Source organism: Bacteroides sp. 1_1_14, from assembly GCF_000162515.1.
GTDB lineage: Bacteria > Bacteroidota > Bacteroidia > Bacteroidales > Bacteroidaceae > Bacteroides > Bacteroides thetaiotaomicron.
On sequence record NZ_GG774702.1, the window covers coordinates 494,147 to 590,067 of the forward strand.

Sequence of the window (95,921 nt, forward strand, 5' to 3'; positions counted from 1 at the left end):
GCAGAACATAGGAGTCTGAATGCATCTCCGGGTGAGACAAAGGAAAATCATATTCGCGCTTTATATGCGTAAGAGCTGTTCAGGAGAATGATTGCATTCTTCCAAAAGGGCATCGTAACGCATGGTGGTAACATCCAAGCCGTGACGATGCATCCATTGACGGACACTTTTTATTCTTACCTTGTACTGACGGCAGAAAGAATGAAAACTTAAATGAGGAATAGAAGCATCGCGAAGATGAGCCTTGTAGTCCGCAATAATTAAGGGGTAAATGGGGTTGGCTTCCATGTTTTTTGAGCCAAAGGTAAGAAAATACAAAAATTAAGGAAAGATGGCATCGCGGAGACGCTTACCTTATTGTCACCTCTCCTTGATGAATCTTTTATTTAAAGTCTTGATTATCAGATGATAGATAGTCAGCTTGAGGGTTTTGCCTGCATGTGTTAAAAACATCATTTTGGGCGTCAATGTACGCTGTTTACACCTTAATGTTTCCAAGGTATGCTGCTTACATTAAGAACAAAGCCCGGTAACCTTAATATGCAAGCAAGGTTTGATTAATCTGTTAAGTCGGTTTTATGTCTTCGTTCCATGTTCATGAACCGTTCGGCTCACGTACGTAAACCCAATGGCTCATGTACGTAGACTGATGGGACCACGTACATGAAACAATCTATTGTTACTGACCGGATACATTAATCTAGCCTGCATAATAGCTTACTGAACGGTTCATTGACGGTTGTTTCTCCGTACTAATCTTTTGTTCCTATGGGGCAATACGGTTTTTGTGACACCTTCTTTTACATATCTCCTTTATGGTGGGAGAAAATGTTTTATTCTATTTGATTGCTTCCAGAAACTCTATTTCAATAATTCTCAGATTAGCATTATTCTTGTTCGCTTTTGCTTCGAGTTCCATATCATTTGCTGCTTTTGCCGCAACTTCAGTGATCTGTCCGAAAGCATCCTGATCGCTGGTATTACCTTTCAGACGGATGGTAATTTGTTTGGAACGTACCGGCTTTTCCACATTAAGATGAACATACCCCAGGCTTTTATTCGTATCTCCACTCCAGATCATAGTATTGCCGGCAAATACTTCCAAAGGATAACTACGTGAACGCCATCCATTCAATTTGATACAGATATCATCTATTGCAGCTTCTTTTTCGAGCGTATATGTAATCCAGGCGGTGCTGAGTTTTCCGTCATTCATCCATTCGCTTCTTTCATTATCGTCGAAGCTTTGGTTTACAGTTTCATTGTTGGCTCCGGCTTTAGCGGATACAATACGTATATCACGTTTTGTGTCTTTGTAAGATGGGGTAAGAGGTGTTTCACCTTTATCCAGATTTCCTTTCAGAGTCATCTGAGGTAAATATGTACTCAATCCGTTGCTAACTTTGACGGGAAGGGTTTCTAATGTAATTGTAGCGCTGGGGAGCCCTTCTGCTTTAGCGGTCAGAGTGATCTTGCCGGCTTGGGTAGTGCTGCGGATAAGAGCACGGTTAATACCACATTCCACAGGGAGACTGGTATTAAGAATATAATTGTCTTTTCCTTGTGCGATGCCTCCGCGCCATTCGGCATTCCCTTTCAGGTCGAATTGAATGGTACGGTTGTCAAGCGGACAGCGTTTCCCATCCTTATCTACCACTTCTACCTGTATTAATGCCAGGTCAGCTCCGTCCGCATGGAATCCTTCCGGATTTTGTATCGTTGTCAGTTTCAGTCCGGCAGGTTCACCAACCGTGCTTACAGCATAGCGGCTTATTTCCTTACCGGCCTTGTTGTAGCTGACTGCTTCCAGTTTACCGGCTTTAAAAGCCACATTGTCAAAGGTGAACAGGAAATTGTATTCGCGTTTGCCTTTTCCTAGTGACTGACCGTTCAGGAACAGTTCTACTTCTTCACCTGTAGAAACGACATAGACCGGTTTTACTGTATTTGCGGGATAGTTCCAATGACCGATGATATAGGTATTGTCTTCTTCCGTATCTACCCATCCGTTCCACATGACCTGATGTGCAAAGAAAGCATCTTTTTCGATGCGCATAGGGTCCGTTACTCCACTTCTGCGATAGTTTTCTTCACCACGGTGGTGTGTGTTGGTATCCGAGAAAATGATTTTGGCCCCTCCGGAACTGACTCTGCGACCTGTCCCTGGACGCTCACGCCAATAATCATACCAACAGCGGATCATTGCTATCGCCAGCATGTCCTGATTGTGATTGTAGTCTGTTGCAGGTTGGTTACGATGTAACGGTCCGTCTCCTTCTTTGTGGAAAGGATAGCTGTATTCATCCCAATATTTTCTCAAACCTTCGTCACGACAATATTCTGTAGCCCACATCGGGTGATGCACGCTCTTGTTGATATAAAGCATTTCTCCGCCATATTCAGCTTCACGAATGTCCAGCATTTCACGAGAACCAATAGCACGTCCGCCGAAAGGATCGTATTGATCACGGATAGCTTTCATTTCTATCATATGCTCTCTGCTGATACCTTTGTTTCCACATTCATAAAATAAGATACTTGGATTATTACGGTTGTAGATAATCGCATCGCGCATTAGTTCTGTACGCTGATCCCATTGGCGTCCTGTACGGTCTTTCTCGGAATCTCCTGCCGGCATCGCCTGAATCAGGCCTACACGGTCGCAGGACTCTACGTCTTGTTTCCATGGGGTAACATGCATCCAGCGTACCAGATTACCATTGCCTTTTACTACCAGGCCATTGGAGTAGTCACTAAGCCATGCCGGAACGGACAGGCCTACCGCCGGCCATTCATTACTGGTGCGCTGTGCATATCCTTTCATCTGGATCACACGATCATTCAACCATATTTTGCCTTCTGCAAATCGTGTCTTGCGAAAACCTGTACGAGTACTTACTTCATCAAAGACTTGATTCTTATTGTCTTTTAGAATCGTCTGGACAGTATAAAGATACCCATATCCCCAACTCCAGAAATGGAGATTATTTACTTTGGAAGCAGCTTTCACTACCCTTGTTTCGCCACCTTGTAAGGTTACTTTCTCACCTTCGAAGCTTTTCACCTGTTTGCCGTCAGTATCCAGCAAGACCACCTGGTAGCTAAATTGGCGTGGTTCACGACTGTCGTTTTTTACTTCCGATTCTGCATGGATGGTGGCAGTGCGTCCTTTTACGTCGATGTCTTTAGCATAAATATAAACTCCGGTAGTTTTCAGATTACTGTATAAAGGAAGAGTCTGATACACTTCATCTGTAACGTACAAGAATACATTCTTGGGCAGGCCACCGTAGTTTGCGTTGAAGTTACGGTCGTTCCACTGGAACTTGGAGTTAGTACTTTTTTCGCGATACATCCAGTCATTGTCCGTACGTACTGCCAGTACATTGTCACCTTCTTTAATATAAGGTGTCAGGTCGAAGCCTGCCGCCATTACTCCGTTTTCGTGTTTTCCCAGATATTGTCCGTTCAAATAGAAGTCACCGGCTTGGCGCACTCCTTCAAATTCGATGAATACTTTTTGTTTTTTACCGGAAGCCGGAATCCGAAAGTGTTTCCGATACCATACCACTGTGTCCGTCAGCTGTTCGATGGACACTTTGAAGGCTTCATCTTCATTAAAGGCATGCGGTAAAGTGACCGCTTTCCACCGGCTATCGTCGAATTGAGATTGTTTAGCTTCGGGAAAGTCTCCGATTTGCAGACGCCATTCACTGTTGAAATTGTATTTTTTGCGTTCGAAAGCGTGACTATCAACAATAGCCAGCACTGCAAACAGAAATACAAATAGAAAGAGTTTGTTTCTCATGATTTCTTAATGATTAATTTTTCATTGGCAAAGAAAGTACATCAATGAAAGAAACACCCATTAAATTAGTACGGAAAACCTGTAAGATCATACGTCGGCATCATTTATGGGTTCATTTTCATCTTCAGACAGCTTTTTCCGATAGGCAGATGGAGATACCCCGAATTGGTTCTTGAAACATTTACTGAAGTAGAACGGATCGTTGATGCCTACGCTATAGGCGACTTCGGCTATGGTGAGATCTTCTGTCAATAACATTTCAGCAGCCTTTTTCATCCGCATGACACGTAAATATTCGTAAGGAGAATAACCGGTCACTCCCCGTACTTTTTTATAGAATACAGTACGTCCTAGTCCCATTATTCCGGCAAAGTCATTGACCGAAAAATCGGTATCGATCATGTGCTCATTCAATACTTCATTCAGCTTTACCGAGAACTTCTGATCCTTGTCATTGGTACAGATAATGGAATGAGCCAATCCCGGTTCGTTAGAATATTTTTGGCGCAGTTTATCCCGTAGCTCGATTAACTTGAAGATTCTTGCCAGTAGTAAAGAGACATTGAATGGCTTCGTGATATACGCATCAGCTCCGGATTCAATTCCTTCCTGATATTTCTCTTCTATATTGAGGGCAGTCAGTAATATGATGGGGATATGGCTGGTGGTAAATTCATTTTTAAGTTTGCGTGTCACTTCAAATCCATTCATTCCCGGCATCAGAACGTCACAAACAATTAAATCAGCATCATACGTACTTGCTTTTTCAAAACCGGATGTTCCGTCAGCAGCTACTTCAACTTCAAAGTAAACTCCTATTTCTTCTCTTAGGAATTCACGGATATCAGTATCATCTTCTATAATCAAAACTTTGCGTTTGTTCAAAGGATCGACAGGAGGCTGGAAAGTATCCTCTGACGTTTCATTTCTGAGAAAATCTTTGGAGTGCTGTTCCTCTTCTTCGGTTAATAACTGATTGGGAATCAGGAAATCTTTCTCCTGATAGATATCAGAATTAGTCGGCAATAGGACGGTAAAGACAGAACCGCCTCCCTCATTTTCATCATAACTGATATTACCTTTATGTACCTGTACCAGTTCGTGTGTCAAGTGGAGACCTACTCCGACACTGCTATGAGAGAAACTGCTTTGCATGAAACGCTTGAACAGTTCAGAACGTTTTTCTTTGGGTATGCCGATCCCGTTATCTATGACTTGTATACGAAGCTGTTGCTTGTCTTCCTGAATATCTATTTTGAATATAATCTTTCCGTTAGAAGGAGTATACTTGAAAGCATTGGATAGGAGGTTGTAGGTAACCTTGTCTAAATTGCCTTTATCAATAAACATTTTATAAGCAGGTTGTGACGGCTCAAAACTGAAATCGATGTTTTTGGACTCGCTTGTATCCTTGAAACTCAGGAAGATTTCATAAAGGAAAGCAATGACGTCCGTCTCTTCCAAAGATAAGGCCAGTTTGTTTTTCTGCATCTTTCTGAATTCAAGTAGCTGATTGATGAGGCGTAACATTCTCTGAGTGCTTTTATCCATGGTTTTTAAAGGACGTTGCATCTCTTTGGGAGGATTCTCTATATTGATTAGCTTGTTGAGAGCACCTTGAATCAGAGTAAGCGGTGTACGGAATTCGTGGGATATATTGGTGAAGAATTCCAGCTTATATTCGGTCAATTGCTTCTCAACAGCGATGCGATTGCGTAATCTGTTGAAATTTCGTATGATATGGAAACTGAAATAACAGACGATTCCAATGAATACCAGATAAATCAGATAGGCCCAGGTCGTCTGCCAGAAAGGAGGAGCTATGACAATCTCCATAGTACTTTCTTCCCCCCATACGCCGGCTACATTGCAGGCTTTCACTTGCAACTGGTATTTACCGGGAGGAAGATTACGGTACGTTGCCAAATTTTGTGCTGAAGGGATGCTCCATTCCGAATCATATGGAGGCATCCGATAAGAATATTTGGATGCTCCGCTTAAAAAGTTGAATGTTGAAAAGGCAATGACAAATGAATTTTGATAATGTTTCAAGTTTAACTGCCCTGTATAGGACATGGTTTCGTTGAGAGGGGAATCATCCATACCGGGCAGCATATGCGCTCCATTGATGTGAAGCCCTGTGAATACGGTCGATGCAAGTTTTTCCATGTTTTCCACTTTATTGGCATCGAGAACTACCAGGCCGTAGTTCGTACCGAAAAGTAATCTTCCGTCAGCATTTATGCAAGCCGTATTTTCAGAGTATACATTCCCCAGTGTATGTGAAGAAAAATAATAATTCTCTATTTGCTTGGTGGCGAGGGTGAAGCGGGAAATGCCATATTCGGTCGCAATCCACATTTTATTGTCCTGATCTTCAACAATCGACTGTATGACTCCGTTGGGCAATCCGTCTTTAATACTATAACAATCGAAAGTCAGATGTTGGTAGTCATTTCCCGGATAGCAGATGGCAAAGCCTGCTCCCGTTGTTCCAATCCACATATTTCCTTCATGATCATTCACCAGACAGCGGATTTCATTGCTGGGGAATGTTTCATTGACATGATTGTAAAGTACGTAATTCTTGGGGGAGTTGATCAGTGAGTCCGGATGGAAGATATAAATACCGTTGTTGGTACCCACCCACATCATGCCGTTGCGGTCTTCCTGTATGACGCGTACCCGTTTTTCTCCATAACTGCCTTGAAAGAAATGCTTGAATTGATAACCGTTGCCTGTTTTGACAGCCAAATTCAATCCTCCGCCAAATGTTCCTATCCACATCCGCCCTTTGCGGTCACGGTAGATTAAGTAGACATTGTCGTTTGATAAGGAGTTATTATCCTTACTGTTATATCGGTACCATTGGTCAGCCCCGATACGTAATCCTATACCACGCATACCCAACCATAACTGTCCTTCATTATCTTCGCACATACTGTATACGTTATGTGTAAACTTCTCTCTACGAAGTATATTTTTCAGGTCGGCATCATATTCATATAGGGTACCCATGCGGTTTGCCATATATACATTACCGTTTTTGCCACGTAAAAGCATACGTATCGTGTTGGAGCGGTCAGAAGCATCTTCGCCATTCGGATAGATACGTAACGTTCCTTTATTCAGAATCTCCAGATGAGATAATCCGGAGAATTCGGAACTCACCCAGATACCCCCGGAACGGTCTTCAATGATATATTGCAGATAATTGGAATTGATATGGCTGGAGTGACTGACTTCAAAAGTGAAGTGCTGCAGATCGCCGGTATTCAGATCGTAGGCAAAGAGTCCGTTTCCGTAAGTCGTAATCCAGATGATATCCCGTGAATCATGAATGATAGAGTAACGTTCTACATCGATATATCCCAAATGCTCGGATGAAAGAAACTGAAAATGTTTGATGTCGCCAGTGCTGGTATTGACATACCATACGTTGCCGGTATAGTTGTGTACCCATGCATTCCCTTTATTGTCTCTGGTGACGTTACCGTTTTTAATATTCAGGCGGGAGAACTGGCGCAGCTTTCCCGTTACGGGATCTAGGATGTAACTGCCAGTGGCGGTAAACATCACCCATTGATGTTGCAGGCGGAGGCTTCCGGTGATTACACCTGTATCTCCGAGTTCGGTTAATGAAGCGATTTTCTCCAGTCGGTTATTGGAAAGAGAGTGGCGGTAGATTTCTTTTTTTCCGGTAATAATGCAGGTATATTGGTCATAAGAAAAGATATGTTCCCAGCTTTCTCTCTGTGTATCCATTGCTTCCAGTTTGCCGTCATGGTATTTCCATAATCCTTGCTTGGTTCCTATCCATACATGTCCGGGGCTGTCATTGCTTTCGTAGACAAACAGTACCTTGTCAGAAGATAGGTTGCCTAATTCTTTTTTGTATGCCTGCGACGAGAACTGGCCATCCTGATAGACGACACGACGGCATCCGTTATTGTTATCCCACAACCAGATAGACTGGTCGGATGCAATGATTTTTTTCGAATAGCTCTGTTTGTATTCTCCGCAACCGGTGAAATCGACGAAGCGCCCATGTTTTAAATCGTAACAGCTATATAAAGAAGAGAGGGTGGCGATCCATAAAAAACCGTTAGAATCTTCTTCCATATTCCGGATGCGTGGGTCGGCCAATGAAATCGGCAGATTAGGGTCCGGGTAGATACTGACAAAAGAGTTGCCGTCATAATAGCTTAATCCGTTGACGGTTCCCATCCACATAAATCCCTTGCTGTCCTGAAACATATATCGGATGGAATTATTCGCCAGTCCGTCACCGGTGGTCAGTTTGTTCGAACGTATCTCGACAGATGCATGTACTGAACTGAGATAGAAAGATAAGAATGCGAATATCAGCAGTGCATTTTTCATATTTGATTTCTACGATTCTACATTATTATTAATGGTTACAAAGTTAATTTTCTTTTTAGAATAGAGGATGTAATAGCGTACGGAAAAACAAAGAAACGATGTATTATCGTTCATTCTTGATGTAAATCTCAGGTGAAATACGATTTTCTAGGCTTTGTGTACGCATGTACATTCTAAACTATAAAGAAAGCTGTAATTTAGCGGCATGAAAACGGTAACTGGAAAAAACTTCCGGTTACAGAATATTTGTTTAGAGGTAGAAGATAAGAGTCAGGTAATAAAGAAGCACATTAACAACAGTAAAATGGAAATCAGTTTTCAATAGGTTTTTAAATATAAGCATAATGAAAAAGCATATAGGTATTAGTCTTTTTTTTATGGGGTGTTTCCTGTCTCTTTCGGCTACGAATTATTTTGTAGCTACCAATGGTGATGATTCAAATGCGGGCACGCTTGACAAACCTTTCGCTACTTTACAAAAAGCGCAGTCAAAAGTCGTTCCCGGAGATACGGTATATATTCGCGGAGGCGAGTATCGGATACGGGAAGAGCAGATGATGGGAGGAGATCATTTGCGCGCTTATGTTTTTGAAATGAATAAAAGTGGCACTCAGGCCAAGAGAATCTGCTATACAGGTTATCAGGATGAACGTCCGATATTCAATCTGGCTGAAGTAAAGCCGGAGGGTAAACGGGTATCTGTCTTTTATGTATCAGGCTCTTACCTCCATTTCCGCAATTTTGAGATTATCAAAACACAGGTTACTATCCGGGAGCATACTCAGTCGGAGTGTATATACAATCAAGGTGGAAATCATAATATTTACGAGAATCTGGCGATGCACGATGGCATGGCTATTGGTTTTTATTTGGTGCGGGGAAGTCATAATCTCGTACTGAACTGTGATGCTTATAATAATTTTGACCCTGTATCTGAGAATGGTACCGGTGGAAATGTGGATGGCTTCGGTGGGCATCCGGCTTCTGCCTCCTATACGGGAAATGTGTTTAAAGGATGTCGGGCCTGGTACAATAGTGATGACGGTTTTGATTTGATAAAGGCACAAGCAGCTTATACGATTGAAGATTGCTGGGCGTTTTATAATGGATATAAGCCCGGAGGATTTGTGGGTGCGGGAGATGGTACAGGGTTTAAAGCGGGTGGCTATGGTATGCGCTCAAAAGTGAAGATGCCGAATGAGATTCCACACCATGTAGTGAAGAATTGTCTGGCATATAAAAACAAGAACAAAGGATTTTATGCCAATCACCATTTGGGAGGAATTTCCTGGTTCAATAATACCGGTTATCAGAATCCGTCTAATTTCTGTATGCTGAATCGTAAGTCTGCCGGAGAAATAGTGGACGTGGACGGATATGATCATATTATTCGGAATAATTTGTCATATAAGCCGAGGGCTGCAGGAAAACATATTGTCGATGTGAATCGGGAGGAATGTACGATTATCAATAATTCTTTTCTTCCTGTAGATATGACCGTAGGTGAGGATGATTTTGTGAGTTTGGATCCTGCTCAGTTAACATTGCCTCGCAAAGCGGATGGAAGTCTGCCGGATATTGATTTTCTGAAGTTAAAAAGAAATAGTAAATTATATGATGCGGGAATCGGTTTTCAATTCTCTGCGCAGAATCTTTAAAATATTGTTCTGTTATTGAAGAAAAATAGCTGCATGATAGATCTATGTTGATATAATCCGCATAGATCTATCGTACAGCTTGAAGAATGAGATCTTTCTGTAGATTCAGATATTAGAGAATAAGACGTTTGATCTCCTCAGCGGTATCTACAATATATTGAGGACTGAATTCTTCCAGTTCGGCACGTGGGCGGAATCCCCATGTTACTCCACAAACTGTCACTCCGGCATTAGCAGCCGTTTGCATATCCACGCCGGAATCACCCACGTACAGCACTTCTTCTTTGGTTACTTTGGCAACTTCCAGAATATCGAATACAACGGTTGGATCGGGTTTAACCTTTATCCCTTCACGTTGCCCGAACACAGCGGTAAAATGGATTTCCGGAAAATAATGGTCAATCAACTTTTGGGTGGCTGCCTGATATTTGTTGGAAGCCACAGCAATTTGAATACCTGCATCCTGTAAGTATGAGAGCAATTCCGGAATACCGGGATAAGGGCGGCTGTCATCGGCATTATGAATGTCATAGTAAGGGACGAATTCCTTGCGTACGCGCAGTACATTCTCTTTGGACTTTTCTCCTTCCGGCAAGGCACGCTCAAAAAGTTTGTCGATGCCGTTTCCTACCATGAAGTTATATTTCTCGATCTCATGTGTGGGATATCCTAACTTATTCAAGGCATAATTTGTACTGTGTGCAAGGTCGGCAATGGTATTCAGTAATGTACCATCCAAATCGAAAATGACTAGTTTCTTCATTGAACTTCTTGTTTTTTTATGTTAATCCTGTTTTCCTTTCTTTCTGCTTACAAAGATAGGAATAAAAAACGAATCATTTCCTTGTAATTCGGAACCAGTCTACATCTGTCCATCCTCCATCATTGGTAACAATAGCCGGACGGGTACAGAACATGCCGACTTTGGCGCCAATCCATTGTCCCTCCCTTGCCTGAAAAGGGTTGCCTAATGGCAAGAACTTCTTTCCGTCAAGGCTATAACTGAAGTTGCACATCACAATGAGGTCGTTACCTCCTTCACTGGCTTTAATTTTCTTGCCGTCGCAACTGAAACGTACCTTTAGGTATACCGTGTTTTGGGTAAGACCGACAGAAGAGTTTACCTGTTCCGCTTCTCCTTTATCTGCTTTTTTACATTCAATTTGAGACAGCACAAGACCTTTGTCCGTATTTTCCAGAATCAATCCTGCATAATCCCTGCCCATTACTACCAAACCTGTACGTTCACCTTTCAGTTTGGGATTAGGCATGAAGGTCAGTTTCATTGTGGTGGTGAAATTGTCCGAAGGAGTTTTTTGCAACAACAGATTAGCTACATCCCACAAATTCTTATAATCCGCTACTACCGGATAAGAGTATAGTCTGACATAACTTTTGTCTCCGGCATAATATGCCCATTTCTCATTGATATTAGCGTGCCACTGCCATTGCGGAGAGAGTATATATCCGTCGAATTCGTCGCTTTCTTGCGGTGTACAGATGGGATATATCTTTCCTACATTCGGCTTTTTGTAGGTCATTACCGGTTCGCCGCAACCGTCACCATCTTTGTCGATACCGATTACAGGCCAGTCATTCACCCACTTCATCGGTTGCAAGTGAACAAGGCGACCATAAGCGCCTACATCCTGAAAGTGGAAGAACCAGTCTTCTCCGGAAGGAGTGTCTACCCAAGCTCCCTGGTGAGGTCCATTGACGGGAGAATCACCCTGCGCCAGTACAGTTCTCCATTCATAAGGACCATACGCATTTTTAGAACGAAGTACTACCTGCCAACCGGTTGGCACACCGCCTGCCGGATGGAAGATATAATAATAGCCGTTCCTTTTATAAAACTTCGGGCCTTCACACGTCTGGTGTGCTTCGTGACCGTCGAAGATAATGCGTGAGGGGGTGATGGCTTTGGTCGCTTCCTTATTCAATTCACAGATGGTGATTACACTTTTCAGTCCGGCGCGGCTTCCTGCATAGGCGTGTACCAGATATACTTTTCCGTCTTCATCCCAAAGCGGGCAGGTATCGATGATTCCTTTTCCCGGTTTAACCAGAACAGGTTCCGTCCACGGACCTTGCGGGTCTTTGGCTTTTACCATGAAAGCGCCTTGATCCGGGTCTCCCCAGAAGATATAAAACTCTCCGTTATGGTGGCGGATACTGGGTGCCCAGACACGGTTGCCGTGTTCCGGACGTTCCGGTGTTTCAATAGGGGTGAGGGCATAGGGAACAGCAGCTCCGATAATCGTCCAGTTCACTAAATCCTTGGAATGTAGAATCTGCAATCCCGGCAGACAGTTGAAACTGGAAGAAGTCATATAGAAATCATCTCCTACGCGGCAAGCGTCCGGATCGGAATAATCGGCATAGAGCACCGGATTCTTGTATTTACCATTTCCGAGATCGGAAATCCATACTTCGGATACATAGTTTTTCTGTGCTACCGCAGTGAAAACAGTTAGCAGGCAAAAAGCTAAAGTCTGTGTCAATCGTTTCATGATATAGTTATAATAGTTTGATATTAAAGATTCAGTTGAAGTCTCTCAATGGGGCAAAGGTAAAAAAAAGACTCCGCACAAAGGAGTAATAATTGTGCAGAGTCGGTATAAAAACTGGTAAATACTCCAGTATTTGATTGTTTAACTGTATTTGTATGCTTTGTTTAATGAATATCTTTTATTTTGACCGTTACCGGATGTGCCAATTCTTCTTTCCATTCGCGGAGATAAGCGAACCATGCTTCCGGTGTCTTATAGCCGAAAGTTTCTTTCATGGAAGTGAAAGTGGTGTGATACTGTAAGTATTTGCTTCCCGGAGATGTGATGGTGTAGAGGTAGTTGTCTTTGTCTTTCTCTTCCGATTTCACATATCGTTGGGGAATGCAGGTCCCAAGACCTACTGTTTCTTTGGCATATTTCACGGTATCGTTTACCGGCCAGTCTGTTCCCCAACTGCCGACAAGCCCTTTGTGATCCGAGTAAGATTCTGCGGTACCGACAATATCCTGAACGCCTGTACAGAACACTTCGTTCTTAATAGGCTCGTCGAAGAATGCCTCGATACGAAGATCACGGTGTCCGGCATAGAGTGTGTAACGGGTCATCATGTCCAATTCCGCATTTTGATATTTCCAGCCTGTCACTTCGATTTCTGCGATGACACGCACCGGACCGTAAGAGATGATACGTTCCGTACGGGTAGCCACCGGAGTGATATGAGTTGCTTTCTTTCCGTCCCATCCTTTGAAAGCACCCGGACCGCAACTGTCGAATACCCGGAGGACATCGTCACCGAATCCTCTTGCTAACTGTTCGTCAGTAGGGTAGAACTGAGATTCTTTGATTTCCAGTCCTTTATTGAACTTACCGTAGATATCCGGTGTCTGTTTTTCGTTAAAGTAAAGACGATAGCCTACCAGTTCCGATTCCAGTACAGGACCATGAGGACGGACCATACTATATATATTACTTGTACCAGGGACAGTGATTGCCTGTACTGACTGATGCTTTCCTTTTCTCGGGTCAGCAATGAACATTTCCGCATAAACCCGTGTCGGATAGGTTTTCGTACTCTTTTCAGAAGACAGGGTTACCTGAAATGTTTTTCTTCCGTGAGCAGGGAGGCTGGTAACGAATGCCAGTTCATCCATCTTACGGTCTCTGTTCAGGTCGTCCAGCTGAGAAGGAATTTCAGTGCTTCCTTCCATTACTACGGCAGACTTTACTTTAAATCCGGTATGCAAGTCACGCAAGTTGATTACTACCGGTTCATCCGTCTTGGCACGGTTCCAGTTATTGTTTACTTCTACAGTAATGGTTTTCTCCTGTTTTTGAGCCCAGGCGGACAGAGAGCAGCACCCGACAAGGAGTGTGATGATAAAAATATTCTTCTTCATGATTTTAAGGCATGATATTATACGTCGTATTTCTTTCTGCAAAAGTAATTGAAAAAATAGCAGACCGGCTTATCTTTGGAAGATAAATTAGTCTGCTATTTGAGCTTTTTACTCTATATAATGATTTTGTGGTTTTCTGTGGTGGAATCTCTTATTTGAAATTCAATATCTGTCCTTTGGCGTCAATCTCTTCATAAGTCTCTCCATCGACTTTCAGATTCTTGGCGCTTTTGACATTCAGTATATTCTTTCCTTTGGTTGATTCTACATAAATATTTTCGAGTGTGACACCGTCTACCTGACTGATAACGACTCCGTCAGTAGCTTCCGTCATCACAACATTCTTCACAGTTACGTTACGGATAGGCATTTCCGGAAGTCCGTTGAAGAACATCGCACGTCCCGAACCTCTGCAAATGACATTTGATATATGAATATCACGGAACGCAGGAGTCTCTTCGGTTACAGGAGGAATCGCCGTCTTCATACGGCTCAGCAGATCTTCTTCCGATTCTTCTCCGGCTCCTTTGCCACCATAGAACAGGTCGAAAAGTAACGGTTCGTTCGGTATATTGATCATATTGATGTTGTTGATATAGATGTTTTCTACAACACCGCCACGTCCGCGGGTACTTTTGAAGCGCAGACCTACATCTGTTCCCAGGAATGTACAATCTTCTACATAGATATTCTTCACACCACCGGACATTTCACTGCCTACTACAAATCCGCCATGCCCATGTAATACCGTATTATTCTTTACGATTACATTCTGGCAAGGTTCTCCGCGGCGGCGGCCGTTCTCATCTTTGCCCGATTTGATACAGATGGCATCGTCACCCGCATCGAATACACTATTCAGGATCAGTGCATTCTTGCAAGATTCCAGATCGAGTGCATCTCCGTTCTGAGAATACCAGGGATTGATTACCTGAATATTATTCACTGTAAAGTCTTCACATGACAACGGATGCAGACACCAGCTCGGTGAGTTCTTGAAAGTGACTCCTTCCAGCAAAATCTTCTTGCTTTTCACGAAACTCAGTAATACGGGGCGCAACCATGCACGGATTTCATTCCATTCTTCGTCCGTGTTGATGCCTTCGGGCACATTGAAGTCTTTGCAGGCCATTGCACCTTTCAGCGAACCGGCGGTAGGATACCATATTCTTTCCTGTTCATCGAGTACACCACCCGATTTTACCAGTTTATTCCATTGCGAAGCTGTTAGTTTTTCCTTCTTCACCGGACGCCAGCAGTCTCCGTTTCCGTCAAATATTCCATATCCTGTGATAGCGATATTCTCTGCATTACGAGCAGAAATCGGTGATTGACAGCGGCGTGTTTCCAATCCTTCGAAAGAAGTGGGGATGATAGGATATGCTTCAAAGTCACCGGTGAAGAGTATCAGGGCATTGCGTTCTGTATAAAGATTCACGTTGCTGAGCAGTTCGATAGGTCCGGTCAGCCAAGTGCCTTCTGGGATGATAACTTTACCTCCGCCACGTTGGTTTACTTCTTTTATAGCATCGTTGATTGCTTTCGTATTCAGGGTCATCCCATCCCCCTTGGCTCCGAATTTAGAGATATTTACCTCATAAGCAGGAAAAACCGGCTGCTGTACTTTCGGCATTTCGAAAGGTAAATTCTGGTAAATGGTGTCATCTATTGCGTTTTCGCTTATTGCGCACTCACTTTGTTTGCATCCCGAGACAAACGGCAAACAACATACGACCATCCAGAGGAGTCTTCTTGTCATTGTGTTCATTTAGTAACTTTTCTATAGGGTTATACATTTATTGTTTTTCTGGTATTCTCTTTCGATTTCTAAGATGGCTTCTCATAACTCTTATCTCCCTCCGCAGGCGACCTCTCGCAGGCAGCCTGCCGGAAAGGAATAAGACAAATTCATGTTAACCTAATTCTAACCTTAAAATAAATATTATGAAAAAACCTCTTAATTATCATTGGCAAAGATAAGGGGGAAACTTCAGGCAGATGTGGAGTTATTGATAGAATACGTGTATTTTTTGTCATTTATGTCTAATATTTGCACACTTCTCGTGTTTTTATGCAGAAAGATACTATCTTTGCACAAAATTTAACTATTAGAAGATATGAGTAACAACTTGTTGAAAGGAAAAAGAGGAATTATCTTCGGTGCACTGAACGACCAGTCTATCGCCTGGAAAGTAGCAGAGCGCGCCGTGGAAGAAGGTGCAACTATTACATTATCAAATACTCCGATGGCTATCCGTATGGGTGAAGTCAATGCATTAGCTGAAAAACTAAACTGTCAGGTAGTGCCGGCAGATGCCACCAGTGTGGAAGATCTGACGAATGTATTCAAGACATCTATGGATATATTGGGCGGACAAATTGATTTTGTATTGCACTCTATCGGTATGTCTCCTAACGTGCGCAAGAAACGTACTTATGATGACCTTGACTATGGAATGTTGGACAAGACATTGGATATTTCGGCTGTATCGTTCCATAAAATGATTCAGTCCGCCAAGAAACTGAACGCTATTGCGGAATATGGTTCTATCGTAGCTTTGAGTTATGTCGCTGCTCAGCGTACTTTTTACGGCTACAATGACATGGCAGATGCTAAAGCCCTGCTGGAATCTATCGCACGCAGTTTCGGGTACATCTACGGTCGTGAGCATAGCGTACGTGTGAATACGATTTCACAGTCGCCTACCTTTACTACTGCCGGTTCGGGAGTGAAAGGTATGGATAAGCTGTATGATTTCGCTAACCGTATGTCTCCGCTTGGAAATGCAACAGCTGACGAATGTGCGGATTATTGTATCGTGATGTTCTCCGACCTTACCCGTAAAGTGACTATGCAGAACTTATTCCATGACGGTGGTTTCTCCAGCGTAGGTATGAGTCTTCGTGCAATGGCTACTTACGAAAAAGGACTGGATGAGTACATGGACGAAAATGGTAATATCATTTACGGATAAAAGGTTATGAAACTACGGATCTCTCTTCTTACTATATTAATAGGTATGCTTTTCGCCTCCTGCGGCTTAAGCACAGGAAAGGTTGCGGAGCAGAAGGAAGAAGGGATTTCTGTTCTGAGATACGATAAGCTGTTGAGCGAATATGTTCGCTCCAACAGCTTTTCCGCTATGCAGAAACTGACAATGGACTATCGTCAGCCGACAAAGATTCTGATAGAAGATGTACTGTCTATCGGTACGGTGAAGGACGACACCATTTCTCAGCGTTTGCAAAAATTCTACTCGGATAGCACCTTGCTTCGTTTGCTGAGCGATGTAGAAGCTAAATATCCCAATCTTGACGAAGTAGAAAAAGGACTCACCAAAGGATTCCGGAAGCTGAAGAAGGAAGTCCCCGATACGAAAATACCATTTATTTATTCGCAGATATCCGCATTCAATGAATCAATCATTCTGGTAGATACATTGCTGGGAATCAGCCTCGATAAGTATATGGGAGAAGACTATCCTCTCTACAAACGTTTCTACTATGACTATCAATGTACTTCGATGCGTCCGGAACGGATTGTGCCGGATTGTTTCGCATTCTATCTCCTTAGCCGTTACGAAATGAACTATCATGAAGGTACTTGTCTGGTCGATCTGATGATGCATTCCGGCAAAATCAATTATGTGGTGCAGCATCTGCTTGGTTATGACGATATTGGCCAGGCAATGGGATACTCGGATCAGGAGAACGAATGGTGCAGGAAGAATGAAAAGGATATCTGGGAGTATATCTGTGCAAACGATCATCTGCACGCACGTGACCCGATGGTGATCCGCTACTATATGAAACCGGCGCCGACTGTTGATATGTTGGGAGGACAAGCCCCTGCATTGATCGGTTCGTGGGTGGGAGCACGGATTATAGCATCCTACATGAAAAAGCATAAAGATCTTAAAATAAAGGATCTGCTGGAGCTTACCGATTATCAGAGTATGTTCGAAGAGTCCGGTTACCTGAAACTCTAGTCCATACCTATTACTTATTACTTATCACCTATTACCTAAAGTGGAAACTGCTCTTTACCTGTTGCCCGTTACATTGGGCGATACACCTCTTGAACAGGTGTTACCTTCTTATAATACGGAGATTATTCGTGGTATCCGGCATTTTATTGTCGAAGATGTTCGTTCTGCCCGTCGCTTTCTGAAGAAGGTTGACCGGGAAATTGATATTGATTCGCTGACTTTTTATCCTTTGAATAAGCATACTTCTCCCGAAGATATATCTGGTTATCTGAAACCTTTGGCGAGTGGAGCCTCAATGGGGGTGATTTCGGAGGCGGGCTGTCCTGCCGTTGCCGATCCGGGAGCAGATGTGGTTGCCATTGCCCAGCGCCAGAAACTGAAAGTGATTCCTCTGGTAGGTCCTTCCTCTATTATTCTTTCAGTGATGGCTTCGGGATTCAATGGACAGAGCTTTGCCTTTCATGGTTACCTGCCGATAGAACCGGGAGAACGGGCTAAGAAGTTGAAGGCACTGGAGCAGCGTGTCTACGCTGAAAGTCAGACACAGTTATTTATCGAAACTCCTTACCGGAATCATAAAATGATAGAAGATATCTTGCAGAATTGCCGGCCGCAGACAAAACTATGTATTGCTGCCAATATTACTTGCGAGGGCGAGTTTATACAAACCCGCACGGTGAAAGACTGGAAAGGGCATATTCCCGAATTGTCTAAGATTCCTTGTATTTTTCTCTTATACAAATAACATCTTTCAAGTGTTCGTATTCATCTTCGAAGCAACTGCTGAAAAAGCCTTTGCCCATATTTTCTTCTATCTGTTTGAAACTCCATAGCTTACTGTTCTTGAAACGGGGAGTGCAAAGGATAGAATCATCTTTGATATCGACGATGAAAAGATAGATGAGCCGGTTGGTTGTTTCATTCTCGAAGTGATAGACAATGTTAAACTCCGGCTTGAAGTCTTCCGTTGCGTGTGGAAGCGCATTGTGCACCAGGCGGTTTACTCCTTCCGTGAGGGATTCACCATAGCGGAGATAGCATTCCATTGGTATGTCTGTTTTCCCTTTATCCAGGATGGCATTCATCGGTCTATCGCAAAGAAACAGCATCCCGTGAGTAGATACGGCTATTCTTATGACCGGATTGATATAGGCATTCTTATAGTTGAGGGCTTCTATGGCAAGGCTTCTTCCGATGACATCTCCTTTTGTGTTGACTATGGGCACGTATTCCGTGTGCGACATCAGATGGTTGAAATACCGGATAGCAATCTGATTGAACAGGATACTCATCACAAATACGACAGGGGGAAATACCTTATAAAGTATCACCATGCTTGTCTGGCTTAAAGGGTCCTGACTGGCAACGACAATACTGATAATAATAAAATGCAGGATACCGAAGATCAATGCAAAACGGGCCGAAACAACTGCCGCCTCTGCTCCTTGCGCATACAAGCGCTTATTGCAGGAGCCTATCTGTCTCAGAAAGTGGTTGATAAATCTCTTTTTATGCATATAGAGTATCAGCATCGGAATGAGGATACTGACTTCCAGGGTAAGAGGCAGAGCACCTGGCGGAACATAGTCACCGGGAATCAAGGCTGCAAGTGACAGCAGTGCCAGCATTCCGGTGGCAATATAAAGAATAAAATTAGGAATTAGCGCTCCTTTACGGTGTAGTAATAGGTATATCCCTACGATACCTATACCAGTACCGATGTAAATAGCCGTGTCTTGCGTTATAAATTCACACAATAAAATGGAAATAATAACGGGGATAAAACCCAATGACATGTTAAACGCGGAAGAAAGTGTTCCTTTATGATCCATCTTTATGTTTATTTGCCGGTTTTACCTATAAAACAAATAGGGAATGTGTTTTGTTTTCTATCGAATGTGTTTCTCTGCATGATAGGATGAACGAACGAGAGGAGCACTCTCTACAATGCTGAATCCTTTCTTTAAACCGATGGTTTTGTAAGTGGCGAATTGTTGTGGCGTCACATACTCGGCAACCGGATAATGCCGGTGTGTAGGCTGCAAATATTGTCCTATCGTAAGAATCTGGCAGCCGACTGCCAGCAGGTCGTCCATAATGGTTTCCACTTCCTGTGGAGTTTCTCCCAACCCCACCATAATACCGCTTTTTGATTTTGTTCCGCTTCGGGCGATGTGACCGATCACTTGCAGGCTGGTATCATAGTTGGCCGCACTGCGAACCAGGGGACTGATGCGTCTTACCGTCTCCATATTATGGGAAATAATATCGGGATTGGCTTCTATCACTAGGTCTACCAGTTCCATTCTACCCTGAAAATCGGGTATCAGTACTTCGATTGTGGTCTGCGGATTCAGTCGTTTGATCTCACGAATGGTATGTGCCCAATGTCCGGCTCCCAGATCGGGAAGGTCGTCACGGTCTACCGAAGTAACTACCGCATGATCTAGTTTCATAAGAGCGATAGACTCCGCTACGTGTGTCGGTTCGTTGGCATCCAGTGGATGCGGGCGTCCGGTTTGTGTGTTGCAGAATTTGCAGCTTCGGGTGCAGATGTCACCACCGATCATAAATGTGGCAGTTCCTTTTCCCCAGCATTCTCCCATGTTGGGACAACGCCCACTGCTGCATATCGTATGCAGGCAGTGGGAGTCGACAATTCTTTTAGTTTCGGTGTAACGGTCGTTGGCACCGATATTTATTTTCAGCCATTCAGGCTTGCGCACTCTGTCAGCCATTACAAATTGTTGAGGAAGAAGTTGGTCAATCGTGTATATAGATGCTGACGGGTGTTGCCGCCGTATATGCCATGATTACGATTGGTATATACTTGCATATCAAATTGTTTGCCCAACTGCACCAGATGCTCGGCGTATTCAGCACAGTTCTGGAAGTGAACATTATCGTCTGCCATACCATGTACCAGCAACAGATTGCCGTGCAGCTTGTCGGCCCGTGTGAAAGCGGATGATTCTTTGTATCCTTCTGCGTTTTCTTTCGGGGTGCGCATGAAACGTTCTGTATATATGGTGTCGTAGAAACGCCAGTCGGTAGGTGCGGCAACAGCTACACCGGCTTTGAACACCGGAGTTCCTTCGCTCATACTCATCAATGTCATGTATCCGCCATAGCTCCATCCCCAGATACCGATACGGTCTTTATCCACATACGGCTGTTTGCCTAAATAAAGAGCTGTTTCGACCTGGTCTTTGGCTTCTTTCACACCGATTTTGAGATAAGTGCATTTCTCGAACGCTTCTCCGCGGCCTCCTGTGCCACGACCGTCTACACATACAACGATATAGCCGAGGCTGGCCATGTAAGTCTCCCAACTGATTCCCCAAGTATCCAGAACTTGTTGTGATCCCGGACCGCTATATTGGTACATCAGCACCGGATATTTCTTGGATGCGGAGAAGTTGACAGGCTTCATCATCCATCCATTCAAAGTTACCCCGTCCGTAGTCTGGAAGGTAAAGAACTCTTTTTGCGGGATGGCATAGCCGGCTAACGTTTGTTTCAACTGGTCGTTGGTGATAAGCGTTTTTAAGGTTTTGCCTGTATTGTCGTTCAGTGTAACCAGCATAGGAGTATCCAGATTCGAGAATTTGTTCATGTAATACTTCATCGATTTGCTGAATAACGGCGTATTGGTTCCTTCACGTTGAGACAACTTTGTCTTTTTACCTTTCTTATCGATCTTGTAAACTGCTTTACGCAAGGGACTTTCCTCATTGCTGGTATAATAGAAAGAACCGTCTGCTTCGTCATAACCCAGAAAATCCTTCACTTCATATTTGCCATTGGTTACTTTCTTGATAAGGTTTCCCCCCATGCTGTACCAGTAAAGATGGCTGAAACCGTCACGTTCGCTAAGCAAACTGAAAGTTTCCGGATAGAACTTGATATTATCGAACACGTTCTCCTTAATATAATAAGGTGACTCATCACGCAACACTAACTTGCAGAGTGTTGAGCGCGGATCGGCAAAATAAAGGTCGAAACGATCCTGATGGCGGTTCAATGTCATGACGGCAAGTTTGCTGGCATCTTTCGTGAAGCGGATGCGGGGGATATATCCGTCTGCATCTATCGGAAGCTTCATGGTGCGGGTCACGTGCGATTTGATGTCGTACGTACGTACTTCTACTTTCGAGTTCGGGTATCCGGCTTTCGGATACTTGTAGGTATATTCGCCCGGATAGTCTTTCAAAGGAGTAATCTGCGGTGCTTCTCCCGCGAACATCGGAAAAGAATAAGAAGGAACTTCCGATTCGTCGAAGCGGATGAAAGCAATCATGGTATTATCGGCACTGAACTCCAGGGCACGGTTGAAACCGAACTCTTCCTCATATACCCAGTCGGGGATACCGTTGAGAACTGTATTTTGCTTGCCATCTTCGGTCACCTGACTTTCGCTGTTACCGTAGAGCAGCTTTACGAGAAATATATTATTGTCACGCACGAAAGCGATCATCGTTCCGTCGGGAGAAAAGACGGGGACCTGTTGAGGTCCGCCGTCGGACAGCCGTTCAATAATGTTGTTTGTCGTAACTCCCTTATCATTTCGTTTCAAAGGGTATATATAATGCACAGCTGTGTATGAATGCCGGTATATCGGGGTCGTTTTGGTAGCAATCAGCAATTTGTCACCATCGGGTGAGAACTGATAGCTGTCGAAATTCTTGAAGTCACATTCACGTGCCTGGTTCACGTCAAAGATCACCTCTACCTTTTCTCCTGTGCGGAATGAGTATTTGATGATTTGCGTACCGTCGGCGTTCATTTGTGTGTAGTGCTCTCCATCTGGTGTGGGGATGACTCCCTGAATATTTTCCGGGCGGAAGCGTCCGGAGGTAATATCTTTTAAATCAAGTGCCTTTTGTCCTTGTGCCATTCCGGCGAGGCAGAGAAGGCAGAGGAGCAGGGCTAAACTTACTTTTCTCATTTTATAAATCGTTTTATATTTTACTTGTTTAAGGGGGTTAAGTTCATACCCTGCAAAAATAACAATAAACTTAAATACCTCAAAGTACATCCTGTTTTTGTTTGAATTAAACCCTTATTTTCTTACGCCTTTTAAATTTGTTTAGTATCGGATGACTGCTGTTTAGTTAAAAATGATGTATTGCGGAGAAAAAAGAGTCTTTCCCCTTGCATTATCAGAATGGAAAGTGATATATTTGTGATATCAAAATAATATCAAAATTTAGTCCTATGAATGCAAAAGAATTTCAGTACAATGACGTGGTTATTAATGGGTTTGTAGCCTTGTTTGTTAATTTGGCGATACTGCCTCTTCTGATTGTGATGAGCTTTGTCCTTTTTAAAGGAAGTATTGTTTTGTTCCTGCTGCTGATCCTCTTTCTTGCGGCAGCTATTCTGATGATTCCCGGATATTTTTCTCAGGAACCGAACGAAGCCCGGGCTATGGTATTCTTCGGAAAGTACAAGGGTACCTTTACCGAAACCGGTTTCTTTTGGGTGAATCCTTTTATGAATAAGAAAAAGCTCTCTTTGCGTGCCCGTAATCTGGATATAGAACCTATCAAGGTGAATGATAAGATTGGTAACCCCATTCTGATAGGACTGGTGCTTGTCTGGAAACTGAAGGATACGTATAAGGCCATGTTCGAAATCGATGCACAGACGATGGCGGATAATAAAGGAACCGGACAGATGAGTGTAACCGTTGCCGGACGAATGAATGCTTTTGAAGATTTTGTGCGTGTGCAGAGTGATGCTGCTCTCCGTCAGGTGGCAGGATTGTATGCTTACGATGATAACGAAGCGAATTCGGATGAATTGACATTGCGGAGCGGTGGCGATGAAATCAATGATCAGTTGGAACACCAGCTTAACGAACGTCTGGCGATGGCCGGAATGGAAATAGTGGAAGCCCGCATCAACTATCTGGCTTATGCTCCGGAGATTGCAGCCGTCATGTTGCGTCGCCAGCAGGCTTCGGCCATTATCAGTGCCCGTGAAAAGATTGTGGAGGGTGCCGTATCAATGGTACGTATGGCTTTGCATAAACTTTCTGAAGAAGAAATTGTTGAATTGGACGAGGACAAGAAGGCGGCGATGGTCAGTAATCTGCTTGTAGTTCTTTGTGCGGATGAGGCTGCACAGCCGGTAGTCAATACAGGTACGTTGAATCATTAATAAATAAAAATAGAAGGTAAGAAGGTAGTGGCTAAAAAAGAATCTTCAATAAAGAGTTTTGTTTTGCGTGTAGATGCCGAGACAATGGATGCCATTGAAAAATGGGCAGCCGATGAGTTTCGCAGTACAAACGGACAACTTCAGTGGATTATTGCCGAAGCGCTGAGAAAGAGCGGCCGGCTGAAAAAGAAATCCGCTAAGGCAGGGAATGCTCCGTCCGAATCTTCCGGTCAGACATAACCTTTTTTAGATGTAATTGATAAGGATTATTGGAAGATATTCGATATCTTTGTGAAAAGTACTTTAAATATTACCGCTATGAATTCGAAGAGAAAAGATTTGCAGTATGCTTCTGTCTTCCTGTTGGCCGTAGCATTGACATTCCTGATGGGAAAAGGTGATAACCTGTGGCTGATATCATGGGGTGACTTGATTCCGAGTCTGTTTGTGCTGTTCATTGCGGGCGATTGTCTGCATAGTTCCCTGCTTCGTATTAAACGTGGCGAGGAAGCAGGAGGTTCCCGCTGGAGTACCTGCTTCGCTTTTCTGATATTCAGCATTGTTTTCATGGGCGATTTATTCTTTATCGGCCATTTTATCATTGATAAATTACTGGGATAATAGGGGAGGTGTAGCCTTACTTTTCAGATAAACAACCCTATATTCTTGTGTTATCTATCGGATAAGGTCGTGTGATATAAGTTCAATTGTTATCGTGCCACTCGGGTGAACAGATCGTTTCACCCGGGTGGCACGATCTGTTCACTAGAGTGCGCAGGCCTGTGCACTCTAGTGGAACGATGAAGATGTCGGTAAGAAAACAGAGGTATGTAAGGGAGATAAGATAAGGATGTAGGTAAGAGATGCTAAGAATATAGGTAGTATCATCTGTAAAGAACAACCGGATGAAGGTAAGGTAACGGTATACTGTCCGAAAAATCATGAGAGATAAGTTGAAATAGAATGAGAGATAGGTTGAAGTGTGGTGAGAGATAGGTTGATTTTATGTGATTTGGCTGAAAAAAGAATGAGAGATACCGATGATGAAAGTATCTCTCATTTTGTATCTTGTTAGTTCTCTGATATTTATAAGAAAAGAATGAGAGTATGAGAGATAAAAACATAATTCTTTTTTTGAGAGGCTGGGAGAATGGATGGATAAATCCCGATAGAATCTGAGTTTAATGCCAATATGTAAATAGGTATACCTTGTTACGGTTGTTGGAAAAGAAGATAAACTAAAGCATTTAGTTTACTTTAACTATGAAAATTAGTTTATGAACTAAAACTTCTCGTTATTTGCAGTAAACAATGTTGTAAATATGAAAGGATTAACAGTAAAAGAAGAGGAATTGATGGGGTATTTCTGGGAGAAAGGCCCTTTGTTTGTGAAAGAAATGTTGGCTTTCTATGAGGAACCGAAGCCTCATTTCAATACGTTATCTACAATTGTTCGCGGGCTTGAAGATAAGGGATTTCTGGCTCATCATACTTTTGGGAATACTTATCAGTACTATCCCGTTGTCAGTGAAGAAGATTTTCGTAAAGGGACATTGCGGAATGTAATCAGCAAGTATTTCAATAATTCATATTTGAGCGCTGTTTCGTCTCTGGTCAAAGAGGAGGATATTTCTTTGGATGACTTGAAAAGGCTTATAAACGAGGTGGAACAAGCTCATCAGAAATAATAAAGAATAACACGATCTAATACAAAACAATACTATGCACATTTTCTTCCTCATATATATGTTGAAAACAGCGCTTTGTCTGTCTGTTTTTTATTTATTCTACCGCTTGTGGCTAAGCAAGGAGACATTTCATCGATTCAACAGGATGGTGTTGATCGGACTTATATTGGTTGCATTTGTCATTCCTTCGCTAAAAGTTTCACAGAACTTCCATTTACCACAGATTGAACAAGTGTTTGACCACCTGAATAATCCGGAAGAAGAAATAAAACAGCAACTGAATCCGCAGGAAACGGAACAAGTCACAACAAATACGGTACAGACACAATTGGAAAAAGAAAAGTCTGACTTCACAATTTTGACCCCAGTCAATTTAGAATTGTTGTATTTGGGTGGAGCATTGCTGGTATTGTTGCGTTATATATTTTCTATAGCATGTATATACCGTTTGATTCGTAACAGTGAGAAGAAGTGTTGGAAAGGAAAAATCAGATTGGTGGTCCATCAGCAAAATGTGGCACCGTTTAGTTGGAGACACTATATTGTGCTATCCCGGCAGGACTTGGAGGAGTATGGCGAAGAAATTATAGCTCATGAGTATGCGCATATCCTGCACAAACATTTCCGGGACCTATTATTGGCGGAGATTTGCCTTTTGTTCCAGTGGTTTAATCCTGCAATGTGGCTGTTCAGAAAAGAATTGAAAGCCATACATGAGTTTGAAGCAGATGAATCAGTTCTGAAAACAGAGATTGATGCGAAGAAATATCAGCTTTTATTGATTCAAAAAACAGTTGGAACAAGGTTATATTCTATGGTCAATAGCTTTGATCACAGTTCACTTAAAAAACGTATTACTATGATGTTGAAGAAAAAATCAAATCCTTGGAAGTTATCAAAATACTTGATAGTATTTCCGTTGGCAGCTATTGCAGCTATTCTTTTTGCCCGTCCGAATCTTCTGAATATGAATAATCAGGAGAGAAATGCATTCATACAGGATACACTGGATGTGAGACATTTCGAAGAGATTCTGGTTTCTAAGAGTTATGCAGAATCGGACACTGTACAAATTATAGAAATCGATACTCTAAAAATGCATATCCCTGTAGGATATGCAGGATGGTCAATTTCGGAATCAAGTTCTGATGATAATGTCATCAGTTATCGGAAAGGTGTTTACCAAAAGGAAAATGGAATACTGCGTTTATCTTCGACTACTCCGTGGACAGAAAATGACTTGGCGGATTTTGTTCATCGGGTAAAAAAAGGAATGCTTAAATCATTGAATGAACTCTATGGAGTTAAAAAGCAGCAGAACGCTCATCCTGTACTTGCTCATGAAGTGAAGACCTCTCATACTGTGAAGTGCATTTATTATGTGAAGGATTTCTTTAAGATTTATTGTACGGATGGAGGAACCGGGCATGATGGACAGCTTATTCTTTTGGATGGAAAAGAAATTTCTTACCAGCAGTTGAAGAGCTTATCTCCGGATGATCTGCTGCATGATGTATGGGAAATTTTGCCGGAGTCGACGAATCTGGAATCTAAGTTTGGTAGTAAAGCCAAGAAAGGCATTTGGGTGTTGGCATCTAAAAAGAATCCTTCCTATTTGGAGGAGTTTGAGAAGAAATTGGCAGAGAACTAACTGGAATTAATCTATATATGGGATTCTTTTTCGTCTATATACTAAAATCGGGGGTGTGCCTGTCATTGTTTTATTTGTTTTACAGGCTGCTGTTGAGTAAAGAAACGTTCTACCGTTTTAACCGGATTGCGTTGTTGGGCATTCTCGTGTTTTCTTTGTTGCTTCCGCTGATTGAAGTGACCAAGGCGCCGCAGAATGAAATAAATCAGGCAGTATTGACAATTGAACAACTACTTGTTATGGCAGAGAATCATCAGGAAACCCAGGTGACAACAGTAGTGGAAGGAGATGATTTGGTAGATACGTGGAGAAGCCCAGTGCATTGGATAGAAATAGTTCTTCTATTTTATATAGCGGGCATATTTTTCCTTGTTTGCCGGAATGTCTATTCTTTATTCCGTCTTGTTCGGTTAACGAATACGGTGCAACGGAGACAGATAGATAAACATACTGTTTTGTTGGTTCATGACCGGAATGTGGCACCCTTCAGTTGGATGAAGTTTGTTGTGATTTCACGAACTGATTTGGAGGAGAACGGACGTGAAATACTGATTCACGAATGTGCGCATATCAGAAAGCACCATTCTTGGGACTTGCTTATAGCAGATATCTGTATATTCTTTCAGTGGTTTAATCCTGGAGCGTGGTTATTGAAACAGGAATTGCAGAATATCCATGAATACGAAGCCGACGAAGCGGTCATTAATGAGGGTATAAACGCTAGAGATTATCAGTTATTATTAATAAAAAAAGCCGTTGGCACAAGGCTCTACTCTATGGCCAACAGCTTTAATCACAGTAAACTTAAGAAACGTATCACTATGATGTTAAAAGAAAAATCAAATCCTTGGGCGCGTTTGAAATACTTATATGTACTTCCGTTGGCTGCTATTGCAGTAACCGCTTTTGCCCGTCCCGAAATCTCTGAAAAGGCTGACGAGATTTCTGCCGTCAAAGTTAATGATTTGGCTGCAATTGTAGAAGCAAAAGTGGAAGAAATTACCAAAGATGTGCTGAAAGATTCCCTGAAAGCTAAGCCTTATGTAGTGCCTGAGAAATCAAAAATGTATGGAGGACGTTGGGTTTCTAAGGATTCGTCGACTGTATATTCAGCAGATTCAGTTGTAATATTCAATGATTCCGTTACTTCCAAGCGAAGTTCGGTTGTTTTATACGGTGGCCGTTTTGAACGGATCTCGGAATCAAATAAGCCTCTTATATTGGTAGATGGTAAGGAAGTATCTAAAGATACATTGTATTCGATAATGAATGATGAAGCCAACCCGAATCGAATAAAGACTGTGTCTATATTACGTAGCGATGCGGCTCTTTCTATCTATGGCGAGAAAGGAAAACATGGTGTTTATGATATTGAATTACTGCCGAATGCGGATAACCACTTTCGAATTACTAAAACTCAGGCTAAATTTAAGACTAAAACCGGATCATTTCCTAAACAGAACTCTGTCCCCGGCATTGGCGGACTTCCCATTCGTGGTGTATATGATGGTGAGGAACCATTAGTAGTGATTGATGGTAAAGAAGTTTTGGGTCCTAATGCTTTGTCTAAAGTTTCTCCGGATCGTATAAAAAGTTTTTCTGTCTTGAAATCAGAAGCTGCACTGGAGGCTTATGGGGATAAGGCAAAGAATGGAGTGATTATGGTAGACCTGTTTACTGAGGAAGAATATGAAGCTCGCAAAAAGAACCCGCAGCATCCCTATAACAATGCCTGGGAGATAGCGATGAATCTAAAAGATGATAAAACTGTTCCTACAGGGAAGATGGTATTCTTTATTGATGGTAAGGAAGCCTCGGAAGAAGAATTGAAAAATATTCCGGCAAATGAAGTACGTGGAGTATCACGTATTGAGAATAGCGGGGAGGGTAAAACTACGATCCGTGTTGAAACGGAAAGAAATTCGGATAAGTGGGTATTAGCTTCGGGTATTGTAATGGATAAGGAAGGAAAGCCTATGGAAGGAGTCACTATTACTATGTATGGAACTTCATCGTCTACAAAGACTGATGCAACTGGACACTTTGAGTTGAGAACTCCTAAAGACGCCTCTCTCCAGATTTCTCGGGGTGAGAAGGTTCTTTTCAGGACAAAAGCTGCAAAAGACATAAAAATCGTATTGGATAAATAACTTAGGAATCAATATACTTATAAAATGGTCATTCAGTGTCCTTATTATTTATACTAATCCGGGTTAAAACTATATTTGTCTCCTTTAAATATCAATGACTATGGGAATCTTTCTTATCTATATTTTGAAATCGGCGGTTTGTCTGTCTTTATTTTATCTGTTTTACAGATTGTTGTTAAGTAAGGAAACATTCCATCGGTTCAATAGGATAGCCTTATTAGGGATATTATTTTTATCCCTGCTGATTCCCTTTATAGAGGTGACTACTGCTCATCAGACCGAATTGAGTCAGACCGTACTGACAGTTGAGCAACTATTGATGATGGCGGAAGCTATGGATCCCGCGGAGGTGACGGTTGCACAGCCGGAGGAACTTTCCATTTCCTGGGTACAAGTTCTGTTGCTGTTTTATCTAGTTGGTATTATATTCTTTGCATGCCGTAATCTTTACTCTTTATCCCGTTTACTATTACTGATTAAATCGGGTAAACAAGAAAGGCTTGAAGGAGGAGTCAGACTGATTGTTCTGGAACGGGAGGTCGCTCCTTTCAGTTGGATGAGATATATCGTTATTTCCCGGAAAGATTTGGAAGAGGATGGACGCGAGATTCTGATTCATGAAATGGCACATATTCAGAATCGTCATTCCATCGATTTGTTGGTAGCTGATATCTGTATCTTTTTCAATGGTTCAACCCCGGCATATGGCTGCTGAAACAGGAATTACAGAATATTCATGAATATGAAGCCGATGAAACAGTTATTAATGAAGGTATTAATGCAAAAGATTATCAGTTATTATTAATAAAAAAAGCCGTTGGCACAAGGCTCTACTCTATGGCCAACAGCTTTAATCACAGTAAACTTAAAAACGTATCACTATGATGTTAAAAGAAAAATCGAATCCTTGGGCACGTTTGAAGTACTTGTATGTACTTCCGTTGGCAGCTATTGCAGTAACCGCTTTTGCCCGTCCCGAAATCTCCGAAAGAGTTGAAGAGATTTCTGCCGTCAAAGTTAATGATTTGGCTGCAATTGTAGAAGCAAAAGTGGAAGAAATCACCAAAGATGTGTCGAATATTACTTCTGGAGATTCACTGAAAAAGTTGGTAGTCACGGGTGATTCAATATTGAAGGAGAAGGGAACAATATCTATTTATGGAGAAAAAGGAAAGAATAGGGTGTTGGCTACTAAACTACTGCCGGATGAAGATAATCATTTTAAAATAACCAAAACTCAAGCAAAAATAAAGCCGGGAATGAATACATCTGTAGATAAATCGAAACTTATGGGTACCCATATTTGGGGGATATCTACGGTGGATTTGCGAGATAAAGATGTATTGGTGATCATTGATGGTAAAGAATCTTCTCGTACTGTGGTAGATGCTTTAGATCCAAGTCGTATTGAAAGTATTTCTATATTAGATGGAAAAGAGGCTACAGATATTTATGGAGATAAAGCGAAAAACGGGGCTATGGTTATTCAGTTACATTCAACCGCAGAACAAATATTGCAGAATAAGTACAAGATTGATGCTATTTCAAAAACGAGATTAGATGCTCTCAATCGTGGAAGTAAGAATTGGGGTGTAACGTTTCATTCAGTAAGTGGTAAGAAGCCGTTAGTTTATATAGATGGCAAAGAAGCCGTTGGCGAAGAAGCTTTATCCAGTGTCTCTCCGGAACGTATTAAAAGTATATCTGTAATGAAAGACAAAGCAGCTGTAGAGGTTTATGGAGAGAGGGGGAAAGATGGAGTAGTTTTAGTTGATTTGTTGACGGAAGAAGAATATCAGAATAAACAAAAATTTCCAAAACCTGCAAAGGTAAGGACTGAGAGCGAATCACCTAAAAAATCACACTTTTATATGGGGGGATCTCATGATGAGGAATGGCATGTTGCTCAAGCTAAAAAAAAGCCTTTGGTTATTATTGACGGTAAAGAAGCATTGGAAGAAGATGCTATTTCCAAACTTGCTCCTGATCGTATTAAAAACTTTACTATATTGAAAGATAAATCAGCTACGGATATTTATGGGGAAAGAGGGAAAAATGGAGTGCTGATTATCACTTTGTTTACAGATGCGGAATATGAGTTTAATAAAGCTAATCCGAAAAAGCCTTATGCAGATGCTTTGGAATTGGCAGAAAGCATGGCAAAAGATGTAGAAGGAGAAATTATTTATTGTATAGACGATGAAAAGATTAAGAAGTCTAAATTGAAAGGTATGTCTACCAAAAATATAAGATCGGTGTCTGTAAATGAAATGGATGGAACAAAGATTGTAAGATTGGAAACCGATAAATATCGTTCTGATTGGATTTCTGTAACTGGAGTTGTGACTGATGAAGAAGGAAAAACGATTGCGGCTACTGTGTTAGTAAAGGGAACAAATGATTATACTGTAGCTGATGCAGATGGTCGTTTTAAATTGAAAGCGCCTAAAAATGGGATACTTCGGATTGCTGATGTCAATAAGTCTGTTGCTGAAGTGAAAGTAAAACCTATGCTTAAAGTAGTTTTGAAAGATAAATGAGAGGATACTTTATTTGATTAAAAATGGGCAGTTATATCCTGTTGAAATAAAAATATGGAATAAAAGCGATATACACTATTATTAACTATTTGTTAAACTTAAAATTTTATTATTATGAAAAGACAATTTTGTAAGATTTTACTAGCTGTTTCATTTCTTTTTCTTGTGCCTGCATTTTGTATGAGTCAAAACTTAAAAGGAATCTGGAAACTTGTTCAGAGTGAAGGCTCTTCGCAAGTGGTCAGATATAAGGTACTTGATAAAGAAGGCAATTATTTCAATGTGGATGCGTATATCAAAGATGCTGTAGACGTGAGTTCAGGCAGCCGCAGTTCGGACGATGTATTTTGCCCGTACAAAATTACCCGTTCGGGGGAGTACATCATCATTGCAAAAGGCCTTTACTGCGAGAAACTGCGTAATGAACATGGCAGATCGGCAAATGCTATCGTTCCTATATCTTACCGGATTGACGGAAAGAAAATGACGCTTCTGTTCCGGTTGGGCAATAATGTCTATCGGGAAGTTTATCAGAAGGTATCCAAACTGGGCAAATGAGTCAGATTTTGTAGACGGAGGTACTCAAGTATCTCCGTTTCTTGTTCCGGATGAAACCAGCGTATTTCTTCATCCCTTTTGAACCATGTCATCTGTTTGCGTGAATAAATGCGTGAATTTTGCTTGATCTTTTCGATAGCGAAAGGGAGTTCCCATTCTCCGTCCAGATATTTGAACAGTTCTTTGTAACCTACGGTATTAAGAGAGTTTAGATGCCGGTAGGAGAGTACGGAACGTACTTCGTCCAGTAATCCTTCCTCCATCATTTGGTCTACACGACGATTAATGCGGTCATACAGTTCTTCTCTGTCACGGGTTAATCCGATCTTAAGAATGCGGAAAGGGCGTTCCTTTTTCTGTTGGGTGCGGAAAGAAGTATATGTCTTTCCGGTCATGTAACAGATTTCCAATGCATGAATCACCCGTTTTGGGTTTTTCAGGTCTACGATGCGATAGTAGTCCGGATCTAATAAACGGAGCTCTGCACAAAGTTGCTCCAATCCCTCTTCCTCATACTTTTGCAGCATCACCTGACGTGTTTCAGCATCAACGGTAGGGATGTCGTCAATCCCCTTGCAGATGGCATCTACATACATCATTGAACCACCTGTAAGTACTACTACCTCATGTTCTGTGAATAATTGATGGAGGATTTCCATCGCTTCCTGCTCATATTGAGCGGCGCTGTAATAATCGGTAAGATGAAGAGTACCTACCAAATAGTGAGGCACGCGTTTTAATTGATCCGGGGTAGGAGCCGCTGTTCCTATTTTTAATTCAGCATAAAGTTGTCTCGAATCAGCAGAGACAATGCTGGTGTGAAAGTTCTCTGCCAGTCGCAGGCTTAATTCTGTTTTTCCTACTCCTGTAGGTCCGATTAAAACAATGAGAGTGGGCATGGATTTTAAGTATTAAGTATTAGGTGTTAAGTATTAAAGTGCCAGGGGATAAAAATATTAGGTATTAACTGCTTGTCACTGCATAGCAATTAATACCTAATACTTGATACTTAATACTTAAAACTTCTCTTCTTCATAAGAGCCACCCGCGTTACCACCTATGTCGAAGCCTTCCTGATCAAAATCTTCCATATCAAAGTCCTGATCACCATAGAAATTTTCGTCCAGATCGAGTGAACCGCTTGCAGCAGCCATTTCTTCAAAATCTACAGTTTGTGGCGGAGCATCACCCGATTTCTTGGTACATTTGGCACCATTCATATCTTTTCCGGTGATGATTTCAGACAATTCGATGAAGAAGCAACGCTCTGTCATGTAGTCGAATACATACAACAATTTTTGCTTTTCATCTTCTACCAGTTCGCTGATAGTAGTCTCTTTCATTACCCAACTATCCATTTCCGGATTGTCGTCCATTTCTTCCAAAGTGACTTCTTTTTCTTTTTCCCAATCATCATCGCAGATAAAGAAGGAGGTCATCTGGTCGTTTGTGTACCCTACTGATTTCAGTATTGCTTCATGGAAGTCAAGAAATGTAGCTTCCGGATCAATTTGTATTTCTCTGACAAAATCGTCAACTTCATCAGATATGATAGTAAATCTGTATATCATAATATGACTATTTTGAACTGTTTATTTAATAATACCACGTTCTGAATTACGGATGAAATTGACGATATAGTCAATCTCCGGACTCTTCTCAACTTCATCTTCAATTTTCTTCAATGCATCTGTTGTATTCAGACCGCTTTGGTAAATGATACGGTAAGCGTTATGAATACTTTCGATTACTTCATTGGCAAAACCACGGCGACGAAGGCCGATAATGTTGATACCGCTGAAAGCTATGGGCTCACGTCCTGCAATGATATAAGGAGGGATATCTTTACTGAAGCGGCATCCGCCCTGAATCATTACATGGCTGCCTACATGGCAGAACTGATGCATCAATACATTGGCACTGATAATAGCATTGTCGTCAATAACGATTTCACCTGCCATCTTGGTAGAGTTGCCGATAATACATCCGTTACCGATCAGTGCATCGTGTGCTACATGCACCCCTTCCATTAATAAGTTGTTGCTTCCTACAATGGTACGCCCTTTAGCTGCCGTACCACGGTTGACTGTAACATTCTCACGAATCAGATTATTGTCTCCGATTTCAGCAGTTGATTCTTCTCCACGAAACTTGAGGTCCTGTGGAACTGCTCCGATAACAGCACCCGGAAAGATCGTATTTCCATTACCAATGCGTGAACCATACAAGATGTTCACATTAGCCATAATCTTGTTGTTATCGCCAATAACTACGTTTTTATCAATAAATACAAAAGGCGCAATTTCTACATTTTCTCCGATTTTAGCTTCGGGATGAATATACGCTAGAGGACTTACCATGTTTTTGGTTTTATTTATTTTTTACTATTTGTGCCATGAATTCTGCTTCGCAAACGACTTTTTCGCCAACGAATGCATAACCTTTCATTGTGGAGATGCCACGACGGATCGGGGCTAATAATTCTACACGGAAAAGCAGTGTATCTCCCGGTACTACTTTCTGGCGGAACTTTACGCCATCTATCTTCATGAAATAGGTAGAATAACGTTCCGGTTCGTCAACAGAATTAAGAACGAGCAAACCGCCTACCTGAGCCATTGCTTCTATTTGAAGTACGCCCGGCATCACTGGTTCCTGTGGGAAATGTCCCTGGAAGAAAGGTTCGTTTGCTGTGATATTTTTGATACCTACGATATAGCTGGCACCCATCTCAATTACCTTGTCTACCAATTGGAAAGGATAACGGTGGGGTAATAGCTCACGGATACGATTTACGTCCATCACCGGTTCGCGGTTACAGTCGTATGTCGGTGCCTGTATTTCATGCAGGCGAATTTCCTTCCGCATCTGACGCGCAAACTTATTGTTGATGGTGTGACCGGGGCGGGTAGCAATGATGCGACCTTTAATCGGTTTACCAATCAATGCAAGATCACCGATAACATCCAGCAGTTTGTGACGGGCACACTCGTTCGGCCAAACCAGTGGTTTGTGATTGATGTACCCCAACTGATCCGCATCCATGTGAGGAACACCCATTACATCAGCCAGTTTGTCATAGCTTTCCTGTGACATTTTGCGTTCGTAAATAACGATTGCGTTGTCGAGGTCACCACCTTTGATGAGGCCGGCGGAGAGAAGTGGCTCTATTTCACGAACAAAGACGAAAGTACGGCTGGCAGCCACTTCGTCTTTGAAATTGTGCATATCCTCAAGTGTTGCAAACTGATTCGGGATAATGGTTGAATCGTAGGAAACGAGTACATTCAGACTAAAATTCTCGTCCGGTAGCACGATGATAGAAGAACCAGTTGATTCGTCCCGGAATTCAATTTTAGATTTGATGATATAAAAATCCTTGACAGCACTTTGTTCTTCTGTTCCTACACGTTCTATTTCTTGTACATAATATTGTGCACTACCGTCCAAAATCGGAAATTCCGGACCATTAACCTGGATAAGGCAGTTATCAATGCCCAATGCATAAAGGGCTGCCATACCATGCTCTACAGTACTTACTTTGACTCCATTCTTTGACAATACTGTGCCACGGGTTGTTTCCGTCACATTGTCGGCTACTGCATCGATAGTTGGTTGTCCTTCCAGGTCAATACGCTGGATTTTATATCCATGATTGTCCGGGGCAGGATTAAAAGTTACAGTGAGATCAAGTCCAGTGTGAAGACCTTTCCCGCTCAGTGAAAAGCTATCTTTCAGCGTTTTTTGTTTCAGCATTGGTTACTTATTTACTTATTTAATAGTTGTTTTAATTCTTCTACTTCTTTACGCAGATTGCGTATTTCTTTTTGCATATCCGGCAAATTCTTAGTCACAACAGCAGCCTTGAAGTAAGCTTTCGGTTCCATAGGAGGAGTCCCGATCAGTACGCTGTCTGCTTTGATGCTGCTTGGTATACCTGATTGTGCTCCCAGATTTACCCGGTCGCCGATTGTGATATGTCCGGCAATACCTACCTGACCGCCAAACATACACCATTCTCCGATTTTGGCAGAGCCTGCTATGCCGACTTGAGCCGCCATAACTGTGTGTGAGCCAATTTCATCGTTGTGCGCAATCTGCACAAGATTATCAATTTTAGCGCCACTATGTATGATGGTAGCTCCCATTGTAGCACGGTCTACACAGGTATTGGCACCTATATCTACTTTGTCTTCCAGGATCACAATTCCGATTTGTGGAATCTTATCGTATCCGTTCGGGGTGGGAGCGAAACCGAATCCATCGGCTCCGATCACTGCACCTGAGTGAAGGATACATTCATTACCGATACGGCAGTCATGATAAACATTTACATTTGAGTAAAGAAGACAACCGTTGCCTATCTTCACACCGTCTCCAACGAAAGTATGCGGGTAAATTTGAGTATTATCTCCGATAACGGTGTTTTCGCCGATATAGGCAAAGGCACCGATGTATACGTTCTCGCCAATTTTGGCGCTGGGGGCAATATAAGCCAGTGAATCGATACCTTGCTTCTTTGGTTTACTCATTTCATAGAGGTTAAGCAGCTTCGCCAGGCTTTCATAAGCATTGTCTACTTTGATCAGAGTAGCCCGAATCTCATGTTCAGGGACAAAATCTTTATTAACTAATACAATGCTTGATTGTGTCTCGTAGATATAAGGCGTATATTTAGGGTTCGACAGGAAAGAAATAGCTCCGGGCATTCCCTCTTCTATTTTAGCGAATGTGTGTACCGTTGCGTTTTCATCTCCAATGATTTCCCCTTGGATAAATGCTGCAATTTGCTTAGCCGAGAACTCCATGTCTTTATTTTAAATTAAATTAGTTCACAAATAACGGATTTTTTTTTCAGATTTCCGTGTTATTGAATGAATATTTTATACTTATCTATGCAATCGCTGGTAGCAGAGATAGTATTTCTTTACCTTTTTGGACAATAATGAGATGTTTAGCATGTCCGATGCTTCGGCAATATTTTTGATAGTGCCGTCTTTGTAGATAATATCAATACTGTCATCTGCCGGGTCGTACATATTCTTTTCGATGCTGGGGGTAGAGACAAAATAGTTCGCTTCGGAAAGGGTTATGCCTAGTTGCTGGCTGATTTGCAAAGTTAACTCTTTTATTCTGTCCTCACCAATAGGTTCGGCAGAATTTTCCACTTTAAAGATATTTCGGTTAATCATGCCCAGACTAAGTGTGGAAAGAACTTTATCCGGATGGTTACTCCATACTTTCAAGGCAGTCCAAATATCATTGTCATCCAATTGGATGAAATTTTCCAGACAATCGGGATTGTTATGGAACTCCGTATGATTAATGTCATTATATAGAAAGAAATGTAAGGCCGGCGAAGCAAACAGTTCTACTCCCTGTGATGCTAGTTCTTTGGCACGAAGCAACGTGCTGATAAGCATTCGTTCATAGGCTACCGATGTCTTGTGCAAATATACCTGCCAATACATGAGACGACGTGCTGTCAGGAAATTTTCGATAGAGTAGATACCTTTGGATTCAATTACGAGACGGTCGTCGGCCACATCAAGCATCTTGATGATGCGGGCAGAACCGATATTCCCTTCTGTAACACCGGTATAGAAACTGTCACGACGAAGATAATCGAGGCGGTCCATATCCAATTGACCACTGACGAGCTGATGCAGAAACCGTTTCGGATATTCGTCCTTAAAGATCTGTATGGCAAGACTAAGCTGCCCGTTCATTTCTTTATTCATTCGTTCCATCAGCATAAGGGAGATTTCTTCGTGAGAAACTCCTTGTACAATCGTATCTTCAAGCACATGCGAAAAAGGACCATGTCCGATGTCATGCAGTAAGATAGCCGCTTGTACGGCTTCAGCTTCGCTGTCAAATATAAAGTTACCTTTGGAGGTCAGTTGGGTGATAGCTTCGCTCATCAGATAGAACGCACCTAGTGAGTGCTGGAAACGAGTATGTTGTGCGCCGGGGTATACTACTGACGAGAGTCCTACTTGCTTGATGCGGGTAAGACGCTGCAAAAGGGGATGCCGTACAATATCGTACAGTAACCCCTTTGGGATATTAATGAATCCGAATACCGGATCGTTGATTATCTTTCTTTCGTAAGGCATTCCTTCTCTTTAAAGAATCGCTTTCAGTTGCTCTGCCATTTGCACCTGTACTTCTTGGGCGGCAAGCCTTGCAGCTTCGGCAAACTTTTCTGTTTTATCAACGTAGATGATTCCACGGGAAGAGTTAACAATCAGGCCACAGGTACTGTTCATTCCATATTTGCAAACTTCTTCGAGCGAACCGCCTTGCGCTCCGACACCGGGAACGAGCAGGAAGTGGTTGGGAACAATCTTACGAATATCTTCAAAAGCACGTCCTTGAGTAGCGCCGACTACGTACATCATACGTTCGTCATTTGCCCATTCCTGCGATTTGCGTAGTACTTTTTCGAAAAGACGTTCGCCGTTTGCATCTTCTGTCAACTGGAAGTCGTGGGAACCTTTATTAGAAGTCAGTGCCAGTAAGATCACCCATTTGCCTTCGTAAGTAAGGAACGGAGTTACGCTGTCTTCACCCATATAAGGAGCTACAGTGACGGAATCTATCTCCAGCTCTTCGAAGAAAGTACGGGCATACATGGCAGAAGTGTTTCCGATGTCGCCACGTTTGGCGTCGGCAATAATAAACTGGTCGGGATAGTTTTCCTTGATGTATTTTACTGTTTTCTCAAATGCGATCCAGCCCTTCACGCCCATACTTTCGTAAAAAGCGAGATTAGGTTTGTAAGCGATACACAGATCGGCTGTTGCGTCGATAATCGCTTTGTTGAATGCGAAGATCGGATCTTCTTCTTTCAACAGGTGTTCGGGAATCTTCTTGATGTCGGTATCAAGCCCTACGCAAAGGAATGATTTCTTGCGTTTTATGTTTTCAAATAGCTGTTGTTTATTCATGTCTATACTATAATTTTTAGAGTTCACTTTCTTTCAGGCGTTCCGCATTTTCTGCCACGATCAGGTGATCGATACAATCTTGAATATCTCCGTCCATAAAAGCGGCAAGATTATAGATGGTATAGTTGATACGATGATCGGTGATACGTCCTTGAGGGTAGTTGTATGTCCGGATTTTAGCCGATCGGTCGCCGGTAGATACCATTGTCTTACGTTTGGAAGCTATGTCGTCTATGTACTTCTGATGTTCCTTGTCGTAGATAAAGGTACGGAGTCGTGCCAGGGCGCGTTCCTTGTTCTTCGGTTGGTCACGGGTTTCTGTACATTCAATCAGGATTTCTTCTGCAACGCCTGTATTCGGGTTCTTCCAGATATAACGCAAGCGTACACCGGATTCTACCTTATTAACGTTCTGTCCGCCTGCACCGCCACTTCGGAAGGTATCCCATTTGATTTCTCCTTCATTGATGACTACGTCAAATTCTTCGGCTTCGGGGAGTACGGCCACCGAAGCGGCGGAAGTATGCACACGTCCTTGTGTCTCTGTGGCAGGAACACGTTGTACGCGGTGTACACCCGATTCATATTTCAATATTCCGTAGACATTATCTCCTGTGACGCTGCAAACAATTTCTTTGTATCCTCCGGCTGTTCCTTCATTTGCATTGGATACTTCCATTTTCCAGCCTTTGGTTTCACAGAACTTGGCATACATACGGAAAAGGTCGCCGGCAAAGATTGCGGCTTCGTCTCCTCCTGCACCACCACGGATTTCGAGGATGGCGTTCTTGCTGTCTTGCGGATCGGCAGGAACGAGCATTAGTTTGATTTCTTCTTCTAATGCCGGAAGACGTTCCTGACTGTTGTCCATCTCCTCTTTTGCCATTTCACGCATGTCAGCGTCCGACTCATTCGAAAGGATGTTTTTGGCTTCCTCGATGTTGCCTAACAGTTGGATATATTCTTTGCGGGCTTTCATCAAGTCATCCAGATCCTTGTATTCTTTGGTCAGTTTGACATAACGTTTCTGGTCGGCAATTACTGCCGGGTCGGTGATGAGGGTAGATATTTCTTCAAAACGGGCTACAAGTCCGTCTAGTTTTTCTAATATGGTACTGTTATCTGCCATTCTTTAGTATCTGAATTCTCCGAACTCGCTTTTAATGATTAATTCAGTCTGGTCACACGCTTCGATACGTCCTACTATCTGTGCAGGAATGCCGAATGATTCGGAAATAGCGATCACTTCTTCTGCATGTTCCGGTGACAGGTAAACTTCAAGACGGTGTCCCATATTGAATACCTTGTACATTTCCGCCCAGTCTGTACCGCTTTGTTCCTGAATAGTCTTGAACAGAGGAGGAACAGGGAAAAGATTGTCTTTTACTACACGGACATCTTCTACGAAATGCAGCACTTTGGTTTGCGCACCACCGGAGCAATGAACCATACCGTGGATTTCCGGACGTAAGGTGTCAAGTAGCTTTTTCACTACCGGAGCATAGGTGCGGGTAGGAGAGAGTACCAGTTTACCTGCGTCAATTGGAGAATCCTCTACAGTATCTGTCAGTTTTAATCCTCCGGAGTAAACCAGTTCTTCAGGTACGGCGGCATCATAGCTTTCCGGATATTTCTCTGCGAGGTATTTGCCGAAAACGTCGTGGCGGGCACTTGTCAGACCGTTGCTGCCCATACCTCCGTTATATTCTTTTTCATAGGTAGCCTGTCCGTAAGAAGCAAGGCCTACAATGACATCTCCCGGACGGATATTGGCATTGTTAATAACGTCCGAGCGTTTCATGCGGCAGGTTACGGTAGAGTCTACGATAATAGTACGAACCAAGTCGCCGACATCAGCAGTCTCGCCACCGGTAGCATATACGCCTACACCCATTTCACGGAGTTCAGCCAGCAATTCGTCTGTTCCGTTGATGATAGCGGAGATTACTTCGCCGGGAATCAACAGTTTATTGCGTCCGATAGTTGAAGAAACGAGGATATTGTCTACAGCGCCTACACAAAGAAGGTCGTCGATATTCATAATCAATGCGTCCTGTGCAATACCTTTCCACACAGACAAATCGCCTGTTTCTTTCCAGTACATATAAGCAAGGGAAGATTTGGTTCCGGCGCCGTCGGCGTGCATGATGTTGCAATATTCCGGGTCCCCACCCAGTATATCGGGAATAATTTTGCAGAATGCTTTTGGGAAAATTCCTTTGTCGATGTTCTTGATGGCGTTGTGCACATCTTCTTTTGATGCGCTTACGCCCCGCATCATGTATCGTTGATTACTCATGAGTTAAAGAATTATTTTTTGTATACGGCTGCAAAAGTACTGCTTTTTTTTCGTACAGCCAACTATTTGTTTATCAAGCTTCGTCCGGAAGAAGAATAAAACATAAAAGTGTTAATTAATGGTTCGTATTATTTTAATCATTATGCTGATTGATAGTGGAAAGAGACTAGTTAAACCGTTAAAGAGACAGGAGCAAAAGTTCCTTTTTAACGCTCTTTTATGGAAGTCCTTTCGTGGTGGTTAAGAGCTGGAATCGCCGTTATCTGAATAAATCAGGTAACGGCGATTCCGATTTTAGCTTGGAAGTTCTTTAAGAAATCATCCTTTAGAACTCTACTTTCGGAGCTTTTTCGCTTCCTTCTTCCGCTTCAAAGTATGCTTTCTTGTCGAATCCGAACATCCCTGCAAATATGTTTTTCGGGAAACGGCGGATATTGGTGTTGTACGATTGTGCCGCATCATTGAAGTTTTTACGGGCTACATTGATACGGTTTTCGGTACCTTCCAGCTGTGCCTGTAATTCAAGGAAATTCTGATTGGCTTTCAAGTCAGGATAATTCTCTGTGATAGCCAATAATTTGCCAAGTGCAGACATTACAGCACCCTGTGCTTTTTGATATTCTGCCAGCTTTTCTGGAGTCAGACCTTCGGCATCCACTTTGATCTGTGTGGCTTTGCTACGTGCTTCTACCACTCCTTCCAATGTCTCTTTTTCATGAGAAGCATATCCCTTTACGGTGTTTACAAGATTGGGTATCAGGTCTGCGCGACGTTGGTATTGGGTTTCTACATTTGCCCATTGTCCGCTAACATTCTCATCCATGGTGACAAGACCGTTATATACACTGACTGCCCATATGACAAGGATAGCCACAACGGCTAAAATGATGATAATTGACTTTTTCATGTTTCTTACTTTTTGATGAGTATTTGATTATTTAATATTATCTGTAGGGATCAGAATCGTGAACCGGCTCCACCGCCGCCTCCCATTCCTCCGCCGAAGCTGCCGCCGCTAAAGCCTCCGCCACTGCCTCCGAATCCGCCGCCGCCTCCAAATCCGCCGATGAACGGACCGCCTCCGCCACCCCCTCTGTTGTGATAGTCGCTATCGTAGCTTTGCTGACGACGTATGATTGTATTTCCGCAGTTCTTGCAAGTATAGGTGACATCTTCCGTCTTTACCCCATTGACACGTGATACAAGTCTGCTTCCGGTTCTTTGCAGGGCATGTTTCCCGCATTTGGGGCAACGGCTCTGATTTCTTGCGGCAAAGAACGCTATCCCTACACCGATTACAGCGAACAGGATAACAGCGAAAATGAAATCCATCGATTCATTATTCGATTCAGAAAGCGATTCATTTTCCATTGATCCGTCAAGTCGCTGGCAAGTCGCCCGGATTCCGGCTACCATTCCTTCATTCCAGTTGCCGTCTTTCAGATATGGAATCATGTACTTAGTCTGGATACGTTTGCATATTGCATCGGGAAGTACCCCTTCCAAACCGTATCCGGTGTAAAACTGGATGCAGCGTTGGTCGGTGACTAACAGGATAACGAGTCCGTTATCTTTTCCTTTCTTGCCTACTCCCCATTGATTGAGCAGCTGATGGCAAAAATCAAAACACTCCATATCACCAATCGAAGGAACTATGGCAACTACCGTTTCAATCCCCGTCTGTTGTTCCAGAGCGTGGAGCATAGTGTCTATTGTGTCACAAGCAGCTTGCGAAAGTATCCCTGCCGGATTGCATACATACTGCATTTTATTTTGCAGATGTACTTTTGGCAAGTTGTCTACCGTATATACCTTTTCTTGGGCTTGCAGTGGAATCAGTAGAAAAGTAGCAAGTATAAGCGTCAATATTGATTTCATAACAATCATTTTACATTTGCAAATATAGAAACTTTTTCTGTTATGATTCCAAAACTCCTTGTTATAATAGGTTTAATGAATATACCGCCCGACGAAATCCCGTACTTTGTCGGTGTATTCCTGTTTATTCTCTTTGTACGAGAGGGCATGGGCTGCTCCCGGTACGATCCAGAGTTCTTTGGGTTCCGGCTTTGCTTCATAGAGCGGATAAACCATCCATGTGGGGACATATGTATCTTTGTCTCCATGAATAAACAGCATGGGCAGCTCACATTTCTCTACCTGCTTTAGCGAGGAAGCTTCTTTGAAGTTCCATCCGTATTTTTTCTCGCATAACCAGCTTGTAGTGTACATTAACGGGAAAGCAGGCAGGTGGAAGGAAGATTTGAGTTCGTGCGAAAATTCATCCCATACACTGGTGTAGCCGCAATCCTCTACAAAACATTTCACATAAGGTTGCTGCTTTTCGCCGGATACCATCATTGTGGTGGCACCTCCCATTGAGATACCATGTACTACCATTTGAGTACTGTCTCCAAAGATTTCATTTGCAATGTTCATCCATTGCAAAACATCGATCCTGTCTTTCCATCCCATTTGGATGGCTCGTCCTTCGCTCTCTCCCTGATGTTGCAAGTCGGGAAGCAGGATATTATATCCCAGATCACGATTATACAGATAGCCGATCATGAACATACGGATAGCATTGTCGGTGTATCCATGAACGATTACCGCTGTTTTACTGGTTGGAGCAGGTGCGGCGATGTAAAAAGCGTGTAACTGTATGCCTTGCGGATTGATAATGAATGTATCCTTCAGAGCATTCACTTGTTTCAGGCTATCCACCCACGGACGCAGGAAAGGATAGTTTCTGTACATATAGGGATATGAATCGGCGTCTTTAGACAATATTTTGGCATTCGGCGTCAAGGAGAAGTTCAACATGTAGAAACTCCCGCCGATTGTGCAACTGGTAAATACCAGCATGATAATAATAATGCTGTAGACTGCTCTTTTCTTCATAATAAATCCCCTCAATTAAAATATCACGCCCTTATTCTTAACTCTATCAGAAAACGGCTGTCAGTACCTTTATCTTATCGGTGCCATATTTCCCAAGCGGCAAATGCCTGTAAAAGTAGCATTTCCAAACCGTTTTTCGTAACAGCACCTTGTGCTTCTCCCTTTTTCATGAAAAGAGTGACGTTTGGATTATATAACAAATCGTAAAGCAAATGGTTTGGAGTGAGCAGTTCGTAAGGAATGTTGGGGCAGAAATCTACTTTGGGGTACATTCCTACCGGAGTACAGTTGACGATTACGGTGTATTCCTCCATGATTTCCGGAGTCAGTTCTTCGTAAGTCAGCATATCGTCGGTCTTGTGTGTCCGCGATACAAATACGCTTTCGATACCCAGATTCTTGAGTCCGTGATAAACAGCTTTGGAAGCACCTCCGGTGCCGAGGATCAGTGCTTTTTTGTGCTGAGGTTGTAGCAGCGGCTGAATAGATTGTGTAAAACCGATGATGTCGGAATTGTAGCCGACCAGTTTTACTTTTCCTTTTGGTTGGCGGATAATCTTAATGACGTTTACAGCGCCAATTTTAGCTGTATCCCGATCGAGTTCGTTCAGAAAAGGAATCACTTGCTCTTTGTAGGGGATGGTGACATTGAGCCCGCACAAGTTGGGATTCTCTTCAATAACTTCCATAAAATCATTGATATTGGGAATCTCGAAATTCACATATTCCGCATTGATGCCTTCGGATCTAAACTTTTCGTTAAAGTAGCCGATTGAAAACGAATGTCGCAAGGGGTAGCCGATTAAACCGTATTTTTCCATGACACGAAAGGATTAAATTAATTATTCATCATTCTTCATTATTTTGTCGCCGTATAAAGTGTGCAGATACCAAATGTCAACCGTCGGAAATGAACTTCGCCGAATCCGGCTTTCGATATGACTTCTTTCATGACTTCCCCTTGGGGAAATACTTTGATAGTGTCCGGCAGATAATGGTAGGCACTGTTATCTTTGGAGAGGAGTTTGCCAAGCAATGGGATAACTACTTTCGAGTAGATGGCGAACAGTTGCTTCATGGGGAAGCGATCCGGAGTAGTCAGTTCCAGGATAACCAGATGTCCGCCCGGTTTCAGTACACGACACATTTCGGAGAGGCCTTTGTCCAGGTCTTCAAAATTGCGGATACCGAATGCTACGGTGATAGCGTCAAATCTATTGTCGGCAAAGGAGAGAGAAGTGCAGTCCTCCCGGGCAAAAGAAATTTTGTCCGAGAGTCCTTCCTTCTTTACTTTTTCACGACCCACGTTCATCATGCCTTCCGAAATATCCGTTCCGATCAGTTCGTCAGGATTCAGTTCGCGGCAAGCGAGGATGGCGAAGTCTCCCGTTCCGGTGGCAACATCCATGATGTGCTGTGGGCGGAAGGGACGGAGCCAGGCAATGGCTTTACGGCGCCAGCTGCGGTCTATACCTAAAGATAAGGTATGATTCAGTTTGTCGTAAGCATGCGCAATGTTATCGAACATACGTTCCACCTGCTCGGTTTTCTTACCGTCTTCGTTGTAAGGCTTGATATGTTGTTGTGGGTAATCCATGCTTATTTGCTCAAGAAATTCATAACGTTCTTTTCGATACGTTCAGCGATGTTGCTGGTATCTTCTTTCACAAATTTCTCACCGGTGATATTCTCGAACAATTCGATGTAACGATCGCTGATGCTCTGTACGATAGCCGGAGTCATTTCAGGAACTTTCTGGCCATCCTTGCCTTGGAAACCATTTTCCATCAGCCATTCACGAACGAATTCCTTAGAAAGCTGCTTTTGAGGTTCGCCTTTTTCGAAGCGTTCCTGATAGCCGTCAGAGTAGAAGTAACGGCTTGAATCCGGTGTATGAATTTCGTCCATCAGATAGATAGTACCGTTGTGCTTGCCGAATTCGTATTTTGTATCAACGAGGATCAGACCGCGTTCAGCAGCGATTTCAGTTCCACGTTTGAAAAGAGCCAGTGTATATTTCTCCAGAGTCTCATATTCTTCGGGAGTAGCGAGTCCTTGTTTCAGGATTTCTTCCTTAGAGATATCTTCGTCGTGCAGTCCCATTTCCGCTTTCGTTGTCGGGGTGACGATCGGTTCCGGGAATTTCTCGTTTTCGCGCATACCATCCGGCAGTTTCACACCGCAGATTTCGCGGACGCCGCTTTTGTAAGTACGCCATGCGCTACCGCACAGATAGCCGCGTACGATCATTTCTACCGGAAAGCCTTCGCACAAAACTCCGACAGTAACCATCGGGTCCGGCGTAGCCATTTTCCAGTTCGGACAGATGTCAGTAGTGGCATCGAGGAATTTGGCTGCAATCTGATTCAGCATTTGGCCTTTGTAGGGGATACCTTCAGGTAAAACCACATCGAAAGCCGAGATACGGTCGGTTGCTACCATGACGAGTTTTTCGCCGTTGATGTTGTACACATCGCGCACTTTTCCGTGGTACACGCTTTTTTGTCCCGGAAAGTTGAAATCTGTTTTTGTTAATGCTTTCATTGTTTTATTATAATTACAAATTACAAGTTACAAATCACAGAAACGACTAGTTGTTGACCTGTTTCACCGGTCGTTCGCCGTTGATAACCAGTTGTTCATTCTTTCGTTTCTCCCTTTCGGCTTTCGCCTCCTTGTCGAATTTTTCGTAAGCATCTACGATGCGTTCCACCAGTTTATGGCGTACAATATCTTTTTTGTTCAATTCTACAAAGCTGATTCCCTTTACCCCTTTCAAGATGCGGAGTGCTTGCACCAGTCCCGAAGTTTGTGAGGCGGGGAGGTCAATTTGAGTCATATCTCCCGTAACGATCATTTTGGTATTCATACCCATACGGGTGAGGAACATTTTGATTTGTTGTGCAGTGGTATTCTGCGCTTCGTCCAGGATTACGACTGCGTCATTCAGTGTACGTCCACGCATAAATGCTAACGGAGCAATCTGAATAATGTTCAATTCCATGTATTCCTTTAACTTGGCAGCGGGGATCATGTCCTGCAGAGCATCATATAATGGTTGCAGATACGGATCGATCTTATCTTTCATATCGCCGGGCAGGAAACCGAGTTTTTCTCCGGCTTCTACAGCGGGCCGGCTGAGGATAATCTTTTTGATCTCTTTGTTTTTCAGCGCACGGACGGCGAGGGCTATGGCGGTATATGTCTTTCCCGAACCGGCGGGACCGATAGCAAATACCATATCGTTTTTGGCAAAGCCTTCCACCAGCTTCAGCTGGTTCTCGCTTCGTGGGATAATGGGCTTGCCGGTAACGCTGAAAACAATTACGTTTCCGGTCTGTTCCGCTTGCGGAGCATTCCCTTTTATAATGTCAATGATGACTTCCTCTTTCAGCGAATTATATTCGGCACAGTATTTTTCGAGTTTGGTGATATTTTCTTCGAAGGCACACATTTCCTCCTCATCGCCCAGCACTTTGATGACATTGCCGCGGGCAACGATGCGTAGCTTCGGATATAAAGCTTTAATTAACTGTATATTGGCGTTGTTTACGCCGTAAAAAATAACCGGGTCAATATCCTCAAGAACAATCAGTTTCTCTATCATTGAATCGTATTAAAGAAAAATTTCTGCAAATTTAGTGAAACGTTTTGGATTCTTCGGCTGTTTACGGGTGAATTTTATTGCAATTCTTCTACTATCCACTTCTCGATGTTTCTGGTCTCTTTGCTGAAGTTTACACCTATCTTGAATAGTTTTCGTGCATCAGTGGCAAATGCCTGTGCATAATGTTTGTCATTGATTTGTTGAAGCGCCTCTTCGGCAGTCCCTTCCAGCTTGAATTCCATCACGTAAATGAAGTGATCGGTTTGCAAAACAAGGTCAATTCTTCCCTGTGAAGTATGATATTCAGCTTTTACATAGAAACCGATCAGTTTGAATACGATAAAGAGTACGTTTTGATAGTGCAGTTCCAAGTCACGTATCAGTTCGTATGGTGTATCAGCAAAGAAACTTTGCAGACGATGGAAGAAGGCGTTATAATCACCTAGTTCTACTTCATCAATAAATTTACGAATTTGAAAAGGAGACTCAATTGCATCTATACTGGTATAAAATGGAAGGAGATATTTAACAAAACCTTCCTCTACTTTACGATTGGGAAAACCTAACTTATAAATCCCGAAACGTTTGTCGAACCCTTTGATCGTGAGATACCCACTCTGATAGATAACCGGTATCGGATTCCTGGAGGTCGAATCAATACTGTTCAGTACTTCTGCATCCGTTTCTTCATGCGTGATACGCTGAAGATCATAGTTCGATTTCTTCAGTAATTCCACTAGATAAGTCGGGGTACCGGTTTCGAACCAGTAGCTACCGAATTTCATCTTATAGAATGTATTGAGCAAGCTGAACGGGTTATATATTCCTATGGAGTCTTCTACGAAGTGATAGCCGTCATAACATTCTTTCAGTTCGGAGCATACTTCTTCATAAGTCATTTTCTGTTTGCTTGCCAATATTTGCACATCCTCTTCCATATTATCATGGATTTCTTTTTCCGTGATACCGCAAAGTTCTACGTACTGTTCATCCATTGAGATATCGATCAGATTATTCAGGTCGCTGAATACGCTTACTTTACCGAATTTAGTTACCCCTGTCAGAAAACCGAGTTTGATACATCCGTCTTTGCTTTTTAATGCGCCATAAAAAGGTTTCAGCGTATTTCGGAAGTACTTCTGTAACTCTTCATTTCCGATAGCTTGCAACATGGGTTTGTCATATTCATCCACAAGGATAACGACACGTTGTCCGGTCTGTTCGTAAGCACGTTGTATGATACCTGCAAAACGCAGGGAGAAAGATACTTCCGATGGGCGTGCGCCGTACAGGCTCTCCCATTTCTCCAGGTTATCATTGAGTATTCCGTCGAGACTTTCGGGGGTATCATACTTTTCATTGTTCAAGTCCAGATGCAGTATCGGGTGCTTTATCCAATCCTTTTCCAGTTGTTCGATGGCAAGTCCCTCGAAAAGTTCTTTTTTTCCCTGATAATATGCTTCAAGAGTCGAAATCAGCAAACTTTTTCCAAAACGGCGGGGACGGCTCAAGAAGTAGTAACGACCGGTCTTTACTAATTGGTAAATAAGTCTTGTTTTATCTACATAGAAATAGCCGTCTTTTCGGAGGCTTTCAAAATTCTGTATGCCGATAGGGTATAGCTTACTCATAATCTGATTTTTTTTAGCGTTGGATTCGTACAAAGATAGCCGTTTCCCATCATAACGCAAAATTTAGTCTGAAGGTTTTGTACTATCCAGTCCAAATTCTAAGCAATTTATACTCATCGTGCAGTGATGTGGAAACATCCCTGTTTTAATTCATATTTTATGTAGCATTTATCGGCTTGGCGCAAGTCTCTCAACACTTCAGACAGAACGAGCTTCAAGGTATCGGCATTGACATCCTGCAGAGGTCGTCCGTCTTCGTCTTCCACCTTTTTGAATCGTTTCCAGCTGACGTCAAAGGTTGCGCCATAGCAATGGGCGGAGTTTGCGGAAGCGTTTCCATTCCGACGGCGGAGACGCTTCACGTCACTCTGCGAACGTAGTACGGAAGTGACGATAATCTGATTTGGGTTCAACCCTTTTGCTGTCAGTGAATCAAGAAAATTGGAGCCGATGGTGTCGAGCAATTCGCTGGCGCGGGGGACCAGATAGGGGATGGAATGCGTCAGAGAGTCTACTGTGTAAAATTGGTTGTCGGTGATATGGATAAGCTGTTCTTTCATCTTTTCGGCGGCGTCCCTGTCTTCCGGCGGGCAGATGCCGACGGCTTGGGCCACGGCGAGATGTTTATCATTCAAATCCGGGAAAGAACGTTTGTAACTGACTACACCACGGATGTTGCGGGGTTCGTTCAGTTTGAGAGACATATCTTTCTTTTTGCAGCCGGCAGTAAGAGTGACAAGCCCCGTAATCAATATAAATAAAGGCAGAAGGTGAAGTTTATGGTTATTCATTTTTAATATTTTGCTCGCAAAGATATAAAAAAAATGCCTACCTTCAAAATGAAGGCAGGCAATCTCTATGAAATAATTTATGGTTATTTCTTCTTCTCTCTTTTTTCTCCTCCGGCTTTCCGGCAGGTTTCTCTTCCGTTTTGCTTTCCGGATTGATGATACCCTTTACCGTTTCGCCGATAGGCAGTTTATCCAGTACACCGAGACTTGGGGCCACTGTTTTCACCAGTGAACTGAGGAAATTGCTTGTACCTCCGTTTCCTCCGTCGAATACGGTGATATTGCCTAGGTTCATGTGTTCGAAAGCCTTCACTTGTTCTCCGGCAATTTCCTTCCATTGGTCTACCATCTTGTATTGGATGGCGATGGCAGGGTTCGATTCTGCTGCTCTGACCATAGCCTCGAAACCTTCTGCTTCTGCGAGCAATGACCTCTTCTTACCTTCTGCTTCCGCTTCCAGTTTCAGTTGGATAGCTTTGGCTTCCGCTTCCGCTTGTGCCAAAGTCGCTTTTGCACGTGCTTCCGCTTCACGGGTAATCTTTTCGGCGATGGCATTTGCCTGAAGGATAGCCTCCTGTCTTGCGATCTCTGCCGGAACGATCTTTTCAGCTTTCAGTGAAGATTCTACTTTCTTCGCTTTTGCTTCTTCCACTTCTTTTTGGGCGATTTCCCGGGCAGTTTGTACGGCAGCTTCCGATTTTGCAGCGGCTTCACCGGCTTGCTTGTCGGCATTTGCCTGTGTGACGGCTAATTCGGCATTTGATAAGGCCACTTCCTTCTGTGCGTCATTACGTCCGATAGCCGCTTTCTTAGCAGCTTCTGCCTGTTTGATTTCCATGTCGGAGTTCAGTTCGGCGACACGGCTTTCCTTTTCGGTGTTTGCCTGCTCGATGCGGATATTCTTTTCCGCTTCCGCTTTGGCCACTTGCGATTCTTTTTCTGCGTTGGCAAAGGCTACCTGAGAGATTCTCTCCTTATCCGCATTTGCTACAGAGATTTCCTGTTGCTTCTTGGTTTCGGCAATGGCGATATCCTGGTCTTTGCGGGTTTCCGCAACCTTTGTTTCACGTTCCTTTATCTGATTGGCAATTTTGATAGCACCCAGCTTTTCCTGTTCTTCGATGTTGGCTTGTGCTTCGTTCAGAGCCTTGCTTTCAGCTTCCTTACCCAGGTTGACGATGTAGTTGGCAGCGTCGCGGATATCACTGATGTTGATGTTCATCAGATACAAACCGAACTTGCGAAGTTCCGTGTCGATGTTGTCTTTTACTTTCGACAAGAATTTATCACGGTCGGAGTTCAGCTCTTCGATAGTCATGTCCGCAATCACCAGACGCATCTGACCGTATACTACATCCGTAATCAGGTTCTGTTTGTCATCCATTGTCAGTCCCAGCATACGTTCGGCAGCATTCTGCATCACTTCCGGGTCTGTGCTGATAGCTACGGTGATGGTAGTGGGTACGTCCACACGGATATTTTGGGCAGATAGGGCGCCTGTTAGTTTACAGTCTATCTGCAATGGTTTCATAGAAAGGAATTCGTAGCCCTGAATGATCGGCCATACGAAAGCGGCCCCACCGTGATATAACTTGGCTGATTTCTTTTCTCCCCCTGTTTTACCGTATACTACGAGGACTTCGTCACTCTTACATTTACGGTAACGCGACAGGATGCCGATAAAAGTAAGCAGAATGACCGCCACTAGTATAGCAGCCATGATTAGCATTTCTTGTGTCATAAAATTGTGTATTTGAATAGTTATTTAATGTATAAAGTTCCGTCTTTGTAGCTGCTGATGATTGTTTTGTCTCCGGTCTGATATGCTTTCCCGGTTTCGGAGATCACGTCCACTTCGCGCATGGCGCCGTCCCGGCTTGTCTGTACTGTATATTTGTTATCACTTTGCTTGAAGTAAATGGTACATTCCCGTCCTACCAATTGATCGGTCTCTTCAGACCGGTTCACTTGCTGCAGTTGATAGGCTTTCTTATAAAGGAACCATACGGCAAAGACAAAGAACAGACCTACCAGAATTCCGATTGCATAACTTGCTATATCGGCATTTCCTACGAGGTACATATACCATCCGAATCCGATCCCGAAGTGGGTGAGACCTTTGAAAGATACTACGCTGCTGATATCAGCATCCACGTCCACATCTGCATCTATGTCTCCGAAGAAAATGGATAATACGAATTGAATAAGAAAAATTCCTGTAGTGACGAGGGCGATGATTAGGAAGATGGTATGACTCATAGTAATTCTGTATTAATATAAATGTATCAGTTATAATACTCCAAATATACAGGTTTATAAGAGATAAACAAAGATAATGTGATAAAAAGTAGATATGTTTCGAAAAGTTTTCATTTTCAGATTGCCTCTGTTCAATTACCTGTGTTATCAATATACAATTACTCTTGTATAATTTTGGGACCAATCCGGACTATTGTAACCGTATACGAGGAAAGGATTATTAGGCTTCATGGCTATTACATGTTTTACGTTATACATTTTTGTAATACAAAGAATACAATAAATAATCAGATATGCAAAGAATCACTCACATAAGATATTCATTTCTTGATCTCCCAAAAGCCATTACGACGTCCGTTTTTGCGTTCTATAATACCTCTTTCACTTAAGTTTACGGTCATGGATTTGACGGTTCTCTCAGATTTTCCTATGTGTTGTGCTATTTCTTTTTGTGTTGCATTTGGTTTTTCTTTGAGGTAGTTAAGTACGGCTATCTCTTCCAAAGTGCAGTCTAAAGTGCAATTTTTGCACTTTGGAATATCCATATCAGTCTGTTTTGCACTTTGAATGGCTTCCTTTTCGATTTCGTCGATCTGTAGATTTCGATTTTTAAGTTCATTTTGTTCGTTGAGAATCAGGTTTCTGAAGAATTTTTCTAAAAATTCGGTCGTGGCATACACACCTTTGGTTAGGTCATTATAGTTAGCTCTGACGAGAGCATTGCGGAAGTACCAAGAATGGTTGGCGAAGGTTTCGTTACTGAAATTGAATCCAAAAGTATGCAGATATTTGATCGTGAATACGGCTGTTGTGCGTGTATTTCCTTCACCAAAGGCGTGTATTTGCCATATTCCAGAAACGAATCGGGCAATATGTCTGATGGCCTCATCTATATTCAGATTTTTATAATCAAAAATCTTTTCTTGAGAGAAATCATATTCCAAGGTTTCGCGGATACTTCCTGCACTGGCATAAAGTACTGTTGCTCCTTTCAGTACCCATTCATTCTTTGTAATATTGTAATCCCGTATTTGTCCGGCATGGCTGAATATGCCTTCAAATAAATGCCGATGAATAGCCAAGTATTCGATAGGTGAGAATGTGAATGTATTCTCCGAAAGGATCTCTGTTATTCTGGCTGAGACCTTATCGGCTTCTTCCGTACGATCTTCGCTAGATGAACGGGCAACCTTTGATTTGTAATAACTATCAACTAATTGTTTGACCTCGTCAATAGTGATATCCCCTTCAATGTGTTGGCGGGCTTTTTCCTTCAAATATTCCGAAGGTTTAAGACCATCAACAGCTTGCAGGCCAATGGCTGTTTGCCAAGCGTATCCTTTCTCCCGCTTATGCGGTTCGCTCTGTCTTATGTATTCCTCGAAGTCGTTCATCTTTTACGTTATACATTTTATGTAATACAAAGAACGCAATAAATAATCAGATATGCAAATCATGTGAACTCCTGCGAATCATAACTTATGCTTCCGGTGAATTGTTGTTCACAAACAAAACAAGCTTTTCTTTCTTGTAATCAGAAAAAAAAACGTAGTTTTGTGATACCTAAGAAAAGGAAACGATATGGAACAACAAGACAGATATATCAGATTTGATTGGGCGCTACAGTACCTTCTTCGTCGAAAAGCAAATTTTGGTGTACTTAAGGGTTTTTTGGCCGTTCTGTTGGACGAAGCTCGTCAAAAGCTGATTTATTATAATATGCCTAAGGAAGAACGGCATGCTTATGATGAGTATTTGAGCATTATTATGATACAAAATGACGTATTGGATGGAGCCAAATAGGAAGGAAGAATAGAAGGTCGTTTGGAAATCGCCCGGAATCTGAAATCAATGGGGATGGACACGGCAACGATTCAAAAAGCCACCGGATTGTTGCCGGAAGAAATTCAAGATTTGTAAATATAGCTATCATTTTTGCTTCATTGACATGAGGCTATCACTTTGACAAGTTAAAAAGGCTTCTACGGGTTGGAAGCCTTTCTTATGGGCGATGCAATCTGAAGACATTTCGCGAATTATAACTTACGTTTCCATGTTTTCCTGTCAAAATCACCAAATCGTGAAACTTATTTTTCGTCCCAATCCTTGGAATATTTTAAAAAGAGTAGACAGTTGTATGTCGGCATGTCCATTCTCAATGCGAGAAATATAGCTTTTCTTTGTGCCGATTTTAGCAGCCAGTTGTTCTTGCGTCATGCCCGCTTTCAATCGTTCTGCTTTCAATCGTTCACCTATGATAAAGGCTTCGCATCCTCGCTCGAATTCATCTCTTTCGGGGGTTCCTATAGCACCAAAATCTTCGGTGATCAAATCTTCTATAGGAGTACATCCATTAATCTTCATTTTTTCATTTGTCATCATCATTTGTTCTCCTTTCATTCTTTTTTTGAGCAAAATATTCATTCATGATTCGCAGTGCTCTTTCTATTTCTCTAACAGGTGTCTTTTGAGTTTTCTTTTGAAAACCATTAAATAATATCACCAAGTTTCCTTCATCCATACAGCAAAAAATGCGATATATATTTCCTCCTTCTTCAACACGTATTTCAAAGAGACCTTTTGTGTTTGCAATAGCTTTCAGATACTTTACCGGCACTTTCTCCAATGTCATGATATAAATAAATATCTGATAAACTTTGCACAATACTTCTTTAGATAAAGTCTTTTTAAACTCTTTGAAGTAACTGGAATATGCTACGACTTGGCGAACATATCTTCTTTTCTCTGTCATCGATCTGTATTTTAGATAACAAAGGTAACTAATCCGTGAACAATAAACAAGACTTTTTCATTTTTGTTTGCTCATTCTATTATAATCAGTTTATGTTATTCCATTTTCTTTTTGCACAAAAAATCCCCACCCACTCAGCGCTACTTTCACAAGCTGCCTCTGAGTGGATTGAGGAACACAAACAAAACAAACAATATATTGTGTAATTCTTTATAAGGATTATGAAGCGTGTACTTTTGGAGACAGCCTTTTTATGCTGCAGGGCAATCAAGTACAAGCAGCGAATCTTCGCACAGTGTAATGGAACACTTTTCCAAAATACTGAGGTCGATTTCTACTTTTATCCGACCGCAGACATCTTGCACTTTGTGTCTGAAGTCTACAAAGCCCTTCACAAATTTTTCGATTCGGTTGGCTGAATGCTCATAAGCATACCAGCGCCCGTTCTCTTCAAACAGATAGGCTTGGCGCATATCTGATGATTCTAGTTGCAGGATGTCTTTTGGTGTCATAATATTTACTTTTAAGTTTTATTTATTTAACGTCACGAACACAACGAACAAATGAACCAACGGTGCCTTTTGTTATTTGTGCCATATCTACTGTAAAATGATCATTTTCGTTGAATTTCCAAGATGTTCTTGTAAAGGAACCATATCTATCCCCCCATGCTTCGGATGTTGGACGATTTTCAACTAATGCTGGGCTTTGGAGGTATATAATCATAAGTTCTCTTTGATTAGGTGCTCTCCATGTTCCCTTTTCCGATTCACTATTTTCATAGTAATCAGCACATACACTACGGTTAAGACCATTATTGCTTACAAGTGACTTCCAATCTGTCGCTTGGAATTTTCCTTTTCCAATGGTTGACATTCGGTCTTTTGCAATTTGGAATGCAGTATAAGGTCTATTGTATGAACTAAAATTGTGATGCAAATCTAGTTCTCTGTTTTCAACAATTGAAGTGCGTATACTTTGTGCATCAAAATAATCCATGTAGAATGTTCTAGTGTTACTATTATATCTATATATTGTCCCACCAATATTCTTGTCTGATGAAGGAGTTTGCGATTGTGTGTTAGAACTAACTCCCAAAGTGCGTACACATCTAAGTTTTTTAGGAGCTGTGGCATAGCCTACATCAGCAGCACCAAATGTTGCACCTTCTTCTGACCATATTCTTTTCTTGTCACTAGTAATATAATGATATATACCGTTAGTTTTACCAGCAGTTTTTCCTGGTTCTTTATCGTTTTCTCCGAATAGAGGAGTCGGTAAACTTTCTGCTCCTAAAAACATTCCTACTAATTGATCTGTAGCTGGCAAGTACCATTTTATTTCTTCTCCTTTTATATATCCATCATTGTTTTCATCTCTGTTACGTGACATACAATCATAGATTGCACTTTGGACATTGTTGTTTATCTTAAACGTATTATTGGAAGGAATGGTAACATCACCATAACTGCTTATTTGAGCTGATTCCCAAAAATAGTAAGTGTTTTGATAGCCGTTCTTTTGACTGCTTCCATAATAGTTACTATTCCAACCTGAAGTCACACCGGTTTCGTCGACATGCTCCATGCCAAGCGCAATTTTATCACTATTTAAGCCCGTTGTACTATAATATGTTTGAATAGACTTTTGGGTAATCATATATTTGGCACTGGCATAACTACTTTCTTCATCCGCACTTTTTAGAGGTTCGAATATTAATAGCGCATATCTGTTTTCTTTATTTGCAAACTCTTCCCAATGAGCTCTATTTCCCCAATTTTCAGTACCACAAGGATGTTGTTCGTAATAATATTCGTCTATAAATACTGTGTAGTAATATATATCTTTTTTGTGTGCTTCAACTTGAGCATCATTCCAGTTGTTTTTCTTTTTATTATTATCGAATTGTTGTTTTATACTATTTTCTAAACCGAATAAATCTATTAATCCTGACCCATTCTTTGGATATTCTTCTAATTTGTCAGCTACATTATTTGTGTTAGCTTTGAATCTAAGCCATTTATAATCATGATTTAGTTGTGGACTATCTTGCTTCGTTTCTCCAAAAGGAGTTTTTACAAAGAAATTTAATCCGGATGCTACTTGAGAGTAAGAGAATCCTAGAATTAGATATCCATAATGTGCGTCAATATTGTATATTTGAGTTTCAGAATCTACTACATCACCTTCCGCACCAGGTTGTGGCTCTTTTGTATGATCTGTAACTTCTGTTATGATAGAATTTACATCTTCAATGGTGACGTTATAAGTATATTTTTTGTTTCTTTCGTTTTTAAAATCATCAGCTTGGTTTTTTACATAGCCTAAATGAATAACATAAGTGGCATCAGCTACTCGTATACCATCCTTTCCATTTTCTATTTCCATATGCGCTTTTAATTCAACAAAAGTTGCGTATGGCTCTACATATTTATACTCTCCTGTATTTTTTTTATCATCATTCTTAACTTCTTCTTCACGTTCTTCATATTTACTTATTGTTTTGCCGTTATATGATTTGCTTTTTTTTCGATTTTCCAACATATAAAAATCGAAATTATACTTATCGTTCTCTGTGTCAAATCTGATGGATGCATCTGTATCTTTATAATCATCTTTGTTGTCAGTGACTGCGTCATCATAATTACCGTGAGTTAATATATAAGACTTAGATGGTACATTATATACTTTCCAACTTTTGGGCTCAAATGATATGATTTTACCCCCGTTTGTTTTCATTTTCGGGTTGATCTTGAATGTGATGTGTGAATCAAGACGGGTAAGACTAATTTTTCCTGTGAGCGTAGTTGTTTTATCTATTATATTACAATACCCTGTTTGAGGTTGATTGCTTCCGTCTGTATATGCGCCACTCATTACTAATGCTGGAGCTGAACGTTCAACATTGCCTTTGATAGTCAATTCAACCCACGTATCTTGTAGATCCTGGAGATTATTGATTTTGTCTAATCTGCTGACAATATTCCCACCTAAATCATTACCATTAACGTTGGCTATTCCATAAATGAGGCTTTCACCGCTAGTCGTTTTAGTTTTAAAGTTCCAGATGAAGTCGTTCCGGAAACCTGACTACCTGTTATTACTTTTGAAATGGCATCACTATCATAATATCCTCCACCGGCTTTTCGTATTTGATTATTATTTGCATCAAATATAAAAATGTATAAATCGTTTACTTGAAATTCACCTTCGTCAGTCAATCCACGTGTTGTAACTTTTTCCATTGAAGGGACAGAAAATTTGAAACCAACTTCTACCGGAACGCCTTCCACTATGTTGGATGTTTTATATATTTCATCCTCTGTGCAAGCATTGAGAAATGCACAAGCGAACATTAGATATATTATATTTTTTATTACTGCTAATATGTTGTTTTGCTTTTTCATCTGACTTTCCTCCTTGTATTAATTGAATGATGGGATATCAACAGTTTTTTCTTCCCATAATTTTACTTCATATTCTAAAGTTGGCTCTACATTAACTTCCATTTTCACACTTCTAATGTTGAATACATACAGATAATTACGTAGCACATTGTGTGGAGTATCATTTTGGGTAAATGCTAATGTGTAATTTTTTGCAACACCTTTTACTATTGCATTTATTTCAAGGTAAACTTTTTGTTCCTTGTTTACTCCTATATTCTTATGTTCAGGAATATAGAAATGATTCTCGTATGCATTTCCTTCTGTTCCAGTTAATGATCCAGAAGATATTGGCGACTTTGATTGAGTCGTACCATTGGGTATATTGGGTTCATTTACTTTAGAAGATGTACAATAGCCTTTTATATTATAGTTGCATAATTTAATTTCAGTGATTCTGAAATTATCAAGTCCATGACCTTCATTCACTGTTACATTGACTTTTGCAATGGCACGTGTTAAACTCAATTTTGCAGTATTGTAATCACCTTCTTGAAGCGGACTTATCTCGCATTCTCCCGACATAGGTATATAAGTACTCCAGTTGTCAGTAGCGCGGTAGTCAAATACTAATTGGTTATATAGATTATCTGGAGTTGATTGATTTTTAATTAAAGTTGGAGCAGTAACGCCTTTACTTTCACCATTCACAACTACTATGAATTTTACTGCTTTGTCAGCTAGATATTTTTCACTTAATCTTCCTTGTATTGTTCGTGTGTTTTCTCCATCTGTTCCAAATATAGATACGTACTGCACTTCTTCCTTGAATTTGTTTTCTTGGAATGCATATATATGTACGTCCTTTATTTTTCGTTCATTCATTTCTCCTTCAGTAGTATTACCGTCGGTTTCTCCTGCTCTTGTTACGGAACTATTAATAGCAAAATTCAGTACGAGGCTTACCCGTGCGTCTGTTACCATTTGTTTGCTCTTGCTGTCCGGACACTCATCCATAACTCCGTCTGAAACACACGACGTTGCCATCATGCAGAGGATAGCCAGCAAATAATATGTCAATTTAGAGTATTTCATTCTTTGTTATATTAAAGTTCAATATCATTAATTTGGATGATCCAGTCATTTACATCGATTACAGTTTTGATGAGTGCAAGCTTTTCGTCTACAAAAATCTTTATGGTATATTCGTCTTCACGATCCAAGTATTCTTGGAGAGAATAGTTTCGATCTTTATATTTTTCCGCATCTACTTCTTCGAAGTATTTTATCAAGTCATCACTGTGGAACAGTACTTCTTGTGTTTGAGAGTTCTTGATCGTCAATTCAGGAGTTTGTCCTTTTACGAGTCTTGCCACGCTCAAATCGGAGGTAATGCCGTTATACTCTTTGGCAGGTTCGTTTTCTGCACTAAAAGCTTTTGTTGTTACAATTTCGGCTTTGGTATTGTACGGCTTATATGTTAATAGATTGTCTTCGAGCAATGAGTTGTCATAGCTCATGTATCCATTATCATCGTATATCGCACATTGGAAAGTTTCTTCTGTCAATGCTTTGGTTATGGGGCCATTGGACTGATTGACTTGTGCGACGATAACATGGATGGTATTGGTGTTTTTCACTAATGACACGTTGGTGATTTGTTGTCTTCCACTGCGGGTAGTCGGTCCTTTTTTAACTTCACCGTGCCAAAGCGAATATAGACTGTTGTCTACTATATATAAGTCCTTTTCATCTTCTGAGATGCTTCGGGTGGCTTGTTTGCGTAATGTTTTTACAGCTAATTCCTCAATCTTTGATTGATTGGGGTATAGCAAAGGAACTGCAAATGATTCATCATTTAATCCTGCCCATACTACTAGGCGGTATTGAGAAGGATCTATTCCTTCAATATTCATTGCATAATCTCCTTCGCCCAATGGTTCACCTTCATCAGTCTTCTGGTAAACAAGGTTGTTGTTATCATCAAAAGCATAAAGAGTGACGGTTCTTACCTGTTCGGCAAATACGTCCTTTTCTTCCATATTGTAGTCATACTTGAACTTGACACAATATTCGATGTCGCAATCTTCATTGTAATTCAATACTGAATCACAGGATGTGATTGCACCAGCCAATATTGCAAGTGACAATATCTTGTTTGCCTTTTCTTGTATGGTAGTTAATATTTGTTTCATCATTTCTTTTTTTATGCTTTTGCGGAGCGTATGTTTTGTTTGGATGTAATGCTCTGTTTTTGTAGAGAAGAAAAAGTATCGGGAGAGGAGAAAGCCTCTCCCGATATATTATTTAGAAATTAGAGTTCAAAATCATTAACTTGGATAGTCCAAGGATTGATTGTAGTTTCAACTACCAATTTTGTTGTTTTATCTTCTGGATCAAGAGCAGGTGTCGGAGTACCAATCTCTTTAATCTTACTTACATTTAATTTATACCAGTTGTTACGTAGGATTGATGCTGCTTTATCTGGAACAATTGTGTTAATAGTAGCTTCATAATAGCATATACCTCCATCGTACTTTTTAATACCTAAATTAGCTAGATCTTCACGAGACGTTTCAGCTGTGATGGCATTGATTGCAGCGTCATTGTAATATGCCTTCATTTCTGCCAAATCTTTAAATATATAGTAAGCTTCAGGATTTTGTACTGCTCTGATATAGAAATCAGATTTGATAGCAGTTTCACCAATATAAACTTGACCTTTATAGTGAACTTTTGTAGGATTACTATTACCATAGTTTTCTAAGCAATAGGTAATTTCATTATCAGCATCTTCCTCCTTTGTAAGCCATTTGTAGTATGTGTCTAAAGGATATGATCCTTGTGCGGAATATGCTTGTAAATAGTTAATAGCACCAATCGTACTATTAAAATAACTTTTGTCTCTTGTTTCATTTAAAGCAAAAGTGTTATTTGACAAGTTTGAGTATGAATGAGATAATAACTGGATCTTAACTGCTGCAGTCTTATCGTCTTTGTCTGTATATTTCACACCCTGAGCATCAATAGTAAATGGGGTCTTTTGCGTTTTCTCGTCTAATTTAGCAGCTACACGATCTACGTTAATCTCTGCTTTATTATCTGTTCTTCCAGCTACTATATTTATTGATTTTGCTGTTTTACCACTCATCATAAATTTGTTTGGTGCGGCAATTCCGGCTGCAAGGTAACCTAATCCAGTTTCAGGCAGTATAAGGGCTTCTGTAAGAGCTAGCGTTGCAGGATTTACATTCTCATCAATATTTAAGTTATTAGGATTGATGAATGCATATACTGTAACATCATTACCTGCATCTACAGTAAATTCTGTTGTAGTATACTTTTTCGCACCGTTAGCTGCCTCTGTAATAGGTGTCAATTTGTCATATACAAGTTTCTTGCCTCCATTTGCATATTGAAGTACTACTGTAATTGATGATTGATTTACGTTCCATTCTACTTCTTCACCATTTACTTTGTCACCACTATTGTCACCAGTAGCTCTCGTTTGATTTGCGAAATTGAAATAAAGTTTCATGCTCGCTTCTTCAGTTGGAGTTTGGTTACCGTTGTCAACGATTTCGTCAATGTCATTGCTACAAGCTGTCATGGCTGCTACTGCCAAACCTGCTAATAATAAATTTTTTACTTTCATTTTTGTTTTGATTTTAATGTGTGATGCTATAATTCTTTTTTTTGGTTTGCACACTATATATAATGTATACTGTGCTAATTGTTTTTTTTCTTCTTTTGAGGAGAGTCATCTAAAGGATGAGGAGCGTTTGTTTTGTTAAAAACATCATTTTCTTTTTAATAGGAAGCCCTTATATTATATAAGGAAAGAGAAGTAACTTCCGAGAGGAATGATTTTGTTTGTTTCTAATAGGCAATGTTTCTTTAATTGTTTATATACTGATTTTATTGTTTTGTTCTTTTGTTTGTTTCGCAAGAAACTTTTGTTCCTTATCGACATTGCAAAGGTATGGGAGAAATGCGAAATCGTTAATTGGTGTTTTTTTCAATTTTTAAGGTGAATTTTTCAATCTTTTAAATGGTCTTTTGGGATGGGTGAATTGATCGTTTTTTGAATGATTTTTTGGTTAAATGAATGTTTTGCCGCCTATGTTTTCTATTTACCGCTGTTGTTGTTTTATTATTTTCTTCAACTATTTTAGATATAGCGAATAGAATTTGCAGCTAATGTATGGGGAGTTAGTGAAATTGTGTTTCGTTCATTCCGTTTTGAATGATTTACTACTGCTTTGCATCACATTGAGAATTACAGTACCGATTAGGGTTCAGATTGTTCAGCTTTATCATGAAACTCCCTGTTCATCGATATTCCGGCTGAAAGTACTATCCTGAAAACTAGGAATATTGCTTTCAGTGCTTTCAGCCGTGTTGCTAAACTCAATCATCGTCTTACCACCAAATATACATTCCCATATTCCGTATGCTTCCGTTCTGCCCCCATTTTTATCAATACTTGTGCAAAATGGTTCGGATTGAAACCTCGTAGAGCAGCAGCATTCCGTTTCTTCAGTTCTTTATAAATATCGGCGGCAGAAAGTCGCAGATATTTCTCTTCTGCTGAGGCTGAGGTGCGGAAACAACTGAGAAATACTTCTTCGGCAGGGCAAGTACGGTAAAAGGGGGCACTTGGCAATAGCTGCGTTGTTTGGCGTTGATACACTCTCTTTTTTCCGAATGCAATAAGAATATGCTGAAATTTACTCTTTCCTAAAATCGATTGCTTATCTTTGTTCTTTTGAAATATATTATAATAAAATGAAGATATGACAGAACAAGATATATATAAACTGCTTGCAGATGGTGAGCGTGTTACGCTTGAATGCAAAAAGGCACAAAATGGTGTGCCAAATTCTTTGTGGGAAACATATTCTGCATTTGCTAATACGAATGGTGGAATTCTTTTGTAGGGGGTATATGAAAACGTAGCAGAGAAAGACTCTTTGATGAGATTCACAATCACTGGTGTTGAGGATGCAGACAAAATACGCAAGGATTTATGGAATACTATTAACAGTCGTGAGAAAGTAAATGTGAATCTGCTACATGATGAGGATGTTCAGACGATTAGCGTTAATGGTAAGGAGGTAATAGCGATAAATGTACCACGTGCCGATTATAATTTGCGTCCTGTTTACATTAATAACAACTTGATGCGTGGTACTTATAGACGCAACCATGAAGGTGATTATCACTGCACAGAGCAAATGATAAAGATGATGGTGCGCGATGCTTACGAGGATGGCAATGATCGTATGTTCTTGGAGTATTACACAATGGATGATATTGACATCCCGACATTAGAGGGTTATCGTGTTATGTTCAAGACTAATAATCCAGAACATATTTGGAATAGTCTTGATCATAAGGAGTTCTTGATGCAACTTGGTGGCTATGTTGTAAACCGAAAAGATGGTACTGAAGGTCTGACTATAGCAGGTCTTCTGATGTTTGGTAAAGGGTTGCCGGTACGTGAGCGTTTTGATTATCTGCGCATGGACTATATTGACAAGTCAAACCTTATAGGTGACCAACGTTATAGTGACCGACTGACCTATGACGGTACATGGGAGAATAATCTGTTCAACTTCATTCGTATGGTAGTTCCCCGTTTGACGCGAGATATTCCAAGGCCATTCCAAATGGATGGCATTATCCGTAAGGATGATACACCACAGCATAAGGCAGTGCGTGAGGCTTTTACCAATATGATTATCCATGCCGACTTAATGCTGAATGGCCTTCTTCGTGTCGAGAAGTATGATGACCGCTTTGTGCTTTCCAATCCAGGCTTATTGAAATTGCCTGTTGAACAAATCTATGCTGGTGGCGAATCCAAAGCTCGTAACCAACGAATGCAGCATATGCTCCGTATGATAGGTTACGGAGAAAACCTAGGCTCAGGTTTCCCGCTCATCCTTAGTGCGTGGAATGAGAAGCATTGGCTGAAGCCGGAATTGGTTGAGCAGCCGGAACTGATGCAGGTGAAACTAATCCTTCATATTGAGAATCGAGTGTATGTCACGAAAGATGTCACGAAAGAACTAACAGAACGTCAGCAGATTATACTTGAATTCATGCAAGCTGATGGAACTATAACTATCTCTGAAATGTCCCAAAAGACAAACGTGACAGAACGGACTATTAAACGTGATATAGAATCTCTTACAGAGAAAGGTATACTTTCTCGTGAAGGAGGACGCAAAGAAGGTCGATGGGTAATCCGTAAAATTTGATGATATAGGCACATTATATAAGATAATATAATGCAAGTGAAATTCATCGTCTTACCACCAAATATACATTCCCATATTCCGTATGCTTCCGTTCTACCCCCATTTTTATCAATACTTGCGCAAAATGGTTCGGATTGAAACCTCGTAGAGCAGCAGCATTCCGTTTCTTCAGTTCTTTATAAATATCGGCGGCAGAAAGTCGCAGATATTTCTCTTCCGCTGAGGCTGAGGTGCGGAAACAACTGAGAAATACCTCTTCGGCAGGGCAAGTACGGTAAAAGGGTGCATTATTCTGTTGTATTTCACGTTCCGTTTCTTTGTCGAACCAATACGGACACCCGTCGGCAAGCTCCGCTTTCAGTTGGGCGAAGATCTGTTCATGCTCGATTCCCTCACAATCTATCGGCTTTTCTACTTCTACACAGAAGAAACGGCGGCTGCCTGTCGGATCACTCATCAGATCGGAGCGGTTGGAAGTTCCGATGAAAGAAGCGATGCGCGGCAAGTCTCGGAAGTTACGCTGATACGCTTTGCAGACGTGGAGACTCGACATTTGCATTAAATTCTTCAGAAGCGGCATTTTACTCTCTGCATATTTGTCGAATTCATCCAGATTGATCAGTCCCATTTCTGACAGAAGACGTTCTGCCTGTCCTTCTGATGTCAGTTTGAGATTATCCATATAGTAACGTTGCAGTACTTTGGGCATCAGCGATTTGCAGAAAGTCGATTTCATCCGTCCCTGTTCGGCACTGATCAGGATGGGAGCCAGGCTGTTGGCATGGACGCCCGTCTTTCCTTCCCATTGGGCAGCCAGTCCCAGCATCCATGTGTGGAATCCTTTTACCCATAGAGGTAGTGCGGATACACGTCGGGCAAGTAGAGTCAACCGGTCGATGCCGTCCCAGGGAGGAAGTTCGTCCATATAAAGCCGGAAAGGATGATACTCTCCGATTTGTGTGGAATAAATATATCGGCTCACATCTTTATCCCAGCAGGAAATGCCCTCTGCATGAGCCTCCATGCAGAGGGTATTCAGTTCACGTTTTCCGATGGGACGAAATTCGGTCTTTGCTCCGCTTAATGGGCGAAATTCTGTTTCTTCCGTCAGGCGGTTGTAGCGGAAGTCATAGTGAGTTTGCAGAAAGGTGTTGACCCGTTCCGTCAGGCAGGCGGAGTTGTTGGGGGACTGCTGCTTCGGTTCGGGCGTTGCGGGAACGGGAGGTGTGTCAATCTGTGATACGCTCTCTTTTTTCCATGCCTTTATCAGCATGGCGATCATTTGGGTTACTTTTTCCATCATATTTGTTCTTTTTTTTAAGTTTCGTGCATCAAAGTTACAATGCCGGGATAGCGATTTGCAAGTGTTTTCGATAGATTCCTTTAAATACTTCCGTTTATGAAATAACGTAGGAATCATTAGGTTTTCCTGCCTTTCTGTTGTATCTTTGAAGGCGCAAACATCAGAGGCTAATGCAGATTAGCTGATCAGCTATCCTTCATTAGTCAATCGGCTAATCTCCATTAGCCGGGCAGCCATAGCACATTAGCCGATGAAAATGAAGCTTCTTTCATCGGAAGTTTCCGTAGGAATAACAGATTAGAAGTACTTATTTAATAAAAGAGGAAGCTATGGCTATATTATTTGACTGGTATGAGAACCCGGTATCACCGGATCAACCGAAGAAAAAAAGATTCCATCCCCGCATTGCTTACAATGGTCAGGTAGATACGGACGAAATGAGGAGTAAGATTCAATCCCGTTGTACGCTGAATGAAGTCGATGTGACTGCTGTACTTGATGCTCTTTCGCAGGTGATGGGAGAGGAGTTGGGAGAAGGACGGCAGGTTCATCTGGACGGCATCGGTTATTTTTACCCCACGCTGACTGCTACGGAAGAGATAGCCGCCGACACTCCGCGACGGAATATGAAAATCAAACTGAAGGCTATCCGCTTTCGTTCGGATCAGAAATTGAAAAACTCTATCGGATTAATTAAGGTAAAGCAACTGAAGAAGAATTTTCATTCGTCCAAGCTTTCGGAAGTAGAGATTGATATGTTGCTGAAGGAGTATTTCAGTACGCATCAGATGATGCAGCGCAGAGATTTCCAATCTTTGTGTGGCATGGTACGTTCTACGGCTATGATTCATATCCGGAGAATTTGCCAGGAAGGAAAGTTGCAGAATCTCGGATTGCGTAATCAGCCGATCTATGTTCCTGTTCCCGGATTCTACGGGACATCCAGAGATCAGCCGACGCTCCGGTAAATTCCCGGCTGAAAGGACTGAAGGCTGAAAGGGTGCTTTTTCGGGGGCGGTTTTCAGCCGCTTTCGCCTGCTGGCAGGCGGTTGTGGCGGATGGCTGAAAGGGCTGAAACGCTTGAAAATAAAAAAACATTCCATGAATATTTATGGGGCTTTTTTTATTTTTGATGAAGGCAATATCGTGATGTTGTTTAATGGCTTTCAGAAAAAGACACAAAAAACGCCCGAAAGTGAGATTGAAAAGGCAGTAAAACTTAAAAATGAATATTATGCAAGTAAACCCTGACGTTGGAAGTATGGATGCTGTATTAGACAAATTGTACGGCAAGGTAGGTACCAACAAGTCCTATATATCTAGAATTGAGAAAGGAGCGCTTGAGCCGGGAGTCGGACTTTTCTTTCGTATCATTGATGCATTGGGCTTAAAAGTGGAGATTGTTAAGCCGATGATATGATGATTATGATATAAAAAAAACGCACTGCCTTCTCAGGTGGTGCGTTTGTGTTTTGGGGTAAAATTGTTTGTTATTATTCTTTGGGGTAATTTCTTATGCTTTTTAGTTGTTTCATATTGGTGTCAGCCTGAGTGGTGAGTCCACCGGCTTTTGCTGCATTGAAATATTTCTCTGCCGCATCGTAGTCGCCTTCCAGCAGTGCGATGACTCCCAGGTTATTCAGCGTTTCGGGAGCTTTCTGATCAGCTTTGGCAAGATGCTTCTTCGCTGTTGTCAGGTCTCCGCCTTTCTGTATTTCCATGGCTCCTGCATTCAGATTGGCAATAGGGTCATCCGGGAACATGGTGGCTGCTACCTGGAACGAACGGTTGAACTCTTCGCTTCCCGGCTGACAGCTTTCCGCAATCCGATAGATTTCCTGTAGGCTCAACAGTTGCGGACGTGTCTTGATAATCTCTTTGGTTTCTTCCAGATTGAACCCGCGTACGGTATAGTTGACGGTATAGTCTGAATGACGCAAAGCCGGATAACATTCTTCCAATATATATTTATAAGTTTGAGGACCTGCCAATTGAGCGATCTGGCGTTCTTTCTTGTCTATGTCCAGTGTCGAGTCATCCATCAGTTTCAGTATCTCGTCCTTCTTCTCCAATGAAGAAGCTGCGATAAACTTGCGGAATCCTTCCCAATCTTCAGAAGTATACTCTGAAGTGATCAGTTTATTGTCGAACTTGTAATAACTGGTCACATAATCTACCAATGCCTGTGTACGACCTTTTGCCAGTCGGGTATTGTTGGCATATCCACCTTCCGGTGATGCATAACCGTGAATTCTTATACTGCTGAGCGTTGTCTTGTCATCATTACGTACACTGTCAATGGTAGCACGTATCTTGGCCAGCTCTACTGTGTTGCGACGATACTCCGGTCGGATGATAATTTGGTTCACCGGGAAGTCAAGGAAAGCGCTTCCTTCTATGGCACGGTGCTTGACGGCTTCTGCCTGTGGAGTGATATAGGATATAGCGGGCTGTAGCTGCACGGGTAAAATGTTCAATCGGGTGATTAATTCACCGCTGGTCTCCTCTTTCAGGTCGCAGCAGCCGCATACATCAATATTCAGTTTCATTTCCGCATCACGCATCCAGGCTTCGAACTGGAATTGCTGGTGGTAGTTGATAATCTGTTCTTTATTATGCTTGCGACGGATAACACTGTAAGTATTTTCCGAAGGAGCGATGTTATTGCGTTGGTTTACTACTTCACGTTTGCGACCGTAAACTACGATGGAAGGTAGTATCTTGGTGCGGCCATTTGATTCGAGGAACGGAGTGAGGGTAGCGACATGATTGGAGGAGAGCTTCAGATTCTCCTGCATCACGATATCCATATCGATGCTCAGCACATTGTTATCTTCATTGCGTGTGATAGATTCTTTCTCTATACGCACCTGATCTCTATAAAGTGTCTGCGCTTTCCCGCCCAATACAGGCAGCAGGCAAAAGAGTATGCATAATATCTTTTTCATATTTGTTTTGTTTTAGAATAAATAGATTAAACTGATAGCAGCTTTCGTGGGACCTAAATAGTTCTTATGTCCTTCGCTAACCTTCTCACCGCACGTCTTGCATTCGAACTGCTCATACTTGACACGTGCGTAACCTACACCAATATTCCCTTCCAGATTCCAATGCTTGGCAAGAATCCATTGATAACCGTAGGAAATACCAGCACCGAAGAAATTGCCTTTGAAGCGGTGGTCCTTCAGTTCCGGCCAGATGCCCCAGGGCATATTGATGGCGGCAGCCTGGTAGACGCCTCCATGTACATGGAATCCCACAAAGTGTCCATTGAACTTGTCGCAGAACCAGTAACGGAGTTCCGGCTGGATGGCAAGCATCTTCATCATCTTCTGATCTTTGTATTTCCACGGATTATAGTTGGCATACAAGTCCAGCGTTAACTTCTTACTCAGACCGACTTCGGCTCCGAGATTGATAATTTTCATCGCGTCCATTACAAGATTGGTTTTCACTCCGACTACCTGACTATATAATAAGGTAGAAGCAAACAAGGTAACGAACAAAAATAAGATTCTTTTCTTTTTCATCGCATGATGGGTTTTGTTTGTTGATGTTGCAAAAGTAACGGTTATATGAATAGACGTTAATTGGTGGATTCATCTTTCTTCTCTTTCCTTTCAATGGAAATTAATAAGTGGGGCGGTATATCATTCTTTTTATAGGTGGCATATAATTCATTGGTAATGGGTGGTGTTTTTACCGCTCGTATTGAATGAATTGCAGATGAGCGGCGATTTGATACTTGCATATCTTATTCAAGTGCTTGAATAAGCTGTATTTCGTTCGTTAAAGAGTGGTAATTCATTCATTTTGTCTCCTGAAAAAGTTTTTTCTATTGAATAAAACGCCTATGTTTGCAGTGTACAAACAAACAAGAAAAGATAAATAAGACAACTTAAGTTTAAAAGATTCCCTCCTAAGGAACATGAACAGATAAACAATATGAAGTGTAAGAAGCGGACGAAATAACAAACAACAGTTCGCAAACAAATTAAAAAAACAAATAAAATTTAGGAGGTACTAATATGAAATCAATTAAATTCTTTTTCGCATGTGTATTGGCATTAACTTTTGTAGCATGTTCTAATGCTGAAAGTGATAGTTTTGAAGACAACTCTTCAAACTTTGAATCCATGATATCTTTATATGGTATACAATCTGCAACTGTTGACTCTAAAGTAGGTGATGTACCTTCTGTGACTGCAGAAGAAATGGCAAGTGTGCTTGAAGCGCTTCGTCAGAATGGTAATACTATCCGTAACTGTGAATCGGAAACTTTGGAAGGATACTACGAAGGTGGTGACAGAAAAGAAGTGAAGATGATCGCAGAATATCAGGCCCGTACCAGAAGCGGTGCTTTCGTAGAACAATTCGCATTGTGTGTTTCCATCAACTTTAATATTGATAATAACGGCGGAGTATTTTATATAGGTACTACATACTCCTCCTCGACTGACCTGTTCAACTGGCAGGGTTATGGAGCTTCCTTATCTACTACTGCTGAAGGAAACAGTGTATTCAGCTCGACTTCTTATCTCTATTTCCGTGTAAGCGACCAGGGTAATTGCCTGGTTAAGGTACCCGTAAGCTTTAAAGGTAGCTACAACTTCAAGGATAATAAGGGAACTTATAGCTTTACTCTTTCCAAAGCAGCTAATTAATACAACAGGAATTTATTGATTTTAGGTATTACGTTACAATATATACAACTTATATAAAAGGGCTCCTTGCGCCGTGCACGGAGATTCCATCAGACAAAAAGAGGAACCAGACAGCAAACAATATAGCTTTGGTCATTCAGGCAATTAAGAAACAAACAATGGGAGGCCCGCCGATTCTTTTACGAATCAGCGGGCTTTTACTTTATTGTGAATTATTGCTAAAAAATATTTGTTATCCGATTTGCTAATGATTTAATTATATATCTTTATCAGCCAATACACATGAACAAAATACAATTAAGATATGAGGAAGTTCTTCTTTCTGTTGTTGCTGTTGACGGTTTTTCTTCCGTCATACTCTATAGATACCCACTGGGACCTGGAACCGCAAATAATTAAAAACGGAGTCGGAAATAATACTATTTATCATGTTTGTTACGGAAGCGAAGGCTTTATGTGGTTCTCTACTGACAAGGGAATCTCCCGCTACGATGGCTTCAGATTTCGTGATTATCCGCTCATTATGAGCGTTGACTCCCTTTCCACTCCTTTGCATCAGGCTGTAAAAACGCTGAAGGAAGGTTCCGACGGTTTATTTTATGCTTCACTCTATCAGGGGGGAATAACCTGTTTTGACAAAGAAATGGAAAAGTTTTTGCCTGTACGTTTTGACAGGCCGCTGAAACTTAAAGAGATTCAGGATTTTTGCTGGAATGATGGCAGCCTGTATCTGGCTACTTCGCATGGATTGTTCGAATCGCGTCCCATCCGCAAGAAAGAAGGAAAAGAAGATTTCGTCTATTGTATATTGAATCCCGAACCTTTGATAAAAGGAAAGATTACTAATCTTTGCACGGATGGAAAAACAAACCTGTACTTTGCCGTTGACCGCGAAAAGGTGATACATTATGATCTCGTAACCAAAAGAACTTCTGTGATCAGAGAATATGATGTGGTGAACAGACTCTTTTTGCGACAGGGATATTTATGGATATGCAGATTATGGAATGATATTGTATGTTATGACCTTAAATCGCATAAGGAACGTGTAGTCTCTCTCGAGGGGGGCGACCAGCCGGATTTCTCCAACTCGTATGTTACAGATATGGTGATGAAAGATAAGCAGACGTTTTATCTGACGACATGGGACGGATTATATAAATTGCATTTTGAGAATCTGAATTTGTGTGAGAGTCCGTTTACATTGACACTGCTGACACAGGGGGAAAGAGCGTTCCATTCAAGGATCGAAAATAAGATGACCAGTCTGCTATGGGATAACAGGCAGCAGATTCTTTGGGTAGGTACCTTTGGCGGGGGAGTGGTAAAGTTTGATATCAGCGACAGTATGTACAGCCGGGTACGGCAGAATTTCAAATCCAGAGTGGATGGCATGGTCGAAGATGCAAAAGGGTATATCTGGTTGACGGTGACCGATGGAGGCATCATGAGAAGCACTACTCCGTCATTTTCGATGGATACACATTTTGAACCATGGAAAAAAGTATCCGGTCTCTCCGGACGTTATCACATATATAAAGGTAAAGATGGAAACATTTGGCTGGGTAACAATTTTGGAGAGATCATCTCTGTCAATCCGCTTACGGAAGACGTGGAATCTTTTCAGTTGAAAAACAGCGAAGGCGGGAGGATGCAGGCTGTTGTCCATTGTTTCTGTCTGGATTCGTGGAATCGTTTGTGGGTAGGTACTTCGAATGGACTGGTACAGGTAGATCCTAAAACTCACGGATGCAAAAATATAAAACTGCCCGGTGAAATCAAGAATGTATTTGCCATCACTGAAGATAAGGAAGGAAATGTATGGGTAGGTACGGATAAAGGGCTGAAAAGAATTGAAACGAACGGTGACCAGATACGGGTGGAAGGAAACTATGAAAAGGAGAATGGGCTGGAAGAAGCCGGAGTGCGAACCCTGTATGTGAATAACTATAATCAGATTTATGCAGCCTATCTGAACGTCGTTATTCGCATCGACGGAAGAGAGAAGGATAAGATAGAATCTGTTTATACACTACAGAGTGGATTGACGGACGGACATGTCAGTTGCATGGTCGACGACCATATCGGAAACACATGGGCAGGAAACAATGTAGGAGTGATGACCATCAGAAATGGACAGGAGGCTTTTTATAGTTATCTGTCGGTGGGAAACTGCAGTGCAGTCTGTCGTTTGAATGACGGACGCTTGTTATGGGCGAATTCCTGGGGGCTGATTTTCTTTGATCCTTCTGCTACCAAAGGCGATAGTGGCAAGAAGCATTTGATGCTGACCGATGTGGAAGTCGGTGGAGAAACGGTGCTGGCAGGAGAAAAGCGGAACGGGCAGATGATTCTGGCTGTTTCTCCGGAAAAACAGGAGAAACTGGTGTTTGCTTCCGATAACAACGACTTTCATTTGTTCTTTTCCGATCTGCGTTACGGACTGGCACAGCGCAAGATTGCTTACCGTCTGCTTCCTGCGGACAAAGAATGGAAAATGATACCGCTTGCAGAAGGACTGTGGTTCAACGGATTGGCTGCCGGAAAATATGCCTTGCAGGCTAAGCTGGTTTTCCCGGATGGGAAAGAAGGGGAGGTAATCGAGATTCCTCTGGTGGTGAAGGGTAAATGGTATCAGACTATATGGGCGTATATCATGTATGTTCTGTTACTTGGCGGATTATCTTATTTCTTCTATTCTTATTTCAAAAAGAAGGATCAGCGCAAACAGATTCATCGTGACCGTGAGATGATACTGAAGGAGAATTTGAATCTCGAAAAGCTGAAACAGGAACAAAAGAAAGAGATAGAAGCGATGAGGAACCGGTTGCTGATGCTCTTTGTACAGGAGTTGCGTACACCGTTGTCACTCATCATCGCTCCGCTGAAGGAATTGCAGAAGGATGACTCTCAGACTTCTCAGCTTTCTCTACAGGTGGCGTACCGGAACTCACTCCGCATGGTGGATGCCTGCGACCAGTTGCTGGCAGTATACGGGCAGGGCAATATGGAATCAAAACTGGAAGTTGCTCCGTATTCGGTGGATAAAATGATCGACAGCTCTCTTTTTGGTGTTCGGGACTTGTTGAAGGTGTATACCATTGATTTCCATTGCGAGAAGAGAATCAAGAAGGAGATGGAATTTTATGTGGACAAAAAGAAAATAGAATTCGTCATTCATAATCTGTTGACAAATGCTTTCACCCATACGCATTATGCGGGAACGGTTTCTTTATCTGTTTGTGAGGTTGTAAATGACAATATGCACTATGTCTGCCTGATAGTAGAAGATGACGGAAAAGAAAGGGTAAGAACTGTTGAGCAGTTGATGAGCGAGAATGAAGGATCGGAACGTGATATGTCGGCTGCGCAAATGGGATTCACCATCATGCAACAGATGATCGAAGCTCATTACGGAACGATTACTCTTGAAAGTACTGAAGGAAAGGGGACGAAGGTCACGGTCAATCTTCCTGCCGACAGAGATGTCTTTGAAAACAATCCGAATATTCAGTTTATTGATCCGGAAGAACTGACAGAAGTAGCAGAGCCGGAACCCGAATCGGCAGAAACACAGAAACAGGATTTGGCAGTAGAGGATGCTGTGGTGCAACAGGATCAGCAACTGCCGCTTTTTGCGGAGGCATTGCCTGCCGAAGAAGTAGCATCCCCCGTAGCGGGCGGAGTTAAAAAGACGATATTGATTGTAGAAGATCATAAGGATATCCGCCTGTATCTGAAAGTGCTCTTCGGCAATGAATATAACTTGTTGATGGCAACCAACGGGCAGGAGGGAGTCGATACGGCAATGAAAGAGATGCCGGACTTGATCATCTGTGATGTCATGATGCCGGTGAAAGACGGTTTCGAATGTTGCCGGGAGGTGAAGGAGAATCCGGAAACGTGCAGTATTCCTTTTATCATGCTGACGGCAAAGGTAGAAGACGACGATATTATTCACGGACTACAGCTGGGTGCGGATGATTATGTACTGAAACCGTTTACTCCGGGCATTCTGAAGGCGAAAGTCAGCAGTCTGATTAATGGTCGTCAGACGTTGAAGCAGATGTACACGAAGTTGTTCAAATTGCCGGGAACGGATACAATTGTCGTGAGCGAACCGGAACAGGCGGGTGAGGAAGTGAAGACGGAAGATCCGTTTATCACAGCCGTTATCAAAATTGTGGAAGAAAATATTTGCGAGGCGGACTTCAGCGTGAAGAAACTGGCAGCGGAAATGAATATGAGTCAGCCCACCCTTTACCGCAAAGTGAAGCAAAGTACAGACTATACCATTATAGAACTGATCAGAGGAGTACGTATGCGCCGTGCGGGAGTGCTGTTGAAAACGAAACAATATGCAGTGCAGGAAGTTGCCGAAATGGTGGGGTATAATGACATTCCGACTTTCCGCAAACATTTTGTGGATGCATTTGGTACGACTCCTTCTACGTATGAATAAAAAAATGACTACTTTTGCAGTCGAAAACCCTAAAATGAGGAATCGGCGTGCAAAGGTATTTTATTTATTTGGCTTATGATGGAACCAACTATCACGGTTGGCAGATACAACCCAACGGGAGTAGTGTGCAGGAATGCTTGATGAAGGCTTTGTCTACTTTTCTGCGTCGTGATGTGGAAGTGATAGGTGCTGGCCGGACGGACGCGGGGGTGCATGCCTCGCTGATGGTGGCACATTTTGATCATGAAGACGTGCTCGATACGGTGACTGTCGCCGACAAGTTGAACCGTCTGTTGCCTCCAGATATTTCTGTCTATCGTGTCCGTCAGGTAAAACCGGATGCGCACGCCCGTTTTGACGCGACTGCCCGGACATATAAGTATTATGTGACTACCGCCAAATATCCTTTCAACCGCCAGTACCGCTGCCGTGTCTATGGTTCATTGGATTATGAACGGATGAATGAGGCTGCACGAACCCTGTTCGAATACATCGATTTTACAAGTTTCAGCAAACTGCATACAGATGTAAAAACAAACATCTGCCACATCTCCCATGCCGAATGGACGAAGATGGAAGGCGAAGACACCACCTGGGTATTTACTATCCGTGCCGACCGCTTTCTCCGTAATATGGTGCGTGCCATCGTAGGAACATTGCTCGAGGTAGGACGCGGCAAACTGACCGTGGAAGGGTTCCGTAAAGTGATAGAACAACAGGATCGTTGCAAAGCGGGAACTTCCGCTCCGGGAAATGCGCTCTTCCTTGTCAACGTAGAATATCCGGAAGATATTTTCTCAGAGGAAACTAAAAAGTCAGTACTATCTACACTCCTTCCCGAAGGAGGGGAGTGTTAGATACTGCCGACTTCCCAGTCAGCTCAATATTACTTGTTACTTATTACCTATTACTTATTTCAACATGTGGTTATTATTAGCTTTTCTCTCGGCTACCTTGCTGGGATTTTATGATGTATTCAAGAAACAGTCATTGAAAGATAATGCGGTGTTGCCTGTATTGTTTTTGAATACGCTTTTCTCCAGTCTAATTTTTCTGCCGTTCATTTTGGTATCGGCATTCGAGTCTGATCTCCTTGGGGGAACCATCTTTAATGTTCCCGTTGCAGGATGGGAGCAGCATAAATATATTATCATCAAGTCGTTTATCGTTCTGTCATCGTGGATATTCGGTTACTTCGGGATGAAACACTTGCCTATTACCATTGTGGGGCCTATCAATGCTACCCGTCCGGTGATGGTGCTTGTAGGAGCAATGCTGGTGTTTGGCGAGCGTCTGAATCTCTACCAATGGATCGGAGTGATGCTGGCAGTGGCTTCCTTCTTTATGTTGAGCCGTTCGGGGAAGAAAGAAGGGATCGATTTCAAGCATAACAAATGGATTCTCTTTATTATACTGGCAGCAGTTATGGGAGCTGTCAGCGGATTGTATGACAAGTTTCTGATGAAACAGCTGAATCCGATGCTGGTGCAATCGTGGTATAATGTCTACCAGTTCTTTATCATGGGAACCATTATCTTCCTGCTCTGGTGGCCCAAACGGAAGACGACCACTCCTTTCCGCTGGGACTGGACCATCATTCTGATTTCCGTATTCCTTTCGGCGGCGGACTTTGTCTACTTTTATGCACTGAGCTACGATGACTCTATGATCTCCATCGTTTCAATGGTTCGTCGGGGAAGCGTGATCGTATCTTTCATTTCCGGAGCACTCTTCTTCCGTGAAAAGAATTTAAAAAGCAAAGCGATTGACCTTATCCTCGTGTTAATCGGAATGATATTCTTATATTTGGGGTCTAAATAAAAAGTACAATATGAAATCAAATAAAATCACTCATACCATCGCATTTTTCATCATCGGCTTGTTTACTTTTGTCTCTTCACAGGCGCAGGAAGCAAAGACTCTTTTTATCAACGTTCCGGATTCACTTTGTCCCTTGCTTACGAAGGTGAACCGTGAAGACTGCATCGACTTTCTGAGCAGTAAAATGAAAGCACAGGTGGAAAACCGCTTCGGGCAGAAGTCGGAAATGACCGACTTAAGTAAGGACTATATCCGGATGCAGATGACTCCGGAAACCAGTTGGCAGATGAAAGTATTGGCTTTGAATGATACCACGAATGTGATTTGTACGGTAGCTACGGCATGTGCTCCGGCTTGTGATAGCAGCATCCGCTTCTATACCACAGACTGGAAACCGCTGACTGACCATTCATTCATTACCCTCCCGGTTATGAGTGATTTTCTGATAACTCCTGACTCCGCTTCCATATATGAATTTGATGAAGCCTCCCGTTCGGCAGACATCTTATTGATGAAAGTGGATATGAACAAGGAAAACACAGAACTGGCTGTCACTCTGTCCACTCCCGACTATATGTCAAAAGAAACAGCAGAAAAACTTAAACCGTTTCTCCGCCGTCCTATTGTTTATCAGTGGAAGAATGGAGCGTTTACCAAATAAACAGCTCCGCCCCATTTCCACTAATTATCCATTAGCCAAGCACTCATTGATGAATGCCACCATCTCCGGTGTATGTTCTTCTACGCTTTGAAGTAGTTTGAACTGTGCCTTGGTGCGCACCAGATTATGTTCGGGATATTTGATTTTGTAGTAAGTATCTCCGTTGATATAATCGGCAAGGAACCGTACGCACTGCATATAGGGGAATAAAGCGGCAGCATAAGGCAGGTTCTCTATTTCAATGGGAGTGAGGAACGATTTGGCACCTTTCAGATATCCTTTGGTGAATGCCTTGAATATCTCCATGTTGAAGTTCACACGATCCAGGTCTTTGTCATCTTCGTCGCCGGTATTGGCACCTGTACGGAGGAAATCACCGTAGTCGGAGAAGATGAAACTCGGCATTACCGTATCGAGATCAATGACGCAAAGCACTTTTCCGTCTTCATCGAACATCATGTTGTTTACTTTCGTATCGCAATGGCATACTCGTTTCGGAAGTTTTCCTTCGCGGAACAGGCGTTCTGCCTTGCACATTTCGTCCGCACGCTTTTCTATCTCGTCCAGATAATACTGTACTTCGGCTACTCGTCCGGCAGCATTGGCAGCGACTGCATCACGTAGCTGTTTGAGACGGAATTCCATGTTATGGAAGTCGGGGATGGTTTCTCCCAGTGTTTCCGGAATGTCGGCAAGCATAGCCTGAAAGTTTCCGAAAGCCTCTCCTGCATAATTGGAATATTCCGGATTGACAGTCTCGTACGTTTTGGCACGCGGAATGAATACCATGACACGCCAGTAGCTTTCTCCATCAAACCAATAAGTTTTTCCTTCTTCTGTGGCGAGGAAAGAGAGAACTTTGCGGTCGATGTCGGCTTCTCCGGCTTCGGTCAGTTTCTTGCGAATATGTCCGGTGACTGCGGCAATATTGGATTGAAGCATTTCTACATTCTGGAAGATGGCATGGTTGATGCGTTGCAGAACGTAGTCGGGGGCGTCTGCTTCCTGTGTGTTAACTTTGTATGTGTCGTTGATAAGTCCTGCTCCCAAAGGCTTAATCTCTGTGATAGTACCTTGGGTGTTGAACTTGGCTACAATACTTGATAAATCTTTCATGGGTCTTTTCTTTAAAATTTATACTAAGGTTATCGATAATCATATTTGGCGGCTTCGGTAGCCTGACTGCCGGAACGGACCGGTACCAGAGTGAACCCCCAGTTGTATTCGCGGTTGGCGGGAATCTGGTGGAAAGGTTCGGGACGTGCCCCCCAACTATCATAACCGCCTACTCCCTGTTGCTTCATGTCGACACAAACTTCGACGAAGTCTCTTGGAGTGACGTCGTTGACGTGATGCATCCGGCGCAATACATTGCGGGCGGCCTTCTCGTCGTGGTTGGCAGCTTCTTCCGGGCTGAAGTTATTCCATTGGTAAGGGTGGGGCAGCGCTTCTTCCGAGTCGAAGTCCTCGACGGAATTGCGCAGTGCGTTGAAACCGATCAGGCTGTCGGCAACGATGACAAGGCCGTTTCCTTTATCGGGAGACAGGTTAAGCCAGCGCGTATCCGTGTGGTGTCCGTTCTCCTGAGGACGTACATAGTTGAAGTACATCTTATCGGCGGTTGTCTGATAGATGCCTACCATGGTTCCGTGATTGCGGTCGATGTAGTTTTCTTCCGGACCACGTCCGAAATACTGTACATTATTCATCTGTGCCGGTAAGCGGAAGCGTACACCGATGCGGGGAACTTCCAGCTTGGAAGCGGCTTTGCGGGCTGCATCACTTCCGGGAGTGAAGGTAGCCATGCGGGTAGCTTCGGAGACTTCTGTTTCGGCAGCCTGCATATCGGTAGAAGTAAATTTTGCATTTACATGAACGATTCCGCTTGGGTATATCTTATAGGTGACAACATACAGATTGCCGGCTGCCAGCAGATAAGTTGCCTGCAACAGGACGGCTTTGTCTTCTGTGCTTACCTTCGTGTCTGTCACGTGGAAGTCTTTGCTGGACTGTTTCCATACGTGGAGGCGTTTGGGAGCACCGTTTCCGTAATCATTGTCATTAGGCGCACGCCAGAAGTTGGGCTGGATGCCGAATCCGTCTTTGAAGTATTCGGTTCCATCCACTTTGTATGAGGTAACCAGACCGCTCTTCTTGTTGAATACAAAATTTACTTTTGAAGAAGAAACAGTCAGTTCGTCTCCTTGGGTTTGAGTTTGTAATGCGGGGCCGTTGGCTTTGTACGTATTCCTTTCGGCTTCAACGGGCAGACGGAACTGGTCATATGCAATTTCGTATCCGGCGGGAATCAGCGGTTCCGGTTCTACGGCTATCACACTGAAGTTAACGAAATATTCCGTTCCCGGACGGGCTTTCAGCCCATTTACCGGTACGGTGAATTCTTTCGAAGCTTGCGGAGCGATGTCCAGTGATACCTTTCCGCTTTTGACGGTTTTTCCGTTGGCCAGTACGCTGTAATGTATCTGATACTTTTTCAGATTGGTGAAGTAGAAACGGTTCGTGATGTTGAACTTGCCCGATGCTGCGTCAATCGCATCGAAGCCGACATTCTGATGCACGTATTTCACTTCTGCCATTGCCGGATGCGGACCACGGTCGGGGTTAACAAGACCGTTGCAGAGGAAATTACCGTCGCTGGGTGCATTTACTCCGAAGTCACCTCCATAAGCCCAGTATTCTCTTCCGTTCTTGTCTTTCTGGAGCAGACCCTGATCTACCCAGTCCCAGATATATCCTCCCTGAAGGTTCGGATATTTATAGATAGCCTGCCATTGTCCCCAGAGATTTCCGGTAGAGTTGCCCATTGCGTGTGCATATTCTGACGGGACAATAGGACGGTCGCTGCCGTTCTTGCCGATATCTTCCAGCCAGCCGGCACCCGGATACTGAGGTACGTACATATCGGTGTTCCATTCCCATTGTGCACGTTCATAGTTGACGGGACGTTGCATGATGTTCTTGTCGGCTTCTTTCAACCAAAGATAAGTCTGGTAGAAGTTGTATCCGTTTCCGGCTTCATTTCCTAACGACCAGAAAGTGACGCTGGGGTAGTTCTTGTTGCGTTCGAACATATTGATTGTGCGATCCATGTGTGGTTTCAGCCATTCGGGATTGTTGCCTAATGAGCCGCCTTTACGTAGATCGTAGTACATACCGTGGCTTTCGATATTGGCTTCATCGTACACGTAAAGTCCGTATTCGTCGCAAAGTTCATAGAAACGGCGGTCCTGCGGATAATGGCAGAGACGTACACTGTTCAGATTATGCTGTTTCATTAGTTCGAAGTCCCGACGCATCAGTTCTTCGGTGACGTAATGTCCGGTTTCCGGATTATGTTCGTGGATATTGACTCCTTTCAATTTCAGCGGTTGTCCGTTGATAAACAGGCATACATAAGGTTTTCCGTTGGCGGCTTTCTGATCGATAGGTTTGATCTCGATGCGACGGAATCCTACGTTGAAAGGGATAATCTCATTGACTTTACCCTCTTCTTTGACAGTCATTACCAGCTTGTAAAGGTTCGGGTGTTCCGATGTCCATGTGTGTACATCGGTCAGATTCTTGTCAAAAGAAAGGGTTCGTGTCTCGTTGACAGGGACATAAGTTGTCTTCTCTTCGGTGGCAACTACTTTTCCCTGAGCGTCGAGCAGTTCATATGCCAGTGTCAGATTGGTTGCAGCCGGACGATGATTGCGCAGGTCGACGTTCAAAGCGAATACTCCGTTCTTGTAACTGTCATCCAGTGTCGATGTGATGCGGAAATCTTTCAGGGCGGCTTTGGGCTGTGAATACAGATAAACATCCCGTTCGATACCGCTGATACGCCAGAAGTCCTGACATTCCAGATAAGAACCTGTGCTCCAACGGAAGATTTTCAGTGTAAGTACATTCTTACCCGGTTTCACGTATTTGTTGATCAGGAATTCTGCGGGGTTCTTGGAATCTTCGCTGTATCCTACTTCTTGTCCGTTGATGTATACATATACACCTGATTTCGCTCCGGCGAGGTGGAGGTAGATATCCCGTTCTTTCCAATCGGTGGGAATATCGATGTCCCGACGGTAGACTCCCACGGGATTGGCTTCCGGAAGGCTGGGAGGCTGTGGATTACGGGGCTTGAACTCATAACCGTGGTTGGTGTAGATAGCCACTCCATACCCTTGTACTTCCCAGTTGCCCGGGACTTTGATATCATTCCAGGAGTCCGTGCTCACGGAAGGGTCGGTGATATTGGCGGGAAGGTCTTTGTAGCTGTCTGCAAAGAAGAACTTCCATGTACCGTTCAGCAACTGATAATAGTTGCTTTTTTCAAACTTCCCGGTAAGTGCATCAGTCCGGCTATCGTACGTCATGAAGGAAGTACGCGGATATTCTTTATTGACCGATACAACTTGCACATCCTGCCAGTAAGGTTTGTCGGATGTCTTTTCGGCCATAGCGCCTGTTGTTAACAGAGAGAATATTCCTGCCAGTAATAGGTGATATGATCTGTATTTCATGTTTTTCAATCTTGTTTCTTTTTTTATTTAACTTTGATATGGTCGAAGCCTTCCCCATAAACTCCGATAACGGCACTTTGCGATACAAATGCGTTGGGGTCGATATCTTTAATCAGTCGGAAGATGATGGTAGACTCCCGCTTTTTGGCAAGCACAAACATCATTTTCACTTCTCTGCCTGTGTAGAAGCCGGTTGCATTGATGATCGTCACTCCACGGTGAGGGTATTCGTTGATGTGTCGTCCTATCTCCTCATATTTATTGGATATGATAAAAAACTGGACAGACTGACGTGCGCTGTTTACTACCTGATCGAGGACGAAACTGCAAATGTAAAGTGTTGCAAATCCGTATACCACCTTCTCCCAGTCCTTCAGAACGAAATAACTGGAGGTAATGATGATCATATCGCAGATCAGTATGACTCTTCCCAAGGTTATGTCCCGGTATTTGTTGATGATGGCGGCAATGACGTCCGTACCGCCGGTGCTTCCGTTGGCGCAGAACGCAACTCCGATACCGCCGCCACAGAACGATGCTCCGATGACGCATGCCATGAAAGGTTGGTCGCGAAGAAGGGAAACGCCTGATGCCAGTTGCTGGATAACGGACAGGAAGAAAGTCAGGGTGAATACTCCAAAAATAGTTTTAATACAGAACTTTAATCCCAATAACTTAAGCGCAAGCAACAATAAGAAAAAGTTAATGCCGAAATATGTATACTGTACCGGGAATCCCGTTGCCCAATATACAATAGATGCGATACCCGGCACTCCGCCCGTCGTAATGTCGTTGGGGAGTAGGAAAACGGTCCATCCGATGCCATAAAGTATCATACCTACGGCGATCATCACATAATCTTTGGCTTCCCGAAGGATAGTCTGTCTAGAGGGTTTTAAAATATCTGCTTTCATATAGGTGATTATAATAATCAGTAAAGTGCCGAACATGAACTTACGGATAACCTGACTTTTTCCCAGTCTGGCTATCCGTAAGTTTATATATTAATAAGGTATAATGGCTTATTCGGCAAAAGCATGTCTGTAACCTTGCACTTTGTTCCATCCGCCACGGGTGAAATCAGGAACTTCTACCGGAGCAGAACCGTTTTCGATGGAGAGTCTGGTCAGTTCGGCCATACAACACCATTCTGCGAGGTCGTAAACGTCCATGTCCAGTGGCAAACCATTGCGCAGACAGTATACCAGACGATAGTCCATGATATAATCCATACCGCCGTGTCCACCTACTTTCTTGGCAGTTTCTTCCAGTTCTTTGTGAATAGGATCTTTGTATTTAGCCATCAATGCTTTTTTTACATCTTCAGATACAGAACCGTGTGCGTTCAGCTTTTCGTGATTCGGCACATCATTAGAGTCTACTTGTGTAGGTCTCAGACAGTATTCCTCAATCGGATATTTGCTGGCATAGCCATCAGCTCCAACTACCTGGTACATACGGCTGTAAGGACGGGGAGTCATTACATTGTGCTGTATCAGCATTGTTTTGCCGTTCTCCGTACGGATGAGGGTTGTGGTCTGGTCTCCGTTCTGGAAGTCTTTTACTTCTTTTCCGGTAGACTTTTTAATGTATGCCGGACCGTTCACAGCTTTGGTGTCCATAGCTACGAGAGTTTTCATACGGTCGCCACGGTGAATATTGAGTACCTGGCAAGCCGGGCCCATACCATGAGTTGCATATACATCACCACGATGTTTCTGATTGTAGTCCATACGCCAGTTGTTCCAGTAATACGGCCAGAAGTCTTCCAGATTGTGTATATAAGCACCTTCTACGTGAAGTACCTCACCGAATACACCTTGTTGTGCCATATTGAGTGAAGTCAGTTCAAAGAAGTCATATACGCAGTTTTCCAGTTGCATACAGTGTTTGCGAGTCTTTTCAGAAGTGTTGATTAGCTTCCAGATTTCATCCAGTGTCATAGCGGCAGGTACTTCGATGGCTACATGTTTGCCATGTTCCATAGCGTATACACCCATGTCTGCATGGTGTTTCCAGTCTGTAGCTATGTATACCACGTCGATATCGTCACGTTCGCAGAGCTTTTTCCATGCTTTTTCGTCTCCTGCGTAGGAAGCTGCTTTCGGCAGACCGGCTTTCTCCAGTATCTTTTGAGCATTTTCAACACGTTCGGGGAGAAGATCGCATAAAGCTACAATCTGAGTTCCCGGAATATGTGTCCAGCGTTCGACCGCACCGGGACCGCGCATTCCCAATCCGATAAAGCCTACACGAACCGTTTCAAGTTTAGGAGTAACGAGTTGGATTACATCTTGCTGATTTGCCGGACGAGCCGGAGTTTCTACTTTAATCGGAGAGAACTTTGCTTTTGTCTTTTGAGCAAAACTGGTCTGGCAGGTCAACAATGCAAGACCGATGAGTGTGTTAAGTAGTAGTTTCTTCATCTTTCTTTTAATTTTTAATTGGGGGTTATTAATTGGTTTTTCATTTCGGTGTCAAAAATACTAATTAATTAATCAATCCAGTGTAATTATTGTAGATATTTTCATTGCCCGTCTATATTTTTGGTAGAAAAAGAGTCGCACTATTCGCTATGTTATAATGATATTTTCGGCATCGCCCGAACAGTGAGCGATGCCGTTTCTACATCTGTAATGTGTGTTAAGTTAAATTATTCTTATAACAGAATACGTTTTCCGTCAGCTTGTACGGCATATAATTTGGCATTCACCATCAATATAGATGAAGGAATCTCGAAAGTCGTGAAGGTAGAAAAATAAAGTAATTTTCCATTTTCATCATTCTCTCTGAGTTCAAAAGCCACAGCTTCATCTCCGTTTTGGATGGAGACCTTGCGTCCTGCCAGCTCTGCCGTGATAGCTTTGGTTATCTTCTGATTTTCTTTGAATTGAGTGTAATATCCGACATCTCCGACTGCCGAATAGCGGTAGTCATTCGGTGGAAACTCACTTTTCTTTCTGTCTTCAATGTATTGGAAAGCATGTTTCGGGGCAGGGAATTGTGCCATGTATTCTTTTGCTTCCCGAATCATCGCATCACTTACATAGTATTTGTATGTTCCATACTGTTCGATAGTCGTATTGACAGGTTCGAAGAATCCCCACATCTCGAAAAAGTCTGTCAGGTTCTGATTGGCGGCTTTACTTGCCATTTTGGCAAATTCAAGTTGCTTTTTCCCGGGATCTTCACCTTCGGTCATATTCACTTCACGCATCAGTTTGAAAAGTGTTTGCCAGAAATCTGTTTTATATTCGCATTGGTGATAGTAAATCCATAGTTGCCAGTTCATTCTCATATGCGTTTCTGTGTCTTCGTTCTGGTGGGTTGCGTCTCCCATATTATACCAAGCCTGCCCGTTGGCATAACGGGCGGTTGCAACGCTTCCTAACCCGTTACCACGCGATTTGTATTTTCCTAATTTATAGATAATGAAATTAGAGAACAGATTATTAGATGATTCGGTAGAACTGGCCCAGTTAATAGCTGCCTGATGAACATGGCCAATTTCATGAGCTGGTCCCCACGCGTTATCTTCCGCTGCCATTACATTATCTTCCAACAAGATATTGCCTAAGTAGGTATAGACAAATCCGATTTGATAGTCAGAAGCCCACATATAACTTCCTTCCGGTGAGATGGCAAATAAATGGTTGTTGACTTGTGATGGGCGTACATCGTCAATTCCCATTAATTCTTGTTGCCAGCCGACAATGTTATCCCATAGATGGATAGCTGAGAGGATGTTGTTGGGTACATATTCCAATAATTTGTTGCGGTGGAAATAGAACATGATCTTTTCACCGCGTATGCAGAAGTATTTGTGTGTTGATTTTTTCAATAATTCAGCGTATTTTTCGTCTGTCTTATGTTCTTTCAGGTCGAAGAAACCGTTCACTGTGCCACTTCCGAGTGGTATGTGAATTTTGATGGGTTTTGCTGTATTTGAAGTCAGTTCGGTGTTGTACATGACAAACAATTGTCCTTCTCCTTTCATAGTCAGTTTGTTGACTCCGGGATTTAGCATATAGACATCGCCTGAAGAAGCTGTTTGCTTGTATTCTGTTCCTGTTTCCCAAATACACTGCATTGAAATATTCTGTCCGTATGTGTCACCAACCAATACGATGATATCGTCTCCTGCCTTGACGGATATACCAGTCGGATTGTCGAGATCACTATATTTCTTAGTCATTAATTTATCCGCCCATTCAGCAATATTACTGTATGGTTCATAGCTGCGAATGCGAAATTCTTTTTCCCATTTGTCGTATGTATTGTCACGAACCGCTTCTGCTATTCTGACGAAATAGTCTGGCAGAGCTTGTATCTGTTCGTTGGTGACGCTGTTCTTTATTTCCGTACAAGTTATATCGGTGAATACGGTAAGAAGTTGTTTATCCAGTGTTTTATCCGTATTTGTTTTGTAAAATTCCATTTCATCACAGCTTACAAAATCACCCAGACCGCTTAATACTTCGAATTTGATTCCGGTCGCTTTTATGCCTTCTGAAAATGAAACTTTGGAAGGAGCATTCTGCTCTTTAAAGTCATATTCTCCCTGTAATGTATAATCTGATCGGTCAGGATTGGTTGTTGTATATACTTTGACCTTTCCGAAGTTTCCATTACCGGATCGTGTATAATAAATTAAGTAGTCTATTTCCGTATCTCCTTTAAAATAGTATTCCAGCGTGACAGGGAATTTGGCGGATTGTCCCCACGGAGTGTGGAAAGGGGCAGCTCCATCAGTTGAAAATTTGCCATCATATGTATTTTCAATATCCTGTCCCTCCTGATGCTCACTCGCTTTGCCTCCGGTTGGTGTAACCTTGATGTCACCCTCAACAATTACTTCGCCTTTGGCATATTGATTAACGGTGATAGTATAGGTAGCAGTAGTTGATGTTACTTTTATGTTGGCTGTTCTTTTGGTTTCGCCTGTATTTTCATTCACTGTAATTCTCAGGAAAGTTCCTTCTGCTGCTGTCTTTTGTTTTGAGCATTGTAGCCAGTTTGCTTCATAAGAGACACTCCATTGAGCTAACTCCATAGATGTGTTAATTGGAATCTGGACAGACGTACTTGATTTATCCAGATTTTGTATCAGATATTCTTCACTGATACTGAAGGAGCTATTTATAATCGATTTTTCGGTATCCTTGCATGCCAGTGAAACTGTGAATAGAGTAAAAAGGGCTAATAGGTTAGTAATGAATCTTTTTATTGTCATTTTTTGCTGTATTAGTTTTTAAGATAGATGAGGTATAAAAGGGTGAATCAAAAGTCTGACTCACCCTTTGTCTCTCATTTATTATTCGGACAGTATGAACAGACTAAATTCGCTCCATACAAAGAAGGAACCACCGGTCCAGTTGCTTTCACATTCAAAGCGTAAGGTGTTGGCAGCATTGTCTATTGAAACGTCGGGAGAAACATAAACTCCTGCAGCACCTGACGGGAGACCATCTTCATCCCACGCAAAACGCTTGTAAAGTTGTAAATTGTTCTCATTCGTTCCTGTATATAAATTGAACCATGCCAAAGCGGCATTTCCGTTATTTGATCTGTTTGTATAGGTGAAACGGAATGTCTTAGTTGATACGGGCAATTTTACTTGAACATAATGCTTGTCGGCAATTGATACACTCCACGCGCTGTGGAAGTAGGTACCTATGTCTCCATCCAATAAATTAGCTAAGGAACCTTCTGACGGTTCTATTGCATTACTGGAAAGCATGTCCGCTGTCAGACTGTATTTTTCAACAGATGCAACCAGTATAAATGGATTCGTGTCGAATTCGAAACCGTCTTTTCCATTAATTTCCAGAATCTTTATACCCACATTTCCGGAGGTCTTCGTAAACTTAGGGATATTAACCTGAACAGAAGATGTGTTTCCAGGCTCAAATGAGATGATATCCGAAACTAACGTTGCTCCTTCTAAGGTAGTAGTAGTTTCATCAATTGCTACTTTACAGGTGAAATTCCATTGGTTTTCGACTTGCAATCCTAAAGCAAGATCAATGATACCTCCACTTTGTGATAAATATTTAGTCACGGTTCCTGAACTGGATTCAGTGACTGAAAGAGATGGAGTAATAATCTCCGGTTTCAGAACTAATGTGTTTTTATCCGCCAGGATGGAATCGGATGTACTGGTCAGCATGATTGGAAGAACACACGTTTGTCCCTCTTCAAGAGTCTGCTCAAAGATTTCTATCTCGTTGGTATTCAACTGTAAATTGATGATCTTATAGGTTTCAGCAGAAGAATAATCGAGTTCTTCCATGTTGAACGAATAACAATTGGCAGGCATTGCCACATAGTCCAAACCTCTCTCGGAGATATACTTCTCAAAATTGACTGCATCCATTGCACCGATATGGGCAGAAGCTGTCAATGTGGGTTGACTTCCGGATTTAATGACCGTTATTGAATAGTTAGTAGCCTCTCCTGTTTTATAAAGATCTACGGCTTGCTCACCGGTGGTCTGCAGTGATAGTATTTTCTCATATTCCTGCGGATAGGTATCGTCATAATTGTCGCAGGAAGTATTCATCAGAATCATCCCGCACAAACACAATGCTATTGATATATGTTTCATATATATTCTATATTGTTATGAATGAATAAAAAATAATTAATATCCGGGTGCTTGTACCATTTGCGGATTTTTGTATACTTCGTTGTAGAATACCGGATTCAGGTACATGCGGTTTTCCCACACATAAGGTGCATCAACTGTAGTTCGTTTATTAAATTCTTCGAATGTGGGACTTTGAACTTCTGCATTCAATCCTTCCCGTTTGTTTGCTCCAAAGTACTTGGCTCCTTCTGCCCAACGGCGGACATCGAAGAAGCGGTGACCTTCGTTCCATAATTCAACAAAACGTTCATTGTGTACCCAGTCTTTTATTGTCATATTATTTGTGATATCAGCCAATGTTAATTTAGGGATTCCGGCACGTTCACGAACAGGATTTAGTGCATCAATGGCTTCCTGTGTATTTCCTAATGCTGCATGGCATTCTGCTACGTTTAGGTAGAGTTCGGCCAGGCGGAATAAGATAGTAGGTGCGCTTGTTCCGCTTGTAGAACCGCCGGCTGTATAGAATTCAGTTACCGGATCAACAAACTTTTGTGTCAGGAACCCTGTGACACTATGGTCACGATTAAATAGAGACGGATTGTAACCGTGCATTTCCGAATTCCTCATTTCCAGTTTCAGAGGAGAACCGGCCGCAAATTTAGTTCCGTAGTCACCACCGTCAAAAGCCATCCATGCATAGAAACGAGGTTCACGACCCACATTCAATTTGATAATGTCTTCCCGTGAAGAGATACCTGCTGACTCAAACCATTCAGAGGAAGGAGTAAAGTCAAGGTCTTTTTCAGGTAGTTTCCCGTTAGCTGTATAGAAATGTTCGAACGTATATAATGTAGGAGATACACCACTATAACCAGCATGCCATGTTCCATCCGATTTCTTCAGAATACGAAGCGGATAACGGGAATAAAAATCAAACTGGTTGGATAATCCCCAGATAATTTCTTTGTTTCCTTCAGATTCACGTGTACTTACGGCATAGCGCATCTTCATTACGTTTTTCAGGAATTCTCTATTATCTTCCACGTCTGCTACTCCGGGAACAAAAGGTAAGTTCAGGGATTGTCGGGAGTAATATTCGTCGTCATCGTAAAGTTCACGGTCACCGGAAGTTGTAGCTAATGTAAGTGCTTCCTGACATGCGGCCAGTGCTCTTTCCCATTTGCTCTTGTCATAAGTATTGCTTACTAAAGCTTTACCGTGACCCGGAGTCTCGAAATTCTCATTCTGCCAGTTAGGATAGGGGAAACTTCCGTTCCATAAAGGAGATGCGGCATAAAGTAGTAAACGGGCTTTTACAGCTTTGGCTATAGTAGATGTGGCGCGTCCCCATTCATTGGTAACGGTGCGGTTGGCAGGAAGTACTTTGGCGGCTTCATCCAGCTGGTTCGCAATCCAGTCTACACAATAGTCAAAGTGAAAACGTCCATTATACTCTGACGTTGGGGTATCCATCGGGATGTACGAGTCTGTAATTGGGATGGGACCATATCTTCTTAAAGTAGCGAAGTGGTAATAAGCTACCAGGAATTGGCATTCGGCTCTCCATTGTTCCTTTTCTGCATCAGATGCAATGTCGCTTCCCGCATTTTCCAACTTTTGCAAAAACAGATAACATTGTCCTATATATTGGTAAGTAGTTCCCCATAGCCAGTCTTGGTTAGTGGATGATGCAGTGTTAAATGCATAGGCGCCCCAATAACCGTCTGTGTTCCATGAATAAGGTAATACATATTCGTCTGTCGTAGAGTTTATTTCCCCCAAATAGGCACTGGGTAAGTCTGTACTGACACCTCCATAACAGGAATAAAGAAATCCTAAAGCTCGGGTAGGGCTTGACATTGCGTCATCGATATTGGGTTGTTCGGGTGGAACAACGTCTAGATAATCACATGAGGTTAAGCCCAATGCAGTGATAATAACTGCTATACTTATATTTTGAAAGATGCGTGTTAGTTTCATATTTTTTCTCATAATAAATTAGAATTGAAGTTGAATTCCGACATTGACAGTCTTTTGCATAGGATAACTGTTCCAAGAAGACAGTTCAGGATCCCAAAGGTCAAACGGACTAAAGGTGAATAGATTGGCTGCGCTGACGAAAATACGTCCATAAGGTATTTTATATCCTACTTCTACATTCTTCAATCGGAGGAAAGAACCATTTCTCAACCAGTAACTACTGTTCACTGTATTGTTGGCAACGTCTGTTGCAAGTAGTCCCAAACGAGGATATTTTGCATCCCAATTCAGTTTTTCTTCTGACCAGTAATTATCGGCTATATATTTTAATACATTTCTGTTACCGACGGCTATTCCTTCTTGGAAAGGGTCAATACCGTTTGTCATGATAGAACGCAGGGCAGAGCCACTGAAGAAGACACCAAAATCAAACTTCTTGTAGTTGACAGTTCCGCCAAATCCGTATTGTAAGCGTGGGGTACTTCCATATTTGGAGATCATCGTCTGGTCATCCGAGTCAATGATACCATCACCGTTAAGGTCACGATATTTAATATCTCCGACCTTGGGTGTAGAACCCAAATTCTGGGCAGGGCTGTTATCTATTTCTTCTTGTGACTTGAATAAGCCTTCTGCTATGTAGCCGGTAATGCGTGAATAAGGTTTTCCGGTTTCTGACTTCCATATAGTCGGATATTCCGGTTCATCCACATAGACCATTTTATTTTTGTTGTAGGTGAAGTTTGCCTGTAGACTGACAGACAAATCTCTGGAGAAGTTATTGGCATAATTAATACTGAATTCCACTCCTTTATTATCCATTTTACCAATATTACTCCAAGGTTTGGCAATATGATAAGCCAGCGATTGTGGCCATGCTTCACGGTTCATGAAGATGTCATAACGCTTGTCGTAGAAATAATCGAAGGTAAATGTCCAGTTTCGGAACAATGTAAAATCAATACCGATATCGAGCTTTTTTACTTTTTCCCATCCCAAACCGGACATGGCGTAGTATGCCATCTGAGGACCTCCTAATTGGTAGTCCATATTTTGTCCGGAAGTCCATTTCAGATAAGACAGGTCGTTGTTTGTAATCTTGTCTATATACAGGTAATAACTTCCGCCGGCTGTTGCCAGATCGTCGCTACCTACAAGACCGTAGGAACCTCTGATTTTGAGATTGTCCACTACATTTTTCATTGGTTCGAAGAAAGCTTCATTGCTTATCACCCATCCTAAAGACACGGCAGGGAAGAATCCGAAACGGTCTTCTTTGGCCAGACGTTCGGTCCCGTTGTAACCGAAGTTAAACTCAAACAGATAGCGTTGTCCGTAATCATAAGTAAGACGTCCGGAAAGGCCTTGATTACGGTTGGGTAACACATCGCTTCTGTATTCGCGTTGTTTGTAGAGTAACATGGCACCTACATTATGCAGACCGAATTGACGGGCATAGTTTAGGTTGAACTGTAATTCAAATGTTTGGTCGGAAGACTTTCCGATAGCCGACTGACTGATATAATCGCTGCCATTCGAATTTAGCAGTTCCAATTCATAATTCGTATTTTCCAGGTCGGTTTCATCGTAGCTTCCGCTTTTTATGCGATAATAATAAGGAGCAATGCTACGATCAAAGTAAGAACTTGACCAGGTTTTGAAATTTACAAAAGCATTAATTTTAAGCCCTTTAGTGATAAAATCCAAATCCTGATCTATCTTGATAACTGTGTTAAGTGTATTTTCGTTCGTTTCGGCAAATGATGTCATCATCCTGGCATAGGGGTTCGTGTATAAGGTACTTCCTGAGATGATGTTGTTGCCGTACATGATACGCCCGTCTTGACTTGGATAAGTAACCGGAAATTCTATGGGGGTAGTAGTCAGAATCTGTTTGAACAAATCCTCGCTTGATACATTCGGGCTTTTTTTCTGACGGATCTGAGCGTTCATATTCATTTTGATTGTCGTCGTCGGCGTCAGTTTATAAGCAATATTATTCTGGAAGGTATAGTTCATTATATTAATATTGTTGTTCCATGAATATGCTTTCCCTGTGTTCAGCAAGCCTGAATCATGGCTGACATCCAAACTCATGTAATATTTAACTTTAGAACCACCACCGGAAATGTTGACGTTGGCACGTTGGCGCATACTCATGTTTTTGAACAATACGTCTTGCCAGTTTACATCGGGGTATAGGTATGGGTTGACTCCGGATGCCGTACGTTCCATGTCTGTAGCACTGTATTTGGGTGTAGCGGAAGAGTTTCTGGCTAATGAAGCTTTATTATACATATCCATATAAGTAGCTCCGTCCACAAATTCCGGGAACTTGTCTAAGTAGTTGAAAGAATTTTCTGCTGTAACGTTGATGGATGTTTTACTATTGTATTCTCCGCCTTTAGTTGTGACGATCATTACACCGTTAGCTCCGCGTGAACCATAGATAGCGGTGGCAGATGCATCTTTAAGGATAGAGAAACTTTCAATATTCTCGGCCGGCACATAATTAAGGTCACCGGATGATATTTCTACATCATCCAGTAAAATCAGAGGAGTTGCTCGTCCACCGAAAGTACCGATACCGCGAATGTAAAATTCGGCACCGGAGCCAGGCTCTCCGGAATTTGTTTTTGCGATGACACCCGCCAACTTTCCGGCAAATGAATTGGATAAAGTAGATGACGGCAGCTTGAGGCTGGCACCTTTTATACTTGTGATAGCTCCTGTTACGCTGACCTTCTTTTGGGTACCGGAACCGACTACGACAACTTCATTCAAGGTATGATCGTCTCCTTCCAGTACAATTTTGATATTCCCTAGATCTTCTACAGGAACTTCGCGAGTTTTATATCCGATGTAAGTTACGACAAGGATCGTCTTATTGTCGGGTATAGAAAGACTAAAATTACCATCAATATCCGAGATTGTACCGGTGTTCTTGTCACCTTTAATCGTGATGTTAGCTCCAATGATGGGGCTATCGTCCACTGCGTCTATAATAGTACCGGTTACAGTACGTTTTTTCTTTTGTTGGGTGTTATTCGTTTTTTGTACGTTAAGAATAACCTCTTTGTTTTTTACGATATAGCTAATACCGCTGTCTTTGAAAACTTCATCCAGAATCTCGTCAATAGGACCATTACAATTAATGTCTTTCCGTTGTTTGTCTTCGAGATCTGCTGCATTGTAGAAGAACGTGTAGTCGCTGTTTTTTTCTATAAGCTGGATAGCTTGCATAATAGTGATTGATTGCCCCTTGATAGATATGTGTCCTTGAGCTCCAAGAGCGGACAAGGGGTAAAAGAGCAAAACGAGTGCGATATGCTTCAGATATCGCCTCCGGTAACAACTGTGATTTTTTTTCATGATTTAACTTGTTGTGAGGTTAAATATTGGGTTAATTATTAGAAATATGGTTAATTATATATTACTATTTTTCTATTCTGTTTTTTGTATGTAAGGTTAAGGCTGAAACAGAGTTTATCTATCACGTCATCCAATGTTTCATCATAACGGATGCTGCCTGTGAATGAAGGCTGTTTAGTAAACTTTCCTTCTAGAATTATATTTGATTGGTATATTTGATTTACAATTGAAATGAGCTGGGATAATGGGGTTTCTTTGAAGTTGTATCTTCCGTCCTTCCAATTGATATCCATAACATTCTCAACTAATGTTTGTGCATTGTTTGGATTATACATTACCTTTTGCGATGGAGACATGATAATTTTCTCTCCTGTAGATTCTACATTGAATTCAATTTTACCATGAAACAGCGTGATTTCATTTTTTTCAGCATTAGTTTGCTTGATTTGGAAACAGGTTCCCTTTACTTCTATAAAAGCTTTATTAATATGTACTTGGAAGAAACTGCCTTCATGTTTATATACCTCAAAAAATGAGTTGCCTTCTAACCATACTTCTCTTTTTTTGTTGAAGGCTTTTGTGTATTTAATGGAACTACCTGATTCCATCCATACTTTTGTACTATCCGGTAAAACGTGCATTTGGTTTTGTTGTGCTATCACCTTTATAAATTCGTCGTTAATATTATCTCTGATTGAATTCATCCAAAATCCTCCTATTGTTAGTAAAAGAGCAAGTGAAGCTACGGCAAAATGCCATCTTAGTTCTGTTAGAACTAAGAATAAAAAAATGACTTTTACGAAAAAAAAACTTCTTTTTAATTGGGTGGTAGTGTGTTGATTATTAAGTTGTTGTGGTTTTAATAATAATTTTGCTATTTTTTTTATCGAAGGGATGTGGGGATAGACTTAACTCAAGTGTATTTATAATATACGAGTAATAATAAATAGAATAATAACAAAGTAAGATAGGATGGATAAAGATACAAAGATGAGTTTGATTAAAGGTTTGCTGGCAGGACAGCTGACTAAAAAGCAGCGAAGGAGCTATGCTGACCTGGAATCAGTGGATAGAGAACTTAAAATACAATGGAATGAATCAGAAAATAAAGCTATAGATTTTAAAATAAAAGAACAGATCTGGGAAAAAGTAAAAGCAAGATGTGTAGATAGGAAAAGAAACAAAGTTCTAACAGAACTTA

Annotated in this window: 71 protein-coding genes and 4 pseudogenes; 23 read left to right on the forward strand and 52 right to left on the reverse strand. The window is 42.1% G+C overall.

Annotated features, from left to right (window positions below):
- Positions 1 to 60: 60 nt before the first annotated feature.
- From HMPREF9007_RS22485 to HMPREF9007_RS22475, 3 genes are all read right to left on the reverse strand, one after another.
- Entirely contained in the window at positions 61 to 288 is a 228-nt protein-coding gene (locus HMPREF9007_RS22485) for a hypothetical protein (protein ID WP_032850054.1), read from the reverse strand.
- A gap of 550 nt (positions 289 to 838) precedes the next feature.
- A complete protein-coding gene (locus HMPREF9007_RS22480) occupies positions 839 to 3,808 on the reverse strand; it encodes a sugar-binding domain-containing protein (RefSeq protein ID WP_008759857.1) in 2,970 nt (989 codons plus the stop codon).
- A gap of 87 nt (positions 3,809 to 3,895) precedes the next feature.
- Positions 3,896 to 8,191 carry a hybrid sensor histidine kinase/response regulator transcription factor gene (locus HMPREF9007_RS22475; protein WP_008759858.1) on the reverse strand — a complete coding sequence of 1,432 codons (4,296 nt, stop codon included), beginning with the start codon at positions 8,189 to 8,191 and terminating at the stop codon, positions 3,896 to 3,898.
- Positions 8,192 to 8,535: 344 nt separating this feature from the next.
- On the opposite strand from HMPREF9007_RS22475, the gene HMPREF9007_RS22470 reads away from it, so the two are divergent.
- Positions 8,536 to 9,849 carry a right-handed parallel beta-helix repeat-containing protein gene (locus HMPREF9007_RS22470; protein WP_008759859.1) on the forward strand — a complete coding sequence of 438 codons (1,314 nt, stop codon included), beginning with the start codon at positions 8,536 to 8,538 and terminating at the stop codon, positions 9,847 to 9,849.
- 112 nt (positions 9,850 to 9,961) lie between these two features.
- On the opposite strand, the gene HMPREF9007_RS22465 is transcribed toward HMPREF9007_RS22470, so the two are convergent.
- The 4 genes from HMPREF9007_RS22465 to HMPREF9007_RS22450 form a co-directional block, all read right to left on the reverse strand.
- A complete protein-coding gene (locus HMPREF9007_RS22465) occupies positions 9,962 to 10,612 on the reverse strand; it encodes an HAD family hydrolase (protein ID WP_008759860.1) in 651 nt (216 codons plus the stop codon).
- A 73-nt stretch (positions 10,613 to 10,685) separates the two neighbouring features.
- Positions 10,686 to 12,362 (reverse strand): glycoside hydrolase 43 family protein, encoded by a 1,677-nt coding sequence (locus HMPREF9007_RS22460; RefSeq protein WP_008759861.1) that lies wholly within the window; start codon positions 12,360 to 12,362, stop codon positions 10,686 to 10,688.
- A gap of 164 nt (positions 12,363 to 12,526) precedes the next feature.
- On the reverse strand, positions 12,527 to 13,759 hold the full coding sequence (locus HMPREF9007_RS22455; RefSeq protein ID WP_008759862.1) for a DUF4861 domain-containing protein: 1,233 nt from the start codon (positions 13,757 to 13,759) through the stop codon (positions 12,527 to 12,529).
- Positions 13,760 to 13,910: 151 nt separating this feature from the next.
- Positions 13,911 to 15,527, reverse strand: coding sequence for a glycoside hydrolase family 28 protein (locus HMPREF9007_RS22450; RefSeq protein ID WP_008759863.1), 1,617 nt, complete (start codon positions 15,525 to 15,527; stop codon positions 13,911 to 13,913).
- A gap of 349 nt (positions 15,528 to 15,876) precedes the next feature.
- Here HMPREF9007_RS22450 and HMPREF9007_RS22445 point away from each other — a divergent pair, with 349 nt between their 5' ends.
- The 3 genes from HMPREF9007_RS22445 to HMPREF9007_RS22435 are packed head-to-tail and all read left to right on the forward strand — an operon-like array spanning position 15,877 to position 18,493.
- Complete coding sequence (locus HMPREF9007_RS22445; RefSeq protein WP_008759864.1) at positions 15,877 to 16,734, forward strand: enoyl-ACP reductase; 858 nt, start codon at positions 15,877 to 15,879, stop codon at positions 16,732 to 16,734.
- 6 nt (positions 16,735 to 16,740) lie between these two features.
- Positions 16,741 to 17,748 (forward strand): GldB family lipoprotein, encoded by a 1,008-nt coding sequence (locus HMPREF9007_RS22440; RefSeq protein WP_008759865.1) that lies wholly within the window; start codon positions 16,741 to 16,743, stop codon positions 17,746 to 17,748.
- 40 nt (positions 17,749 to 17,788) lie between these two features.
- Positions 17,789 to 18,493, forward strand: a complete 705-nt coding sequence (locus HMPREF9007_RS22435) for an SAM-dependent methyltransferase (RefSeq protein WP_008759866.1) — start codon at positions 17,789 to 17,791, stop codon at positions 18,491 to 18,493.
- Here HMPREF9007_RS22435 and HMPREF9007_RS22430 read toward each other — a convergent pair.
- From HMPREF9007_RS22430 to HMPREF9007_RS22420, 3 genes are read right to left on the reverse strand one after another with little or no spacing between them, the layout of a single operon-like run.
- Positions 18,459 to 19,580, reverse strand: a complete 1,122-nt coding sequence (locus HMPREF9007_RS22430) for a hypothetical protein (protein ID WP_008759867.1) — start codon at positions 19,578 to 19,580, stop codon at positions 18,459 to 18,461. The genes HMPREF9007_RS22435 and HMPREF9007_RS22430 overlap by 35 nt on opposite strands.
- A 57-nt stretch (positions 19,581 to 19,637) precedes the next feature.
- Entirely contained in the window at positions 19,638 to 20,486 is an 849-nt protein-coding gene (gene lipA / locus HMPREF9007_RS22425; RefSeq protein WP_008759868.1) for a lipoyl synthase, read from the reverse strand.
- Positions 20,486 to 22,696: a S9 family peptidase gene (locus HMPREF9007_RS22420; RefSeq protein WP_008759869.1), complete on the reverse strand. Its 2,211-nt coding sequence runs from the start codon at positions 22,694 to 22,696 to the stop codon at positions 20,486 to 20,488. The genes lipA and HMPREF9007_RS22420 overlap by 1 nt, the downstream gene beginning before the upstream one ends.
- 269 nt (positions 22,697 to 22,965) lie before the next feature.
- Between HMPREF9007_RS22420 and HMPREF9007_RS22415 the strand changes: the two genes are divergently transcribed.
- The 8 genes and pseudogenes from HMPREF9007_RS22415 to HMPREF9007_RS22380 all read left to right on the forward strand — a co-directional run bounded on the left by HMPREF9007_RS22415 (position 22,966) and on the right by HMPREF9007_RS22380 (position 32,500).
- Positions 22,966 to 23,913 carry an SPFH domain-containing protein gene (locus HMPREF9007_RS22415; RefSeq protein WP_008759870.1) on the forward strand — a complete coding sequence of 316 codons (948 nt, stop codon included), beginning with the start codon at positions 22,966 to 22,968 and terminating at the stop codon, positions 23,911 to 23,913.
- Positions 23,914 to 23,940: 27 nt separating this feature from the next.
- The gene (locus HMPREF9007_RS22410) at positions 23,941 to 24,153 is read left to right on the forward strand and encodes an Arc family DNA-binding protein (RefSeq protein ID WP_008759871.1); all 213 of its coding nucleotides are present in this window, start codon (positions 23,941 to 23,943) and stop codon (positions 24,151 to 24,153) included.
- Between the two features lie 78 nt (positions 24,154 to 24,231).
- On the forward strand, positions 24,232 to 24,534 hold the full coding sequence (locus HMPREF9007_RS22405; RefSeq protein ID WP_008764409.1) for a hypothetical protein: 303 nt from the start codon (positions 24,232 to 24,234) through the stop codon (positions 24,532 to 24,534).
- Positions 24,535 to 25,235: 701 nt separating this feature from the next.
- Entirely contained in the window at positions 25,236 to 25,601 is a 366-nt protein-coding gene (locus HMPREF9007_RS22400) for a BlaI/MecI/CopY family transcriptional regulator (protein WP_008759873.1), read from the forward strand.
- 58 nt (positions 25,602 to 25,659) lie between these two features.
- Positions 25,660 to 27,252 (forward strand): M56 family metallopeptidase, encoded by a 1,593-nt coding sequence (locus HMPREF9007_RS22395; protein WP_225651415.1) that lies wholly within the window; start codon positions 25,660 to 25,662, stop codon positions 27,250 to 27,252.
- A gap of 17 nt (positions 27,253 to 27,269) precedes the next feature.
- Positions 27,270 to 29,402, forward strand: coding sequence for a M56 family metallopeptidase (locus HMPREF9007_RS22390; RefSeq protein WP_008759875.1), 2,133 nt, complete (start codon positions 27,270 to 27,272; stop codon positions 29,400 to 29,402).
- A 100-nt stretch (positions 29,403 to 29,502) separates the two neighbouring features.
- Positions 29,503 to 31,942: pseudogene (locus HMPREF9007_RS22385) on the forward strand (M56 family metallopeptidase).
- 114 nt (positions 31,943 to 32,056) lie between these two features.
- Positions 32,057 to 32,500, forward strand: a complete 444-nt coding sequence (locus HMPREF9007_RS22380) for a hypothetical protein (protein ID WP_008759876.1) — start codon at positions 32,057 to 32,059, stop codon at positions 32,498 to 32,500.
- Here HMPREF9007_RS22380 and miaA read toward each other — a convergent pair.
- From miaA to HMPREF9007_RS22275, 21 genes are all read right to left on the reverse strand, one after another.
- Positions 32,473 to 33,399, reverse strand: a complete 927-nt coding sequence (miaA, locus tag HMPREF9007_RS22375; protein WP_008759877.1) for a tRNA (adenosine(37)-N6)-dimethylallyltransferase MiaA — start codon at positions 33,397 to 33,399, stop codon at positions 32,473 to 32,475. The two genes, HMPREF9007_RS22380 and miaA, sit on opposite strands and share 28 nt — an antisense overlap.
- A 117-nt stretch (positions 33,400 to 33,516) precedes the next feature.
- Positions 33,517 to 34,071, reverse strand: a complete 555-nt coding sequence (locus HMPREF9007_RS22370; RefSeq protein WP_008759878.1) for a hypothetical protein — start codon at positions 34,069 to 34,071, stop codon at positions 33,517 to 33,519.
- 21 nt (positions 34,072 to 34,092) lie between these two features.
- Positions 34,093 to 34,860: an acyl-ACP--UDP-N-acetylglucosamine O-acyltransferase gene (gene lpxA, locus HMPREF9007_RS22365; protein ID WP_008759879.1), complete on the reverse strand. Its 768-nt coding sequence runs from the start codon at positions 34,858 to 34,860 to the stop codon at positions 34,093 to 34,095.
- Between the two features lie 10 nt (positions 34,861 to 34,870).
- Positions 34,871 to 36,256 (reverse strand): bifunctional UDP-3-O-[3-hydroxymyristoyl] N-acetylglucosamine deacetylase/3-hydroxyacyl-ACP dehydratase, encoded by a 1,386-nt coding sequence (locus HMPREF9007_RS22360; protein ID WP_008759880.1) that lies wholly within the window; start codon positions 36,254 to 36,256, stop codon positions 34,871 to 34,873.
- A gap of 11 nt (positions 36,257 to 36,267) precedes the next feature.
- On the reverse strand, positions 36,268 to 37,308 hold the full coding sequence (gene lpxD, locus HMPREF9007_RS22355) for a UDP-3-O-(3-hydroxymyristoyl)glucosamine N-acyltransferase (RefSeq protein WP_008759881.1): 1,041 nt from the start codon (positions 37,306 to 37,308) through the stop codon (positions 36,268 to 36,270).
- An 81-nt stretch (positions 37,309 to 37,389) separates the two neighbouring features.
- Entirely contained in the window at positions 37,390 to 38,619 is a 1,230-nt protein-coding gene (locus HMPREF9007_RS22350) for an HD domain-containing protein (RefSeq protein WP_008759882.1), read from the reverse strand.
- Positions 38,620 to 38,628: 9 nt separating this feature from the next.
- Positions 38,629 to 39,453 carry an orotidine-5'-phosphate decarboxylase gene (pyrF, locus tag HMPREF9007_RS22345; RefSeq protein WP_008759883.1) on the reverse strand — a complete coding sequence of 275 codons (825 nt, stop codon included), beginning with the start codon at positions 39,451 to 39,453 and terminating at the stop codon, positions 38,629 to 38,631.
- 16 nt (positions 39,454 to 39,469) lie between these two features.
- Entirely contained in the window at positions 39,470 to 40,582 is a 1,113-nt protein-coding gene (gene prfA / locus HMPREF9007_RS22340) for a peptide chain release factor 1 (RefSeq protein WP_008759884.1), read from the reverse strand.
- Between the two features lie 3 nt (positions 40,583 to 40,585).
- Positions 40,586 to 41,752, reverse strand: coding sequence for an AIR synthase-related protein (locus HMPREF9007_RS22335; RefSeq protein ID WP_032850055.1), 1,167 nt, complete (start codon positions 41,750 to 41,752; stop codon positions 40,586 to 40,588).
- A 325-nt stretch (positions 41,753 to 42,077) separates the two neighbouring features.
- Positions 42,078 to 42,659, reverse strand: coding sequence for a LemA family protein (locus HMPREF9007_RS22330; protein WP_008759886.1), 582 nt, complete (start codon positions 42,657 to 42,659; stop codon positions 42,078 to 42,080).
- Between the two features lie 50 nt (positions 42,660 to 42,709).
- Entirely contained in the window at positions 42,710 to 43,630 is a 921-nt protein-coding gene (locus tag HMPREF9007_RS22325) for a TPM domain-containing protein (RefSeq protein ID WP_022470695.1), read from the reverse strand.
- Positions 43,631 to 43,702: 72 nt separating this feature from the next.
- Positions 43,703 to 44,653, reverse strand: a complete 951-nt coding sequence (locus tag HMPREF9007_RS22320) for an alpha/beta hydrolase (RefSeq protein WP_008759888.1) — start codon at positions 44,651 to 44,653, stop codon at positions 43,703 to 43,705.
- 74 nt (positions 44,654 to 44,727) lie between these two features.
- Positions 44,728 to 45,474 (reverse strand): shikimate dehydrogenase, encoded by a 747-nt coding sequence (locus HMPREF9007_RS22315; protein ID WP_008759889.1) that lies wholly within the window; start codon positions 45,472 to 45,474, stop codon positions 44,728 to 44,730.
- A gap of 38 nt (positions 45,475 to 45,512) precedes the next feature.
- Positions 45,513 to 46,250: a bifunctional demethylmenaquinone methyltransferase/2-methoxy-6-polyprenyl-1,4-benzoquinol methylase UbiE gene (gene ubiE / locus HMPREF9007_RS22310; RefSeq protein ID WP_008759890.1), complete on the reverse strand. Its 738-nt coding sequence runs from the start codon at positions 46,248 to 46,250 to the stop codon at positions 45,513 to 45,515.
- Between the two features lie 2 nt (positions 46,251 to 46,252).
- Positions 46,253 to 47,197, reverse strand: coding sequence for a phosphoribosylaminoimidazolesuccinocarboxamide synthase (locus HMPREF9007_RS22305; RefSeq protein ID WP_008759891.1), 945 nt, complete (start codon positions 47,195 to 47,197; stop codon positions 46,253 to 46,255).
- Between the two features lie 46 nt (positions 47,198 to 47,243).
- Positions 47,244 to 48,260, reverse strand: a complete 1,017-nt coding sequence (locus HMPREF9007_RS22300; RefSeq protein WP_008759892.1) for a PhoH family protein — start codon at positions 48,258 to 48,260, stop codon at positions 47,244 to 47,246.
- Between the two features lie 74 nt (positions 48,261 to 48,334).
- Positions 48,335 to 49,891, reverse strand: coding sequence for an ATP-binding protein (locus HMPREF9007_RS22295; protein ID WP_008759893.1), 1,557 nt, complete (start codon positions 49,889 to 49,891; stop codon positions 48,335 to 48,337).
- 113 nt (positions 49,892 to 50,004) lie between these two features.
- The gene (locus HMPREF9007_RS22290) at positions 50,005 to 50,682 is read right to left on the reverse strand and encodes a DUF5715 family protein (protein ID WP_008759894.1); all 678 of its coding nucleotides are present in this window, start codon (positions 50,680 to 50,682) and stop codon (positions 50,005 to 50,007) included.
- Between the two features lie 43 nt (positions 50,683 to 50,725).
- The gene (locus HMPREF9007_RS22285) at positions 50,726 to 52,423 is read right to left on the reverse strand and encodes a flotillin family protein (RefSeq protein WP_128567770.1); all 1,698 of its coding nucleotides are present in this window, start codon (positions 52,421 to 52,423) and stop codon (positions 50,726 to 50,728) included.
- Between the two features lie 20 nt (positions 52,424 to 52,443).
- On the reverse strand, positions 52,444 to 52,941 hold the full coding sequence (locus HMPREF9007_RS22280) for a hypothetical protein (protein ID WP_008759896.1): 498 nt from the start codon (positions 52,939 to 52,941) through the stop codon (positions 52,444 to 52,446).
- A 320-nt stretch (positions 52,942 to 53,261) separates the two neighbouring features.
- Positions 53,262 to 54,335 carry a Fic family protein gene (locus HMPREF9007_RS22275; protein WP_008759897.1) on the reverse strand — a complete coding sequence of 358 codons (1,074 nt, stop codon included), beginning with the start codon at positions 54,333 to 54,335 and terminating at the stop codon, positions 53,262 to 53,264.
- A 289-nt stretch (positions 54,336 to 54,624) separates the two neighbouring features.
- On the opposite strand from HMPREF9007_RS22275, the pseudogene HMPREF9007_RS0124535 reads away from it, so the two are divergent.
- Positions 54,625 to 54,861: pseudogene (locus HMPREF9007_RS0124535) on the forward strand (hypothetical protein); the annotation flags it as partial.
- Positions 54,862 to 55,011: 150 nt separating this feature from the next.
- Here the strand turns inward: HMPREF9007_RS0124535 and HMPREF9007_RS22270 are convergent.
- The 9 genes and pseudogenes from HMPREF9007_RS22270 to HMPREF9007_RS28020 all read right to left on the reverse strand — a co-directional run.
- Positions 55,012 to 55,341, reverse strand: coding sequence for a helix-turn-helix transcriptional regulator (locus tag HMPREF9007_RS22270; protein WP_225651416.1), 330 nt, complete (start codon positions 55,339 to 55,341; stop codon positions 55,012 to 55,014).
- On the reverse strand, positions 55,310 to 55,693 hold the full coding sequence (locus HMPREF9007_RS22265; protein ID WP_008759900.1) for a type II toxin-antitoxin system RelE/ParE family toxin: 384 nt from the start codon (positions 55,691 to 55,693) through the stop codon (positions 55,310 to 55,312). The genes HMPREF9007_RS22270 and HMPREF9007_RS22265 overlap by 32 nt, the downstream gene beginning before the upstream one ends.
- A 251-nt stretch (positions 55,694 to 55,944) precedes the next feature.
- A complete protein-coding gene (locus tag HMPREF9007_RS26970; protein WP_008759901.1) occupies positions 55,945 to 56,205 on the reverse strand; it encodes a hypothetical protein in 261 nt (86 codons plus the stop codon).
- Between the two features lie 22 nt (positions 56,206 to 56,227).
- Entirely contained in the window at positions 56,228 to 58,615 is a 2,388-nt protein-coding gene (locus HMPREF9007_RS22255; protein WP_277754605.1) for a DUF4906 domain-containing protein, read from the reverse strand.
- 92 nt (positions 58,616 to 58,707) lie between these two features.
- A complete protein-coding gene (locus HMPREF9007_RS27405) occupies positions 58,708 to 59,100 on the reverse strand; it encodes a hypothetical protein (protein WP_277754606.1) in 393 nt (130 codons plus the stop codon).
- 18 nt (positions 59,101 to 59,118) lie between these two features.
- On the reverse strand, positions 59,119 to 60,174 hold the full coding sequence (locus tag HMPREF9007_RS22250) for a FimB/Mfa2 family fimbrial subunit (RefSeq protein WP_008759902.1): 1,056 nt from the start codon (positions 60,172 to 60,174) through the stop codon (positions 59,119 to 59,121).
- Positions 60,175 to 60,185: 11 nt separating this feature from the next.
- Positions 60,186 to 61,274, reverse strand: a complete 1,089-nt coding sequence (locus HMPREF9007_RS22245) for a FimB/Mfa2 family fimbrial subunit (protein WP_008759903.1) — start codon at positions 61,272 to 61,274, stop codon at positions 60,186 to 60,188.
- A gap of 119 nt (positions 61,275 to 61,393) precedes the next feature.
- A complete protein-coding gene (locus HMPREF9007_RS22240) occupies positions 61,394 to 62,734 on the reverse strand; it encodes an Mfa1 family fimbria major subunit (protein ID WP_008759904.1) in 1,341 nt (446 codons plus the stop codon).
- Between the two features lie 759 nt (positions 62,735 to 63,493).
- Positions 63,494 to 63,739, reverse strand: a pseudogene (locus HMPREF9007_RS28020) (DUF3874 domain-containing protein); the annotation flags it as partial.
- Positions 63,740 to 64,055: 316 nt separating this feature from the next.
- Here HMPREF9007_RS28020 and HMPREF9007_RS22230 point away from each other — a divergent pair.
- Positions 64,056 to 65,345 (forward strand): ATP-binding protein, encoded by a 1,290-nt coding sequence (locus HMPREF9007_RS22230; RefSeq protein WP_225651662.1) that lies wholly within the window; start codon positions 64,056 to 64,058, stop codon positions 65,343 to 65,345.
- 43 nt (positions 65,346 to 65,388) lie between these two features.
- On the opposite strand, the gene HMPREF9007_RS22225 is transcribed toward HMPREF9007_RS22230, so the two are convergent.
- Complete coding sequence (locus tag HMPREF9007_RS22225; RefSeq protein WP_008759906.1) at positions 65,389 to 66,648, reverse strand: DUF3874 domain-containing protein; 1,260 nt, start codon at positions 66,646 to 66,648, stop codon at positions 65,389 to 65,391.
- A 329-nt stretch (positions 66,649 to 66,977) separates the two neighbouring features.
- Here HMPREF9007_RS22225 and HMPREF9007_RS22220 point away from each other — a divergent pair, with 329 nt between their 5' ends.
- The 3 genes and pseudogenes from HMPREF9007_RS22220 (at position 66,978) to HMPREF9007_RS22215 (ending at position 68,068) form a co-directional block, all read left to right on the forward strand.
- Positions 66,978 to 67,616 (forward strand): HU family DNA-binding protein, encoded by a 639-nt coding sequence (locus HMPREF9007_RS22220; RefSeq protein WP_008759907.1) that lies wholly within the window; start codon positions 66,978 to 66,980, stop codon positions 67,614 to 67,616.
- 100 nt (positions 67,617 to 67,716) lie between these two features.
- Positions 67,717 to 67,899: pseudogene (locus HMPREF9007_RS25730) on the forward strand (type II toxin-antitoxin system RelE/ParE family toxin); the annotation flags it as partial.
- Entirely contained in the window at positions 67,883 to 68,068 is a 186-nt protein-coding gene (locus HMPREF9007_RS22215) for a helix-turn-helix transcriptional regulator (RefSeq protein WP_008764435.1), read from the forward strand. The pseudogene HMPREF9007_RS25730 and the gene HMPREF9007_RS22215, both read left to right, overlap by 17 nt.
- Before the next feature lie 73 nt (positions 68,069 to 68,141).
- Here the strand turns inward: HMPREF9007_RS22215 and HMPREF9007_RS22210 are convergent, their stop codons facing one another.
- Positions 68,142 to 69,596: a DUF3868 domain-containing protein gene (locus HMPREF9007_RS22210; protein ID WP_008759910.1), complete on the reverse strand. Its 1,455-nt coding sequence runs from the start codon at positions 69,594 to 69,596 to the stop codon at positions 68,142 to 68,144.
- Positions 69,597 to 69,608: 12 nt separating this feature from the next.
- Positions 69,609 to 70,178, reverse strand: coding sequence for a DUF3575 domain-containing protein (locus tag HMPREF9007_RS22205; protein ID WP_008759911.1), 570 nt, complete (start codon positions 70,176 to 70,178; stop codon positions 69,609 to 69,611).
- Between the two features lie 498 nt (positions 70,179 to 70,676).
- Between HMPREF9007_RS22205 and HMPREF9007_RS22200 the strand changes: the two genes are divergently transcribed.
- The 5 genes from HMPREF9007_RS22200 (at position 70,677) to HMPREF9007_RS22180 (ending at position 78,256) form a co-directional block, all read left to right on the forward strand.
- Positions 70,677 to 71,312, forward strand: a complete 636-nt coding sequence (locus HMPREF9007_RS22200; protein ID WP_008759912.1) for a DUF5033 domain-containing protein — start codon at positions 70,677 to 70,679, stop codon at positions 71,310 to 71,312.
- A 304-nt stretch (positions 71,313 to 71,616) separates the two neighbouring features.
- Complete coding sequence (locus HMPREF9007_RS22195; RefSeq protein WP_008759913.1) at positions 71,617 to 75,774, forward strand: response regulator; 4,158 nt, start codon at positions 71,617 to 71,619, stop codon at positions 75,772 to 75,774.
- Positions 75,775 to 75,821: 47 nt separating this feature from the next.
- Complete coding sequence (truA, locus tag HMPREF9007_RS22190) at positions 75,822 to 76,631, forward strand: tRNA pseudouridine(38-40) synthase TruA (RefSeq protein ID WP_008759914.1); 810 nt, start codon at positions 75,822 to 75,824, stop codon at positions 76,629 to 76,631.
- A gap of 64 nt (positions 76,632 to 76,695) precedes the next feature.
- On the forward strand, positions 76,696 to 77,595 hold the full coding sequence (locus HMPREF9007_RS22185) for a DMT family transporter (RefSeq protein ID WP_008759915.1): 900 nt from the start codon (positions 76,696 to 76,698) through the stop codon (positions 77,593 to 77,595).
- Between the two features lie 10 nt (positions 77,596 to 77,605).
- The gene (locus HMPREF9007_RS22180) at positions 77,606 to 78,256 is read left to right on the forward strand and encodes a DUF3256 family protein (RefSeq protein WP_008759916.1); all 651 of its coding nucleotides are present in this window, start codon (positions 77,606 to 77,608) and stop codon (positions 78,254 to 78,256) included.
- Between the two features lie 24 nt (positions 78,257 to 78,280).
- On the opposite strand, the gene HMPREF9007_RS22175 is transcribed toward HMPREF9007_RS22180, so the two are convergent.
- The 9 genes from HMPREF9007_RS22175 to HMPREF9007_RS22135 form a co-directional block, all read right to left on the reverse strand.
- Positions 78,281 to 79,372 carry an aminoglycoside phosphotransferase family protein gene (locus tag HMPREF9007_RS22175; protein ID WP_008759917.1) on the reverse strand — a complete coding sequence of 364 codons (1,092 nt, stop codon included), beginning with the start codon at positions 79,370 to 79,372 and terminating at the stop codon, positions 78,281 to 78,283.
- Between the two features lie 29 nt (positions 79,373 to 79,401).
- Positions 79,402 to 82,776 carry a glycoside hydrolase family 2 TIM barrel-domain containing protein gene (locus HMPREF9007_RS22170; RefSeq protein ID WP_032850057.1) on the reverse strand — a complete coding sequence of 1,125 codons (3,375 nt, stop codon included), beginning with the start codon at positions 82,774 to 82,776 and terminating at the stop codon, positions 79,402 to 79,404.
- Positions 82,777 to 82,799: 23 nt separating this feature from the next.
- Positions 82,800 to 83,690 (reverse strand): YitT family protein, encoded by an 891-nt coding sequence (locus HMPREF9007_RS22165; RefSeq protein WP_008759919.1) that lies wholly within the window; start codon positions 83,688 to 83,690, stop codon positions 82,800 to 82,802.
- A gap of 108 nt (positions 83,691 to 83,798) precedes the next feature.
- Complete coding sequence (locus tag HMPREF9007_RS22160) at positions 83,799 to 85,202, reverse strand: Gfo/Idh/MocA family oxidoreductase (protein ID WP_008759920.1); 1,404 nt, start codon at positions 85,200 to 85,202, stop codon at positions 83,799 to 83,801.
- A gap of 233 nt (positions 85,203 to 85,435) precedes the next feature.
- Positions 85,436 to 88,009, reverse strand: a complete 2,574-nt coding sequence (locus tag HMPREF9007_RS22155) for a M60 family metallopeptidase (protein ID WP_008759921.1) — start codon at positions 88,007 to 88,009, stop codon at positions 85,436 to 85,438.
- 81 nt (positions 88,010 to 88,090) lie between these two features.
- Positions 88,091 to 89,383, reverse strand: coding sequence for a DUF1735 domain-containing protein (locus HMPREF9007_RS22150; protein ID WP_008759922.1), 1,293 nt, complete (start codon positions 89,381 to 89,383; stop codon positions 88,091 to 88,093).
- A gap of 36 nt (positions 89,384 to 89,419) precedes the next feature.
- Positions 89,420 to 91,360 carry a RagB/SusD family nutrient uptake outer membrane protein gene (locus tag HMPREF9007_RS22145; protein WP_008759923.1) on the reverse strand — a complete coding sequence of 647 codons (1,941 nt, stop codon included), beginning with the start codon at positions 91,358 to 91,360 and terminating at the stop codon, positions 89,420 to 89,422.
- A gap of 6 nt (positions 91,361 to 91,366) precedes the next feature.
- Positions 91,367 to 94,720 carry a TonB-dependent receptor gene (locus tag HMPREF9007_RS22140; protein WP_008759924.1) on the reverse strand — a complete coding sequence of 1,118 codons (3,354 nt, stop codon included), beginning with the start codon at positions 94,718 to 94,720 and terminating at the stop codon, positions 91,367 to 91,369.
- Positions 94,721 to 94,770: 50 nt separating this feature from the next.
- Complete coding sequence (locus HMPREF9007_RS22135; protein ID WP_008759925.1) at positions 94,771 to 95,424, reverse strand: FecR family protein; 654 nt, start codon at positions 95,422 to 95,424, stop codon at positions 94,771 to 94,773.
- A 268-nt stretch (positions 95,425 to 95,692) separates the two neighbouring features.
- Between HMPREF9007_RS22135 and HMPREF9007_RS22130 the strand changes: the two genes are divergently transcribed.
- A partial coding sequence (locus tag HMPREF9007_RS22130; RefSeq protein WP_008759926.1) for a hypothetical protein occupies positions 95,693 to 95,921 on the forward strand: 229 nt, incomplete at its 3' end.

What these genes read in the sequence shown, in the direction of transcription:
- HMPREF9007_RS22325 (WP_022470695.1), bottom strand. Translation starts at nt 43,630, where the DNA reads ATGAAATCAATATTGACGCTTATACTTGCTACTTTTCTACTGATTCCA.
- HMPREF9007_RS22465 (WP_008759860.1), bottom strand. Translation starts at nt 10,612, where the DNA reads ATGAAGAAACTAGTCATTTTCGATTTGGATGGTACATTACTGAATACC.
- HMPREF9007_RS22220 (WP_008759907.1), top strand. Translation starts at nt 66,978, where the DNA reads ATGGCTATATTATTTGACTGGTATGAGAACCCGGTATCACCGGATCAA.
- HMPREF9007_RS22175 (WP_008759917.1), bottom strand. Translation starts at nt 79,372, where the DNA reads ATGAAAGATTTATCAAGTATTGTAGCCAAGTTCAACACCCAAGGTACT.
- HMPREF9007_RS22280 (WP_008759896.1), bottom strand. Translation starts at nt 52,941, where the DNA reads ATGAGTCATACCATCTTCCTAATCATCGCCCTCGTCACTACAGGAATT.
- lipA (WP_008759868.1), bottom strand. Translation starts at nt 20,486, where the DNA reads ATGGCTGACAGAGTGCGCAAGCCTGAATGGCTGAAAATAAATATCGGT.
- HMPREF9007_RS22185 (WP_008759915.1), top strand. Translation starts at nt 76,696, where the DNA reads ATGTGGTTATTATTAGCTTTTCTCTCGGCTACCTTGCTGGGATTTTAT.
- HMPREF9007_RS22470 (WP_008759859.1), top strand. Translation starts at nt 8,536, where the DNA reads ATGAAAAAGCATATAGGTATTAGTCTTTTTTTTATGGGGTGTTTCCTG.
- HMPREF9007_RS22225 (WP_008759906.1), bottom strand. Translation starts at nt 66,648, where the DNA reads ATGATGGAAAAAGTAACCCAAATGATCGCCATGCTGATAAAGGCATGG.
- lpxA (WP_008759879.1), bottom strand. Translation starts at nt 34,860, where the DNA reads ATGGTAAGTCCTCTAGCGTATATTCATCCCGAAGCTAAAATCGGAGAA.
- HMPREF9007_RS22200 (WP_008759912.1), top strand. Translation starts at nt 70,677, where the DNA reads ATGAAATCAATTAAATTCTTTTTCGCATGTGTATTGGCATTAACTTTT.
- HMPREF9007_RS22360 (WP_008759880.1), bottom strand. Translation starts at nt 36,256, where the DNA reads ATGCTGAAACAAAAAACGCTGAAAGATAGCTTTTCACTGAGCGGGAAA.
- ubiE (WP_008759890.1), bottom strand. Translation starts at nt 46,250, where the DNA reads ATGGATTACCCACAACAACATATCAAGCCTTACAACGAAGACGGTAAG.
- lpxD (WP_008759881.1), bottom strand. Translation starts at nt 37,308, where the DNA reads ATGGAGTTCTCGGCTAAGCAAATTGCAGCATTTATCCAAGGGGAAATC.
- HMPREF9007_RS22300 (WP_008759892.1), bottom strand. Translation starts at nt 48,260, where the DNA reads ATGATAGAGAAACTGATTGTTCTTGAGGATATTGACCCGGTTATTTTT.
- HMPREF9007_RS22210 (WP_008759910.1), bottom strand. Translation starts at nt 69,596, where the DNA reads ATGAAAAAGATATTATGCATACTCTTTTGCCTGCTGCCTGTATTGGGC.
- HMPREF9007_RS22265 (WP_008759900.1), bottom strand. Translation starts at nt 55,693, where the DNA reads ATGACAGAGAAAAGAAGATATGTTCGCCAAGTCGTAGCATATTCCAGT.
- HMPREF9007_RS22305 (WP_008759891.1), bottom strand. Translation starts at nt 47,197, where the DNA reads ATGAAAGCATTAACAAAAACAGATTTCAACTTTCCGGGACAAAAAAGC.
- HMPREF9007_RS22155 (WP_008759921.1), bottom strand. Translation starts at nt 88,009, where the DNA reads ATGACAATAAAAAGATTCATTACTAACCTATTAGCCCTTTTTACTCTA.
- HMPREF9007_RS22275 (WP_008759897.1), bottom strand. Translation starts at nt 54,335, where the DNA reads ATGAACGACTTCGAGGAATACATAAGACAGAGCGAACCGCATAAGCGG.
- HMPREF9007_RS22395 (WP_225651415.1), top strand. Translation starts at nt 25,660, where the DNA reads ATGTTGAAAACAGCGCTTTGTCTGTCTGTTTTTTATTTATTCTACCGC.
- HMPREF9007_RS22150 (WP_008759922.1), bottom strand. Translation starts at nt 89,383, where the DNA reads ATGAAACATATATCAATAGCATTGTGTTTGTGCGGGATGATTCTGATG.
- HMPREF9007_RS22285 (WP_128567770.1), bottom strand. Translation starts at nt 52,423, where the DNA reads ATGACACAAGAAATGCTAATCATGGCTGCTATACTAGTGGCGGTCATT.
- HMPREF9007_RS22205 (WP_008759911.1), bottom strand. Translation starts at nt 70,178, where the DNA reads ATGAAAAAGAAAAGAATCTTATTTTTGTTCGTTACCTTGTTTGCTTCT.
- HMPREF9007_RS22415 (WP_008759870.1), top strand. Translation starts at nt 22,966, where the DNA reads ATGAATGCAAAAGAATTTCAGTACAATGACGTGGTTATTAATGGGTTT.
- HMPREF9007_RS22250 (WP_008759902.1), bottom strand. Translation starts at nt 60,174, where the DNA reads ATGAAATACTCTAAATTGACATATTATTTGCTGGCTATCCTCTGCATG.
- HMPREF9007_RS22430 (WP_008759867.1), bottom strand. Translation starts at nt 19,580, where the DNA reads ATGGATCATAAAGGAACACTTTCTTCCGCGTTTAACATGTCATTGGGT.
- HMPREF9007_RS22380 (WP_008759876.1), top strand. Translation starts at nt 32,057, where the DNA reads ATGAAAAGACAATTTTGTAAGATTTTACTAGCTGTTTCATTTCTTTTT.
- HMPREF9007_RS22475 (WP_008759858.1), bottom strand. Translation starts at nt 8,191, where the DNA reads ATGAAAAATGCACTGCTGATATTCGCATTCTTATCTTTCTATCTCAGT.
- HMPREF9007_RS22485 (WP_032850054.1), bottom strand. Translation starts at nt 288, where the DNA reads ATGGAAGCCAACCCCATTTACCCCTTAATTATTGCGGACTACAAGGCT.
- HMPREF9007_RS22245 (WP_008759903.1), bottom strand. Translation starts at nt 61,274, where the DNA reads ATGAAACAAATATTAACTACCATACAAGAAAAGGCAAACAAGATATTG.
- miaA (WP_008759877.1), bottom strand. Translation starts at nt 33,399, where the DNA reads ATGCCCACTCTCATTGTTTTAATCGGACCTACAGGAGTAGGAAAAACA.
- HMPREF9007_RS27405 (WP_277754606.1), bottom strand. Translation starts at nt 59,100, where the DNA reads ATGAAAAAGCAAAACAACATATTAGCAGTAATAAAAAATATAATATAT.
- HMPREF9007_RS22160 (WP_008759920.1), bottom strand. Translation starts at nt 85,202, where the DNA reads ATGAAGAAACTACTACTTAACACACTCATCGGTCTTGCATTGTTGACC.
- HMPREF9007_RS22440 (WP_008759865.1), top strand. Translation starts at nt 16,741, where the DNA reads ATGAAACTACGGATCTCTCTTCTTACTATATTAATAGGTATGCTTTTC.
- HMPREF9007_RS22445 (WP_008759864.1), top strand. Translation starts at nt 15,877, where the DNA reads ATGAGTAACAACTTGTTGAAAGGAAAAAGAGGAATTATCTTCGGTGCA.
- HMPREF9007_RS22145 (WP_008759923.1), bottom strand. Translation starts at nt 91,360, where the DNA reads ATGAGAAAAAATATGAAACTAACACGCATCTTTCAAAATATAAGTATA.
- HMPREF9007_RS26970 (WP_008759901.1), bottom strand. Translation starts at nt 56,205, where the DNA reads ATGACACCAAAAGACATCCTGCAACTAGAATCATCAGATATGCGCCAA.
- HMPREF9007_RS22195 (WP_008759913.1), top strand. Translation starts at nt 71,617, where the DNA reads ATGAGGAAGTTCTTCTTTCTGTTGTTGCTGTTGACGGTTTTTCTTCCG.
- HMPREF9007_RS22400 (WP_008759873.1), top strand. Translation starts at nt 25,236, where the DNA reads ATGAAAGGATTAACAGTAAAAGAAGAGGAATTGATGGGGTATTTCTGG.
- HMPREF9007_RS22165 (WP_008759919.1), bottom strand. Translation starts at nt 83,690, where the DNA reads ATGAAAGCAGATATTTTAAAACCCTCTAGACAGACTATCCTTCGGGAA.
- HMPREF9007_RS22240 (WP_008759904.1), bottom strand. Translation starts at nt 62,734, where the DNA reads ATGAAAGTAAAAAATTTATTATTAGCAGGTTTGGCAGTAGCAGCCATG.
- HMPREF9007_RS22370 (WP_008759878.1), bottom strand. Translation starts at nt 34,071, where the DNA reads ATGATATACAGATTTACTATCATATCTGATGAAGTTGACGATTTTGTC.
- HMPREF9007_RS22295 (WP_008759893.1), bottom strand. Translation starts at nt 49,891, where the DNA reads ATGAGTAAGCTATACCCTATCGGCATACAGAATTTTGAAAGCCTCCGA.
- HMPREF9007_RS22270 (WP_225651416.1), bottom strand. Translation starts at nt 55,341, where the DNA reads ATGAAAGGAGAACAAATGATGATGACAAATGAAAAAATGAAGATTAAT.
- prfA (WP_008759884.1), bottom strand. Translation starts at nt 40,582, where the DNA reads ATGGCAGATAACAGTACCATATTAGAAAAACTAGACGGACTTGTAGCC.
- HMPREF9007_RS22455 (WP_008759862.1), bottom strand. Translation starts at nt 13,759, where the DNA reads ATGAAGAAGAATATTTTTATCATCACACTCCTTGTCGGGTGCTGCTCT.
- HMPREF9007_RS22320 (WP_008759888.1), bottom strand. Translation starts at nt 44,653, where the DNA reads ATGAAGAAAAGAGCAGTCTACAGCATTATTATTATCATGCTGGTATTT.
- pyrF (WP_008759883.1), bottom strand. Translation starts at nt 39,453, where the DNA reads ATGAATAAACAACAGCTATTTGAAAACATAAAACGCAAGAAATCATTC.
- HMPREF9007_RS22390 (WP_008759875.1), top strand. Translation starts at nt 27,270, where the DNA reads ATGGGATTCTTTTTCGTCTATATACTAAAATCGGGGGTGTGCCTGTCA.
- HMPREF9007_RS22230 (WP_225651662.1), top strand. Translation starts at nt 64,056, where the DNA reads ATGAGATTCACAATCACTGGTGTTGAGGATGCAGACAAAATACGCAAG.
- HMPREF9007_RS22350 (WP_008759882.1), bottom strand. Translation starts at nt 38,619, where the DNA reads ATGCCTTACGAAAGAAAGATAATCAACGATCCGGTATTCGGATTCATT.
- HMPREF9007_RS22420 (WP_008759869.1), bottom strand. Translation starts at nt 22,696, where the DNA reads ATGAGAAAAGTAAGTTTAGCCCTGCTCCTCTGCCTTCTCTGCCTCGCC.
- HMPREF9007_RS22330 (WP_008759886.1), bottom strand. Translation starts at nt 42,659, where the DNA reads ATGAAAAAGTCAATTATCATCATTTTAGCCGTTGTGGCTATCCTTGTC.
- HMPREF9007_RS22480 (WP_008759857.1), bottom strand. Translation starts at nt 3,808, where the DNA reads ATGAGAAACAAACTCTTTCTATTTGTATTTCTGTTTGCAGTGCTGGCT.
- HMPREF9007_RS22460 (WP_008759861.1), bottom strand. Translation starts at nt 12,362, where the DNA reads ATGAAACGATTGACACAGACTTTAGCTTTTTGCCTGCTAACTGTTTTC.
- HMPREF9007_RS22140 (WP_008759924.1), bottom strand. Translation starts at nt 94,720, where the DNA reads ATGAAAAAAAATCACAGTTGTTACCGGAGGCGATATCTGAAGCATATC.
- HMPREF9007_RS22290 (WP_008759894.1), bottom strand. Translation starts at nt 50,682, where the DNA reads ATGAATAACCATAAACTTCACCTTCTGCCTTTATTTATATTGATTACG.
- HMPREF9007_RS22405 (WP_008764409.1), top strand. Translation starts at nt 24,232, where the DNA reads ATGAATTCGAAGAGAAAAGATTTGCAGTATGCTTCTGTCTTCCTGTTG.
- HMPREF9007_RS22215 (WP_008764435.1), top strand. Translation starts at nt 67,883, where the DNA reads ATGCAAGTAAACCCTGACGTTGGAAGTATGGATGCTGTATTAGACAAA.
- HMPREF9007_RS22315 (WP_008759889.1), bottom strand. Translation starts at nt 45,474, where the DNA reads ATGGAAAAATACGGTTTAATCGGCTACCCCTTGCGACATTCGTTTTCA.
- HMPREF9007_RS22170 (WP_032850057.1), bottom strand. Translation starts at nt 82,776, where the DNA reads ATGAAATACAGATCATATCACCTATTACTGGCAGGAATATTCTCTCTG.
- HMPREF9007_RS22335 (WP_032850055.1), bottom strand. Translation starts at nt 41,752, where the DNA reads ATGAGTAATCAACGATACATGATGCGGGGCGTAAGCGCATCAAAAGAA.
- HMPREF9007_RS22135 (WP_008759925.1), bottom strand. Translation starts at nt 95,424, where the DNA reads ATGAATTCAATCAGAGATAATATTAACGACGAATTTATAAAGGTGATA.
- HMPREF9007_RS22450 (WP_008759863.1), bottom strand. Translation starts at nt 15,527, where the DNA reads ATGAACACAATGACAAGAAGACTCCTCTGGATGGTCGTATGTTGTTTG.
- HMPREF9007_RS22180 (WP_008759916.1), top strand. Translation starts at nt 77,606, where the DNA reads ATGAAATCAAATAAAATCACTCATACCATCGCATTTTTCATCATCGGC.